112 protein-coding genes, 3 tRNA genes and 1 pseudogene (2 of these 116 cut by a window edge) are annotated in these 112,904 nt (G+C 59.0%); 52 read left to right on the top strand and 64 right to left on the bottom strand.

The window, feature by feature from the left end:
- Positions 1–827 carry the 3' portion of a CRTAC1 family protein gene (locus ACEWPJ_RS03225; RefSeq protein WP_416510841.1) on the top strand. It extends 697 nt beyond the left edge of the window, so only the last 827 of its 1,524 coding nucleotides appear in the window; the start codon falls outside the window, past its left edge; it ends in the stop codon at positions 825–827.
- Here the strand turns inward: ACEWPJ_RS03225 and ACEWPJ_RS03220 are convergent.
- The 3 genes from ACEWPJ_RS03220 to xylB are packed head-to-tail and all read right to left on the bottom strand — an operon-like array spanning position 824 to position 4,875.
- Positions 824–2,119: a cytochrome-c peroxidase gene (locus ACEWPJ_RS03220; RefSeq protein ID WP_416510840.1), complete on the bottom strand. Its 1,296-nt coding sequence runs from the start codon at positions 2,117–2,119 to the stop codon at positions 824–826. The two genes, ACEWPJ_RS03225 and ACEWPJ_RS03220, sit on opposite strands and share 4 nt — an antisense overlap.
- Positions 2,120–2,122: 3 nt before the next feature.
- Entirely contained in the window at positions 2,123–3,427 is a 1,305-nt protein-coding gene (xylA, locus tag ACEWPJ_RS03215; RefSeq protein ID WP_416510838.1) for a xylose isomerase, read from the bottom strand.
- On the bottom strand, positions 3,424–4,875 hold the full coding sequence (xylB, locus tag ACEWPJ_RS03210) for a xylulokinase (protein WP_416510837.1): 1,452 nt from the start codon (positions 4,873–4,875) through the stop codon (positions 3,424–3,426). The genes xylA and xylB overlap by 4 nt, the downstream gene beginning before the upstream one ends.
- A gap of 478 nt (positions 4,876–5,353) precedes the next feature.
- On the opposite strand from xylB, the gene ACEWPJ_RS03205 reads away from it, so the two are divergent.
- A complete protein-coding gene (locus tag ACEWPJ_RS03205; RefSeq protein ID WP_416510835.1) occupies positions 5,354–9,412 on the top strand; it encodes a non-ribosomal peptide synthetase in 4,059 nt (1,352 codons plus the stop codon).
- Here ACEWPJ_RS03205 and ACEWPJ_RS03200 read toward each other — a convergent pair.
- Positions 9,396–10,604 (bottom strand): M24 family metallopeptidase, encoded by a 1,209-nt coding sequence (locus ACEWPJ_RS03200; RefSeq protein ID WP_416510831.1) that lies wholly within the window; start codon positions 10,602–10,604, stop codon positions 9,396–9,398. The genes ACEWPJ_RS03205 and ACEWPJ_RS03200 overlap by 17 nt on opposite strands.
- 208 nt (positions 10,605–10,812) lie before the next feature.
- On the opposite strand from ACEWPJ_RS03200, the gene ACEWPJ_RS03195 reads away from it, so the two are divergent.
- Both ACEWPJ_RS03195 and ACEWPJ_RS03190 read left to right on the top strand, forming a co-directional pair.
- Entirely contained in the window at positions 10,813–11,070 is a 258-nt protein-coding gene (locus ACEWPJ_RS03195; protein WP_416512993.1) for a Hint domain-containing protein, read from the top strand.
- A complete protein-coding gene (locus tag ACEWPJ_RS03190) occupies positions 11,021–11,278 on the top strand; it encodes a cytosine permease (RefSeq protein ID WP_416510827.1) in 258 nt (85 codons plus the stop codon). The genes ACEWPJ_RS03195 and ACEWPJ_RS03190 overlap by 50 nt, the downstream gene beginning before the upstream one ends.
- A 166-nt stretch (positions 11,279–11,444) precedes the next feature.
- On the opposite strand, the gene cls is transcribed toward ACEWPJ_RS03190, so the two are convergent.
- Positions 11,445–12,875: a cardiolipin synthase gene (gene cls, locus ACEWPJ_RS03185; RefSeq protein ID WP_416510825.1), complete on the bottom strand. Its 1,431-nt coding sequence runs from the start codon at positions 12,873–12,875 to the stop codon at positions 11,445–11,447.
- Between the two features lie 379 nt (positions 12,876–13,254).
- On the opposite strand from cls, the gene ACEWPJ_RS03180 reads away from it, so the two are divergent.
- Genes ACEWPJ_RS03180 through ACEWPJ_RS03155 form a run of 6 tightly spaced genes read left to right on the top strand, consistent with a single transcriptional unit; the run spans position 13,255 to position 17,278 of the window.
- Positions 13,255–13,641 (top strand): Fur family transcriptional regulator, encoded by a 387-nt coding sequence (locus ACEWPJ_RS03180; protein WP_416510824.1) that lies wholly within the window; start codon positions 13,255–13,257, stop codon positions 13,639–13,641.
- A 31-nt stretch (positions 13,642–13,672) separates the two neighbouring features.
- The gene (gene zrgA / locus ACEWPJ_RS03175; RefSeq protein WP_416510822.1) at positions 13,673–14,308 is read left to right on the top strand and encodes a zinc uptake protein ZrgA; all 636 of its coding nucleotides are present in this window, start codon (positions 13,673–13,675) and stop codon (positions 14,306–14,308) included.
- A gap of 1 nt (position 14,309) precedes the next feature.
- Positions 14,310–15,005 carry an ABC transporter ATP-binding protein gene (locus ACEWPJ_RS03170; RefSeq protein ID WP_416510821.1) on the top strand — a complete coding sequence of 232 codons (696 nt, stop codon included), beginning with the start codon at positions 14,310–14,312 and terminating at the stop codon, positions 15,003–15,005.
- Positions 15,002–16,252 (top strand): ABC transporter permease, encoded by a 1,251-nt coding sequence (locus ACEWPJ_RS03165; RefSeq protein WP_416510820.1) that lies wholly within the window; start codon positions 15,002–15,004, stop codon positions 16,250–16,252. The genes ACEWPJ_RS03170 and ACEWPJ_RS03165 overlap by 4 nt, the downstream gene beginning before the upstream one ends.
- Positions 16,253–16,274: 22 nt before the next feature.
- Positions 16,275–16,775: a DUF3299 domain-containing protein gene (locus ACEWPJ_RS03160; protein ID WP_416510819.1), complete on the top strand. Its 501-nt coding sequence runs from the start codon at positions 16,275–16,277 to the stop codon at positions 16,773–16,775.
- Positions 16,769–17,278, top strand: coding sequence for a DUF3299 domain-containing protein (locus ACEWPJ_RS03155; RefSeq protein ID WP_416510818.1), 510 nt, complete (start codon positions 16,769–16,771; stop codon positions 17,276–17,278). The genes ACEWPJ_RS03160 and ACEWPJ_RS03155 overlap by 7 nt, the downstream gene beginning before the upstream one ends.
- A 288-nt stretch (positions 17,279–17,566) precedes the next feature.
- Here ACEWPJ_RS03155 and ACEWPJ_RS03150 read toward each other — a convergent pair whose 3' ends face one another.
- A complete protein-coding gene (locus tag ACEWPJ_RS03150) occupies positions 17,567–19,291 on the bottom strand; it encodes an ankyrin repeat domain-containing protein (protein ID WP_416510816.1) in 1,725 nt (574 codons plus the stop codon).
- 378 nt (positions 19,292–19,669) lie between these two features.
- Positions 19,670–20,683: an alpha/beta hydrolase family protein gene (locus ACEWPJ_RS03145; protein ID WP_416510814.1), complete on the bottom strand. Its 1,014-nt coding sequence runs from the start codon at positions 20,681–20,683 to the stop codon at positions 19,670–19,672.
- Positions 20,684–20,796: 113 nt separating this feature from the next.
- Between ACEWPJ_RS03145 and ACEWPJ_RS03140 the strand changes: the two genes are divergently transcribed.
- Positions 20,797–21,834 (top strand): helix-turn-helix domain-containing protein, encoded by a 1,038-nt coding sequence (locus ACEWPJ_RS03140; protein ID WP_416510813.1) that lies wholly within the window; start codon positions 20,797–20,799, stop codon positions 21,832–21,834.
- Between the two features lies 1 nt (position 21,835).
- Here ACEWPJ_RS03140 and ACEWPJ_RS03135 read toward each other — a convergent pair whose 3' ends face one another.
- From ACEWPJ_RS03135 to ACEWPJ_RS03115, 5 genes are all read right to left on the bottom strand, one after another.
- Entirely contained in the window at positions 21,836–22,090 is a 255-nt protein-coding gene (locus ACEWPJ_RS03135; RefSeq protein WP_416510812.1) for a hypothetical protein, read from the bottom strand.
- Between the two features lie 190 nt (positions 22,091–22,280).
- Positions 22,281–22,357 (bottom strand) — tRNA-Arg (locus ACEWPJ_RS03130).
- A 47-nt stretch (positions 22,358–22,404) separates the two neighbouring features.
- Positions 22,405–23,793, bottom strand: coding sequence for a sensor histidine kinase (locus tag ACEWPJ_RS03125; RefSeq protein ID WP_416510810.1), 1,389 nt, complete (start codon positions 23,791–23,793; stop codon positions 22,405–22,407).
- A gap of 17 nt (positions 23,794–23,810) precedes the next feature.
- Positions 23,811–25,229, bottom strand: a complete 1,419-nt coding sequence (locus tag ACEWPJ_RS03120; RefSeq protein WP_416510809.1) for a dihydrolipoyl dehydrogenase family protein — start codon at positions 25,227–25,229, stop codon at positions 23,811–23,813.
- Positions 25,226–25,960 carry a TVP38/TMEM64 family protein gene (locus tag ACEWPJ_RS03115; protein WP_416510808.1) on the bottom strand — a complete coding sequence of 245 codons (735 nt, stop codon included), beginning with the start codon at positions 25,958–25,960 and terminating at the stop codon, positions 25,226–25,228. Before ACEWPJ_RS03115 ends, ACEWPJ_RS03120 begins: the two co-directional genes overlap by 4 nt.
- A 291-nt stretch (positions 25,961–26,251) precedes the next feature.
- On the opposite strand from ACEWPJ_RS03115, the gene rpmH reads away from it, so the two are divergent.
- Genes rpmH through yidD form a run of 3 tightly spaced genes read left to right on the top strand, consistent with a single transcriptional unit; the run spans position 26,252 to position 27,091 of the window.
- Positions 26,252–26,386, top strand: coding sequence for a 50S ribosomal protein L34 (gene rpmH / locus ACEWPJ_RS03110; protein ID WP_159806877.1), 135 nt, complete (start codon positions 26,252–26,254; stop codon positions 26,384–26,386).
- A 22-nt stretch (positions 26,387–26,408) separates the two neighbouring features.
- Positions 26,409–26,831, top strand: a complete 423-nt coding sequence (gene rnpA, locus ACEWPJ_RS03105; RefSeq protein ID WP_416510807.1) for a ribonuclease P protein component — start codon at positions 26,409–26,411, stop codon at positions 26,829–26,831.
- The gene (yidD, locus tag ACEWPJ_RS03100) at positions 26,828–27,091 is read left to right on the top strand and encodes a membrane protein insertion efficiency factor YidD (protein ID WP_416510805.1); all 264 of its coding nucleotides are present in this window, start codon (positions 26,828–26,830) and stop codon (positions 27,089–27,091) included. Before rnpA ends, yidD begins: the two co-directional genes overlap by 4 nt.
- On the opposite strand, the gene ACEWPJ_RS03095 is transcribed toward yidD, so the two are convergent.
- Together ACEWPJ_RS03095 and ACEWPJ_RS03090 are read right to left on the bottom strand one after the other, a co-directional pair.
- Entirely contained in the window at positions 27,060–27,422 is a 363-nt protein-coding gene (locus tag ACEWPJ_RS03095) for a DUF4260 domain-containing protein (RefSeq protein WP_416510804.1), read from the bottom strand. The genes yidD and ACEWPJ_RS03095 overlap by 32 nt on opposite strands.
- 31 nt (positions 27,423–27,453) lie before the next feature.
- On the bottom strand, positions 27,454–28,095 hold the full coding sequence (locus ACEWPJ_RS03090; RefSeq protein WP_416510802.1) for a LysE family translocator: 642 nt from the start codon (positions 28,093–28,095) through the stop codon (positions 27,454–27,456).
- 179 nt (positions 28,096–28,274) lie between these two features.
- On the opposite strand from ACEWPJ_RS03090, the gene ACEWPJ_RS03085 reads away from it, so the two are divergent.
- The 11 genes from ACEWPJ_RS03085 (at position 28,275) to ACEWPJ_RS03035 (ending at position 38,589) form a co-directional block, all read left to right on the top strand.
- On the top strand, positions 28,275–29,144 hold the full coding sequence (locus ACEWPJ_RS03085; protein ID WP_416510801.1) for a DNRLRE domain-containing protein: 870 nt from the start codon (positions 28,275–28,277) through the stop codon (positions 29,142–29,144).
- Between the two features lie 53 nt (positions 29,145–29,197).
- Positions 29,198–30,067 carry a tRNA 2-thiocytidine(32) synthetase TtcA gene (ttcA, locus tag ACEWPJ_RS03080; protein WP_416510799.1) on the top strand — a complete coding sequence of 290 codons (870 nt, stop codon included), beginning with the start codon at positions 29,198–29,200 and terminating at the stop codon, positions 30,065–30,067.
- Positions 30,068–30,144: 77 nt separating this feature from the next.
- Positions 30,145–31,677 (top strand): putative bifunctional diguanylate cyclase/phosphodiesterase, encoded by a 1,533-nt coding sequence (locus ACEWPJ_RS03075; protein ID WP_416510798.1) that lies wholly within the window; start codon positions 30,145–30,147, stop codon positions 31,675–31,677.
- A gap of 104 nt (positions 31,678–31,781) precedes the next feature.
- Positions 31,782–33,614, top strand: a complete 1,833-nt coding sequence (gene yidC, locus ACEWPJ_RS03070) for a membrane protein insertase YidC (RefSeq protein ID WP_416510796.1) — start codon at positions 31,782–31,784, stop codon at positions 33,612–33,614.
- Positions 33,611–34,354 (top strand): MOSC domain-containing protein, encoded by a 744-nt coding sequence (locus ACEWPJ_RS03065; RefSeq protein WP_416510795.1) that lies wholly within the window; start codon positions 33,611–33,613, stop codon positions 34,352–34,354. Before yidC ends, ACEWPJ_RS03065 begins: the two co-directional genes overlap by 4 nt.
- 29 nt (positions 34,355–34,383) lie before the next feature.
- A complete protein-coding gene (locus tag ACEWPJ_RS03060; protein ID WP_416510794.1) occupies positions 34,384–34,995 on the top strand; it encodes a CatB-related O-acetyltransferase in 612 nt (203 codons plus the stop codon).
- A complete protein-coding gene (yihA, locus tag ACEWPJ_RS03055; protein ID WP_416510792.1) occupies positions 34,992–35,645 on the top strand; it encodes a ribosome biogenesis GTP-binding protein YihA/YsxC in 654 nt (217 codons plus the stop codon). Before ACEWPJ_RS03060 ends, yihA begins: the two co-directional genes overlap by 4 nt.
- Before the next feature lie 75 nt (positions 35,646–35,720).
- The gene (gene argB, locus ACEWPJ_RS03050) at positions 35,721–36,587 is read left to right on the top strand and encodes an acetylglutamate kinase (RefSeq protein WP_416510789.1); all 867 of its coding nucleotides are present in this window, start codon (positions 35,721–35,723) and stop codon (positions 36,585–36,587) included.
- A 57-nt stretch (positions 36,588–36,644) separates the two neighbouring features.
- On the top strand, positions 36,645–37,439 hold the full coding sequence (locus ACEWPJ_RS03045; protein ID WP_416510788.1) for a sterol desaturase family protein: 795 nt from the start codon (positions 36,645–36,647) through the stop codon (positions 37,437–37,439).
- Positions 37,436–38,089 (top strand): ferredoxin, encoded by a 654-nt coding sequence (locus ACEWPJ_RS03040; RefSeq protein WP_416510787.1) that lies wholly within the window; start codon positions 37,436–37,438, stop codon positions 38,087–38,089. Before ACEWPJ_RS03045 ends, ACEWPJ_RS03040 begins: the two co-directional genes overlap by 4 nt.
- The gene (locus ACEWPJ_RS03035; RefSeq protein ID WP_416510785.1) at positions 38,086–38,589 is read left to right on the top strand and encodes a SixA phosphatase family protein; all 504 of its coding nucleotides are present in this window, start codon (positions 38,086–38,088) and stop codon (positions 38,587–38,589) included. The genes ACEWPJ_RS03040 and ACEWPJ_RS03035 overlap by 4 nt, the downstream gene beginning before the upstream one ends.
- 62 nt (positions 38,590–38,651) lie before the next feature.
- On the opposite strand, the gene ACEWPJ_RS03030 is transcribed toward ACEWPJ_RS03035, so the two are convergent.
- The 11 genes from ACEWPJ_RS03030 to ACEWPJ_RS02980 form a co-directional block, all read right to left on the bottom strand.
- Positions 38,652–39,443: an amino acid ABC transporter ATP-binding protein gene (locus tag ACEWPJ_RS03030; protein WP_416510784.1), complete on the bottom strand. Its 792-nt coding sequence runs from the start codon at positions 39,441–39,443 to the stop codon at positions 38,652–38,654.
- A 12-nt stretch (positions 39,444–39,455) separates the two neighbouring features.
- Positions 39,456–40,754, bottom strand: coding sequence for an amino acid ABC transporter permease (locus tag ACEWPJ_RS03025; RefSeq protein ID WP_416510783.1), 1,299 nt, complete (start codon positions 40,752–40,754; stop codon positions 39,456–39,458).
- Between the two features lies 1 nt (position 40,755).
- Complete coding sequence (locus ACEWPJ_RS03020) at positions 40,756–42,015, bottom strand: amino acid ABC transporter permease (protein WP_416510782.1); 1,260 nt, start codon at positions 42,013–42,015, stop codon at positions 40,756–40,758.
- A 129-nt stretch (positions 42,016–42,144) separates the two neighbouring features.
- Positions 42,145–43,161 (bottom strand): amino acid ABC transporter substrate-binding protein, encoded by a 1,017-nt coding sequence (locus ACEWPJ_RS03015; protein WP_416510781.1) that lies wholly within the window; start codon positions 43,159–43,161, stop codon positions 42,145–42,147.
- A gap of 225 nt (positions 43,162–43,386) precedes the next feature.
- Positions 43,387–44,103, bottom strand: a complete 717-nt coding sequence (locus ACEWPJ_RS03010; protein WP_416510780.1) for an ATP12 family chaperone protein — start codon at positions 44,101–44,103, stop codon at positions 43,387–43,389.
- On the bottom strand, positions 44,100–44,789 hold the full coding sequence (locus ACEWPJ_RS03005; RefSeq protein WP_416510779.1) for an HAD-IA family hydrolase: 690 nt from the start codon (positions 44,787–44,789) through the stop codon (positions 44,100–44,102). Before ACEWPJ_RS03005 ends, ACEWPJ_RS03010 begins: the two co-directional genes overlap by 4 nt.
- Positions 44,786–45,835 carry an RluA family pseudouridine synthase gene (locus tag ACEWPJ_RS03000; RefSeq protein WP_416510778.1) on the bottom strand — a complete coding sequence of 350 codons (1,050 nt, stop codon included), beginning with the start codon at positions 45,833–45,835 and terminating at the stop codon, positions 44,786–44,788. The genes ACEWPJ_RS03005 and ACEWPJ_RS03000 overlap by 4 nt, the downstream gene beginning before the upstream one ends.
- Positions 45,832–46,209 (bottom strand): fluoride efflux transporter CrcB, encoded by a 378-nt coding sequence (crcB, locus tag ACEWPJ_RS02995; protein ID WP_416510777.1) that lies wholly within the window; start codon positions 46,207–46,209, stop codon positions 45,832–45,834. The genes ACEWPJ_RS03000 and crcB overlap by 4 nt, the downstream gene beginning before the upstream one ends.
- Before the next feature lie 31 nt (positions 46,210–46,240).
- Entirely contained in the window at positions 46,241–47,554 is a 1,314-nt protein-coding gene (locus ACEWPJ_RS02990; RefSeq protein WP_416510775.1) for a replication-associated recombination protein A, read from the bottom strand.
- A 64-nt stretch (positions 47,555–47,618) separates the two neighbouring features.
- The gene (locus ACEWPJ_RS02985; RefSeq protein ID WP_416510774.1) at positions 47,619–48,206 is read right to left on the bottom strand and encodes an acyl-homoserine-lactone synthase; all 588 of its coding nucleotides are present in this window, start codon (positions 48,204–48,206) and stop codon (positions 47,619–47,621) included.
- 60 nt (positions 48,207–48,266) lie between these two features.
- The gene (locus tag ACEWPJ_RS02980) at positions 48,267–48,878 is read right to left on the bottom strand and encodes an autoinducer binding domain-containing protein (RefSeq protein WP_416510773.1); all 612 of its coding nucleotides are present in this window, start codon (positions 48,876–48,878) and stop codon (positions 48,267–48,269) included.
- An 842-nt stretch (positions 48,879–49,720) separates the two neighbouring features.
- On the opposite strand from ACEWPJ_RS02980, the gene ACEWPJ_RS02975 reads away from it, so the two are divergent.
- Positions 49,721–49,795: transfer RNA gene (locus ACEWPJ_RS02975), tRNA-Phe, on the top strand.
- Between the two features lie 226 nt (positions 49,796–50,021).
- Here the strand turns inward: ACEWPJ_RS02975 and ACEWPJ_RS02970 are convergent.
- The 3 genes and pseudogenes from ACEWPJ_RS02970 to dctP form a co-directional block, all read right to left on the bottom strand.
- A complete protein-coding gene (locus ACEWPJ_RS02970) occupies positions 50,022–50,951 on the bottom strand; it encodes a sugar kinase (RefSeq protein WP_416510771.1) in 930 nt (309 codons plus the stop codon).
- Positions 50,952–50,959: 8 nt separating this feature from the next.
- A complete protein-coding gene (locus ACEWPJ_RS02965) occupies positions 50,960–52,756 on the bottom strand; it encodes an IlvD/Edd family dehydratase (RefSeq protein WP_416510770.1) in 1,797 nt (598 codons plus the stop codon).
- A 156-nt stretch (positions 52,757–52,912) separates the two neighbouring features.
- Positions 52,913–53,623 (bottom strand): annotated as a pseudogene (gene dctP / locus ACEWPJ_RS02960) (TRAP transporter substrate-binding protein DctP); the annotation flags it as partial.
- Between the two features lie 81 nt (positions 53,624–53,704).
- Here dctP and ACEWPJ_RS02955 point away from each other — a divergent pair.
- The 3 genes from ACEWPJ_RS02955 (at position 53,705) to ACEWPJ_RS02945 (ending at position 58,503) form a co-directional block, all read left to right on the top strand.
- Complete coding sequence (locus tag ACEWPJ_RS02955) at positions 53,705–54,796, top strand: LacI family DNA-binding transcriptional regulator (protein ID WP_416510768.1); 1,092 nt, start codon at positions 53,705–53,707, stop codon at positions 54,794–54,796.
- 68 nt (positions 54,797–54,864) lie between these two features.
- Positions 54,865–55,515 (top strand): DUF899 family protein, encoded by a 651-nt coding sequence (locus ACEWPJ_RS02950; protein ID WP_416510766.1) that lies wholly within the window; start codon positions 54,865–54,867, stop codon positions 55,513–55,515.
- Between the two features lie 174 nt (positions 55,516–55,689).
- Positions 55,690–58,503, top strand: a complete 2,814-nt coding sequence (locus ACEWPJ_RS02945; RefSeq protein WP_416510764.1) for a trypsin-like peptidase domain-containing protein — start codon at positions 55,690–55,692, stop codon at positions 58,501–58,503.
- A 32-nt stretch (positions 58,504–58,535) separates the two neighbouring features.
- Here the strand turns inward: ACEWPJ_RS02945 and ACEWPJ_RS02940 are convergent, their stop codons facing one another.
- From ACEWPJ_RS02940 to ACEWPJ_RS02885, 12 genes are all read right to left on the bottom strand, one after another.
- Complete coding sequence (locus ACEWPJ_RS02940) at positions 58,536–58,709, bottom strand: DNA gyrase inhibitor YacG (protein ID WP_416510763.1); 174 nt, start codon at positions 58,707–58,709, stop codon at positions 58,536–58,538.
- On the bottom strand, positions 58,706–59,743 hold the full coding sequence (locus ACEWPJ_RS02935) for a ribonuclease E/G (protein ID WP_416510761.1): 1,038 nt from the start codon (positions 59,741–59,743) through the stop codon (positions 58,706–58,708). The genes ACEWPJ_RS02940 and ACEWPJ_RS02935 overlap by 4 nt, the downstream gene beginning before the upstream one ends.
- Complete coding sequence (locus ACEWPJ_RS02930) at positions 59,740–60,303, bottom strand: Maf family protein (protein ID WP_416510759.1); 564 nt, start codon at positions 60,301–60,303, stop codon at positions 59,740–59,742. Before ACEWPJ_RS02930 ends, ACEWPJ_RS02935 begins: the two co-directional genes overlap by 4 nt.
- A 4-nt stretch (positions 60,304–60,307) precedes the next feature.
- Positions 60,308–60,526, bottom strand: a complete 219-nt coding sequence (gene infA / locus ACEWPJ_RS02925) for a translation initiation factor IF-1 (RefSeq protein ID WP_011455993.1) — start codon at positions 60,524–60,526, stop codon at positions 60,308–60,310.
- Positions 60,527–60,596: 70 nt separating this feature from the next.
- The gene (locus ACEWPJ_RS02920; RefSeq protein WP_416510758.1) at positions 60,597–61,493 is read right to left on the bottom strand and encodes a carbon-nitrogen hydrolase family protein; all 897 of its coding nucleotides are present in this window, start codon (positions 61,491–61,493) and stop codon (positions 60,597–60,599) included.
- Positions 61,490–61,891, bottom strand: coding sequence for a low molecular weight phosphatase family protein (locus ACEWPJ_RS02915; RefSeq protein WP_416512992.1), 402 nt, complete (start codon positions 61,889–61,891; stop codon positions 61,490–61,492). Before ACEWPJ_RS02915 ends, ACEWPJ_RS02920 begins: the two co-directional genes overlap by 4 nt.
- A gap of 66 nt (positions 61,892–61,957) precedes the next feature.
- A complete protein-coding gene (locus ACEWPJ_RS02910) occupies positions 61,958–62,440 on the bottom strand; it encodes a UPF0262 family protein (RefSeq protein ID WP_416510757.1) in 483 nt (160 codons plus the stop codon).
- Positions 62,437–63,747: a histidinol dehydrogenase gene (gene hisD, locus ACEWPJ_RS02905; protein ID WP_416510756.1), complete on the bottom strand. Its 1,311-nt coding sequence runs from the start codon at positions 63,745–63,747 to the stop codon at positions 62,437–62,439. Before hisD ends, ACEWPJ_RS02910 begins: the two co-directional genes overlap by 4 nt.
- A gap of 44 nt (positions 63,748–63,791) precedes the next feature.
- Entirely contained in the window at positions 63,792–64,283 is a 492-nt protein-coding gene (locus ACEWPJ_RS02900) for a GNAT family N-acetyltransferase (protein ID WP_416510754.1), read from the bottom strand.
- The gene (locus ACEWPJ_RS02895; protein WP_416510752.1) at positions 64,280–64,759 is read right to left on the bottom strand and encodes a DUF2948 family protein; all 480 of its coding nucleotides are present in this window, start codon (positions 64,757–64,759) and stop codon (positions 64,280–64,282) included. Before ACEWPJ_RS02895 ends, ACEWPJ_RS02900 begins: the two co-directional genes overlap by 4 nt.
- Positions 64,759–66,024: a UDP-N-acetylglucosamine 1-carboxyvinyltransferase gene (gene murA, locus ACEWPJ_RS02890; protein WP_416510750.1), complete on the bottom strand. Its 1,266-nt coding sequence runs from the start codon at positions 66,022–66,024 to the stop codon at positions 64,759–64,761. Before murA ends, ACEWPJ_RS02895 begins: the two co-directional genes overlap by 1 nt.
- A gap of 1 nt (position 66,025) precedes the next feature.
- Positions 66,026–66,172: a hypothetical protein gene (locus tag ACEWPJ_RS02885; protein ID WP_416510748.1), complete on the bottom strand. Its 147-nt coding sequence runs from the start codon at positions 66,170–66,172 to the stop codon at positions 66,026–66,028.
- A 104-nt stretch (positions 66,173–66,276) separates the two neighbouring features.
- Between ACEWPJ_RS02885 and ACEWPJ_RS02880 the strand changes: the two genes are divergently transcribed.
- The 5 genes from ACEWPJ_RS02880 to ACEWPJ_RS02860 all read left to right on the top strand — a co-directional run bounded on the left by ACEWPJ_RS02880 (position 66,277) and on the right by ACEWPJ_RS02860 (position 70,622).
- A tRNA-Thr gene (locus tag ACEWPJ_RS02880) sits at positions 66,277–66,351 on the top strand.
- 184 nt (positions 66,352–66,535) lie between these two features.
- On the top strand, positions 66,536–66,685 hold the full coding sequence (locus ACEWPJ_RS02875; protein WP_416510746.1) for a hypothetical protein: 150 nt from the start codon (positions 66,536–66,538) through the stop codon (positions 66,683–66,685).
- Between the two features lie 529 nt (positions 66,686–67,214).
- Positions 67,215–68,249: a DNA cytosine methyltransferase gene (locus ACEWPJ_RS02870; RefSeq protein ID WP_416510745.1), complete on the top strand. Its 1,035-nt coding sequence runs from the start codon at positions 67,215–67,217 to the stop codon at positions 68,247–68,249.
- Complete coding sequence (locus ACEWPJ_RS02865) at positions 68,249–69,268, top strand: HNH endonuclease (protein WP_416510744.1); 1,020 nt, start codon at positions 68,249–68,251, stop codon at positions 69,266–69,268. Before ACEWPJ_RS02870 ends, ACEWPJ_RS02865 begins: the two co-directional genes overlap by 1 nt.
- On the top strand, positions 69,177–70,622 hold the full coding sequence (locus ACEWPJ_RS02860; protein WP_416510743.1) for a hypothetical protein: 1,446 nt from the start codon (positions 69,177–69,179) through the stop codon (positions 70,620–70,622). The genes ACEWPJ_RS02865 and ACEWPJ_RS02860 overlap by 92 nt, the downstream gene beginning before the upstream one ends.
- 373 nt (positions 70,623–70,995) lie before the next feature.
- On the opposite strand, the gene ACEWPJ_RS02855 is transcribed toward ACEWPJ_RS02860, so the two are convergent.
- Positions 70,996–71,589: a relaxase/mobilization nuclease domain-containing protein gene (locus tag ACEWPJ_RS02855; RefSeq protein WP_416510742.1), complete on the bottom strand. Its 594-nt coding sequence runs from the start codon at positions 71,587–71,589 to the stop codon at positions 70,996–70,998.
- The gene (locus ACEWPJ_RS02850) at positions 71,586–72,017 is read right to left on the bottom strand and encodes a hypothetical protein (protein ID WP_416510740.1); all 432 of its coding nucleotides are present in this window, start codon (positions 72,015–72,017) and stop codon (positions 71,586–71,588) included. Before ACEWPJ_RS02850 ends, ACEWPJ_RS02855 begins: the two co-directional genes overlap by 4 nt.
- A gap of 303 nt (positions 72,018–72,320) precedes the next feature.
- On the opposite strand from ACEWPJ_RS02850, the gene ACEWPJ_RS02845 reads away from it, so the two are divergent.
- From ACEWPJ_RS02845 to ACEWPJ_RS02805, 9 genes are all read left to right on the top strand, one after another.
- The gene (locus ACEWPJ_RS02845; protein WP_416510739.1) at positions 72,321–73,736 is read left to right on the top strand and encodes a type II and III secretion system protein family protein; all 1,416 of its coding nucleotides are present in this window, start codon (positions 72,321–72,323) and stop codon (positions 73,734–73,736) included.
- A 4-nt stretch (positions 73,737–73,740) separates the two neighbouring features.
- Complete coding sequence (locus tag ACEWPJ_RS02840; RefSeq protein WP_416510738.1) at positions 73,741–74,400, top strand: OmpA family protein; 660 nt, start codon at positions 73,741–73,743, stop codon at positions 74,398–74,400.
- Positions 74,401–74,705: 305 nt separating this feature from the next.
- Complete coding sequence (locus ACEWPJ_RS02835; protein WP_416512991.1) at positions 74,706–75,956, top strand: AAA family ATPase; 1,251 nt, start codon at positions 74,706–74,708, stop codon at positions 75,954–75,956.
- Positions 75,957–75,975: 19 nt separating this feature from the next.
- Positions 75,976–77,403, top strand: coding sequence for a CpaF family protein (locus tag ACEWPJ_RS02830; RefSeq protein ID WP_416510737.1), 1,428 nt, complete (start codon positions 75,976–75,978; stop codon positions 77,401–77,403).
- A gap of 6 nt (positions 77,404–77,409) precedes the next feature.
- Positions 77,410–78,378 carry a type II secretion system F family protein gene (locus ACEWPJ_RS02825; protein WP_416510736.1) on the top strand — a complete coding sequence of 323 codons (969 nt, stop codon included), beginning with the start codon at positions 77,410–77,412 and terminating at the stop codon, positions 78,376–78,378.
- 12 nt (positions 78,379–78,390) lie between these two features.
- On the top strand, positions 78,391–79,371 hold the full coding sequence (locus ACEWPJ_RS02820) for a type II secretion system F family protein (RefSeq protein ID WP_416510735.1): 981 nt from the start codon (positions 78,391–78,393) through the stop codon (positions 79,369–79,371).
- Positions 79,372–79,421: 50 nt separating this feature from the next.
- On the top strand, positions 79,422–79,964 hold the full coding sequence (locus ACEWPJ_RS02815; protein ID WP_416512990.1) for a tetratricopeptide repeat protein: 543 nt from the start codon (positions 79,422–79,424) through the stop codon (positions 79,962–79,964).
- 28 nt (positions 79,965–79,992) lie between these two features.
- On the top strand, positions 79,993–80,853 hold the full coding sequence (locus ACEWPJ_RS02810) for a tetratricopeptide repeat protein (RefSeq protein ID WP_416510734.1): 861 nt from the start codon (positions 79,993–79,995) through the stop codon (positions 80,851–80,853).
- Between the two features lie 8 nt (positions 80,854–80,861).
- Positions 80,862–81,356: an A24 family peptidase gene (locus tag ACEWPJ_RS02805; protein ID WP_416510733.1), complete on the top strand. Its 495-nt coding sequence runs from the start codon at positions 80,862–80,864 to the stop codon at positions 81,354–81,356.
- 14 nt (positions 81,357–81,370) lie between these two features.
- On the opposite strand, the gene ACEWPJ_RS02800 is transcribed toward ACEWPJ_RS02805, so the two are convergent.
- Complete coding sequence (locus ACEWPJ_RS02800; RefSeq protein ID WP_416510731.1) at positions 81,371–82,993, bottom strand: hypothetical protein; 1,623 nt, start codon at positions 82,991–82,993, stop codon at positions 81,371–81,373.
- A gap of 144 nt (positions 82,994–83,137) precedes the next feature.
- On the opposite strand from ACEWPJ_RS02800, the gene ACEWPJ_RS02795 reads away from it, so the two are divergent.
- The 4 genes from ACEWPJ_RS02795 (at position 83,138) to pdeM (ending at position 88,434) form a co-directional block, all read left to right on the top strand.
- Entirely contained in the window at positions 83,138–84,448 is a 1,311-nt protein-coding gene (locus tag ACEWPJ_RS02795; protein WP_416510729.1) for an ATPase, read from the top strand.
- Positions 84,448–85,263, top strand: a complete 816-nt coding sequence (locus tag ACEWPJ_RS02790; RefSeq protein WP_416510728.1) for an NAD(P)-dependent oxidoreductase — start codon at positions 84,448–84,450, stop codon at positions 85,261–85,263. The genes ACEWPJ_RS02795 and ACEWPJ_RS02790 overlap by 1 nt, the downstream gene beginning before the upstream one ends.
- Positions 85,264–85,326: 63 nt before the next feature.
- Positions 85,327–87,732: a ligase-associated DNA damage response DEXH box helicase gene (locus ACEWPJ_RS02785; protein ID WP_416510726.1), complete on the top strand. Its 2,406-nt coding sequence runs from the start codon at positions 85,327–85,329 to the stop codon at positions 87,730–87,732.
- A 39-nt stretch (positions 87,733–87,771) separates the two neighbouring features.
- A complete protein-coding gene (pdeM, locus tag ACEWPJ_RS02780) occupies positions 87,772–88,434 on the top strand; it encodes a ligase-associated DNA damage response endonuclease PdeM (protein ID WP_416510724.1) in 663 nt (220 codons plus the stop codon).
- 5 nt (positions 88,435–88,439) lie between these two features.
- Here pdeM and ACEWPJ_RS02775 read toward each other — a convergent pair whose 3' ends face one another.
- Positions 88,440–89,168 carry a LytTR family DNA-binding domain-containing protein gene (locus ACEWPJ_RS02775; protein ID WP_416510723.1) on the bottom strand — a complete coding sequence of 243 codons (729 nt, stop codon included), beginning with the start codon at positions 89,166–89,168 and terminating at the stop codon, positions 88,440–88,442.
- A gap of 127 nt (positions 89,169–89,295) precedes the next feature.
- On the opposite strand from ACEWPJ_RS02775, the gene ACEWPJ_RS02770 reads away from it, so the two are divergent.
- Both ACEWPJ_RS02770 and ACEWPJ_RS02765 read left to right on the top strand, forming a co-directional pair.
- A complete protein-coding gene (locus ACEWPJ_RS02770) occupies positions 89,296–89,733 on the top strand; it encodes a PaaI family thioesterase (RefSeq protein ID WP_416512989.1) in 438 nt (145 codons plus the stop codon).
- Between the two features lie 74 nt (positions 89,734–89,807).
- Entirely contained in the window at positions 89,808–90,611 is an 804-nt protein-coding gene (locus tag ACEWPJ_RS02765) for a crotonase/enoyl-CoA hydratase family protein (protein ID WP_416510722.1), read from the top strand.
- Positions 90,612–90,614: 3 nt separating this feature from the next.
- On the opposite strand, the gene folD is transcribed toward ACEWPJ_RS02765, so the two are convergent.
- The 16 genes from folD to ruvC form a co-directional block, all read right to left on the bottom strand.
- A complete protein-coding gene (folD, locus tag ACEWPJ_RS02760; RefSeq protein WP_416510721.1) occupies positions 90,615–91,508 on the bottom strand; it encodes a bifunctional methylenetetrahydrofolate dehydrogenase/methenyltetrahydrofolate cyclohydrolase FolD in 894 nt (297 codons plus the stop codon).
- Entirely contained in the window at positions 91,509–91,829 is a 321-nt protein-coding gene (locus ACEWPJ_RS02755; RefSeq protein ID WP_416510719.1) for a chorismate mutase, read from the bottom strand.
- Positions 91,830–91,894: 65 nt separating this feature from the next.
- Positions 91,895–93,571, bottom strand: a complete 1,677-nt coding sequence (locus tag ACEWPJ_RS02750; RefSeq protein WP_416510718.1) for a formate--tetrahydrofolate ligase — start codon at positions 93,569–93,571, stop codon at positions 91,895–91,897.
- A gap of 209 nt (positions 93,572–93,780) precedes the next feature.
- Complete coding sequence (ftsH, locus tag ACEWPJ_RS02745; RefSeq protein WP_416510717.1) at positions 93,781–95,697, bottom strand: ATP-dependent zinc metalloprotease FtsH; 1,917 nt, start codon at positions 95,695–95,697, stop codon at positions 93,781–93,783.
- 156 nt (positions 95,698–95,853) lie between these two features.
- Complete coding sequence (gene tilS, locus ACEWPJ_RS02740) at positions 95,854–97,152, bottom strand: tRNA lysidine(34) synthetase TilS (RefSeq protein WP_416510716.1); 1,299 nt, start codon at positions 97,150–97,152, stop codon at positions 95,854–95,856.
- On the bottom strand, positions 97,149–97,973 hold the full coding sequence (gene ybgF, locus ACEWPJ_RS02735; RefSeq protein WP_416510714.1) for a tol-pal system protein YbgF: 825 nt from the start codon (positions 97,971–97,973) through the stop codon (positions 97,149–97,151). The genes tilS and ybgF overlap by 4 nt, the downstream gene beginning before the upstream one ends.
- 13 nt (positions 97,974–97,986) lie before the next feature.
- Positions 97,987–98,499: a peptidoglycan-associated lipoprotein Pal gene (gene pal, locus ACEWPJ_RS02730; protein ID WP_416510713.1), complete on the bottom strand. Its 513-nt coding sequence runs from the start codon at positions 98,497–98,499 to the stop codon at positions 97,987–97,989.
- A 67-nt stretch (positions 98,500–98,566) separates the two neighbouring features.
- Positions 98,567–99,910 carry a Tol-Pal system beta propeller repeat protein TolB gene (gene tolB / locus ACEWPJ_RS02725; protein ID WP_416510711.1) on the bottom strand — a complete coding sequence of 448 codons (1,344 nt, stop codon included), beginning with the start codon at positions 99,908–99,910 and terminating at the stop codon, positions 98,567–98,569.
- Positions 99,907–101,085 (bottom strand): energy transducer TonB, encoded by a 1,179-nt coding sequence (locus ACEWPJ_RS02720; RefSeq protein WP_416510710.1) that lies wholly within the window; start codon positions 101,083–101,085, stop codon positions 99,907–99,909. Before ACEWPJ_RS02720 ends, tolB begins: the two co-directional genes overlap by 4 nt.
- A gap of 23 nt (positions 101,086–101,108) precedes the next feature.
- Positions 101,109–101,588, bottom strand: coding sequence for a protein TolR (gene tolR / locus ACEWPJ_RS02715; RefSeq protein WP_416510709.1), 480 nt, complete (start codon positions 101,586–101,588; stop codon positions 101,109–101,111).
- Position 101,589: 1 nt separating this feature from the next.
- Positions 101,590–102,285, bottom strand: coding sequence for a protein TolQ (gene tolQ, locus ACEWPJ_RS02710; protein ID WP_416510707.1), 696 nt, complete (start codon positions 102,283–102,285; stop codon positions 101,590–101,592).
- A 111-nt stretch (positions 102,286–102,396) separates the two neighbouring features.
- Entirely contained in the window at positions 102,397–102,786 is a 390-nt protein-coding gene (gene ybgC / locus ACEWPJ_RS02705) for a tol-pal system-associated acyl-CoA thioesterase (RefSeq protein ID WP_416510706.1), read from the bottom strand.
- Positions 102,783–103,409 (bottom strand): hypothetical protein, encoded by a 627-nt coding sequence (locus tag ACEWPJ_RS02700; protein WP_416510705.1) that lies wholly within the window; start codon positions 103,407–103,409, stop codon positions 102,783–102,785. The genes ybgC and ACEWPJ_RS02700 overlap by 4 nt, the downstream gene beginning before the upstream one ends.
- A 42-nt stretch (positions 103,410–103,451) precedes the next feature.
- Positions 103,452–104,471 carry a Holliday junction branch migration DNA helicase RuvB gene (ruvB, locus tag ACEWPJ_RS02695; protein WP_416510703.1) on the bottom strand — a complete coding sequence of 340 codons (1,020 nt, stop codon included), beginning with the start codon at positions 104,469–104,471 and terminating at the stop codon, positions 103,452–103,454.
- Between the two features lie 4 nt (positions 104,472–104,475).
- Positions 104,476–105,144 carry a Holliday junction branch migration protein RuvA gene (gene ruvA / locus ACEWPJ_RS02690; RefSeq protein ID WP_416510702.1) on the bottom strand — a complete coding sequence of 223 codons (669 nt, stop codon included), beginning with the start codon at positions 105,142–105,144 and terminating at the stop codon, positions 104,476–104,478.
- Positions 105,141–105,647: a crossover junction endodeoxyribonuclease RuvC gene (gene ruvC / locus ACEWPJ_RS02685; RefSeq protein ID WP_416510700.1), complete on the bottom strand. Its 507-nt coding sequence runs from the start codon at positions 105,645–105,647 to the stop codon at positions 105,141–105,143. The genes ruvA and ruvC overlap by 4 nt, the downstream gene beginning before the upstream one ends.
- Before the next feature lie 318 nt (positions 105,648–105,965).
- Here ruvC and ACEWPJ_RS02680 point away from each other — a divergent pair, with 318 nt between their 5' ends.
- Positions 105,966–106,178: a DUF1127 domain-containing protein gene (locus tag ACEWPJ_RS02680; RefSeq protein WP_416510699.1), complete on the top strand. Its 213-nt coding sequence runs from the start codon at positions 105,966–105,968 to the stop codon at positions 106,176–106,178.
- Between the two features lie 101 nt (positions 106,179–106,279).
- Here the strand turns inward: ACEWPJ_RS02680 and ACEWPJ_RS02675 are convergent, their stop codons facing one another.
- The 4 genes from ACEWPJ_RS02675 to ACEWPJ_RS02660 all read right to left on the bottom strand — a co-directional run bounded on the left by ACEWPJ_RS02675 (position 106,280) and on the right by ACEWPJ_RS02660 (position 111,283).
- Positions 106,280–106,627 (bottom strand): hypothetical protein, encoded by a 348-nt coding sequence (locus ACEWPJ_RS02675; protein ID WP_416510698.1) that lies wholly within the window; start codon positions 106,625–106,627, stop codon positions 106,280–106,282.
- 123 nt (positions 106,628–106,750) lie between these two features.
- Positions 106,751–107,626, bottom strand: coding sequence for a 50S ribosomal protein L11 methyltransferase (locus ACEWPJ_RS02670; protein WP_416510697.1), 876 nt, complete (start codon positions 107,624–107,626; stop codon positions 106,751–106,753).
- A gap of 22 nt (positions 107,627–107,648) precedes the next feature.
- On the bottom strand, positions 107,649–108,878 hold the full coding sequence (locus tag ACEWPJ_RS02665) for an MFS transporter (protein ID WP_416510695.1): 1,230 nt from the start codon (positions 108,876–108,878) through the stop codon (positions 107,649–107,651).
- A gap of 209 nt (positions 108,879–109,087) precedes the next feature.
- Positions 109,088–111,283, bottom strand: a complete 2,196-nt coding sequence (locus ACEWPJ_RS02660; RefSeq protein ID WP_416510693.1) for a primosomal protein N' — start codon at positions 111,281–111,283, stop codon at positions 109,088–109,090.
- A 176-nt stretch (positions 111,284–111,459) separates the two neighbouring features.
- Here ACEWPJ_RS02660 and ACEWPJ_RS02655 point away from each other — a divergent pair, with 176 nt between their 5' ends.
- Both ACEWPJ_RS02655 and ACEWPJ_RS02650 read left to right on the top strand, forming a co-directional pair.
- Positions 111,460–112,167, top strand: a complete 708-nt coding sequence (locus tag ACEWPJ_RS02655; RefSeq protein ID WP_416510692.1) for a DUF484 family protein — start codon at positions 111,460–111,462, stop codon at positions 112,165–112,167.
- Positions 112,164–112,904 carry the 5' portion of a tyrosine recombinase XerC gene (locus ACEWPJ_RS02650; protein ID WP_416510690.1) on the top strand. Its footprint extends 180 nt past the window's final position, so the window shows 741 of its 921 coding nt (coding positions 1–741); its start codon is at positions 112,164–112,166; its stop codon lies off the right edge, out of view. The genes ACEWPJ_RS02655 and ACEWPJ_RS02650 overlap by 4 nt, the downstream gene beginning before the upstream one ends.

Raw genomic sequence — 112,904 nt, 5'->3', positions numbered from 1 at the left:
TCAGCGGCGGACAAGAACAAATGTGGGCCATGGAGCAAACCCCGCGCCTTTACGACGAAAACGACGGCTGGCAGTCCTACCGCCTTTGGGGCATGGGCATCGCCAGTCGCGACATCAGCGGCGATGGCCTGCCAGAGGTTTATCTGACCTCGATGGGCGATCAGCACCTTCAGATGCTCGACGGTGACGACGGGCCGCGCTACCGCGTTGCCACCTATGATCGCGGCACCACGGCGCATCGCCCCTATACCGGGGGCGACGGGCGGCCCTCGACCGGGTGGCATGTCGCGTTTGGGGACGTGCAGAACGACGGGCGCGACGATATCTTCATAGCGAAGGGGAATGTCGAACAAATGCCCGGTCTTGCAATGAAAGACCCGAACAGCTTGCTGGTGCAAAACGCCGATGGCACGTTCTCCGAAGCGGGCGGCCTTGCGGGGCTGGCCAGTATGCACCGTGGCCGCGGCGCGGCGTTGGTTGATCTCAACGCCGATGGGTTGCTGGACCTTGCTGTCGTGAACCGCCGCGCCCCATTGGAGGTGTATCAGAACATGACCGACGGCGCCGGGCATTGGCTGTCCGTCGCGCTGTCGCAACCCGCGCCCAACAGAAATGCGGTCGGCGCGTGGATCGAGCTGCGGACCGACGACCGCATCATCGCACGCGAGGTCACGGTTGGCGGAGGCCATGCGGGCGGGACAGCGGTGCCTGAACATTTCGGGGTGGGCGATGCAGGAGCCGTTGATCTACGGATCATCTGGCCTGATGGAAGCATCGGGGATTGGGAAACCGTTGTTTCAAATCAGGCGATCACCATCAACCACTAAGGCACGGGCAGCCCGCTTGGCACAGCATCTGGCACACCCAACCGACCTTGCAACGCCCCCTCATCAGTAAGCGCCGCGAGAAACGCCAACAGTGCGTCAACCTCCGCATCGGTCAGCGCGACGGAGTCGAGCGTATTCGCCGCCGCAATCGCCTCCATATCCGTCGGGTCATCGAGTATCCGCCAATCCTCTGCTCCCGGGAGCGTCGACAAGATCGCCTGCGCTGGATCATAGCTTTGCAGCGATGCAATCGGGTCCAGGTGGTGCCGCACGACCGCCTCAAGCGTCGCGTAAGCGCCGCTGTGTCCATAGGGTGCGGTTTCAGTCACATTGCGCAGGGATGGCGTGCGAAAGGCGTAAGCGTCAGCGGGATCGCCGGTGACGCGCATCCTACCCTGATCGCGGGCGTGGCTTTCAAACCGAGCCGCCTTGCCGGGCCCGATCTGCGGCATGGCGATTGCGTGGAACTGATGGTCGGTTTGAAACTGCCCCGCGTGGCAGGAACTGCACCCTGCGCGGCCATAGAACAACTCAAGTCCAACCGCAGCCTGTTCCGGCAGATCCTCACCGTCGCGCAGGAAGCGGTCAAACGGGCTGTCATCCGCGCGCCACTCAAATGCGATGAACGCCGCGAGGGCGTCGGAGATATCGGTGAAATGGATCGACTGCCCTGCCCCGATTACCGGATCAAACATCTGCCGGTATGCCGGGATAGCCTCAACCCGAGCGGCGAGGATGTCCCACGCGCCGCCTTCGCTTGACAGAAACCCCTGCCGCACCGCTTGCGCCACGTCGTTTTCGGAGTAGTGCCCGGCCATCTCGTCCGGCGACAGCACAGGAAACATGCTTTGCGCGGACAGGACGGATGCGAAGCCCGCCGCCATGTCCTCGCCCAGCGGGGTGCGGATGCCGGTCGGCAGCCTCGCGTCGGCCTCCAGCCGGCCGTCATGGAACATCACGTCGAATTCAGGCGCGCCGAGGTTCCACAGGGCGGTCGCGTTTCGCGGCACGCGCTGTTCCGGGGTGTTCTCAGGATCAACCACACGCTCCGGACCAAGCCCGACTGCACCGTCGCCAAGGCCAAGGCTGACCCCGTCCGACGTGCCGAACCGCGGATGATGACAGGTGGCGCAAGCGACCTCTCGGCTTCCGCTTAGGATCGGGTCATAGAACAGCAATTGGCCCAATTCGACCTGCGCCATGTCGAGCGGTGCAAACACCGCGTCGGCCTTCGGCAGCGGTTCGGCAAAAGCGGGCGTTGCCGCCATGCAGAAGGCCAGCCAGCGCCACATGGGTCAGACGAACCGGTTGATGTAGTTTTCCAGTATCTCCTGACGGCCTGAACGCGGCTCCGGGTTGATATCCTGATCCAGAACCCGCTTCGTGATGCTGCCAAGGTCACTTTCCAGCATCGCTTTCGCCTCTGCCGTCTGCCAACCCGCGTAGCGTTCGTTCAGCTCGTCCTCCAACCCGCCGTCTTCCATCATCGCGGCCGCAGCCTTCAGCCCGCGGGCGCAGACGTCCATCCCGCCAACATGCGCTGCAATCAGATCCTCTGCGTCCAGCGATTGACGCCGCAACTTCGCATCGAAATTGGTGCCGCCTTGCGTAAAGCCACCCGCCTTCAGGATGTGATAATAGGCCAGTGCCACCTCGGGCACGTTGTTGGGAAACTGGTCGGTGTCCCAGCCGGATTGATAATCGTTGCGATTCATGTCAATCGACCCCAGCACGCCCAGCGCAGCGGCGGTCGCGATTTCATGTTCAAAACTATGCCCGGCGAGGATCGCGTGGCCTTGTTCGAGGTTCAGCTTCACCTCTTTTTCCAGCCCGTATTTCTGCAGGAAACCATAACACGTCGCCGCGTCGTAATCGTATTGGTGCTTTGACGGCTCCTGCGGTTTGGGTTCGACAAGGATTTGTCCCTTGAACCCGATCTTGTGCTTGTATTCCACCACCATCGACAGGAACCGGCCCATGTGATCCAGTTCGGTCTTCATGTCCGTGTTGATGAGTGTTTCATAGCCTTCGCGCCCGCCCCAGAGCACGTAGTTCTCGCCACCCAGCTTCTGCGTCGCGTCCATGCAGGATTTGACCGTCGCCGCCGCAAAGGCGAACACGTCCGGGTCCGGGTTCGTTGATGCGCCCGACATCCAACGGCGGTGACTGAACATGTTGGCGGTGCCCCACAGCAGGCGCGTGCCGGTGTCTTCCATCTTGCCTGCGAAATAGTCGGTGATTTCGTTCAACCGATCGGTATTTTCGCGGTAGTCCGCGCCCTCTGGCCGCACATCGGCGTCGTGAAAGCAATAGAACGGCTGGCCAAGGATGCGAAACATCTCAAACGCGGCGTCAGCTTTGATCTTGGCGCGGCCCATGTCGTCTTGCGGATGCCACGGGCGTAGGAAGGTCTGCCCGCCAAAGGGATCGCCCCCTTCCCACGCGAAGGAATGCCAATAGGCGACCGCGAAGCGCAGGTGATCCTCAAGCCGTTTGCCCATGACCGTCTCGTCCGGGTTGTAGTGGTGAAACGCCAGCGGATTGGTGCTGCCCGGGCCTTCGTATTTGATCGTGTCGATGCCGTTGAAAAAATCGGTCATTGGATCGCCTTTATTGCTGGATAGGCCGCGCGGAACTGCCGCCACGCCGCGTCATATGCGGGGCGCAGATCGTCGCGCGGATGGATCGTTTCGGCCACGTCGGGCCGGGTCATGACGGTATCGGGATCGGCCCCGGTCGCGCCGCAGATTGCCAGCCGCGCCGCGCCGAGCGCAGCGCCAAATTCGCCTTGTGCCGGCAGGTCGATGGGCAGGCCAAGCACAGTCGCGCAAAGCTCAACCCAATAGCGCGATTGCGAGCCGCCGCCGATTGCCAGAACGCGGGTCAGGTTGGCGCCGGTGGACTTCAGCGCCTCAAGGCTGTCACGCAGGGCGAAAGCCACACCTTCCATCACCGCTTGGGTCAGGTCGGCTGGTCCGGCGCTAATGTCGATGTTCAAAAGGGCACCGCGAATGGCGCTGTCGTTATGGGGCGTCCTTTCCCCCGACAGATACGGCAGAAAGCGAAGCGTGCCGGGGCCCGAGATATTGTCACCAAGCGCCGCTGACAGGTCCGCCGGGCTTTGGTTCAGGTTGCGCGCAAGCCAGTTCAGGCTGTCTGTGGCGGCGAGGATAACTCCCATCTGATACCAGCGGTTCGGGATCGCGTGGCAAAACGTGTGAACGGCCGAGGATGGCATCGGCGCAAAGGAATCCCGTGCGGCAAGCAACACGCCCGATGTGCCGAGCGACACGAAGCCGTCGCCCTCGCGCAGCGCACCGACACCGCAGGCCGCTGCCGCGTTGTCCCCGCCGCCGCCAACCACGATGACGCCGTCAGGCAACCCCCATCGGTCAGCCAATTCGGGGCGCAGCGTGCCTGCACGTTCACTCCCCTCAACCAACTCCGGCATCTGATCGCGCTGCATCCCGCTTGCCGCCAGCAACTTGTCCGACCAATCCCGCGCGCCGACATCCAGCCACGTCGTCCCCGCGCTGTCCGACATCTCGGACACATAAGCACCGGTCAGCCAGTGGGTCAGGTAGTCCTTGGGCAGCAGGACTTTCGCAACGTTGGCGAAAACCTCCGGTTCGTTCTTGGCGACCCACATCAACTTGGGCGCGGTAAAGCCGGGGAAGACAATATTGCCGGAAATGTCTCGCACGCAGTCTGATGCATCGAGCCTGGCCGCTTCGGCATGGCTGCGTGTGTCGTTCCACAAGATGCAGGGTCGCAGCACCGCGCCGCCCTGATCGAGCAGCGTCGCGCCGTGCATGTGACCGGAAATGCCGACACCCCGCAGCGCTTGCATTTCGGTGCCATGTTTGGCGACCAGCGCAGCGACGACCTTATCGCAGGCAGTTTCCCAGTCGGCGGGGTTCTGTTCGGACCAGCCGGGCTTCGGGTGCGAAACGTCATAGGTTTCCTCCGCCGAACCGATGACAGACCCGCCTTCGCCCACCAGCAGTGCACGCAGTCCGGACGTCCCTAGATCGAGACCAAGAAACATGACACCTCCCTTGCAATTCGCCGATTGTCGGGATTTTTAATTCGAGTGTCAAATTAAAAAAGAAGCAGCACAATCCGATACGCCTGATGCCGCGTTTCCGCGCAAATACTGCGGCGAAACGAAAAGACCATGCAGGGTATGTATTACCTTACCATCGGGTTGACCCTGCGTCATTTTCCTTGATTTAGCCGCCGCGCTGTTCTGTTATGTAAACATTGTTTCACGACGATGCGTTTTTTTGCATTGATTATTAACGACCGCGCTAATTTGTTTTTTTGTATTTCGGATGGGGTTTTTTACCCATCCAAATTTGTAATCGGTAAGGTTTCTTAACTCGTTTCTTTCTGCGCGGCCCCTTTCGGAGCGACAGAAGAATGATGTGCTGCAATTACGCATGCGATCAAAAATCCAAACGTGAACTCGGGCCAACAACGCTTACCCCAACGCCCATTGACCCATTCGGACCGGCAGGTGCGGTATGAGCCTGCGCTTCCCCCTCACCCCCGTGCAGCTTGGTATGCTCTATGAAAGCACGCTGGCGAATAAACCATGGCTCAACCTAGAACAGGTGGTCTGTCATCTGGACAAAGAGCCGATTGATCCCGTCGCGATGGAGCGGGCATGGCAGGAAATTACTGACGCACACCCCGAATTGCGGCAGGTGATTCTGCCCGGCGACGGTGATGAGCCGATGCAGACTGTTCAACCACAAGCAACAGTGCGCCAGACTGCCGAAGATTGGCGCGCGCTGTCCCCCAATGACGCAAACCTGGCGTTAGAGGCTTGGCTGACCGATGATCGCAACCTTGGCGTCGACCCGGGTGTCGCGCCCGGTTTTCGCGTGACGCTGATCCAACTGGGGCCGGACCGCGGCGCGCTTGTTTGGACCTTTCCGCACACGCTTCTTGATGGCCGCAGCTTCACCCATCTGTTGAAAGAAGTGTTCGAACGCTACGAAATCGCGCGCGGGGGCGAGGTATATCAAATCAAGTCGCCCACCGCCCCAACCTTTGCGGACCACTGCCTTGCGCTGGCAAAAATGGACCATGTGTCGGGCGCGAAATACTTCCAAACCCTGCTTGAAGGCTATGACGGATCGTTCGGCATTGCCAAACCGGGGATCGAACCCGACCGCAAGGTCATCGTCGAACATCATCTGACCAAGCAGGACACGACCGCTTTGTCGGCAGCCGCCGATGCGGCTGGCGTGACGATGGGAACGATGGTTCAGGCAGCTTGGGGGATCGTCCTCGCCCGCTGGACGGCGCGTGGCGACGCGGTATTTGGCGTCACCCTGTCCGGGCGGCATTTGCTGGAGGGATCCGAGGGCAGCATCGGCTGCTTTATCAACACGCTTCCCGCCCGCGTGCGGCTGACGCGCGACAAGACCTTCGGTGCGTTGCTGACCCAGCTTCGGGCAGAGCAGATTGCGCTGCGCCCATTCGAACAAACCCCGCTGGTCGATGTGAAAAGCCATAGCGACGTCCCACCGGATCGACCGCTGTTTGACAGCCTCGTGATGTTCGAACGCGGTTCGCTCACCGGACACATGCAGCGCTTGGCTGGATCATGGGCCAACCGGAGCGTCGATCTGCGAGAGGAAGGCGCACTGCCCGTCACACTCGCCGTCTATCATGACCCGGAACTGCTGATCCGGCTGGAATACGACCCCGCACAGGTGCCGGAAGGTGAGCGTTTGGCGGGATATGTGAAGCAGATTTTGCAATCCATGGCGACCGCCGACCTAGACGCGCCTTTGGCTGACATCAACATGCTTCCCGAGGACGAAACCGCCCGCCTACACGGCCTCGGGCATCCCGATCCGGTCAAGGAACCGAGCCACTGCTGTGCCACAACTTTTGAAACCATCGCCACCCGCTGGCCAGATCGCGCCGCCGTGTCCCAAACGGACGAAGGCACGCTTAGCTACCACGAGCTAAACGACCGCGCCAACCAAATGGCGCATCGTCTGCGTTCAGAAGGCATCGGGCCAGGCGCGATTGTCGGGTTATGCCTTTCCCGATCCCCGTCGTTCATCGTGTCAATGCTGGCCGTATGGAAAGCGGGCGCGGCTTTCGTTCCGATGGACCCAAGCTATCCCCTGCCCGCGTTGGAACATATGTGCGAGGACAGCAAAGCTGCGCTGGTCATCACTGACGAAACAGCCCCCGACTTGCCCTGCCGCACCTTGCCGTTTGATCCGGCACAGATCGCCGAACAGCCGACGACCGCACCCGATCGCGCGGGGATGGACCCGGCGCGTCTGGCCTATGTGATCTTCACGTCCGGTTCTACCGGTCGCCCGAAAGGGGTGATGGTATCGCACGCGTCGCTCGCCGCGCATGGCGCCGCAATGACCTCCTGCTACGGGCTGACCGAACGGGATCGCATTCTGCAATTCGCCAGCCTCAGCTTCGATGTTTCGCTGGAGGAGATCGTGCCCACCCTGCTGAACGGGGCCGAACTGGTCCTGCGCAGCGCGACGATGGCCGAATCCGGCCACGCGTTTCTGGACGAAGTTGCGGCGCTGAACCTTAGCGTTATCAACCTGCCGACCGGGTTCTGGCTCGCCCTTACGGACACGCTTGAAACATCTGGCAGAACGCTGCCCTCCGGTGTCCGGCTGGTGGTTGTCGGCGGTGAACGGGTGCCCGCCCCGGCGCTGCGCCGCTGGCGTGATCTTGTGCCCGGCGCCCGTTGGATGAACGGGTATGGCCCGACGGAAACCACGATCACCTGCACCGTGCACGAAGTGACCGATGACATCCCCGAAGGTGACAGCGTGCCCATTGGCCGCCCGACCGGCCACGCCCGCGCGATGGTGTTGGCGGCGGACGGATCGCTTTCGCCCGAAGGGGCGGTGGGGGAGTTGTGGATTTCCGGCCCCGCCGTCGCGATGGGCTATCTCAACCGACCTGACCAAACCGCCGAGCGCTTTGTCTCCGACCGCATCGCTGGTGGCGAGGGGCGGATGTATTGCTCCGGCGATCTCGTGCATTGGGAAAATGGCGGCGTACTTGCCTATCTGGGCCGCTCGGACCGGCAGATCAAGCTGCGCGGCTACCGTATCGAGCCCGGAGAAGTTGAAACCGCTTTGGAAGGGCTGCCAAATGTCGGCCACGCGCTTGTCGCAGTCGACCAGGAGGGCACGGACCAAGCCCGTCTCGTCGCATGGATTTCGCCGGACTCACCTGATGTCACGCTGAATGCGGAGGCATTGGCCGAAGCTGCCGCTGGCAAATTGACCCGCCAGATGCGGCCCCTGCTGATCCCCGTCACCCAATGGCCCAAAACCCCCGGCGGAAAGATCGACGTGGCACGCCTGCCCCGGCCCGGAGTGGCGGTTACGACGCCCGAAGAGGTGGCGCCGTGCAGCGATGAAGCGCTTGAAATCGCAGCACTTTACGGAACTGTTCTGGGGTTGGAGAACGTTAGTCCAGACGCTTCCTTCTTCGATCTCGGCGGGCATTCCCTGTTGCTGCTCAGGCTGCTCGGTCAGATTGAATCGAAATTCGGCAAGCGCATCTCGGTCGCTGCGGTTCATGATGATCCGACCCCGCGCGGCTTGGCTGAAAAGTTGACGCTGGATCACTCCGACGACGACGCGCTTTATGTCGTGCCGATCCAGACGACAGGAACATTGCCACCCATCTACGGTGTCCACGTTCTTGGCATCAATGAATCCTACTTCCGCCCGATGGCGGAGGAGTTCGGCCCAGATCAACCGATGTATGGCCTGACGATCGGCCTTCTCAGCGCCGATACCCCCGTGGGGGTTGAGGAAACGGCTGAATTTTACCGGAAAGAGATCGAGAAGAACCAGCCCGAAGGGCCGCTTTCGCTGTTCGCCGTGTCGGCAGGCAGCTACATCGCGCTGGAACTTGCGCAACAACTGCTCGACTCGGGTCGGGAGGTGTTGGCGCTGGTCCTGCTTGACGCCGAAGGCCCGGCGGGCCGGCATCAGATCGGCAAGGTCGCGAAGATTGGCGCACATTGGCGGCGGCTCAGGAACGAAGGGGTGAGCTATGTGCACCATGTCGCGAACGGAAAACGTCAGAACCTGCGCAACAGCTATGAAAAGCTGAAGCTGAACCTGTCGATCCGACTTGGCCTACACCAAGCCCACGCGCAAACGGTTGATGAGTTCGTCGCGGCCAATCAGCTTGCCATCCAGCAATACGTCCCGCAGCAATACCCACGCGTGATGACCATTATACGCGCACAGGGCAACGTCTTTGATAGCGCGGAGTGCATCGCATCGGGTCTTGGTTGGCAATACGTGGCCACCAACGGACTTAATCTGATCGAAGTGCCGGGCGATCACCTGACGATCCTTGAAAACCCAAATGTCGCGCACCTTGCCCATCAGCTTCGCGATGTGCTTGGAGCGGCGCGCGTAGACTATCAGGGCCGGACGCGACCCGATCCAACGATCCCCCACATCGTCGATGTCCCGCCGTTTCCGGCACGCCGTCCAGCCAGGGCATCGGCGGCGCGCGACAACGCCGCCGAGCTTGAGGTCAACCAACCACGTTGAAGTCCGGCCCGTAGGGATAGCCTGTGATATTCTCATTGCCCTCTTCGGTAATGACCAGAATATCATGCTCACGATAGCCACCCGCGCCGGGCTGGCTTTCTGCTATTGTCAGCATCGGCTCCATGCTGATGACCATGCCGGGTTCAAGCACGGTGTCGATATCCTCACGCAGTTCAAGCCCAGCCTCACGCCCGTAATAATGGCTGAGGACGCCGAACGAATGGCCGTATCCAAAGGTGCGATATTGCAGCAGGTCACGCTCCTCAAAGAATGCGTTGATCGCGTTCGTCACCTCCGCACAGCTCGCGCCGGGCTTCAGCAGGCCCATCCCGTATTCATGGGCGGCGACGTTCGCCTCCCAGATCTTGAGTGAGGCATCGTCGACCTCCCCCACGAACATGGTCCGTTCGAGCGCCGTGTAGTAACCGCTGATCATCGGGAAGGTATTGAGGCTTAGGATATCACCGCGCTGCAACTTCCGACCCGTCACCGGGTTGTGCGCGCCGTCGGTGTTCAGACCCGACTGGAACCAGACCCAAGTATCGCGATACTCGGCATCGGGGAACCGCTTGGCAATCTCAAGCTCCATCGCGTCACGGCCAGCCATGGCAACATCGATCTCGCGCACGCCTTCCTTAACAGCATCGCGGATCGCATAGCCGCCCACATCGGCGACTTGCGCGCCATGGCGGATCAAGTCGATCTCTGCCGCGGATTTGTGCATCCGTTGGGTCATCGTGTCGGCGGCGATATCGACAACCGCGCTTGGCGACAGAAACGCTTTCAGCTTTTCGGACTGGACGAGGGTCAGGTGATCCCCCTCATACCCAATGCGCTTGCCCTGCCCCGTGACACTTTCAATCGCGCGCCAGTAGTTGTCGCGTTGCCAGTCCGTATAGGTGATATTGTCGCCGTGACAGCGCCGCCAAGGCTGCCCCGCGTCGATCCCGGCAGAGATCGTAACGCTTTCGCCTGGCGTCACGACCAGCCCATAGGGGCGACCAAAGCTGCAATACAGAAAGCCGCTGTAATAGGCGATATTGTGCATCGACGTGAAAACAGCGGCATCAACGCCCGCCTTTTCCATGATGCGGCGAAGGCCGGACAGCCGGGCTTCATACTCATCAGCCGCGAAAGGCAGCTTGGCCTGTTCGCCGTTGTGGAATCGATACATTTCAGGACGTGCAGTCATTTCGACCCTCCTTCTCAGAAAGGTCCCGGCGTGCAGGACGGGGATGCGGCAACTGCGAAATGCAGGGCGACGCCATCGCCGATTGCCAAAGCCCTATTGGACCAAGCCGCGGGTGATTTCAAGAAATTTTGCGGTGGTTGGCGGTGTCTCCATCCGAGATTTTTCTGGCCACCGGTCCGCCATTCCTATAAATATCTGAAATTACTTCATAATTTCGAATTTCAAGCCGGATTCAGAAGATGCATATGCCGACAAGGTCCGCTGCTTCACATTCGGGACGCGAATACTGACAGTTCGGGGCGAAGCTGCCATTCAGGCTTTGCATGTGGGCGATCAAGTGCACACGGCCAATCACGGACTGCAAGGTTTGTTTCGGCAAACAAGCTTACGGATCTACCGAGCATATCTTCCGGATCATGATCGTCGACTACTACCTCCATCGAAAGGAACAGCTAAGCGAGGCTGATCTCTACAGCATGGATAGCGGCATCTATCACTATGAAAACGGCTGGAACAACGCTGCTGTTAAGGCCTTCGAGATCGCAGCAATCTTTTCGGTCGCGACGGTCTGGGTGCCTTGGTTCGCGATACTATCCGGCTTCAACTGGGTGATTGCCGCGATCCTTGGCGGCGTGATCTGCAATGCTCTGGCCAAGGACCATGTGAAGGTCTGAAGTTTTACGAGTGTCTTGGTCGGTGGAGCTTGGAGCTTCGCCGGCCATCCGTCCTTGCTAATTGTGGTTCTCATTGATCGGTACGACCGATCGCAATTTCGGAACACGGCCAAACATGGATTGTGGGACAGAGACAGTGTTTCTCCAGACCCGCTCGGTTTAGGCGCTACAACACCGGCCCAATCGTTGCGATAACATTATTCCAGATGCGCTTGTGATAAGGCCAATCGAGGACCGTGGGCAAAGTCACCCGTTCGGCGCGGGCAATATACTCTTGCTGACGTTCACGAACCTTCTGCGTCGTCGCTTCATCCTGCAATAGGATGTTGTTTTCATAGTTCAGATCGAAACTGCGCAGGTCGAGGTTGGATGAGCCGACCAAACAGACCGTTTCATCAATCGTTAAAGTTTTGGCATGCAGCAAACCGCCCTTGAATTCGTGGATGAAGCATCCGGCCTCAAGCAGCCTGCGATAGTAACTTCGGCTGGCCGCGGCGACGATCCAGCTGTCGTTCGCCTTCGGGAAGATCAGCGTAACGACAACGCCACGATGGGCGGCGGCGCAAAGTGCTTCGAGTACCGTCGCGTCTGGCACGAAATAGGGCGTCGACAGGATCAGTTCGCGCTGCGCACAGCCGATCAAGGTTGCAAAAAGCTGAGGCGTGGCCCCACGGCGTTCGGTTGGGCCATCGCCCATGACCAGCGCGGGAAATTCGCCCTTCGTCGGTTCAGATACCAGTGCGATCCCGTCGAGGGGTTCACCGGTTGCCTGCATCCAATCGCTTGCGAATAGCAGTTGGTTCTGTGCCACAATCGGCCCTTCGAACCGCAGCATGATATCGACCCACGGTGCGTATTTTGCCTTTACCAAGAACTCCGGGTCAGCGGAGTTCCGGCTGCCGCAATAGGTGATACGCCCGTCGATCACGGTGATCTTGCGGTGATTGCGCAGATCTAGACGACTGGTCAGAACTGTGCGGATCGGATTTTTCAGCGACAACGCGACGGCAAGGTGAACCCCGGCCGCCTCCATCCGCTTCCATAGCTCCGACTTGACCAATACACGCGACCCCAGACCGTCCGCCATCGCGCGGCACGTGACGCCGCGCCCCGCCGCGCGGATCAACGCCTCTGCCACATCGGTGCCGGTGTTGTCCCCGAGCCAGATGTAATAAAGCACATGGACGTGATCCGTCGCCGCATCGATATCCGCGACCAGCCGTGCGCGGGTTTCGCCACCATCCGCCATCAGATCGGCGGTATTTCCATCAACCGGATGAAACCCGTTGATCGACCCGGCATAGCGAAAAGCGGGCCGATAAATCGGGGCGATCAACGCGTCGACGCTTGCGGCATCCCCCATGAAGCCCGATGCCTTGGCCCTGATCTGATTGAAAACCTCTTTGTGGCGCTTATTCGCAAGATTACCGAGGTCGATCTCACCAAACAGAAAATAGATGACGCTCCCAAAATAGGGCAGCACATTCAGCACAATGAACCACGCAAGCCGCGCCGGCGGAGACAGATCATCGCGCAACAGAATGCGGATCGTGAATGTCAGAACCAGGAGAGCGTGGAAAATCAAAAGAATTGCCATCTGCTGCCCTTTGAAGTTTCAACCCACCTAATCAAGACTCACGTTTTTATAGGTCTAATCTTTGGTATAAATGAGACCTTGGCAGTCCCGTAGAATTTTGTCGAGGCGAGTTGGGCCCGGATTTGGCACGGCAAGAAGATCGGATTCTTTGTCTTGGACGACCTTTACTGGACACTCGGCAACAACAGAAATCGCAATGTTAGCTTCCCGCAAGCGGACCTTCATGCGCCGAGCAGGACTGTCGGTACATTGGATTCCCGTTGTTCCGGACAAAACACCATTTCGCCACCTGCGCCAGTGGCGGGTTCGGTGAAGGGCCGGCATACCTTGCCATTTGTTACTTTATAAAATAATTAACCAGTACAATGGAGGATAACTGATGAGAAAACGTGCAGCAGCCCGACAATCAGATGTCCTGAGTGTACTGAATGCCTGTGACAGACCGATGACCGCCTACCAGATTCTTGAGCGGCTTCAGGTTAGGGAGCCGGACATCGCGCCGCCCACCGTATATCGCACGCTTTCCGCTTTGACCGATCAGGGCCGCGCGCACCGTCTTGAGTCCATCAAGGCGTTTGTGCCCTGTCGCTGCAATCACGTCGAAAGCGTTCCCGTCCTCGCCATCTGCGAAGATTGCGGGTCAGTCGAAGAACATGACGGAAGTGAACTCTTGCCGAAACTCACTGCACTCACCGATAAAAACGCCTTTCGGGCGGATCGACACATCGTTGAAATCCATGGGCAATGCAGAACTTGCGCAGCCTGATCCCTCTCACCTCAAACATCGCGGACCTATCATGAAACAAACACTATCCCTCATCGCTCTTATCGCCGCTGTTCCTGCGCTTGCGGAGGATTCTCGCCAGATGGATGCCCATGAACATGGCGTCGGAGCGCTCAACATCGCGATTGATGGCGCGACAATCGCGATGGAGTTCGACGCCCCCGGGGCCGATATCGTGGGCTTCGAATACGCCGCAGAAAGTGACGCCGATCTCGCTGCGATTGATGCGGCGGTTGCGACGCTGGGCAAGCCGCTTGACCTCTTTGTCATACCAGAAGCTGCAGCTTGCACCGTGACCGAGGCGCAAGCGGAACTTGAAAGCGGAGATGGTCATGATGAGCATGATGAAGAGCATCACGATGATCACGCGGGAGAGGAAGACCACGCCGAGGAGGACCACGACGGGCATGACGACCACGGGGATGAAGAACACGATGAGCATGCGGAAGAAGCGGACCACACTGAATTCCATGCAGAATACACGCTAACCTGCGAAAACCCCGATGCGTTGACCGAGATTACCTTTGCCTATTTTGAAACCTTCCCGAACGCGAAAGAGGTCGAGGTGCAGATCATCACGGCATCCGGTGCGCAGGCGTTTGAAGTGGAACGCGATGCGCCTATGCTTGATCTTGGACCTCTGAACTGAAGTGACACGCGCCGTCCTTGACCTTTCTGACGTTCGCTATCGCTGGCCAGGGCGGGCATCGTTCTCGTTGACGGTGCCCCAATTGGCCGTTGCCGCGGGCGAGACGGTTTTGCTTCTGGGCGAAAGTGGTTCTGGCAAGTCGACGCTTCTGTCGCTGATCTGCGGCACGATCTTGCCTGATCGCGGCCGTGTGGTAATCGCAGGAACGAACGTAACCGAATTGTCCGATGGCGCGCGCGACAGATTTCGCGCCGAGCAAATCGGTGTGATCTTTCAGCAGTTCAATCTGCTGCCCTTCGGATCTGTCGCTGACAACATCCTGCTCCCGCTGCGCTTCGCACCCGAGCGTCGCAAACGCGCCGGCGATGCAGCAGCTGAGGCAGCGAGCTTGTGCGCCGCCCTCGGACTGCCACAGGGCGTCGTCCGCGCGAGGGCCAACACATTGAGCGTTGGTCAGCAACAACGTGTCGCGGTCGCCCGGGCCTTGATCGGGCAACCACCCTTGATCATCGCGGATGAACCGACATCGGCCCTTGATGCGAACAGCCAGGCTGCCTTTCTCAACCTGCTGTTCCAACAGACAGCTGCGCACGAGACCTCGCTTTTGATGGTCAGCCACGATCCTCGACTTGGCGAGCGCTTCGATCGGGTTCTGCGCATGGAAGACATCGCACAGATTGAACGAGCTGCAGCATGATCGCTCGGCTTGCCATTGCATCGCTCTTTGCGCGCGCTCTGACGGTGGGGATGACGATCCTCGCGATTGCCCTGTCGGTTGCACTGTTTCTTGGCGTTGAAAAGGTGCGCACGGGGGCGAAGGGCAGCTTTGCCGATACCATCTCGGGCACCGATTTGATCGTTGGTGCACGGTCCGGATCGGTGCAGCTGCTGCTTTACTCCGTGTTCCGCATCGGCAATGCGACGAACAATGTGACGTGGGAAAGTTATCAGGACATCGCAGCAAGACCCGACGTCGACTGGATCGTCCCGATCTCTCTGGGCGATAGCCATCGTCAATTCCGAGTCATGGGCACGACGCAGGCCTTTTTTGAGCACTATAAATACCGACAGGGCAGATCGCTCAGCGTTGCTGACGGTGTCATCATGGACGATCTGTTCGATACGGTCATCGGTGCGGACGTCGCCGCAACATTGGGCTACAGCGTTGACGACCCCATTGTTGTCGCCCATGGGTTGGCGTCGTTCACCGAACACAAGGATCAACCTTTCCGCGTGTCCGGCATCTTGGAGAAAACCGGCACACCAGTGGACCGCACCGTCATCATCAGTATGGAAGCGATTGAGGCGATCCATGTCGATTGGCAAAGCGGCGCCCAAATCCCGGGCCAATCCACGCCGGTTGACGTGATCCGTGCGATGGATTTGACGCCCAAAGCAGTTACGGCTGCCCTTGTCGGGGTCGAAAGCCCTTTGCAAACCTTTGCCCTGCAGCGGGCCATCAACGAATATCCCGAAGAGCCGCTCCTCGCGATCTTGCCCGGTGTCGCTTTGCAAGAATTGTGGGGTATTGTCGGGATTGCAGAAACGGCACTTCTGGCGGTCTCGGCCATGGTGGTTATCACAGCGTTGATCGGCATGATGGCCACGATCTTTTCCAGCCTCAATGAACGCCGTCGCGAGATGGCGATCTTTCGGGCCATGGGCGCCCGGCCTGCCACAATACTCGGCATGCTTGTCTTCGAGGCGATGGTGATGGCGGCCATCGGTGCTTTGCTTGGGTTGGTGCTTCTCTATGTCGGGCTGACCATTGCACAGCCCATTGTCGACAACGCCTTCGGCCTGTGGCTGCCGATCGATGCACCCACGATGCGCGAAGTCTGGGTGATCCTTGCCGTCATCTGCGCTGGCGCAATTGTGAGCCTCGTGCCCGCATTACGGGCTTACAGAATGTCAGTTGCCGATGGTATGATGGTTAAAACGTAATGCTGAGAATGGGGCGCCCCAAATGCTGAATCGCAGAACGACGTTGATGCTAATGTCGGCCGCGCTTGCGGCACCGAGAACAGCGCTTGCGGCAACGCCGAGAGAGATCATGTGGGAAGACCTGATCCCGCCCGGTGTGCCGTATTCGGAAATCATCGGAGAAGGAGAGTTGGACGAGGTCAATGACCTCTGGAATCCGATTTACGACGCCAATGGCGTCAAACTGAATGAAGAGCTTGACGGCGCGTATATCAAAATGCCCGGCTTTATTATCCCCTTTGATGTCGGTGCAGAGGGTGTGACCGACTTCATGCTGGTGCCCTATGTCGGCGCTTGCATCCACACCCCGCCACCGCCCGCGAACCAACTAGTCATGGTGAATGCCGAACAGCCCTGGCCGGACGACCAGCTTTGGGATCCGGTTTGGGTCACCGGAACGATGCGCACGCAATTGCAATCAACGAACCTCGGCCAGATCGGCTATATGCTCACCGCCGACGAAATGGAGATCTACGAATGGTGAGCCGGCTTCTTCAGCGTCGCTCAGTTCTCGCCGGTATGGCGGCAACGGCACTACTCCCCCGGAGAGCGCGGGCCGAAGACTACACCGAACTCGATTGGGAAGACTTGCTTCCGGAAAATGAAACGACGATCCCAAATGCCTTTAGAGGTGTGATTGACCATGACGATGCGTCACTCTCAAGCCAGCAACCCGCCTCAAGCGGTGTCAGGACGGATTGGAACGGGCAGATTGTTCGCCTGCCGGGGTTTGTCGTGCCAATCGACTATCAAGGCAGCGGGGTTGTCGCCTTCATCCTCGTGCCCTATGTCGGCGCGTGCGTCCATGTACCGCCGCCGCCCGCCAATCAGCTGGTTTTCGTAACCACGGAAACGCCCTACGAAAGCGCAGGCCTTTTCGAACCGGTCAACGTGATCGGAATGTTCGGTGTCTCATCTATCTCCACCCAGTTTGCAGACATTGGATATGCGCTATCGGCGGACAAGATCGAGCCATATCGGACTTAGCCGAGGCTCTGGCAGTCATCAGACCGCAGAGAGTTATCGATATCAGCTTGTCAGTTTGTTGGTTTTCGAACCATCTGATAACGGACTGTGCAAAGTGCTTAGGATAGTGACATTGCTAAAATCAATCCCGGGTTCACGGATGCACTGATCAGCTAGCTGAGAGGTTTCGCGAAAGACGATGAACTGACCTTCAGCTGACCTTCGCAATGCTGCGGCGCGGCCCGCCGAAGCTGCCTTTCGCTGCGATTGTAAAACATCCAGCTTCTCACGCCAAAATTCTTCTAGAACTCAGAACTGATTCAAAAGCTCCACGACCTCTTTCTGCCCTGCGTCTATGGCATGGTCTTTGATAGTTCGGCCTTCGCTATCGCCAATGTTCGGGTCGGCTCCACGCGCGAGAAGCAATTGGACAACATCCACATTGCCATTGATCGCGGCGTACCACAGCGGCGTGGCCCAATCGCGCTCAAAACCATTCTGAGGCCCAGTTCGAACCGTGCTGAACCTCGCATTTGCCAGGCTCGGGTTGTTGTCCAGCATGGTTATCAACTGTTCCAAGTTTCCAGTAGCAGCAGCGGCAAAGATGTCCATCGGGCAGGTTGACAATATTTGCGCCGTTTCCTCCTGAAAATTGTGCATGGCATGCACGAAGGGCGGAGTGTGATAATCGGGGTCGCGAATTGACGTGTCGGCACCAGCATCAATCAATGCTCGGACAACGTCGATGTGCCCCTTGAAGGCCGACGCATGAAGAGCTGTGCGCTTTCCACGTGGGCTAAGTTCGAAGCCAAGTTTTATCATCGTCTGCACAGCAGCCAGATTTCCGTTTCCAGCAGCCTCGCAAAGCAATTCCTGATCCTTGTCGCGATCCTGCCCCATGTGCTTCGGGGCAAGTTCCGATGCCGTCTCATAGTCACCCCCCATGCAAGCGGCCTGAAACGTCTCGTACCCACCCAATGGCTTCGCGTGGCCACCCTTCGCTTTGACCAATGCGGCGATCTCGGGCATGCCGCGCATCAGAGCGACCTGGTAGGGAGTGTAGCCTACCGTGTAAGTGGCGTAGTAGTTGTCAGGGCTGCTGATATCCACGCCATGCTCGATCAACAGACGGGCGCGATCGGCAAAGCCCCAACGCAATGCGATGATAAGCTGAAAGTGCATTGTCCGATGATCCTGAGGATCATTCTTGGCGTCTGCAAGCCACCAGTCGGACGGGTCGCTATCTTTCAAACCATATTCGAGCATCAATTCAAGGTGCGTGTTGTCTGGGCTGAAGCAACGATTGTATGCGCCTTGGCTGTCATTGGGATTGGCCCCCGCATCAAGCAGCGCCCGCGCAAAAGGGACCATGTCTGGATGTGGCGGTTGACGCACCAATCCGCCCTCGCCATCGCCTAACACGCCGGTCAGAACCGAAAAACGGTACGTGCCATAGGACATGAAGTGCGCATTTGGATCTGCGCCCGCCTCAATCAAGGCCTTGCCAACGTTCAGCGTGGACACCTTCGGCAGGCGCGCATACGCGGCGTACATCAAAGGCGTCCAGCCAAAGGGACCGCCTTTCCGTTCGACCTGATCCGGATGTTTCGAAAGCAACTCCTTGAGCTTCGAAAGATCGCCAGACGCCGCTGCCGTGTGCAGGCTGTATTCCGCGATATCCGGGTACGCTTCCAACAGGGCTGCGGCCTGTTGGAATTCTGCAGCGCTTCGGTTGTTCGGGTCCGGAGCGTAGTGGATGCAAGCCAAGTCTAGGAAACGATTGGCCCGCTGCTCCCGTGTTTCGTCTCCCCAGGACCGGGCCTCAACGTGACGTGTGAGCTTGCTCCAACTGGAAAAACCATACGCTCGAGCAAGGACAAGGTGCGCCTGTTGGAGGGAAATTTTTGACGAGTCCCCGAAATATGGGCCGATTAGCGCCAGTGCACGCGGGTCTTTCGCCTGCGCGGACTTCACAAGCCGTTTAGCGTGCTTCTTGAGGTTCTCGATGGAAGGACGTGCGGGAAGATCAGGCATATTGGCCTCCTTTCGTCGTCCGGTATCCGCGCCCTCGGACCTGAAAGAAGGTCAGCGATGTGGTGCAATTCATAGTCTCAGATAGGCTTAGCCTTTCCCGCGGATCGGGTGCGCTCTGACACGCAGGGCAAACGATAGATCATTTTTCGCTATCCGGCCAGTTCTTGCGACTTCCCACCTTAGTTCACGGCCCAGAACTGCCGTTCAACGGTCGAGCCTATGCCGCGCTGCGGCTGCGCCAAAATCTGCCCTCGAGTGTCGGGCAAAACGGTCGTCTGTTCTGGTAACAGAAACGTAGGAGTTTTGGCCGAAAATTACCGCCCCCAACATCTGTAGCTGGAAGCGGCGCTTCATTAGATGAGTTGGACGAGAGCTTCTTTAGAGGCCAAGACCAGAAGCGATAGCATCAATGAGTTGTCCGTGTGTGGCGGCACGATCCGTGCCTTCCGGGTCTGTGCAGATCGGGTCATCTTCATATTGTTCAAGCAACTCGGCGGCACCGGGTTTGCACGTACTCAGAAAGGTGAAATGGTTGGCCGGTGCAAGCTCGACATAGTTTGCATCAGGCAAGCGATTGACGAGGTTATTACCAGCTGGCCCTACATCAGCAGCGCCAAGCCGGTCTGCCTCACCCAGATTGATTAAGGTTATTCCCTGCAATGCGCTTTGGAGTGAATTTGGATCAGCGGCCCCGCCAAAACCGGGATCCACAATGACGGCCCGTGAAACACGCGGGTCACGCGCATCACCCTCAAAACCGGGGTAGTCGGCAAACCGCACACCTCCAAGACGGAAAAACACGCAATCAGCAGCCTCAGGGCCAGTACTGCAATTCGTGTCTTGGACGGTGCCAACGAAACGTACACCGGCCATGCCAAGGGCCGTTGCCCCGCCGAGCGAGAACCCAACGACACCAATCCGGTCTGCATCAATGAATGGGGCAAACGCCGGGTCTGCGAGGATCATATCAAGCGCGGCAGTCAGATCATTCGCACGCGCCTCAAGATCGACAGACCGGCGCGGGGAACTGTCGCCGCTTGTTGACCCCGGATGGTTGACGGCGAGGACAATCGCGCCGTTTGCGACAAGCCCACTGGTCAGCCATCCCAACGTATCAGCATTGCCGCCTGAGCCATGCGAGAGCAGGACAAGCGGGTGTTCTCCCTCGGCAATCGCAGGACCGATAAAGGCAAAGGTGGGATCAAAGATGGGGCCGTCGCCGACAGGAGCGCGGTATGTCGGGTTAGCGGCCGGGTACCATATCGAGGTCGCAACCGGACGGGCACGGTGATCGGCCGTCAGATCAAACCGATCATATCCGGGAAGCATGTCTGCCGCGGCAGGGTTGGCTTGGTGCAGGGCTAGCATTGTAAGAAGAGCAAGGCGTTTCATGGGAACCTCCGTTTTTGAACGCATGACACCTGATTTGCGGAAAAATCGGATGATCGCGTCCTATTTTCGGGATTCAGGTCGTCACAATCGGGATTTTGGACAATAGTCGCCGCATGCCTATGCTCCCCATCCCGGCCTTTGCGGCCATTGTCCTCACATATCTTGCCGTCCGAACCTTTCTCTCAGAAGGCAGACCGCTGCTGATAGCATTTTTGGCCGCCTGTGCGCTTCAATCACTTCTTGTCGCCATGGCTCTCGGGTATGGCTTTTCCTGGGTCAGACCTGTTCTGCCGGTCAGCGCAACGATCATCCCACCACTTGCATGGATCACGTTTCAGGATGCTTTGATCAATCGAATGTCGTTGCGCCGCGCTGCGGGCCATTGCGCGGCCCCGGCGTTCACATTGTTCTGTCGCATCTTTGCACCCGAGACTACGGACGTCGTCGTGCCACTGGTTTTTGCGGGCTATGGATGCGCGATGCTGTACCTGTTGCGCAGCGCCTCTGATATGCCACTTGCCCGCCTGGACGCCGGACACGCTCCGGCGGTGCTGTGGCAGGTTTTGGGGTGGGCATTGATCGCTTCGGCCTTAAGCGATGTTCTCATCGCCGTGGCGTTCATCACGGGCAATGAAAGCTGGACGGGATGGTTGATTACATTCTCGTCGTCTCTGGTCTTGGTGCTGCTCGGTTTGCTAAGTGGCAGCCCCTCTGCGTCGGGTGCGGAAGGCGACGATGCGGACGGGGCATCTCCGCCACCAAAAGAAACAAGCAAAGAGGATATAGAGATCGTAGAGGCGCTTGAGGCATTCCTGAAACGTGAGCCCATGCACCTTGACCCGAACCTGACGCTGTCCCGGCTTGCGCGCCGGTTGCATCTCCCGGAGAAACGCCTCTCGACAGCTGTCAATCGCTCGACCGGTGCCAATGTCTCTCGCTACATCAACACTTGGCGTATTCGTCATTCCTGCAAGATGATCAAGGACGGCGCGAACGTCACTGACGCAATGCTGGACAGCGGGTTCAACACCAAATCCAACTTTAACCGTGAGTTCTTGCGTGTGACAGGCGTTCCACCGAGCCAGTGGAAGCGCGACATACAATCATCTTCGACCGTAATGCAGATTTCAGAAGTGGGCAAAGGTGCGTAGATTAGTAAGCGTTTGGACAAAAACCCTTGGCGAAACCTATTTTGATTTTGTCAGGTTTTTGGCCGAACCTCGGAACACGGATATTCGTGCGAAGCGCAGTATCAGGTAAAGTGGGCTCAGCGATGGTTCGTAACCGGATTCTTATTCCCTCTTCCAGTTCGTTTCCCGGATTCACAGTCATGTATTCGGCAACATAGCTGGGGATTTGTTCAACGACCGCGACCAGCGTGATCACGCCATCGTCGGCAAGCGCCAAGATTCTCGACTGGCTTTTGCGTCAACCTTCCCGAAAGCACTATGCTCACAGCACATTTCATACCACACAGCGAACAAAATTCGAGCGTATCAAAGCGAATTCGAATATACTCACAAAGCCGCCTAACGCCAATAAATTAGGCACGTACGAGCACTTGGTGAGATTCAAGTAAAGTCAAAATGGGGGTAAGTGGCGGACCGAGGAGGATTCGAACCCCCGACCCCTTGATTCGTAGTCAAGTACTCTATCCAGCTGAGCTATCGGTCCACTGAGGGCGTGATTTAGCGATGCCGCCGGGGCTTTGCAAGGGCCAATCACAAAGAAACGTCGGCTTTCGGCAGGCGGACGGAAAAGGTCGTACCGGTCTCATCGGTGCTCTCAAGCTCTAGCCGTCCGCCGTGGCCACGGATCAGTTCGGCAGCAATCGCAAGACCCAGACCGGTGCCACCTTTGCGGATGCCGCCCTGAAACGGGGTGAATAGATGTTCGCGGGCTTTTGGTGGCAGGCCGGGGCCGGTGTCGCTGACGGTGATGTGCCAGTTCGCCTCGTCCTCGCGGGCGGAAATGGCGATTTCGCCCTCGCGCCCGGTTGCTTCGATGGCCTGCCGTGCGTTGCGGACGAGGTTCGAAATCACGCGGTATAGCTGCTCCGGGTCGGCCCGCAGGACCATACCCTCGGGCACATCCTCGCTAAAGCTGACCTCGGACTCCCCGCTTGCCAATCGTTCGCCGTCGATCACGTCATGGACGACCTGCGCGAGGTTGAATCGGCTAAGCTGCGGCGCGGGTTCCTCGGCTTTTCCGAAGGCAAGCGTGCCTTCGCAAAGATGCACCGCGCGGGAGATCGAGTTGACAAGTTTCGGCGCGGCCCGTTTCACCGCGGGATCTTCGCTGCTTTCCATCCGGTCGGCCATCAATTGGGTCACAGTCAACGTGTTGCGCAAGTCGTGGCTGATCTTGGCAACGGCCCCACCAAGCTGGGCGAGCCGCTCTTTTTGCTTCAACGCCTGAGTGAGTTCGGTCTGCATAGTTTGCAGGGCATCCTCCGCCTCTCGCAATTCCAAGACCTGAGAGGTTGGTTTGATAATCGTGCGGGCATCCTCGGGCGCGCGGGCGTAGGATTGCATCGCCCGCACAACGCGGCGGATCGGCATGACCAGCGTGCCGCGCACCGCCCAGAACAGCAGCAGCGATGTCACAAAGGAAATCACCGCCGATAGGATCAGAATGTTTAGCCCATAGGCCAGCATCGCGCGGCGCAGCGGGCCGGTTTCCATCGTGACCTCGATGAACAACCCCGCCTCTCGCACGGGGTTGCCAAGCACGCGGATCACTTTGTTTTCGGTGTCGAGCAGCCGCATCATCGCATCGCGGATCAGCTCCATCGCCGACGGGTCGCGTAGGTCGAACGTGTCGGTGACTTCGGACGGCAAGGGGGAGGACAGCGCAAGCTGGCGCACCTCATCCCGGCGCAAAACGACGTTGAAGACGCCCGCGTTTTTCAGCAGTTCCGCCTCAACCTCATCGTCGATCATTTCATCCGCCAGTAGGGCCAGCGACGCGATCTGCGCCCGCTCAAGCCGCAGCAGCAAGTAATCTTCGCGGAACCGCGCGACAGAGGGGACAAAAATCAATATCTCGGCCAGCATGACAAACACCACTGTCAGCATCAGGAATCGGCCGGATAGAGTGTTCAGAACCATCTTTGACCCTCAGCCCATCAGGGCAGCCACTTTTGCACCAATCCGACGACTTTCTTGACCGTCGGGTTCTCAAATAGCCGTGGAGTGTAGTATGCCCCGGCCGCGCGTTTGTTAACTTCTCCGAGCGTTGGGTAGGGTGCAACCATATTCGCCACCGCTCCGATCTTCAGCTTATTCGCAATGACGAGCGCCCAAAGCCCGATCAATTCGCCCGCTTGCGGCCCGACTATAGAGGCGCCGACGGGGCGGCCCTTCACGACCATCACCTTGATTAGCCCGCGCGCCTTGCGTTCGGTGATCGCGCGGTCGTTCCCGGCAAAGTCAAACCGCGCCACTTCCAGCTTATCGCCGTGCTTTTCGCGCGCCTGCGCCTCGGTCAGCCCGACCTGCGCCAGTTCCGGGTCCGTATAGGTCGCCCAGGGAATGTGATCCGTCCGCGCCTTTAACGGCAGCCCGAACAGCATCGACCGGATGATGACCCCGGCGTGGTATCCGGCGACATGGGTGAATTGCAGCGGCCCGGCCACATCGCCAATCGCATAGACTTTGCGGTTTGACGTGCGAAGGGAGTCGTTAACCTTCACCCCACCACGATGAGTTTCAATGCCCGCGACCTCAAGCCCCAGCTTGTCGATATTCGGCTTGCGCCCGACCGCCATCAGAAGATGAGAGCCCTTGAAGACACGCCCGTCTTTCGCCTCAACCTCAATCGCGCCGGCTTTGCCACGGATTTCGGCGGCCATCGCGTCTTCGGCAATCTCGACACCTTCGCTCGTCAGGGTTTCCAGCACCATCGCGGCCAGTTCCGGGTCGTCCTTGCCAAGCGCCTTCATGCCTTCGATGACCGTTACTTTGCAGCCCAGCCGCCGATGCGCCTGCGCAAGCTCCATCCCAATCGGGCCGCCGCCGATCACCAGCAGATGATCGGGCTTTTCGCGCAGTTCAAAGATCGTCTCGTTGGTTTCATAGGGCACGGTATCCAGTCCCGGAATCGGCGGCACGAACGGCGAAGACCCCGTCGCAATCACAAAGCGCCGCGCCTCGATCACCGTATCGCCCGCCTGAACCTCGGTTTCCGAGATGAAGCGCCCGTAGTCCTCGATCACTTCGACGCCCAACCCCTCAAACCGCTCAACGCTATCATGCGGGGCGATGGTGCCGATCACATTGGCGACGTGGTCCTTGGCGGCGGCATAGTCGACTTCTGGCGAAACCGGAGTCACCCCGAACATCGCGCCCGACTGCATCGCGTGGGCGTGTTTGCCCGCAGAAATCAACGCCTTTGACGGAATACATCCGTAGTTCAGGCAATCGCCGCCCATCTTGTGACCTTCCAGCAGGACAACCTTCGCCCCCATCTGAACCGCCCCGGCGGCAACGGACAATCCACCGGACCCCGCACCGATCACACAAATATCCGTTTTGATCCGGTTCATTGGGGCAGGTCCTTTTTCTTGGAGAACAGCTTGATCACCATCGGCAGCGCCGCCAAGGCACAAAGGCCAAGGATTGGCAGCAGGATGTGCGGTTCAAATATGATGCCGAGGTTCGGGGTCTCCCCTCTCTCAAACACTTCACCAAGCCCAGCGCCGACTGACGTATAGACGACGCCCCCCGGAATGATGCCAAGGAAGGTGGAAACGGCGAACCGATAAAGCGGCACGCCGACCAATGCAGGCACGAGGTTCGCAACAAAAAACGGCACCGCAGGCACAAGGCGGATCAGAAACAGCACAGACCATTGGTTTTCGTCGATGCCGTCCTTGATCTTTTTCACCGCGCCTTCCGAACTTTCCATCCGTGCGGCCAAACGCTCCCCCAACCCCCAGCGGGCGGCAAGGAAGATCGCAATCGCCCCGATCGTCGCGGCGGTGATGTTGAACAGGGCGCCCGGAAAAACGCCAAACAGGAAACCGCCGGTCAGCGTCGCTATCGTCGCCCCCGGCAGCGAAAACGCCACGATCACGATATAGACCGCCATGAACGCAAGCGCGGTCAGTAGATAATGGGAATCACGGAACATGGTCAGCGCGTCCCGGTTCTCTGCGAGCGTCTCGAAACTCAGCGTATCACGCAGGGTAAACGCCCCGATGGCCGCCACGATCAGGATTGCGATCAACGGAAGGCGACGGCGGAGGGCGGACGGCTCTGTTGTCATAACGGTCATCTGATCCTTGTCCCGGGCGAAACGTATCGTTGCGCACAACATGCGCAGTCAGCCGCCTTTGCGATAGAGATATCACGCGGCCTTGATCCGCGGTGATCCCATGTTTCAACGCCCAAGGGTATTTCGCCACGCATTGAAACAATTGCGGGCGACATTCGGGGGAAAATGTTGCACAAAAGCGCGGGAAGTCGAATTGACTTCCATAGTCGAACCCCCTAAAGACCGGGCTTCGAACACTGATGGTCTTCGAATCCGTAGGGGTTCGCCGACCCAATCTGACGGAGACGGGCGATGAAACGCACCTTTCAACCATCAAACCTGGTCCGCAAGCGGCGCCACGGTTTCCGCGCGCGCATGGCAACCAAAGCTGGGCGCAAGATCCTGAACGCACGTCGTGCGAAGGGCCGGAAATCGCTGAGCGCGTAAGCGCTGTAGACAGGCGAAACGGATGACACCGCCGGAGGCACCCGCGACAGGCACGAAGCCGGAGGTCGTGGAGACGCCCCCGGCGGTTTCCGTTTGTCTGGAGGTTCTTAAAAACCGCGCCGATTTCTTGCGCACTGCGCGGTCCAAGCGCAAACCGATGCCGGGGTTCCTTTTGCAAGCCCGCAAACGGGGTGTGGACGAAGCGCCGTCGGACATGATCCGCGTAGGATACACCTGCTCAAAAAAGGTCGGAAACGCCATTGCCCGCAACCGCGCCAAACGGCGTCTGAGAGAGGTCGCCCGCGCCCGCCTACCAATCCACGGTCGCCCCGGTTGGGATTACGTTCTGGTCGGGCGACCCGGCGAAACCATTGCGCGTCCGTTTGCCGATCTGCTTTCAGACCTTGACGCCGCTCTCGCCAAAATTCACGGGGGCAGCGCGTGACACCCCTCGCCCATATCTGCGCCCTGCCCGTCCGGGCCTATCGCCTGATCTTCTCGCCTTGGGTGGGCCATAACTGCCGCTACCAGCCAACATGCTCTGCCTACGCCCTGGAAGCGTTGGAAAGATATGGCGGGATCAAGGGTTCATGGCTCGCCGCGAAACGGATCGCGCGATGCCACCCTTGGGGCAAGGACGGATACGACCCGGTGCCGGAGGATAACGAGCGCGTCAGCCGATCCGACCCAGATGAGTCACCTTGAAGCCTTCGGTCGATTTCAGACCATAGCCAAGCATCCGGTCGAACCCGGAATGTGACAGCCACAGCGCACCGACCGCCGCCAGTCCGACACCGCCCGTAACGAAGCCGACCGCGAAAACCGCTGTCCCGAATGCGTAGACATGCACGAGGTTATAGCCGAACGCCCCGGCACGGTTGCCGAGCAGATACGCGGCAAAGCTGAGGTCGGGCGCGAAAAATACGAGCAACGCCAGCCACCACGACAGCTCTGCATCCAGGTTAAGATAGACAAGCATCGACGCGACGAAGACGACCGCGCCTTCCGCCCGCTGCCACATCACGACTCCGTTCATTTCGCACCTCACTCGCTTCGTCAGCGACCCTTCAGCTTCGACTTGTCAGCAGCCGCAGGCCGGCCAGCGCAAAGAATGCGCCGAGAACCATCTGAATGACCCGCCGCGCCTTGCCGTAAAGCCGCACCATCACGGGGGTCGAGAATGCCACCGCATATAGCAGATGGATCACGACGGACAGCGCGAACGTGCCAAGCACAATCACCGCGCCGACCCAAAGCGGCGCGCCTTCTTTCAGCCCAAGCGAGATTATTGCAATCCAAGCCAGCGCCGCCTTCGGGTTGGTCATCTGAATGATATACCCCCGCTTGAGGTAGCCGAACGGAGTCCTTCGCCCACCGGCAAGTTCCTTCGCCTCAATATCATGGCGGGAAGCTGCGGATTTGAACGATTTATAGGCAAGCCACAGCAGGTATGCCCCGCCGAATATCTTGATGAGCAGCAACGCCGACGCATAGGTCGCCAGAATGGCCGATAGCCCAAAAACCGTCAGCAAGGCCCACGTGAAAGACCCCGTCGCGACCCCCATCGCCAGCGCCATGCCGGAGGATCGCCCTACGCTCATCGATGTGCCGATCACGGCGAGGATATTCGGCCCCGGACTGGCGATTGCCAGAAGGAACGCTGAATAGGCAAGAAGTATGCCCGGCAGATAAAGTCCAACTTCCTGCATCGTCAATCCTCTCTGTTTTACCGCGATGTTCCTATAATGTTCTGCCCACCTCCGTTTGGCAAATGAAATCGCCCACGATGTGCTATGCTTGCGGCCAATTGCGTAAATCTTTTCCCAGTTCAATTCGTTTCACCGCCTTCCGGGCGACAAGACGTCTATATTTCAAGGGAGATTTCCGAATGATTAAGACCCCTCGTTTCATACTCATACTGATGTGCGGCGCGATCCTCGCGGGTTGTGCGATCCTGTCTGGCCCGTTCAGCCTCAGACCGACGCTTACCCCAACGATGGAAGGGTCTGCGCAGGGTCAATACGCCTATCTGTGGCTTGGCGCGACGAAGGACGCGGACGTTAGATGCTCCGCCCCCGCCTGTGCGGACGAAGATGTGAACTATGGCGGGCAATTCTCGCTGAACCTCGGTGCCGGGCCATCTGTTCCGCCGGGGCTGCACCGGACTTACGTTGAATTCTACCTGCCGCTTCTTCCCGATGATGTTGAGATTGTCGAAGCCCATATAAACCTCTTTGAAGACTCCCAGCAGCTTCCCAGCCCACGCCAGCGCGGCATCGTCGAGGTCATCGCTGAATGGGACCCGATGGCGATCACCCACGCAAATCAACCGATGACCGTCGGCAGCCTGACCAAGATCGGCTTCATCGGCGGCTTCCAGCAAAGGGGCGAATGGCGCGGCACAATCCCCGCGCGGACGGACCTTTTGCCTGCGATCCGTGGCCACCTTTCCGATCCGGCGACGAACCACGGGTTCATCGTGCAGAACGTCCCCCGCGGCGGGCCGAACTACTTGCGCAGTTTCAGTTCTCTCAATGAACTGTCGCGGACGGAAACTGCCCTTGGCCAATCGCCCCGACTTCTGCTGAAACTCCGCTTCAAAGAAGGCGAGGGCTTTCTCGACGACACTAATCTTGCCTTGCCCGCTCTGCCCCCAGATACGGATCTTGACGAACAGTTAACCGGCCCGAACGTATTGATGGTGCGTATCGCAGGCGGCGCCGACTGGCCTGTTTCGTGGGATGTCGCCTTCGACTAACGCCACTTGGCCAGCCCTTGCCGGGCAAGCGCAACTCAACTAAAGCCAGTCCCATGTTTGATGAGGCTGACGATATCCACCCGCTGTTTCACGGCGCGCCGTCCACCACGGCGTTCAAAAAGCTGCGCAAACGTATTGTCCGCCACTGCCGCGAAGCGATTGAGCAATACGGGATGATCGAACGCGACGCCCGCTGGTTGGTTTGCTTGTCCGGCGGCAAGGACAGCTACACCTTGCTGGCCGTGCTCCATGAACTGAAATGGCGCGGGCTTCTGCCGGTCGATATTCTCGCCTGCAATCTCGATCAGGGCCAGCCCGGATTCCCGGCCACCGTCCTGCCGGAGTTCCTTGAAAAGATGGGCGTTCCGCACCGGGTCGAATACCAGGACACCTATTCCATCGTGGTCGACAAGGTGCCACAGGGGCGCACCTACTGTGCGCTGTGTTCCCGGTTAAGACGGGGAAACCTATACAGAATAGCGCGGGAGGAAGGGTGTTGTGCCGTGGTGCTTGGCCATCATCGGGACGATATCCTCGAAACCTTTTTCATGAACCTGTTTCACGGAGGCCGCCTTGCCACGATGCCCCCGAAACTGGTGAACGAGGAAGGCGATTTGTTCGTCTATCGCCCCCTCGCCCACGTCGCGGAAGGGGATTGCGCCAAGTTCGCAGCGGCAATGAACTATCCGATTATTCCGTGCGATCTGTGCGGCTCGCAAGACGGCCTTCAGCGCCAGCAGGTCAAACGAATTATCGACGGGTGGGAGGCGAACAGCCCCGGCCGCCGCCAAGTCATGTTCCGCGCCCTGATGAATGCACGGCCATCGCACCTGCTTGATCCGAAACTATTTGATTTCGCAGGGTTAATGCGGAATACGGGTGAATTTGAAGAAAACTCAACACAAATTCCGAAGCTGCGTTAACACGATTCTGAGCGCACGTTTCTAACCTTTCCCGAACCGGCCAGAGGGATTCTGGCGAGACAACGGGACAGGATCGGATGCAGAGATTTTTCTACGATGTTGCGACACGGATCGGCAGCAGGCTCGGCGGCACCCGGCTGTTTGCGTTGATCCCGGCGGTAACACTCGGCAGCTATTGGATCGGGGGCGAGGTGGCGCTGACCGCCGTCGCCCTTTGCTTGCCCGCGTTGCTGGTTTTGCTACCTGTCGGGGTCCAATGCCAGACGAAAACTGTGGAAACCGATGCCGTCACCGGGCTGTCGCTACGCGATGCTGTGATTGATACCCTCGACGATGCCCTGCGCGCTGTGCCGCGCACCAGGCGTACGACTGCCTGTCTGGTGCTTGAACTTGACGACAATGCTGAATTGGTCGACCGCCTCGGCCACAAAGCGGCGGAAGGGGTGATGGTTCAGACCGCCAATCGCATCCGTGGGGCAATACGTTCTGACGATACGGTGTCGTGGCTCGGCAACGGGCGCTTTGCGGTGGCGCTCGCCCCCGTGCGCCGGGCGGATCTTGAAACGCTGATCCAGATCACGGGTCGCCTGCAAAGCGTGATCGCTGAACCGATCAGCATTGATGCAACGTCGATCTATGTAACCTGTTCCGTGGGTTATTGCCTCGCCAGCCGAACACCAGAGCAGACCGGCACAGGCTTTCTCAGCGCGGCGGAGGCGGCGTTGCAGGCGGCACACAGCAATGGCCCCGGTGCCATCCGTGGCTATTCCAGTGAATTGAACCGGACAACCCAGACCCGCCGCGCGTTGCAGGAGGAGGTCGCGACCGCGCTTGAAAACGGCGACATTCGTCCGTGGTATCAGCCGCAAATGTCCACCGATACAGGCAAAGTCACCGGGGTCGAAGCGCTGGCCCGCTGGTGCCACCCGGAACGTGGCGTCATCACGCCCGCCGACTTCTTACCCGCGATCAATGATGCGGGCCTTTCCGAACGGCTGGGGGAATTAATGCTGTATCAAAGCCTTAGCACCCTTCGATCATGGGACAAGGCCGGGCTGAATATCCCCCGGATCGGCGTGAACTTCTCCTCCGAAGAGCTGCAAAACCCGACCCTTCCCGACAAAATCCGGTGGGAGCTTGACCGCTTCGACATCGCGCCCAACCGGCTTTGCATCGAAATCCTTGAAACCGTTGTTGCGGACCCGAAGGACGACACGATCACCCGCAATCTGGCGGCGTTGTCGGCGCTCGGTTGCTATATCGACCTTGATGATTTCGGGGTTGGCAATGCCTCTATCACCAACATCCAGCGCTTCGCGGTTGACCGGATCAAGATTGATCGCAGCTTTGTCACTCACACCGATACGGATCAGGATCAGCAGCGCATGATTGCCGCTATTTTGACGATGGCCGCGCAGCTTGGCCTCGACACGCTGGCCGAGGGTGTGGAAACTGTGGGCGAACACGCGATCCTAGCACAGCTCGGTTGTGGCCACGTTCAGGGCTACGGCATTGCAAAGCCGATGCCAGCCGACGAAATCCCCGGATGGATCGGCGAACACGCGGCAAAGCTCGACTCCGTGCCGAGGATCGCGCGAAAGACCGGGTGAAACACGCTTTATGCGTGGCGTTTCATCCCCTGCGCTGTTGACATTTACGCCCCCAGTCTGTTCAACCGCCCTGACCAAATTCCACGACAGGCGGGCAGTCCCACATGGACGATCAGAACAAAAATCTTATCTTGGCGATTGCGCTGAGCGGTATTGTGATGCTGGTATGGCTGGTGTTCTTTGCACCGCCGCCGCCCGTTGACGATCCGAACGCCACCCCGATCACGAGTCAGGGCCAAACAGCCCCCGCTAACGGCGCGGCAACCGGCATCGTCGCGCCCGCCGATTCCGGTGGCGAAACGTCTGCTGCAGATGTTGGCACATCCACTCCGACCGAGGACGCACCGCGGGTCAGCATCGACACCCCGCGCCTGTCGGGGTCTATCTCGCTTCGTGGCGGGCGGATCGACGACCTCGCGCTGCGGGACTATCGCGAAACGCTTGACCCCGGCTCCGACGTTGTGACGTTGATGAAACCCGAGGGTCAACCCGGCGCATATTATAGCGTTCATGGCTGGGCGCCCGGTGGCGATCTGCAACTCGCCGATGTTCCAAACGCCAATACGATCTGGTCCGTCGACGGCAACGACACGCTGAAACCCGATGCACCGATTACGTTGGCTTGGGAAAACGACCGCGGTATTACTTTCCGCCGCGAAATTTCGGTTGATGAAGACTATCTGTTTACGATCACGCAAACCGTCGAAAATGCCTCCAACGCGGCGGTTCGCATGGCCCCTTACGGCATCCTCGCGCGGCATGGTGAACCAGAAGACCTTAAGGGGTTCTTCATCATCCACGAGGGCGCGATCCGTATGGCGGATGGCGAACTGACCGAAACCGATTACGACGACATGACCGACCTTGACCGCAACGACCGAGAGGCGGCGCTGGCATCGGTCACCGAGGTTGAGGAAAACGGCTGGATCGGCTTCACCGACCATTACTGGATGACGACGCTGATCCCCATTTCCGATCAGGCATTCACGGCCAAGGAACTTTACCGCCCCGGCCCCGATCTTTACCTCACCGAAGCACGGATGCCGACCGTCACGGTAGAACCCGGCGCGACCCAATCGGTGCAGACGCAGATGTTCGCAGGTGCCAAGGAATGGGAAACCATCCGCAATTACGAAAACAAGAACGGCATCACAGGCTTTCTGGACTCCATCGATTGGGGCTGGTTCTTTTTCCTGACCAAGCCGATCTTCTGGATGCTGCACACGCTGAACGGCTTTATCGGCAATATGGGCTGGTCGATCATCGGGCTGACCCTGATTATCAAGGCGATCCTGCTGCCGCTTGCCTATAAATCCTACGTCTCCATGGCGCGGATGAAAGAACTTCAGCCTGAAATGGAAGCGCTGAAGGAACGCGCAGGCGACGACAAGCAGAAGCTGCAAAAAGAAATGATGATGCTTTACAAGGAAAAGAAGGTGAATCCCGCCGCGGGCTGCCTTCCGATCCTGATGCAGATTCCGATCTTCTTTTCGCTATATAAGGTGATTTTCGTCACGCTTGAACTGCGCCATGCAGAATGGATCGGCTGGATTCGCGACCTCTCCGCGCCGGATCCGTCGTCGATCCTGAACCTGTTTGGCCTACTGCCCTTCACCCCACCTGAGCCGGGATCACTCCTCGCGATTATCTCGCTTGGTGTGCTGCCGATCATCCTCGGGATTTCAATGTGGTTGCAGCAAAAGCTGAACCCGGCCCCCACCGATCCGACGCAAAAGATGATCTTTGCGTGGATGCCGTGGATTTTCATGTTCATGCTTGGCAGCTTTGCGTCTGGCCTCGTCCTGTACTGGATCGCGAACAACACGATCACGTTCATCCAGCAATATGCGATCATGCGCAGCCAAGGATATAAACCGGACGTGTTCGGCAACATCACCTCCGGCTTCAAGCGCGATAAACCCGAGGCGGATAAGTGACGTCGGTCGCCCATATCTGGCGACACCCGATCAAATCGCATGGGGTAGAGGCGCTGGACGGCGTCGATGTCACTGTCAACGCCTGCCTGCCGTGGGATCGCCACTGGGCCGTCGCGCATGAGGCATCAGAGACCGATGGCCGCGAATGGGCGCCTTGTGTGAATTTTTCGCGCGGGGCGAAGGCGCCAAAGCTTGTGGCAATCAAGGCGGCGCTGGATGAGGCGTCCGGCGCCATCACCCTGACCCACCCGGATTGCGCGCCGCTGACCTTCAACCCCGATACCGACCCGACCCCGTTTCTTGATTGGGTTGCGCCACTGATGCCCGCGGATCGCGCGCAATCGGCGCGGATCATCCGCGTGCCGGGGCGCGGCATGACCGATACGGATTATCCGTCCATTTCGCTCTGTAACCTTGCATCGGGCGCGGCGGTTGGCGAACGGCTTAGCCAATCCCTTTCACCGCTGCGCTGGCGCGGCAATATCTGGCTGGATGGGCTTGAGGCGTGGGCCGAAAACGACTGGATCGGCCAACATATCCGCATCGGCACCGCTGAACTTGAAGTGCGCGCACCGATCAAGCGCTGCCTTGCCACGACCTCCAACCCGGATACGGGGGAACGCGACGCCGACACACTCGGCGCGCTGAACGATGGGTGGGGGCACCAGAACTTCGGCGTTTATGCGGTGGTGACAAAACCCGGCCGGATCGCCCTTGGCGATGCGGCTGAGTTGCTGTGAACGGCCCCTCCCCCGATACGCTTGCCCCCATGCAACCGACCTATAACGGCACGGTGTTTCTAAAGCCGTTGGCCAAAGACCTGCCGAATGTCGAGATCGGCGATTACAGCTACTACGACGACCGCGATGAAACCCGCGATTTTTTCCAGCGTAACGTGCTGCACCACTACGATTTTATCGGCGACCGGTTGGTGATTGGCCCGTTCTGTGCCATCGCGCACGGCGTCCGCATCTTTATGAACGGCGGCACCCACGCGATGTCGGGGTTTTCGACCTTTCCGTTCAATATCTTCGGCCACGGGTGGGAAGAGGGGTTCGACCCGGCCACCTGGACTGCCGAGCACAAAGGCGATACCACCATCGGCCCCGATGTCTGGATCGGCGACTCCGCCACCGTCATGCCCGGCGTGACCATTGGTGCGGGTGCGATCATCGCCGCAGGGTCCGTTGTCACACACGACGTGCCGCCCTACACGATGGTTGGCGGCAACCCGGCTAAGTTCATCCGACAGCGGTTTTCGGATGAGGTCGTCGATCAGCTACTGGCGATCGCATGGTGGGACTGGCCCGTCGACAAGATCACCCGCAATCTGAACGCCATCCGGGGCGCAGACCTGACCGTATTGAAAGCAGCCGAATGAGTGACGTTCATTTCCCCATCGCCGAAGAGCCCGACCGCGAAACGGCCGAGCTGGGGCGCAAGCTGTTTGCCGGTCAGACCGAGTTTCTGAAGGGCGTCGTTGCCATGTCCGGTCTGCCCCCCGCCGACCGGCTGGAGGTTTGCTTTGCAGGGCGCTCCAACGTCGGGAAATCGACGCTGATCAACGCGCTGACGGGGCGGAAGGGGCTGGCCCGCGCTTCAAACACTCCCGGTCGGACGCAAGAGATTAACTACTTCACCTTGGCAGACAGCCACTACCTTGTCGATTTGCCAGGCTACGGCTATGCCAACGCGCCCGTCGCCGTGGTCGAAAAATGGCAGCGCTTGCTGAAACAATACCTTTCTGGCCGCCAAACGCTGCGGCGAGCGTTCGTGCTGATTGACGCGCGGCATGGGGTTAAGGCGGTGGATGAAGAAATCCTGACCCTGCTTGATAAATCCGCCGTGACGTTTCAGGCGGTGCTGACCAAGACCGACAAGGTAAAGGAAAAAGACCGGGCGCGGGTGATCGACCAGACCCGCACCGCGCTTGCCAAGCATCCCGCCGCCTACCCGGAGCTTATCCTGACCTCATCGGAAAAAGGCGACGGCATCCCCACCCTTCGCGCGACGGTCGCAACGCTGGTCTAATCCGCGCCTATCGCGCGAAAACCCTTGCCCTTAGCCGCCCCTTGCACAAGAAAAGGCGGACAAGAGGACCGCAAGATGAAGAAACAGACCGCCATGACCCGTGACTGGATCGCCACCGCCCGCACCCTGTCCGAAGCGTTGCCCTACCTGCAACGCTATGATGACGCGATCGTTGTGATCAAATTCGGCGGCCACGCGATGGGTGACGACGCGGCGATGGACAGCTTTGCCCGTGACATCGTTCTGATGCAGCAGGTCGGCGTGAACCCGGTGATCGTCCACGGTGGTGGCCCGATGATTAACGAGATGCTGGAGAAGCTCGCGATCAAATCCGACTTCGTTGCCGGCAAACGCGTAACCGACGCCGCGACCGTCGAAGTGGTCGAAATGGTGCTGTCTGGCCTCGTCAATAAGCGCATCGTTCAGGCGATCAACGCCCAAGGGGGCCGCGCGGTTGGCCTTTCGGGCAAGGACGCGGACCTGATGATCTGTGACCAAACGGACCCGGCGCTTGGCTTTGTCGGCACGCCCGCCGATATGAACCCTGCGATCCTGCAAACCCTGTTTGACGCCGACACGATTCCGGTCATCGCCCCACTGGGCGCAGGGCGGAATGGTGAGACTTTCAACGTGAACGGCGACACCGCTGCGGGGGCCATCGCCGCCGCGCTCAAGGCCGACCGTCTGCTGTTGCTGACCGACGTCGAAGGCGTGAAAGACGATAGCGGAGAGGTCGTGACCGAACTGACCGCAGCGCAGGTCGATCAGATGACCGCCGACGGCACCATCGCGGGTGGCATGATCCCAAAAACTGAAACCTGCCTGACCGCGCTTAATGGTGGTGTTCGTGCGGCGGTAATCCTTGACGGACGCGCGCCGAATGCGTGCCTGTTGGAGCTGTTCACCGAACACGGTGCCGGGTCAATCATCCGCAACGCCTGACACAGACGTGACGCTTGTACCATTGCGTGCAACGCACGCGCACGCCATCTTGCAGTTATGGAACACGAAGCCGCCATTCGCCTGACGATCTTCCTTGGCCTCTTTGCACTCTTCGCACTGGCCGAGGCTCTGGCGCCCCGCCGTCCGCGCATCCAGCCACGCAGCCGTCGTTGGGTCACGAATTGGGGCATTGTCATCATAAACACACTGACTCTGCGCGCGCTGGCGTTTGGCCTGCCCCTGCTTGCCGTCGGTGCGGCGGCGGATGCGTCCAGCAATGGTTGGGGGCTTTTCAACGCTGTCGGCTGGCCGGCGTGGATCGAAGTGCTTTTGGCTGTGCTGATCCTCGACCTTGCGATCTGGGCGCAGCATCTGGTGACGCATAAGGTGCCGATCCTGTGGCGTTTGCATCGGGTCCATCATGCGGATCGCGATTTTGACGTGACCACAGCGATCCGCTTTCATCCGGTTGAAATCGCGCTGTCGATGGTGCTGAAAATCGGGCTTGTCTATCTGCTTGGTCCGTCGGCCATCGCGGTCGTCCTGTTTGAAATCCTGTTGAACGGCACGGCTTTGTTCAACCATTCGAACTGGCGCATTCCGCTGTCGGTTGACGCGTTGCTGCGCAAGCTGCTGGTGACGCCTGACATGCACCGGGTTCACCATTCGATCCATCGGTATGAACATGACAGCAACTACGGTTTTGCCCTGTCGATCTGGGACCGGATGTTTGGCACCTATCGTGATCAGCCCGAGGCCGGACATGACGACATGACCATTGGGCTGGAATGGCAAGACGACCGCCCCGCCAAATTGGGGTGGAGCCTTTGGCTTCCCTTTCAGCGAAAATGACCTATACCGCGCTGGAAAAGGCCGCCCGCGACCGAGCGCTCGACATCTTCGGCGCGTTTCATCCGAATGCGGAGGATATGGTGCCAGGCGGTACGGGCGCGGTTCTGCTGCTCGGCCCGCAAGAGCCGGGGTTCTGGGCGACCTTCACCGCCTCGCCTGAGTATCAGGACAGCGCACCCGATCCGCTGGATCGGTGGTCAAAGCGGGTGATCGGCGCTTTGGCTTCTGACCTCAACGCAACGGCCGTTTTCCCGTCCGATGGCCCGCCCTACCCGCCGTTCTATCGCTGGGCAGTCAGATCCGGGCGGGCGTGGGCCTCTCCGGTCACTTTACTGGTGCAGGACCGCGCCGGGCTGATGGTATCCTACCGCGCGGCGCTAATGTTGCCGGAGCGGATCGACTTGCCCTCATCCGACCCCGCCCCATGCACCACCTGCAACACCAAGCCATGCCTCACCGCCTGCCCGGTCGGGGCGCTAACTGGCGACGGCTATGACCTTCCCGCCTGCCACGCCTTCCTCGACACACCCAAGGGCAGCGATTGCATGACAAACGGCTGCGCCGTCCGCCGTGCTTGTCCTGTCAGCCAAACCTATGGCAGGGTGCCAGAACAATCCGCATTTCACATGAAGGCATTTCATTCCCGATGACCCTGCGTCTCATCCTGATCCGCCACGCCAAATCAAGCTGGGACGATCCCACCCTTGACGATCACGACCGTCGCCTGAATGCGCGTGGCCGTGCCGCCGCGGATGCAATCGGCGGCTGGCTGGCCGGAAAGGGCTATCAACCGGATGCGGTTCTGTCCTCCACCGCGCGGCGCACGGTTGAAACGTGGCAGGGCCTCGCCCCGCACCTGAACCCGGATACGGAGGTGGAGTTCAGCTCCGGCCTCTACCACGCTTCCCCTCAGGCGATGCTGACAGCCCTGGGTCGGCAATCCCGCGACACGGTGCTGCTGCTTGGCCACAATCCGGGGACAGCGGGACTTGCCGCTGGGTTGGTATCAAAGCCTGTCGATCACGCGGCGTTTGACCGCTATCCGACCGCCGCAACGGCGGTGCTGGATTTTGACGCCGACAACTGGAAAGCTATCCGCCCCGGCACCGGCGATCTGGTCGATTTCGTCGTGCCGCGCGATTTGGCCTAGCGCAGCCTACGAAAAACCCCGACACAATGGCCGGGGTTTTGTCGTCGATATGTGGCCTAAATTCAGTGTCCGAGGATCTGGCTCAGGAACAGCTTTGTCCGATCGCTTTTCGGGTTATTGAAGAACTCTTCCGGTTCGTTCTGCTCAACGATTTGGCCTTGGTCCATAAAGATCACGCGGTTCGCAACCTGCCGGGCAAAACCCATCTCGTGCGTCACGCACAGCATCGTCATGCCCTCTTCCGCAAGCTCGATCATCGTGTCGAGCACCTCCTTGATCATCTCAGGGTCAAGCGCCGACGTCGGTTCGTCAAACAGCATGATCCGGGGCCGCATACACAGGCTGCGGGCGATTGCGACCCGCTGCTGCTGGCCCCCTGAAAGCTGGCCGGGATACTTGTTCGCTTGTTCCGGGATTTTCACCTTTTCAAGGAAGTGCATCGCGGTTTCTTCCGCCTCTTTCCGGGGCGTCTTGCGGACCCAGATCGGCGCGAGTGTGCAGTTTTCAAGGATCGTCAGATGCGGGAAGAGGTTGAAGTGCTGAAAGCACATCCCAACCTCGCGCCGGATCTTGTCGATGTTCTTGAGGTCGCTCGTCAGTTCGATCCCATCAACGATGATGTCGCCCTGCTGGTGTTCCTCCAGCCGGTTGATGCAGCGGATCAGTGTGGATTTACCAGACCCGGAAGGGCCAGCGATGACGATACGCTCCCCTTCGTTGACGGTCAGGTTGATATCCCGCAGCACATGGAACGCGCCATACCACTTGTTCATATTGGTGATCTGGATGGCGACCTGATCGCTCACGTGCATTTTTGAGCGGTCGATTTGACGGTCGGTGAGTAGTTCAGACATGGGCAGAACTCCTTATTGGTGGCCAGTCTGAAGCTTACGCTCCAGATACATGGAATAGCGGGACATGGAGAAGCAGAGGATGAAGAACACCACGGCGATAAAGCCGTAAAGCTCCCAAACAATGCCGTTCCAGGCTGAATCCGCGCGGATCGCGTTCGACAGGTTCAAGGGGTCAAACAGCGCGATGATCGATACCAGCGTCGTGTCCTTGAAGACCCCGATGAACGTTGAAACAATCCCCGGAATGGAAATCTTCAACGCCTGCGGCATGATGATCAGGCGCTGCGCCTTCCAGTAGTCGAGGCCAAGCGCATCCGCCGCCTCGTACTGTCCGGTTGGCAGGGCCGCGAGGCCACCCCGGATCACTTCGGCCATATAGGCCGAGGCGAACAGGGTCACCATGATGAACACCCGCAGGATAATGTCGAACTCTGTCCCCGGTGGCAGGAAGATGTTCAGCAGCGTCGATGCCACGAATAACAGCGTAATCAGCGGCACGCCGCGGATGAATTCAATGAACCCGACGCAAAGCGACTTGACGATCAGCAGGTCCGAACGGCGCCCGAGGGCAAGGAAAATGCCGATTGGGAAGGAACAGCCAATCGCAACCACGCCGATCGTGATCGACAACATGAACCCGCCAAACTGCCGGCTTTCAACGCTTTCGATACCGATTGGGATGATGCCATGCGCAATCGACGAAAAACCGCCCGATAAGTATAGCCACCAGACGACTGCGGCAACCACACCACCAATCAAGCCGATCAGATCGCTCGTCGCAGCCGAAAGCGCGCGGAACACGACGTAGCCGAGGACAAATCCGATCAGCGCGGAAATCGGCGGCCAGATCGACCCACCCCAAAGCAGCCACGGCATCAGGAACGGGAACAGCGCCGAGAACCACAGCATTTTGCGCGGCATCGTGTCGAACAAAACGGGCGCGAGCGCTACCAACAGCAGGATGAATGCAAGGATCGGACGCCAGTAAAGCTCTGACGGGTAGAACCCGAACATCATCTGCAACCAGCGTTCCCGGATCACGCCCCAGCAGGCGCCACCGTGCTCGGCACCGGACGCCGCGACGATATCGCGGCATTCATTCAGCGAGGTTGCCGACCAAGTGTTGTGCAGCATCCACGGCAGGATGGCTGCCAAGATGCTATAAATCGCATAAAGCGAGATGATCGTCAGAACGCTATTGAACCAACCATTGAACAGGTTTTCGCGTGCCCAACCGACGATACCGACGGTCGATGCCGGCGGTTCGCTTTCGGGCAGCATTTCGGTGCGGACATAGGATAATTCTGTCATCTTACCGCTCCACCAATTTTACGGAATTGTTGTACCAGTTCATCACAGCGGATACCGAAAGCGAGATGATCAGATAGACGAGCATCCCAAGCAGGAGCGTTTCAAGCTCCTTACCGGTCTGGTTCAGGGTGATGCCCATCAACGTGCCTGTCAGATCCATATACCCCACGGCAATCGCCAGAGAGGAGTTCTTGGTCAGGTTCAGGTAGTTGGAGATGAGCGGCGGAATGATAACCCGCAGCGCCTGCGGCAGGATCACGAGACTCATCGTGCGGCTGGGGCGGATGCCAAGTGCCGAAGCGGCCTCGGTCTGGCCATGTGATATCGCGAGGATACCTGCGCGCACGATCTCTGCGATAAACGCGGCCGTGTAGAGGGACAGCGCGAGCCACAGAGCGATCAGAGAGTTGCGAAGGTGTGTGCCACCCTGGAAGTTAAACCCTTTCAGCGCCGGATAACCAAGGTGGAACCCCAGTATCCAAAGAAGGATGGCCGTTGGCAGCACGATGATCGCCAGCCGGATGTACCATGTATCGGGCCGATCACCTGTCGCTTCCTGAATGGCATCGGCGCGGCGTTTGACCAGACCTGACAGCATAAAGCTCGCGATCAGAAGTGCGGCGATGGCGATCAGGTTAAGGCTTACGTCAAACGCGCCTCCAAGGACCGACGCGTCGCCCAGCCCCCTGCTGAACAACGGTTCGGGGATATAGACGCCGCGGTTGGTGATCGCGACCGTATCAAACAGTTTAAGTGTCGCGGTCGGTTCGTCCCCCCGAAATGCGCTTGGCGCGGGTAGGGTTTCGATCAAGATCGCCATAATGAACACGATCCAAAGCAGGACCGGAACATTGCGGAACATCTCAACGTAGACGGTCATCAGGCGCGCGATCAGCCAGTTCTTCGACAGGCGCAAAACCCCGATGATCACACCCAAAATGGTCGCGGTGATACAGCCAAGGACCGCAACGACAAGCGTGTTGATCAGGCCGATAAACGCGGCGCGTAGGTGGGTGCTTTGTGAATTATACTCCAGCAGTCGCTGGTTGATGTCGTAGCCTGCGGGTTCTTTCAGGAACCCGAAACCGAGTTCTTTCCCGGATATCGCAAGGTTGGCGATCGTATTGCTAACAAGCCAGCCGATCAGGACAAGAAACGCGATCAGCGCGATAATTTGAATTGTCATTGATCGATACCGGGTGTCGTAGATCAGCATTGATAGCCGAAACGACTCCTTCGGAGGGTCGGTCAGTGTTGTCATGAAGACATCCCCGTTTGCCACAGTTTCTTTAGCGCGACGCATTTGCTGCGTTCATCACGACTGAAGCGTTGTTTTTGTTTCTGCATGTGCAAAGGGCGCGGAATGACCGCGCCCTTCTTCGTTTCTATCTTACCGGAACGGCGGTGCGTAGAGCAGGCCACCATCGGTCCACTGGGCGTTCAAGCCGCGGGCCAGACCAATCGGGGTGCTTTCGCCGATGAACTTCTCAAAGATTTCACCGTAGTTGCCGTTTACAGCAATCGCGCGCTGCGCCCACTCAGCTTCGAGACCCAGCATTTCGCCAAGGTTGCCTTCGGTGCCAAGCATCCGGTTGATTTCCGGGTTGTTGGTGCCGCTGGCCATCTCAGCGATGTTGGCGGAGGTCACATCAAGCTCTTCCGCTGCGACAAGCGCGTTCAGCGTCCAGCGCACCACGTCACCCCATTCGTTGTCGCCATGGCGAACAAGCGGGCCGAGCGGCTCTTTCGAGATGATCTCAGGCAGAAGAACGTGCTCTGCCGGGTTCTCGAACGATGCACGCGTTGCGGCAAGGCCGGATGCGTCCGTCGTGTAAACGTCACAAGCACCTGCAAGATACTGCTGCTGTGCTTCGGCGTTGGTTTCGATCGGCACGGGTTCGTAACTGATGTTGTTGATGCGGAAGAAGTCCGCGAGGTTCAGCTCGGTCGTGGTGCCGGTTTGGATACAGACGGTCGCGCCGTCCAGATCTTTTGCCGACGTCACGCCCAGACCCGACGGAACCATGAAGCCTTGGCCGTCGTAGTAGTTCACGCCGATGAAGTCGAACTTCAGGTCAACGTCACGGCTGAAGGTCCAGGTGGTGTTCCGGGCCAGCATGTCGATTTCACCAGAAGCCAGTGCGGTGAAGCGTGTTTTGCCAGTTGTCGGCACAAACTCAACTGCGGATGCATCGTTCAGCACAGCAGCTGCGACAGCACGGCAAATGCTCACGTCAAACCCCTGCCATTCCCCATTCGCATCTGGCGTTGCAAAGCCAGGCACGCCAGTCGCCACACCGCAATTCAGCTTGCCGCGCGCCTTCACGTCATCAAGCGTGCCAGCGTAGACACCGCCGGCCGCAATACCGGCGACCGTCAGCGCGCCAAAAAATACGGATTTTTTCATTTTTACCTCTTCCTGATAGTCCACCCGCTAGGGGCGGTTATTCCAATCTGTTTGGATTGGATGCGATAATTTGAGGGTTTCTCCCTTAAGTGCGGAGAGTTTGGCCAAAATCACCGCCCTAGGTCAAGGGTGGTGTCCTAATGAATCGCGGGAAACACCGTTTCTCAGCGGCGGACGCCACGTCAACTTTGCCCTTTTGGATATGTGCCAAAGCGCGTTCCGCGATCAGGAGGAAGGATCACTCAACCCGAAGAAATATGCGGCGTGAAGAAACGCATTGCGCTTTGCGTCGGCCATAACGCGGGCTTCTTCGTCGACACCCCACTGTTCTTCCTGCCAAGTCTCATCGATTCGCGCCGCTGCCCACGCGTCTTCGGGCGAGGTTTCGCCGCGCATCACCGCACAGGCCAAAACAAGCGAGCCTGAGATCGAAATCAGATCGTGCGCCGCAGCTAATTGGAACGGCGTCAACGCATCCAGTTCCGTGCGGAGTTTGGCAAGGCTTTCAGGCCGCTGTGCGTGGAACATAACCCCCTGAACCGGCATCAATCGCGCGCTGAGTTCTGCATCCGCCCAGTCGAGCAGCGGATCCCATGCAGCGGCTTGTCGGCTGACCAGTTCTTCCGGTGCTTCGGCTCGATAGCACAGCAGGTCCGTCGCGCCATATTCAGCGAGCATTTCGATTACTTCATCGCGCTGGGTCGCGACCTTATCAATGGCCGCATTGGCAGACCGCGTGACCGGCATCTGCATCGGGTCGATCCGTTCGCCCTGCGCTGCCCACTCCGCGGCAATCGCGTCAGCCATCTTCCGGTTTGGCAGGATCAGCAACGCCTTAGCCGGGGTGCGGACGTTCCGACCGTCCAGCAGCACGGTATAGCCGCCCTCAGCCCGCTCAGCCGCCGCGTCTTTCCAGAACCGTTTTGCGGCCCATTCACTCATCCGTCCCGCTCCATCATGTCGTCGAGCGCCGCCAGCAACTGATTGAATGATCCGATGATCTGATCCGCGCCAGCGGCATTCAACCGGTCAAGGTCGTGATAGCCCCAGCTTACGCCAATCGTGCGAAACCCGGCGGCCCGCCCCATAAGAATGTCGTATTCCGTGTCGCCGATCATCACGGCGTCACGCCCCTCTGCGCCGGTTTCGGACAGCGCCGCCTGCAACATCGACGGATGCGGTTTCGAGGGGTGATCGTCAGCAACCTGCTGAGTGATGAAGCGCGCTTTCCATCCGTGCTGATCCAGCACATGATCCAGCCCGCGGCGCGACTTGCCTGTTGCGACGCCAAGCAACACCTCTGGCCGATCACCCAGCCTGTCGAGCGCGTCCCGCGCGCCGGGGTAAAGCGGGCTGCTGGCGGCGGCGGCATCGTTCGAGCGTAATGTCATGTATGATGTCTTGTAGCCCTCGACCAACGCGCGATGTGTGGCCACATCCGCATCGGGCACGAGGGTCGGGATCGCGACCGGCAGCGACAATCCGACGATCCCGAGGATCGCGTCGCGGCTTGGGCTGGGCAGGCCGATCCCGGCAAAGGCGCTTTCCATCGACGCGATGATATGCGCCTGACTGTCGACGAGCGTTCCGTCGACATCGAATACGATCAGCCGCAGCGGTCCGGTCACGGCGTATCCTCGAACGGGTCTTCGGGAACGTCGGTTGGCACCCAGCCAAGCGTGTCCCATGTCCGCTCCATATGCTCGGCCAGCGGCGCTGTCAGGTGCAGAGTTGCGCCAGTCACAGGGTGTGGAAGGCTCAGCGATCGCGCGTGCAGATGCAGCTTACGGCTGATCTCTCCGCCCAATTGCGCGCCCCAGCCATCGCCAAGGTTTTCCTGACCCGAACCGCCGTATTTCCCGTCACCGATAATCGGGTGGCCTAGTTCTGCCATATGCGCCCGAAGCTGGTGTGTGCGCCCCGTGATCGGGACCAGCGCAACCCATGCGGTGCGCGTGCCAAGTGCTGACAGCACTGCGTAATCCGTCATTGCGTGTTTTGCATCCGGCGTATTGCCAACCTCATCCGGGTGAACGCAGAGCATCTTTTCCGCCTCACCCTTCGCGCCGTGTCCGGGTGCTTTGACAAGACCGTAGCGGATCGTTCCCATCCGCGGCAACGGCGCGCCGGCAACGGCGGCCCAATAAATCTTGCGCGTGTCACGCGACCGGAACGCCTTGGTCAGCGCGCTTGCAACCTTCCGCGTCCGCGCCAGCAGAAGGATGCCTGATGTGTCTTTGTCGAGCCGATGGACCAGCCGCGGCTTTTCATCCAAGCCAAAGCGCAACGCCTCGGCCATGCCATCGACGTGGCGGGTTTGCTTGCTACCGCCTTGGGTCGGCAGTCCGGACGGTTTGTTCAGGGCGATGACGTGGTCATCCCGGTAGATCACACAGGATTGGATCAGCTTTGCGTCCGCGTCAGAAACCGTCGGTCGCGGTTTTGGCTTCGCCTGCACGTCGTCCGGGTCGGGCAGCGGGGGAACCCGCACGGCCTGCCCGGTTGCCAAGCGCGTGGCGGGCTTCACCCGCCCGCCATCAATCCGAATTTCGCCCTTGCGGCACATCTTTTCGATGCGTCCCTGACTGACGTGCGGGAACAGTCTGCGAAACCAGCGGTCGAGCCGTTGGTCCGCATCATCCGGCGTGATGGTCAGCGTCTGAACCCGGCTCATGCCAAAATCCCCCGAGCAACGACGACGCCCAGTGCGATACCGCCAAGGGTCAGCACCAGCGTTCCGGCGATATAGGCGGCGGCCAGTCCGACCTCGCCCCGCTCATATAGGGTCAGCGCATCCAGCGAAAAGGCAGAAAACGTGGTGAACCCACCCAGCACGCCGGTCATCAGGAACGGCGCAATGCGGGTGCCGGATTTGTGGGCCAGCACCACGACCAGCACGCCCATCAGGATCGATCCGACAACATTGACGATCATCGTCGCCCACGGAAAGCCGGGGCCGAAAGCGCGCAGGCTGGCGACTCCGGTCAGGTAGCGGCCGGAGGCCCCTATGGCCCCACCAAGGGCGACTTGTATCAAGGTCCAGATCATCCGCGTTCTCTTTCGCGGATGGGCGCGAAAGTCAACTGCCGCCGCGTTTTCCCCGCAGTTTTGCGAAGTAATCAAGGCGGCGCTTCAACTCGCGCTCAAACCCGCGCTCGACGGGGGTGTAGTAAACGCCGCGCTTCATATCCTCGGGAAAGTAGTTTTGACCGGAAAAGCCGTCTTCGGCGTCGTGGTCATAGGCGTAGCCTTCGCCGTAGCCCTGATCTTTCATCAAACCAGTAGGCGCGTTCAGGATGTGTTTCGGCGGTGGTTCCGATCCGGTTTTCTTCGCCGCCGACATCGCGGATTTGAACGCGACATACCCCGCATTCGATTTCGGAGCGAGGGCGAGGTATGTCACCGCCTGCCCCAACGCCAATTCCCCTTCCGGGCTGCCAAGCCGTTCATAGGTTTCCCACGCATGCAGACAGACAGACTGCGCCTGTGGGTCGGCCAAGCCGATATCCTCAACCGCCATTCGGGTGATGCGACGGGCGAGAAAGCGCGGGTCTTCGCCCCCTGTCAGCATCCGCGCGAACCAATAGAGTGCTGCGTCCGGGTCCGACCCGCGAACAGATTTATGCAGAGCAGAGATCAGGTTGTAATGCTCATCACCGCCCTTGTCGTATTTCGCGGCGCGACGCATCAGCCGGGTAGTCAGGGCGTCGGTATCCAGTTTGTCGTCAACCTTCCACGCCGCAACCTGTTCGATCAGGTTCAGCAATGCGCGCCCATCCCCGTCCGCCATTTCCAGCAACGCCTCGCGGGCCGGAGCGTCGAGCGGTAGCTTGCGATCAAGCTCCCTCTCCGCCCGCTGGGCGAGGCGTTCAAGATCGGCGAGCGACAGGCGATTTAGAACCAGCACCTGTGATCGGGACAAAAGCGCCGCGTTAAGTTCAAACGACGGGTTTTCTGTCGTGGCACCGACCAGCAGGATCGTGCCGTCCTCCATATGCGGAAGAAAGCCGTCCTGCTGTGCTTTGTTGAAACGGTGAACCTCGTCCACGAAAAGCAAGGTTCCCTTGCCATTCGCCCGCCGCATCTTCGCGGCCTCAAACACCTTCTTTAGATCTGAAACCCCACTGAAGATCGCGCTGATCTGCACAAAGTGCAGATCAGTCTCGTCGGCAAGAAGTCGTGCGATCGTAGTCTTTCCAACCCCCGGCGGGCCCCAGAAGACAAGCGATGACAGGCTTCCCGAAGCCAGCATCGTTCCAAGCGGTCCTTCCGGGCCCAAGACCTGATCCTGGCCAATGACATCCACCAATGTCTTTGGCCGCAAGCGATCAGCCAGCGGACGCGGAGCGTCCGTCGGTTCATCGTGTGACGCGCTTTCAAACAGGTCAGCCATGGGGCGAAACTACGCCCCATATCCGGGAGAGGAAAGCGAAATGGGCCGGCCATCGGCCCATCTGCTAGTGCAGTTTTGATGTCAGATCGATCGACACACATTGGTAGTCACCATCGTCAATGAACATCTTGCGCCCGATCTCTGTCGCCTCAAGACCGCAGCGTCCGAACCAACGGGGCCAATTCGCCGCCGTCAGTGCGATCAGACGCGCAGCGCCCTGTTCCCGCGCGGATTTCAGCATCGCACCGACCATGTAGGCATGGACCCGGCGGCGAATGCGCTGCGGCGTTGCGTGGGACACGAAAACGCGGGTGCATTCCCATGTGCCTTCGTCCACGGGTGCCTCGTCATACAGCAAATCCTGCGGGATTGTGCTCAGCAGACCGCGTTGCGCATCGCGGATCATATAGCTGTAAATTCCACAACGGGTGTTTGTAGGTGTCAGCCGGATACCGGCGTAAACTTCCCCGAGATTGTGGATCGCCACCCAGCGGCTTGCGGGCGTGTCGTACTGGTCATATTCCATATCCAGCGCTTCTGGCAGGTCCCAGTTCTTTTGCACAATGAAGGATTGCTTGCGCGCGCGAAACAGGTTCGCAAATAGCTCTCCATGGTTGTGCATGTTTTCGAAAGATAGAGTGGTGGTTTGCATGGCAGTCTCCAGCTTGGTTGAAAAACCAAAGCCCCACGCACAAACAGCGATGACATACGATTAAAGCAGCCGGTAGTCCTTGGCGCGCTGGATGGCTTCTGCGGTGGTCCGGGCGAGCAGTTTTTGCCGGGCCGCAGTCAGTCGTGCCTTGAGCGCACTTTCCGAGATATTGAGTTTTGCAGCTGCCGCCGCATGTCGATCACCTGCCGCTATGCAACGCAGGGCCTCGATCTGAGCCTTGGTAAGACTCTCCGGCGGCTCCGTTATGTCATGAAGCCGTCGAACTATGTGCGAGATCTTGTCGATCTCGCTATCCTCGAATTCGCGGTCCGCTCTGGCGAAGCTCGCAATTGTCCTGGAACTGACGGGCCCGCAAGATACCGACACGCCGTAAACCATGCCGAAATCCCTCGCCTCATCAAAAAGTCCGAAGGGGTCTGGAATCGTCAACTCGCTCCATCGGCAAGCGCCTTCCGTGCTGAACCCCCAAGCGATCGTCGGATCGCGCAGTGCAAATGCCCTTTCGGTGTAGTGATCCAACCAATCCTGATTGTAGGTGGAAAACTGCATCAACGGAGAGGCATAGCGAATGTGCAGGCCAAGAAAATACCCAGCCGGCGCCAGCAGCGTCAGCTTGTGAAGCTCAAGATCTACACCTGCTTTACTGGACATGTCTTTTTAGACAAGTTGCCAGATTCTTCGTCAACCTTAAATTGAATGACATTACAGAATCAAAACTGGTATGGCGTATGCTTAGAACGATTGACCCAGACCTTTTTAATAAGCTCATGACTTTGCCGGACGTTGCCCGGCTTGATTTGTTGGAATTCCTCGGGGCCACACCGGTGGGCGAAGAACATTTGAACCGACTTATCCACAACATAGAACGCTCCGTAAAAGAAAAACACTCCCGGAAGCGATATGAGCCGAATTGATCGGTAAGCTGCATTCTAACCCCCATTTATCGAACCAAGCAACACTGGTTTTTCGTTGTGGGTCATAAAGTTGCGTGACGTTATCCACAGGTCAACTCTCAACCCGTCCAATTGTTCCTGCCTGCCTCATCCACGCAAACGATGACCGCGGACCCCAAACACACCTGACAAACTGACCGACCGACCCCGACACCAAAACAGAGTGCCGGAGAATCGATACCAATTGCCGTCGAAATCAGAACAACCCCCCTCATATCGTGCTGCGGTTTTCACGTAAGGGGAATGAACGCCGCCCGCTCCCCCACAACCACCGCCAGAATCCCCGCTGTATCGTGCAATCGAAGTGATGGTGGCAATCAATCAACCATGTGATGAGCCGGGTATCGCTGTCGCCGCGACCTAACGGCAGGTGGAAATCAGCGGCAACCCAGCCACCAAACCGCCGAGGTTATGGCCGCCTCAGCATCCCCCTACCCCCACGCCACAATCTGACCCGCAATTTTCCTATTTCCCCTCTGGACAGTCACGCGACCCCACTCTAGAACACCGCAACCCGAAGCGCCGCACCGCTTCACCCGTGCCCGGGTAGCTCAGGGGTAGAGCAGTGGATTGAAAATCCTCGTGTCGGTGGTTCGATTCCGCCCCCGGGCACCATTTAACATACTGACAATAAATTATTTTCTGCTATCCGACGTCGCGTTGATGCGCCGTCCCGATCAACGTTCCCGCTGGGGGTCACGCCGGGGCTCCATTTGGAGTTGACCAAAGCGATGGCGTCTCATGTCCGCCCAAGGGCAATTTCAACGGTGCAGGCTGGCACTATCGCGGCGCCCCCGAACAAATCTGGTGCGATTCGTCTTTTACACATTGGTAATCTGAGTCAGGAAACGTCCTGCTCATCCAGAACGGCACACACCTCATCGCCAGTCGGCAACGGAGCAACAGCCCCATAACCCTTCACTGACAGCGACGCGGCCGCGACGGCATAGCGGGCGGCCGCGTCCACCTCATCGCCTAGGGCGAGCCGGGCGAGGAAGGATCCGTCGAAACAGTCGCCAGCCCCGGTGGCGTCAACCGCTTTGGCCGGCATGGCGGGTATCCTGATCAGTTGATCGCTGTAGGAAACCAGTGCCCCATCGCGCCCCATCGTCAGGGCGACGATATCGGGGCCAAGGTCGCGGTAGAACGCAACGATGTCCTTGGGATCGGACAGACCGGTCAGAGTCTGAGCATCGTCCAGCCCCGGCAGCGCGATGTCGGCACGCGCCATCGCGGCGTGAATAACTTCACCCGCCTGATCGAGCGGCCAGAGCTTCAGGCGTAGATTGGGATCGTATGAAACAAGCCTGCCGGCGTCTTTCACCGCCTCAATCGCGGCGAACCCGGCGTCGCGGGCCGATGGGCTGATTGCCTGAGAAATGCCCGACTGATGCACGATCCGCGCCTGCGCCAACGCATCGCGCGGCAGGTTCTTGTCGGACAACTTTGAAGCGGCCGATCCGGCGCGGCGGTAGTCGAAGACGTGATCGCCATCTTTCTGGGTAATGAAATACAGCCCCGTCGGCGCGGCGGGGTCGGTCTCGACATAAGTATGATCGACATCTTCCCGTGACCACAACGCGCGGAACCGGTCGCCGAAGCTGTCGGCACCGAGCCGGCTCAGAAGCGCCGTTTTCGCCCCTTGGCGAGCTGCCGCAATCGCCACGTTCGACACGTCGCCACCGAAGCCTTCGCGCCAGTTGCCGTCGCCGACATGGCTGAATTCAAACAGCGGCTCTCCGATGCAGAGCAGGTCGAGGGGATGGGGCATGCGTAGCCTCAGTGATTGTTGCGCGGCAGGGATTTGCGGGCGATGTCCTGATAATCGGGCGCCCCGCGCAGCACCATACCGTCGCTGAAGGGCTGCACCTTTTCGCGGAACAGCGCCTGCCAGGGGGTCTGGCTATCCGGAGCTGGGAATCCGCCGGCATCGTCAAGCGCCTTGCGCCGCTGCTGTAGCTCATCCTCGGACAAGAGCATATCGACGCGCCGCGCCTTTAGGTCCACCCGGACACAGTCGCCGGTTGCCAACAGCGCGAGCCCGCCTCCATCGGCGGCCTCGGGCGAGGCGTTGAGGATCGACGCCGACCCCGATGTGCCCGATTGCCGACCGTCACCGATGCAGGGCATCGCATGGACCCCCTGCTTGATCAGATAAGAGGGCGGGCGCATGTTCACGACCTCCGCCCCGCCGGGATAACCTTTCGGGCCGGCCCCGCGCATGACCAGGATGCAGGATGCGTCGATTTCAAGCGCGGGATCGTCGATACGATGGTGAAAATCCTCCGGCCCGTCAAAGACGATGGCGCGGCCTTCGAAAGCCTCCGGGTCGCTGATGTTCGATAGATAGCGGTCACGGAATTCGTCGTTGATGGCCGAGGTTTTCATAATCGCGCTGTCGAACAGATTGCCAGACAAGTTCAGGAACCCGGCATTCTCGGTCATCGGCTGGTCGAACGGACGGATCACGTCGGTGTTGCTGGCCTGGATATCGCGGTAAGTTTCGCCAACCGTCTTTCCTGTCGCCATCAGCGCGTCGGGATGGGGTAGAACACCGGCGCGAAGCAACTCTCCGATCACGGCGGGCAGGCCGCCAGCGTGGTGGAAGTCTTCGCCCAGATATTCGCCGACCGGCTGCATGTTAACCAGCAGCGGCACCTCGAAGCCAAAGCGCTCCCAATCGTCGTTGCTAAGCTTGACCCCCAGGTGCCGGGCCACGGCGTTCAGGTGGATCGGCGCGTTGGTCGACCCGCCAAGCGCAGAGTTAACGACGATCGCGTTCTCAAACGCCTCGCGCGTCATGATCTGGCTGGGGCGCAGATCTTCGTTCACCATCTCAACGATCCGCTGGCCACTGTAATAGGCCATCTGGCCGCGTTCCCGGTAAGGCGCCGGGATTGTGGCCGATCCGGGCAACTGCATCCCCAGCGATTCTGCGAGCGAGTTCATCGTCGTCGCCGTGCCCATCGTATTGCAATAGCCTACGGACGGGGCCGAAGACGCCGCGATGTCGAGAAAACCTTGGGCGTCAATCTCGCCCGCGGCGAGCTGTTGGCGGGCCTTCCAGATGACGCTGCCGGACCCTGCCCGTTCGCCTTTATGCCAGCCGTTCAGCATCGGGCCGACGGAAAACGCGAGCGCCGGGATGTTCACTGTAGCGGCCGCCATCAAAAGCGCGGGCGTGGTCTTGTCGCAACCGATGGTCAAAAGCACCCCGTCGATGGGATAGCCGTAAAGCGCCTCAACCAGACCCAGATAGGCGAGGTTGCGGTCCAGCATCGCCGTCGGGCGTTTGCCGGTTTCCTGAATCGGATGCACCGGAAATTCGAGCGCGATCCCGCCCGCGTCGCGGATCGCATCGCGCGACCGTTTGGCCAGTTCGACGTGGTGGCGGTTGCACGGGCTAAGGTCGCTGCCCGTCTGCGCGATCCCGATGATCGGCTTGCCGGATCGCAGTTCCTCCATCGTCAGGCCGTAGTTCAGATAGCGTTCAAGGTAAAGCGCCGTCATTTCCGGATCGTCCAGATTGTCGAACCAGGCGCGGGACCGCAGTGTGCGGTTTTTGGGATCGGTCATGTCAACCTCCGTTGGTATGTTCTGAAACGCGGTGAATGGCATCAGCGCGCCCGACAAGATCGGGGCGCAGTGTAACGCCGTGGCCGGGCGCGTCGGTAATTGAGATCATCCCGTTCGCGACTTCGGGAAGCCCGTCAACCAGCTCTCGATACCAGCCGGTATGGAGTGGAAGCCCGGATAGACCGGATGCGTCGCGACATCGTGCATACCTTGGGCGTGGTTGGTCGAGAACACCGTGTAGTCAGCCGCATCGATCACGCCCTTGTCGAGCGAGATGAAGACCTCTGAACCCGGCAGATTTACGGGCGCAGCACCGCCAGCGGCAAACACGCGTTGCACCGTACCTTCCGGCGCACGCATTTTCAGCCCCGCGAGGTCGTCCACGCCTTCCAGCGGCACTTTCGACAGGAACGCCTCAAGCCCCGGCGTGGTCGCGCCGATGAAATGCAGGCCGTAAGGTTCAAGCATTTCGTTCATCAGCTCGTTCCCGCCACCGTTTTCCATGAAATCGAACATCTGTTCCGGGTCAGGCCATGCGCCAACCGGGTTGGCGATCAGGCCGAACGCAGGCTCTTTCTCTGCGAAATAGGATGTGTCGGTGAAGTGGCCGTCGAGTATGCCAGCCGCAATCGCATCCTGCGTTTCGGTGTGGGCAACGATGGTTTCAACCGGCAGCAGTTCGATCTTGATCGCGCCGTCGGTCTTTTCGGAAACACTCTCGGCCCAGCCCTGCTGCAGCAGGAAGTTGGCGTTGCCCGCCGGGTCAGATGATTGGAACTTGAACGTGTAGTCCTGCGCTGCCACCGATGTGGCCATCGTCAGGCCAGCAACAGCGGTCGCCAGCGAAAATTTGAAATAGTCACGCATTGCGTGTCCTTCTCAGATTGGGCGTCAATATCGGTGACTTTATAATGACAGCGCTGTCATTAGTCAATTGACGCGGCGGAAATGTCTTCTCAAACCTCATATTATGTGTATTTTACCTATATGGAGCCGCGAAGCCTGAAAAACAAAAACACAACATTGGACGATGTCGCGCGGGCAGCTGATGTTAGCGCGATCACGGTATCTCGGGCGATTCGAAAACCCCAAATGGTCTCTGCGAAGGTCAGGGAACGTGTGTTAGCCGCGATAGATCGGTTGGGTTACGTGCCCGACGCGGCGGCATCCACACTTGCGTCGAAGCGCACCGACATGATCGGTTTTCTGGTGCCATCACTAACCAACAACGTTTTTGCCGACGTATTGCGCGGTGTGTATGACGCCTGCGACAGCACCCCCTACAATGTGCAGATCGCCAATTTTCGGTATAGCCCGCTGGACGAAGAGCGCATGATCCGCACTTTCCTGCGGCAAAAACCGGCGGGCCTCATCGTGACCGGTTTTGACCAAACGACCGAGGCCAAGGCGCTGTTGGAGGCCGCCGATTGCCGCATCGTCCAGATCATGGATAGCCAAGACGATCCCGTCGATCTGATGATCGGTTTTTCGCATTACACGAGCGCGGTCGACGCGGCCCGACATCTGATTAAACAGGAATACCGGCGACCGGGCTTCATTGGCGCCCGCATGGACCCAAGGGCGCAGCGCCGCCTGACCGGCTTTACCGATGTGATGAAAGAGGCCGGCCTTTTCGACCCCCGCCGCGTCGTGACAACCCCCGCAGCATCATCCATCGGTATGGGAACGCAGTTGTTCGCTGATCTGATCGCGAAAAAGCCGGATACGGACGCGATATTCTGCAACAACGACGACCTTGCCGCCGGGGTCCTGCTCGAAGCGCAACGCCGAAATATCGACGTGCCGGAACAGCTTGGCATCTGCGGGTTCAACGATCTGGAATTCAGCGCCCACTTCAATCCCGGGCTCACGTCGGTTGCCACGCCGAGATACGAAACCGGTCATCGCGCTTTTGAGATGTTGCAACAGGCGATTGAATCGCCGGACGACCAGTTGGATGGCAAGATCAATCTGTCGGTTCGCCTAGTTGAGCGTGGTTCGACCCAAAGAGAGAACTCTTCTTCCTTTGATAGGGATTAGGGCAGGCAACCGCTTTGCGGTATAGTATGGTCATCCGTCGTTCCCCGCACCTCACAAAGGAACACCCGATGACCCTTGCATTCCCGAACGAGTCCCCCGCCTATCGCACGGCGCGCAATGATTTGCTCGACGCGGAAATCGCCTTACGCGCGCAGATCGAAGCGGTTGCTGAAAAGCGCCGTGCGTTACCCAAAGGCGGAGAGGTTCCCGAGGACTACGCGTTCACCGATACGGACGGCAAATCGGTTAGCCTTTCATCACTGTTCGGCAACAAGTCGACGCTGGCGCTTTATAGCTACATGTTCGCCCCGCAAGACGCGCGCCCCTGCCCGGCATGCACCAGCATTCTGGACGGGCTGAACGGGCAGGTTCCGCAGATCGCGCAGCGGGTCGCATTCGCGGCAGTGTCCTCTGGAACGCCCGAGCAACTCGCGGCGGTCAAGGAGGAGCGCGGCTGGAAGAATATCGAGCTCGTGTCCGCAATAAAAACCAACTACCAGACGCTCTATCACGGGCAGACAGACGATGCCGAGCAGACCTTCATGAACGTGTTTACGAAGGAGCGCGGCACGATCCGGCACTTCTGGGGCAGCGAAATGCAACGCGCGAAGGTTGACGGACATCCCCGACACTTCGACCTAGCCTGGCCGATCTGGAACGTTCTGGACATGACCCCCGAAGGCCGCGGTGATTTCTTTCCGGACGTTTTTGGCAGCTAGATCGCGATGCTGACAGCCGACCTCTTTGAGGATCGGTGCGGCTGTCACATCGCTTGCAGCCTTGTCTGGGCGCAGCTCCCCTATGCTACCCCTCCCCTTCCCCTTGCAGACTTTGTGCCGGATTCGTGCTAAGATTGACTTTTTTAATTCTATTTTTTGCACTGGGGTCTTGATATGCCTAAGAAAATTACACTGACTGAACTGCGTCAGCTTGTTCAGGATGAGAACACGCCAGACGAGGAAATCGCACAATATCTGGTGGAAGACAGCGACAGCATCGGCGCCTTCACGCCGCAAATTCGCATCAATCCAAAGCTTGTCGATGATGAAGGGCTTGAGGCTGACGTCCTCATGGGGTGGTTCAACCGGGCCGACCGGGCGCGGCGTCAGCGCAGATACAAACGCAAGATCAGGGATGGCTGGTCGGGGCTGCGGTTTGTCTCTGAAGGGGATAGCTGGTTTCAATACCCGTTCCTACTCCACGACGTTATCGACCACCTGTCCGATGAATACGCGATCTTTTCGCTTGGCGCGGCGGGCGATCTTGTTTCCGACATGCAGCATCAGGACGAGATCGCGGCGGCTGTGCGGGCGCACAATCCGCATGGCTTGCTGATTAGTGGCGGCGGGAACGACCTTCTGGGCGAAGGCCGTCTGGCAACCGCTGTTCACAAGTTCAAGGAAGGCCGCAAGGCCGCCGACTATCCCAACGCGAAATTCAATGAACGGCTGGGCGAAGTCATCGGCATCTACCGCACGATATTCACCGATCTGCTGCAGGAATTCCCGCATCTTAAGATTATCTGTCACGGCTACGACTACGCGATCCCGAACCGGGGCCGGTGGCTGGGCAAGCCGCTTGAAAAGCTGGGGATCAAGCAGAAGCGCCTGCAACTTCAGATCATCGCGGTGATGATCGACCGCTTCAACGATGCGCTGACCGATCTGGCGGGCGATTTTCCCAATGCCGTCTTTAACGTCAATTGCCGCAAGGCGGTCGGGCCGAAGCTGTGGTTTGACGAGCTTCACCCGAACCGCGTCGGTTACGGTGCCGTGGCCGAACGTTTCCGGTCTGTCGTCGGTGCGGTCGTCGACCGGGGCGAAAACTTCGACGTTTCGCAAGAACGCCTGTCACCGGGCAAGGAAGCCAAGATCGAAGATGCCAAAGACCTTGACCCCTGGGCGTTCCGCGAACTTGTCGTTCATCGCGGACGAGAGGTCTTGGAGCAGGAAATCCCGACAACAAGCTCCGAAGCGGAGCGGAAGGAGGTCGAAGCCGATATTTCCAGACACTTCGAAAAGATCTCTGGCGGGGCTGATTTCTTGCCCGCGAGTTTTTTGCTGAACGGTGCCGATAGGGCCAAAGCCGTCTGCCGCGTCGTTTTACCCGGCAGCGTTGGCTCCGGGTTCCTTGTCGCGACCCGCGATTTCATCATGACGAACAACCATGTCATCGCGTCGCCGGAGGATGCAGAAACCGCGGTAGCGGAGTTTGGCTTTGACAACGACAGTCCGCAGCAGCAGGTCCGCCTTGATCCGTCACGGTTCTTCGTGACCGACGCGGCGCTCGATTTCACGATTGTTGCCTGCGATGGATCGGAACTGCAGGGAATCACGCCGATCCCGCTTTTGCGCAGCCCGACGACCGTCACGCGCGGTGAGCGCGTCAATATCATCCAACACCCCCGTGGCCGCCCGAAAGAGGTCGCGTTGCACGACAACGACGTGCACCGGGTCAAGGACAAGGTGCTGTGGTATCGCACTGATACGGAGCCGGGGTCATCCGGCTCTCCGGTGTTTAACAATACTTGGGATTTGGTCGCCCTGCACCACGCGGGCTGGCATGAACCGGACGGCACAACGACGAATGAGGGTATCCGCATCGCCTCCATCGTGTCAAACCTCACGGCCCGGCAGGTCAGCGGGACCGAGGCGATGCCGGAACTCTTCACCATGCTTGAAACGATCCCGGATACCTCACCACATCTGGGATTCTTCGACATTGTCGGGGTGACCGGCAGCAGCATCAACGAAATCGAGATTCCCGAATATCGCGGCTCGGCGGATTATGCCGATATCGGGGTCTGGAATATCGAACACTTCAACAATTCGATCACCGATGCGCGCGTCAGCAAGGTCGCCAACGTCGTCGGACATTTGTCGCTGGACGTTCTCGGCCTCGTTGAGGTTCGGCGGGAGGCGCTGGAGCGTCTGACAACGCAGCTTCAGCTTCTCGGCCATGACTATGCGTTCAAATATCACGATGTTCGCGGCGGGCAGGATCTGGCGGTGCTCTATGACCGCAAGACCTCAGACGTGGTGCTGGCGCAGGACATTCTCAACCGTCACCGCGAGGCGTGGGAGGCCAAGACCTCAACCGGGCGCACGGCCTTTCCCCGCAGGCCACTGATCGCGCGGGTCAGCGTTATTCCGCGATCAGAGGACAAGCCCGAGGGGCTGGAAGACCTCGATGTGAAGTTCATTCTTGTCGTCGTTCATCTGAAAGCGTTTGGCGATCCCGAAAGCCGCGCACGCCGTCGGTTGGCCAGCCAAATTCTGGCCGAAGTCATTGAGGATATTCGCGCCACAGAAAACGTGCCTGTTGTCCTTGGCGGTGACATGAACGAAACGCTCGGCACCGACGTTCTGGATGCGCTGAAAAAGGCGCCGGATATGTTTACGCTGACCAGCGACGATCACGACGACAATGCGATTTCCTATGTCGGCGCGACGCATCGGTCCCTGATCGACCACATTATCGTGTCAAACGATGTGAAGATGGGCTCGATTCAGGGGGACGATGCCGCGATCGTTCGGTTGGACAAGAGCGTTGCGAACTTCACGCGGGATATTTCGGACCACGTGCCGCTCGTTATTCGGATGGTGAACCGGGATGCGCCTGTTCAGATTGAACCGGATGCGCATCCAAGCCTGCATACGGTCGATATACCCGACGGGGCGACGGGCGTCAGATTCAGCTACGAGTAGGGCGAAGCGGGGCGGAAAATCCCGCCCCGCGCCTAATGGGTGCGCTGTTCAGGCGTCTCAGGCTCATCCGCGACGTCGTCTTCTTCGGTCGACGGCGCGGTGTAAGTGCCATCAAACCAGTGGCCCAGATCAATATCCGCGCAGCGTTTGGAACAGAACGGGCGGTATTTCTTGTCGCTTTCTTTCTGGCAAATCGGACAGATCATCGGGGCAGGCTTTCCATGAGCGAACGGCGCTCTCTTTTGCGTTGCAGTTCATAGTGGCCAAGCGGCGTCCAGCCGACAAGGGTCGTATCCACCGCATCCGCGCGGAAGGCCGAGCGGAGCGCTTGTTCCATTTGCCGCCGGTCTTTCTTGGGCATCGGAGCAAAGTCGATGGTGATCTGCCCGCCCAGCCCGCGAATGCGCAACTGTCGTGGCAAATCCCGCGCAGCGGCAAGGTTTGCCTTCAAGCCAGCCGCCGACGATGTATCGGCACCGGTATTCACATCAACCGCAACGAGCGCGCGGGTCGGCTCAACATACATCGACGCCCCGCCAGACAGCCCGACATATGGAGTGCAGAAAGGCTCCAACAGATCGGGAACCGCGTGATCTTCAAACGCGCTCGCTTCGGTCGCGACGTTGTCGATCTCCGCCCAATCGCGCCAAGCCAAATGATGCGGGTCCGGACCGTCGAGCAGTAATTCAGCCCCTTCCCCAGACTCGCCGGCCAGAGTGTCAGCAGCCGATGCGCACATTTCGGCAATATCTTCGGCGACTTCGTCAGCATCAGCCCCGGCCGCACTCGACCGGACGATCAGCCCGTAGCCTTCGTTGCCCATCGTTTCATGCGCGATTTCCAGCAGGCTTTCGCGAACATCATCGTCCTTGACACTGCGCGAAACGTTTATGCCTGGCGCGTTTGGCGTAACGATTGCATATCGGCTTTTGAACAAGATTTTCGACGTAACGGGCGTCGCCTTGCCTTCGTCAGCGAAACCCGTGACCTGCACCAGCAGCGTTTGCCCAGGCGAAAGCCCCTTTCCCTGCCGCAAAAACGCCGTTCCGCCAGGCAAACGCAGGATCATCCCACCCTGCCCCTTCAACGGCCGATCCACGACCGCGCGATAAATCGCCCCCGGCAGCGGCACGGTATTTTCCGCAGGCTCAATCAGGAAGTCCTGCAAGCGGCCATCGACAATCTGCGCGGCAGCACGTTGGCCTTCGATGCGGCCAAGGACAGCCATGCGCCCCTTCATGTTCGCACCCCGGCGGCGGTCAGAAGGTTCCGAGTTTCTGTCAGCGGCAATCCGACAACCCCAGTGTATGATCCTTGAATCCAAGGGATGAACCGGGCTGCGTAGCCTTGGATGCCGTAACCGCCAGCCTTGCCGCGCCACTCATCCGTCGCGATGTAGGCGTCGATATCCGCATCTGTAAGCGGGGCCATTTTCAATGTGGTCACGGTCTCTCTTTCCCAGAGCTTATCGCCCAAGCGCACAGCGACGGCGGTGATGACACGATGCCGCCCGCCCGACAGCAGGCGCAGGAAGCGCCGCGCCTCGTCCGCATCACTTGGCTTGCCAAGGATACGACGGCCGAGCGTCACGACGGTATCGGCGGCCAAAACGACCTCGCCAGCCGCCACGTTCACCGCGAGCGCCTTTTCTCGCGCCATACGGGTGCAGTAAGGGCGCGGCAGTTCGTTTTTTTCAGGCGTTTCGTCTATGTCCGCCGGGCGCACGTCATCAGGCGTCACGCCAATTTGACCTAGCAATTCGGCGCGTCGGGGGCTCGCAGAGCCCAAAATCAGTCTCACCGACTTACTTGAAGCGGTAATTGATCCGGCCCTTGGTCAGGTCATAGGGCGTCATTTCCACCTGAACCTTGTCGCCAGCCAGAACGCGAATCCGGTTTTTCCGCATCTTTCCTGCCGTGTGAGCGATGATTTCATGGCCGTTTTCCAGCTCGACCCGAAATGTCGCGTTAGGCAGGAGTTCCTTAACGACACCGGGAAATTCGAGCATTTCTTCCTTGGCCATGGTCACTCCATCTTAACAAACCCGTCGAAAATGCGGGCGAGGCAGTAAATGCGCCTTAACGGGGCGTTTTTCAAGAGGGTTTTGGCCCCATGCGCGGGAAAGTGACCGCTTGGACACGCGGCAATTGTTCATCCCAATGGGTCTTGTTGAGCACGCGCCCGTCCGCCCGAACCGCCCTGATCGCATCCAGCGAGACATCGGCGAAAGTCCAACCCGGCGCATTCATTTCCGCAACGGCAATTACACCGGTATCAGGGAACCCCATATCAGGCGGTCCGTAGATTCCCGCAGCTCCGGTATTGGTGTCGACGACAGGGGTCCAAGGTGCGTGACCGGTCGTCGGTGAGTGCACGACGACACATTGCCCCTCAAGCGCGCGGGCCATAGCGCCGATGCGGACCCGCCAATAGCCGGACAGTCCTTCGGTGGCTGAAGGCACCAGCAGGATATCGACATCAGCTTCCATCAAAGCGCGGGCGAGCAGTGGGAATTCGCAGTCGTAGCAGATCAAAACGCCGATGCGGCCAAGCGGTGTTTCGAAGACCGTCAGCCTATCGCCCGACCTCATATCCATAGGCGCCCGTTCAAACCGCGTCATGATTTGCTTGTCTTGATGGGCTTGGCTGCCATCTGGCGCGAAGAAATGGGCGCGGTTCACAGGACGTCCGGCACCATCATAACAAGGCGCGCTTGGCCCGAGAATATGCACGCCAAATTCTGCTGCCAGCGCTGCGAATAGCGCGTTCGCCTGGTCCAAGTGCGCATCGACGGCGCGCAGGCTGCCCTCTACCTGACCAGCAACCTCGGCGCCGACCAGCGAAGCAAGCTCCATCGCGCCGTATTCGGGAAACACCAGCAGATCGGCGCCATTCTCGGCGGCACTCGACACCCACTCCCGCTGTTTCGCCGCATACGATGCCCAATCATCGTGCCAGTCGATTGGATAGGTTGCGGCGGCGACCTTCATTCGACATCCTCAATCGGTGGGCCGAAACGGTTGATAAGACGCTCACTGATCTGATCCCGGGCGAGCCTGTAAGACGCAAGCTTTGCCTCGCGGGTTTCACCCAATCCGGTCGGGTCGATAATTTGCCAATATTCGACTTGAAGGTGGTAATACCGCGTCAAATCAAGAGCCCGGCGCTGGCTGGCCGGGGACAGCGCGATTACAAGATCAAAACCCGACAGATCGTCGCCCCATTCCTGCATCTCGTCGAATGATCGCGAGCGGTGGCGCGACAGCTCGACATCGATTTCCTTGCAGACGGCGATGGAAAACCCGTCGATCTCAAGTTCATTCTTCACGCCGGCGGATTGCACATAGGTCGTCTGGCCGTAATACTTCTTCATCAACCCTTCGGCCATAGGAGAGCGAACCGCGTTGTAATCGCAGCAGAAAAGGATCGAGGATGGAAGTGCGTCCGCCAAACCTTACCCTCCGAAATGCAGAACGCAGATAAGGGTGAACAGACGGCGAGAGGTGTCGATATCAACCTCGGCTTTTCCTTCAAGCCGCTCTTGCAGCACCTTCGCCCCTTCGTTGTGGATACCACGCCGCGCCATATCAATCGCCTCGATTTGGCTGGGGGGGAGTTTCTTCACGGCGTCAAAGTAGCTTTCGCAAATCTGGAAATAATCCTTCACCACCTGACGGAAAGGGCCAAGCGACAGATGGAACGCGCCGACCGGTTTCGCATCTTCGGTCGCGATGTCGAACACCAGCCGACGGTCGCGGATCGCGAGTTGCAGTTGGTAGGGTCCGTCAGGGATCGAATGCCCATCCCGTGCGGGCAGCGCAAAACTGTTGTCTTCGAGAAGGTCGAAGATCGCCACTTTGCGTTCCTGTTCAATCTCCGGTGTCGGTTCGGCCAACCCGGTTTCATCAATCTCGACGTGGCAGAGGCGGTTGCTCATTTCGGGTCCTCGTTCAGACGGTCAAGACGGGCACGCACGGACAGGCCGTGCGCCTCAAGGCTTTCGGATTTCGCCAGCCGCTCCGCTGACGGGCCAATCGCGGAAAGTGCGGCGGGCGTCATACGGGACAGCGTCGTTCGTTTCAGAAAGTCCATCACGGACAGGCCGGAGCTAAACCGTGCGGATCGCGCTGTCGGCAAAACGTGGTTCGGCCCGCCGATATAGTCGCCAATCGCCTCAGGCGTCCATTTACCAAGGAAGATCGCGCCCGCGTGCTGAACCTTTGCCGCCAAGGCATCAGCGTCTTCAACACAAAGCTCTAGGTGTTCCGGTGCGACGCGGTCGGATAGCTGCGCGGCCTCATCCAAATCGCGAACCGTGATGATCGCGCCGAAATCTTCCCAACTGCGGCTGGCGATCGTGCGGCGCTCAAGGGTCTGAAGGCGTGCATCGACCGCATCCGAAACAGCCTGTCCAAACACCGCATCATCCGTAATCAGGATCGACTGCGCGCTTTCGTCGTGTTCCGCTTGGCTTAGCAGATCAACAGCGATCCAGTCGGGGTCATTGTGACGGTCCGCAATCACGAGGATTTCGGACGGCCCAGCGATCATGTCGATGCCGACCTTGCCGAACACCCGCCGCTTGGCTGCCGCGACAAAGGCGTTGCCGGGGCCGGTGATCTTGTCCACGGGCGCAATCGTTTCGGTGCCATAGGCGAGCGCCGCAATCGCCTGCGCCCCACCGACGCGATAGATCGTATCGACGCCCGAAATGCGCGCGGCGAGCAGGACCAGCGGATATGTAATGCCGTCCGGTGTCGGCACACAAATCGCCAACCGCTCCACCCCCGCCACCTTGGCGGGGATTGCGTTCATCAGAACTGAAGACGGATAGCTCGCCAGACCGCCCGGCACGTAAAGCCCCGCCGCCGACACCGGCCCCCAGCGCCAGCCGAGCGTTGCGCCCTCCGGATCGGTCCACATCTCATCTTTGGGCATCTGGCGCGCGTGATAAGCGCGTATGCGTTCAGCGGCGAGTTCCAACGCTGCGCGATCTTCGTCGGAAACCTTCGCACATTCCGCCGCGATTTCCTCTTCGGAAAAGGCGATGGTGTCGGCCGTCAACTTCAACCGGTCAAACTTGGCGGTCAACTCGATCACGGCCGCATCCCCACGGTCGCGCACATCAGCGATGATATCCGCCACCACATCGTCAACGTCGGGGGAATCCTCACGCTTCATCCCCAGCAGCGCGGCGAAACGGCTTTCAAAATCAGAGTCGGAGGTATTCAGAATATGCGGCATCGGGGGCTCCTTGCCGATGGACATACCGCTAGGGTCGCGGAGCCTCAAGTGTCGAGCGGTCGAACCATGAAAATGTCGTGGCGATAGGTTGCCCCGTCCCGGCAGGCATTCGGTATCCGCCCCATTTTTGTAAAGCCCATGCGTTCGTAGAATCTGACCGCTCTTGTGTTGTCTTCTGCGACGTCCAACTCAAGCTGCGAAATCCCGGTTTTGACGGCGTGTTTCTGTATCTCGGCAAGCAGGGCTTCCGCGTGCCCGCCCCCGCGGGCAGAGTCACGGACGTAAACCATGATGAGGGATGCCCTATGCTGCATCTTGCTGGGTGCTTGTCGCATCAGCCCCATAATGCCGACGGGGTCCGCGTCGATGAACGATACAAACGTCGGATTGGTGAGGAGCCGTCGTTCCCATTCCGCGTCGTCCATTGCCGCCCAATCCTCATACCGGCTGGCGAAGGCTTCGGGTGCCGTTTGCAATGCCTCAAGCCGTATGGCGCGAAAGATCGCGCTATCTCCGGCGATGAGGCGGCGGATCATTCCGGGTGGTCCGGCACTTTGCGAGAGGGCGCAACATAAGGGCGAGTCACGTCCTTTAGCGTCACATCGAGCACTTCGACATCAAGCGCAATCGCCCCGTCGCCCGCCAACGTCAGGATCACCCGCCCCGTTCCGTCCTCGCCCGGCTCGAACGAAATAGACAGAAGCGACATGATCGTATCCTGATCGCCGCGCTCTACGCCCTGCGATTGCACTTTCAGGACATCGTCAATGACCAGCACCGATTGCACACGCTCATAAGCCCGGCCGCGGCGTTCAGCCGCTGTGCGGTCCTCCCATCGGAACCGATTAAGCAGAATAGCGAAGCGCCGCTGCTTCTTTTGCCATGTCATCTCGCTTGCCGGGAAAACGGCGTCTTGGGTCAGCGATGCGATCACCGAAAGATCATCCACATCCTCTGCCCGAAGGCGCAGGGGCGCTTCGCCGCCTTCTTCGAATGTTGCGTCTTCTACCATCAGCCCTTTATCCGTTCGATTGATGCGCCAACGCCGCGCAGCTTGCCGACAACGTGTTCATAGCCCCGATCAAGGTGATAAACGCGGCTTACCACGGTTTCGCCTTCAGCAGCGAGCCCGGCAAGGATCAGGGACACCGACGCGCGAAGATCTGTCGCCATGACCGGCGCACCTTTCAGCCGTTCAACGCCTGTCACCGTCGCGGTGCCACCGTGAACCTCAATATCCGCGCCCATCCGCGTCAGTTCGGGAGCGTGCATGAAGCGGTTTTCAAAAATCCGCTCTTCCAGAACGCTCTTTCCCTCGGCTGTGCAAAGAAGCGCCATCATTTGCGCTTGAAGGTCGGTCGGAAAACCGGGGAACGGTTCGGTCACGACATCGACCGCCCGTATCCGGCCATTCATGCGGCTGACCTTCAAACCCTTATCGGTTTCGGTTACGTCGATACCAGCCTCTTCCAGCTTAACGCAGAACGCATCAAGCAGGTCGCGGCGACCGCCCAAAAGCTCAACCTCACCCCCCGCAATGGCGGGGGCGAGCATATAGGTGCCAAGTTCAATGCGGTCCGTCACAACCGGATGGGTCGCGCCGTGCAGGCGGTCAACGCCTTCGATGGTCAGTGTTCCCTTGCCGTCATCGTCAATCTGCGCACCCATGGAACGCAGGCATTTTGCTAGATCGCCAATTTCAGGCTCGCGCGCGGCGTTCTTCAGAACTGTCGTGCCTTTGGCGAGCGTCGCGGCCATTAGCGCGTTTTCCGTCGCACCGACCGATACCAGCGGAAATTCGTAAACAGCGCCCTTTAGCCCTTTCGGCGCATTCGCATGAAGATAACCGTCTTTCAGCTCAATCTCAGCACCAAGTGCGGTCAGCGCGTCGATATGCAGGTCCATCGGACGCGCACCAATCGCGCAGCCCCCCGGCAGCGACACAACCGCATGTCCCATCCGCGCAAGAAGCGGGCCAAGCACCAGATTAGACGCGCGCATCTTGCGCACGATCTCATAATCCGCGACGGGGTTAATCTCTCCGTGGCTCGACATTGCTATGACTTGCCCGTCCTGCAGGCTTTGCACCTCGGCCCCGAGGGACGCGAGCAATGCCGTCATCGTCTTGATATCAGACAAGCGCGGCGCGTTGGTCAGCGTCAGCGGCTCTTCGGACAGAAGCGTGGCGGGCATCAGCGTCAGGCAGGCGTTCTTGGCACCCGCAATCGGGATTTGCCCATTCAGCGCCGATCCGCCGTTCACGATAATTGAATCCATATTAGTCGCCCTGCCCGCTGCTTGCCTGTTTACGCGCCTTCGCCTGCGCCTTGCGCTTGGCCATATTGGCCTTCAGCGACGCTTTCAACCGATCTTCGCGGCTTTGATCCGACTTGGCGCTTTTCTGTTCTTTGGATTTCCTGTCCATACCGCCCTCTGTAACGCAGGGTGCAAAAAGGGTCCAGATTGCGCTTGCGTCACGGGAAATTTAGGTCTAATCAGCCGCCCACATGCGGCGCACCAGCGCCCGTTGCTGCTGTAGCTCAGAGGTAGAGCACTCCCTTGGTAAGGGAGAGGTCGAGAGTTCAATTCTCTCCAGCAGCACCATCTCGCTTTTTTCACCTGAAATTCCCGCTAAAGCCCTGAATGGAAAGGCAAATTTTGGTGTTCCAAACACCCCATTTTGCCCCCATCTTAGCGGCTCCAAAAACGCTAATCTGAGCACCGTTTGGCGCATCGGGAAATCCCCATTTTTGTATATATCCCAAGGGCTTGATAGAAACCCGAGTGCGTGTTCAATACATTCCTCCAGCCGTCCCTTTGGCGGCACGGCTTTCTCGATACGCTCGGCAAGTACGATCTTCTCCCGTTCCAGCCGCTCGATCCGCGATTCATAGGCGCTGACGACCGATCCGTTCTTGGCCTCGACGATCCGGTCTAACAGGCTTTCGATCTGGCCCTCGACATCACTTAGCTGCGCCGCCAGCGCTTTATTCGTGCTGTGGGCTTCGCTAAGGCGCATGTCCCAGGCATCGCGGATCGCCGCCCCCGAACCCAGCTCGTCAGACTTGGAGAATTACCTCTCCACCGACACCGAACCATGCACAATCAGGCCGCCTGATTGATCTGCGCCATTTCATGGAGACGACTTCATCGAGACCAACCTTGCGCCGGTTGGATAGCGCTAGAAGCTGCTTCGCCTCAAGCAACATCAAGCTCGCGGGGTACAGCAGGAAACGGCTTGTCAACGACTAGGATGTATGAGAACATACATGGAACATTAGTGGATAAATCGCTACATCTTGTATTTTTCTGATGCGCGAGCCACGATATGTTACTACCCTTGATGTACACGATCGACACTCGAATCGAGTGCATATGATATTCCGTTACCAAGGCAGCCTGATCTGGCTGCCTGAGTGGACAACAACAAGCAACGGTCGCGTGAAGCGGCGTGAAAGGAGCAGGCAGTGGTCAAATGCATTAGCTTATTCTCTGGCGCAGGAGGCTTGGACATCGGCGCTATCAAGGCTGGCGCAAAGATCATAGCCTGCATTGAGAATGATCCGGATGCCGCGGAAACTCTGCGCCTAAACAACATAAGCGGTCATAGGTCGTCAGTAATCGAAGACGACATCAGGAATGTTGACTTCACCGAATGGCGTGACGGCTCCGACAAGATACTTATTGGCGGACCTCCTTGCCAACCATTTTCAAAGAATGGTTATTGGGTGAAGAACGATAACCGCCTTATTGATGAAGACCCTCGCAATATGTTGGGTCAATTTCTGCGCGCAGTGAACGAACTTGACCCGAATGGGTTCTTGTTTGAAAATGTGGAAAGCATTCGTCATCCCACAAATCTCCCCACTTTTGAACGTTTTGTCTCGGAGGCGGAAGCTCTTGGCTATGCTTGTACTGTTTTTAGAGCGAATTCCGCAGACTTTGGTGTCCCGCAGAAACGAAAGCGCGTGTTCGTCTTCGGAATACGCGGGGCAAAGAACGCAATTTCCGAACCACATCAGACTCATGGCGACCCGTCTAAACCTGATCTCATGAATGGCTTTGATCCTTACGTAGGGGTCGGATCATTCATCAAGAAGTTTGCAGCAAAAAAATACTCAGAGCCGCAGGAAGATGCCTCTGCGGGCACCTACTACCACGAACTTGTTCACGTTCCAGCAGGTAAGAACTACATCGCTCTTTCAAAACTCGAAGACTATGATGGAAGAACATTTAGGCCTGGTGGAAGGTTCTGGAATTTTCTCCAAAAACTCCACCCCGATCAGCCTTCCATCACGATCGCTGCTCAGCCTGGCCCTTGGGTTGGACCCTTCCATTGGAACAATCGACGGCTTCGTGTTCCAGAAATTGCAGCGATCCAAACTTTTCCAAATGACTACAAGTTTGCCGGAAACCGCCGATCTATTCAAAAACAGATCGGGAATGCGGTTCCCAGTTTACTTGGTGAAAAGATGGTCGGCCATTTAATTGAGAATCTGTAATGGCTCTGGATAATGCTCTTTTATACAACTTTGTGAAGGACGCGGTATCACCGTATTCGGAAGATTTTCGCTTTGACAATCGTGCTAACCCCACCGAATTTCACCTCAATGGAATAGGCTACTCAGCACATGTTTCCTATGTGCACGACTCCGGCAACTCTCGCGATAATGATGACGAAGTAAGAATCCAAATAGGCCGCGCCCTGATCGAGGAGCAGCGAAGTAGGGCCGAAGCTGGAAAGCGGGTAGCATTTTTAGGGTTCTTTGAAGGAGGCGAGGCCTTCGTTGCATGGGACCCGAGGCACGTTTTTTCTTTACAAGCTAGAACTGTTGTTTCTGTTTATGCTCGACAGTCTCAACTTACCGCAGTGCGTCTAAATCAGGCGGCTGTTCACCAGTTTCGCGCTCGGTTTCTCGAAGAACAGAGTTTTGCCATTGCGCTACCTGCTGAAGCACTCGGTTTCTATCTTGAGAACATTGAGCATTTTCATAGGCTGCCGACTGAAGAAGGCATAGTTGGTCTTATGCGGGACCATACGTCAACCTTTACGGAGAGTGGCTTCGGGGGCGGCGGGGACTTCAACGTAGAAGATAGTGGGCAGCGAGAAAGGTTTACGTACGAGCGCAAAGCCTATCCACGTGATCCAAGATTCAAGAGGTGGGTCTTGGATGCATATGAACAAACTTGTTGCGTTTGTGATCGTCAACTCGGACTTATTGAGGCGGCTCATATTATTCCACATTCCGTAGATGGTTCACCGAACGAGGTCAGCAACGGCTTGGCGCTGTGCATCGAACATCACCGACTTTATGATCGAGCGCTTTTGCTACCGGGACCGGGGCGAAGGCTCGTTTTTAACGATGAGCGGGCTGAATATTTAAAGCAAACCAACCAACAAAAAGGGTTGGAGGAAATCGAGGCACTGAATGGCAATGAATACAGAGTTCCTGAAAGCCCAGAACATAGACCTAACGACGAGTACCTTGCCCAAGGACTTGAAATCCGAATGGCTGGCTGAAATAGACAAGCAACTGGTCGCTGCTGAGGAAGCGGAAAGCGGCCTTTCGTATGTTTCTGCTTGTGGTACCGAGGAAGCACGCAAGCTCATTGGCTCGTACTATACTCCTATTGATGTAGCACGGTTTTTTTGGTGCGAGTTTTTTGACTTCTGGGGTATTCAGTCGCCTGCTCAAGCAGAACGCTTTCTTCGCACACATAAATTTGTTGAACCTTCCGTCGGCGCTGGTGCGTTGTTCTTTGCTCTTCTGGAGAAGCTAGCTTCTGCAGGGGCGCCGCCTGAGTTGCTCGCGATCATCGATGCCGAGTTTGTTGATATCAATGACGAAGCGTTGAAGTTCGTCAGGGAGCGCATCGGACAATTGGAGAATGCGTGGGGCCTCCGTTTCGCGAATCTGAGATTTATTCATCAGGATTTCCGTGATGTTAAGTTTGATACCTCTGACAAACCTCGAATTTTCTTCGGGAATCCACCATTTGTAACAAACCCTCGCGGCGCATCTCGGTGGAAAAATCTCTTCGCAGATTTCGTAGAAGTTTCCCTGAGTGCCGCAGGCCCAGATGGAGCTGTTCACTACATATTGCCGCTCTCTCTCGCGTTTAGCAGGGACTATCAGGACTTGCGGCGAATTTTGCGCGAGAGGCGAGCGAGAATTCAGCTTTCTCATTTCGACAACATTCCTGACACTCTCTTTAAATCTGGCAAACCCCTTCATACGAACACCAACAAAGCCAATAGCCAACGCTGCACACTGCTAAGCGTCGTGCCAGGAAGCGAGTTCAAAGTAGTCTCGACGCCTTTGCTCCGCTGGTCTAAGGGCCAGAGATCAGACGTCTTGGGAAAGTCGCCACAGTACTTCGATGTCTCAGCTTATGCATTTGACGACCAGTTTCCGCGACCTCGCAATGAGCGTGTCCTTCATTATCTGGAGCAGTGCAAAAAAGCGCCTCGCCTTGGCAGCCTCATCGAAAGGGGAGGATCGCAAAGTGTATTGGTCGCAGGTGTCGCACGAAACTATATCGGCATCCGCGCTACTCCTGGAAGTGGAGTGCACGATCTCCAGTTTGACTCGAAGGATGATGCGCTCAAGGCTATCGCGATTATTTCATCAGACCTGTTCTTTGATTACTGGCTAAGTGTCGGGGATGGATTTCATTTAACTAAGTCGAACATTCTTGAATTTCCTGTCCATAGCGCGTTGCAGCAGACACTCTCCGCTCGCTTACCAGAATTTCACAAGACCTGGAGAAATCGCAAAAAGTATCAAAAATCAAAGCTGAATTCTGGGCATGAGACCAAATCCTATGATTTCTCCGATGCTTTTCCGTCGCTCTATATTTCTCGCGTGTTCTGATTGAACAGGCAAAGACCAAACACAAGAATGAATTTCAAATAGCGGCTGACCGGACGGCCATCCGCAGCGAAGAAGGGTGATCAGATCAGAAACGAAGAACGCGCCTTGCGGCACGCCAAGGGCGCTCGGCTGAGCGCATAGTCTTTACTGGGTAAGTTCTAGGGGCTGCCGCCCCCGCGCAGGCAAAGGGCAGGTCCTCGCCATGCTCGCTTCGGCTACGCCTGCAGCTGCGCGTGGCTCCGGGCCCGCGTACTGCGCCTTTGCCTTTGCACCCCCGCTTCTCGGCGAAGGCCAGCCGGTTGCAGGCAACCGGGAATTCAATTGGATCTGTGATTTAGGTCAGAAAATTTGACTTAAAATGCGAAAATGTGGCTTATTGCTCGAATTGCTGAAGAACATCCCAGCACTGCTTGAAGACGGCTTTGATCTCTTTAGGATTGAGACCGGCGCGTTTGGCTTGTTGCCATTCCGCGCGGGTGAAGTTCAGCGGATCGCGAAGGGCACGGTCCTGCAGGCCGCGCGGCATGTCCCAGCCATGTTCCATGAAGAGCTGGCGCGAGACATCACGCAGCTTCATCTTGTAGTGGGGTAGATTGATTGCCCGCATACGTTCGTGATCGATCCGCGACCAGACGGCATGCGCATGTCTGCATCCGTTCTTCTCATGGAAGACGATGGCCCGTGGCTGATTTTCCAGTCCCATTTTCTGTTCGACCTGGGTGATGGCCTGCTCGAATGCTTCCGTGCTGACCTGCTGCCCTTCCGGCGGGTTCAGACTGATCGAGAATAGATGGTTTTGACAGCGCGTGCCGCTGGCAATCGCCTCGGCCTCTTCGAAGGCTGCTACCAGGCCATCACTGGCAAAGCCGCGCACCTCATACAGCCCGACATGATCATTGTCTCGCTCGGCAAGAAGATACTGAGCGAGCTGCGGGGCATCACCGCGTTCTTTAGCTTTGATGATCATGGATCATCTCCAGGTGCGATATCGAGGGCACGGATCAGATCAAGGCGGATTTTTACGACCTCGCGGCACGCTTCACGGATATCGGATTCAGTTTCTGGCGTGACTGGCAACGAACCGGTGTTCACCGCCTTGGCAATCTGGTTCAGGTTCGAGGACAGCCGTGAACCGCCCAGAGCGCCAAGGACGCGCCCAAGCGCTTCTTGGTCCTGTACGGGACGATTGCCGAGCTTTTTGCGCGGCGAGACGTTATCCCCAAGAAGCTGCTCGCGGATATAGGCCCCAAGAGGTTTACCAGCCGCATCCTGCTCTAGCCTGGCCCGTTCCTCATAGGTCAGGCGCAGCGAAAACGGTGGCGGATACTTCGCTTTCTCCGCTTTTTCTGGCTTACTTGCTGCTACCGTATTGAAATCATGGCGTAAACTGGTCATCGTCACACCTCAGACTCTTTGAGTCTATAGATGCGAGATGGCGCTCCCACTCTTCGAGGGCATCAAGGAGAGAGTTCAATTCTCTCCAGCAGCACCACTCCTCTTCCAAGCACATGCAAACCGCAGCATTTAGTCGGACAACCCGCCGAGGTTGCTAAACCTTGCGTTGTGTTGCGGGTTATCCACATAAACAGCGTCCGCCAAATGTTTGATTATTGCAATAAAACCGGTTTGCGTGCATGGTTTCGGCAAAATGGGCGTTGAGAGACCCATACGCAGTAGTGATCGGAGAGGCAGGGTCACATGAAACACATGAGACTGATTAAGGCAGCCCTTATTGGGTGCGCTATTACACTTACTTCTGTTTCGGGGATAAGTGCCGAAACGCTTCGGGTTATGACGGGGGCACCATCAAGCTCTCTGAATGTTCCGATGAACCGCGCGGTGGTCGTTGAAAGCGACACACCCTTTGCGGAGCTTTCAATCGCCAACCCTGGCATCGCGGATATTTCGACCCTGTCGGACCGCACTATATATGTATTGGGTAAGGCACCGGGCCGCACCACGCTGACCCTTCTGGGTGGCGATGGTCGCCTGATTACGAATGTCGATGTTCGAGTGACCCCCGATGTTTCCGAGTTCAAAGAACGCCTGCAACAGATTATTCCGGGCGAGCCAATCGAAGTTCGCACCGCGAATGACGGTATCGTTCTATCCGGCACCGTTTCCAGCATCGCGCGCCTTGATCGCGCCCTTGATCTGGCCGAACGGTATGCGCCGGGCGCGGTTTCCAACCTGATGACGGTTGGCGGCACCCAGCAGGTCATGCTGAAAGTCCGCTTTGCCGAGGTTCAGCGTTCCGTGAGCAAACGCCTAAACGGTGGTCTGACGATCGGCACGGCAGGATCGGACGGTCGTATCGTAACGGGCGGCGGTTCTGGTGGACTGGTGAGCGCAGGTGGCGTTCTGGGCACTGCCCTGTCGCTTGACGGTGAAGCCTCCGGCGGCATCGGCGCTACCTTCGATATCGGCGCTGTTGAATTCGGCGTCCTTCTTGAAGCGCTTGAATCCCGAGGGCTGGTTCGCACCCTTGCTGAACCGAACCTCACCGCACTTTCCGGTCAGCAGGCCACATTCCTTGCGGGCGGCGAGTATCCTGTGCCAATCGCACAGGAAAACGACACGGTGACGGTAGAGTTCAAACCCTTCGGTGTAGAGCTTAACTTCACGCCCCGTGTTGTTGACGGCAAGCAGATCAACCTGTCTATCAACGCCGCGGTTAGCAGCCTTGACCCGGCAAACGGCATTCAGTTTGCAAACGGCTTCTCAATCGACGCCTTCCGCCGTCGCGAAACTTCGACAACCGTCGAAATGCGCGATGGAGAGAGCTTTGCGATTGCCGGCCTTCTGCTGGACGACTTCCGTGACCTCAACGGTCAGGTTCCGTGGCTTGGTGACATTCCGATCCTGGGTGCGCTGTTCCGCAGTGCCGACTATGAGCGGGAACAGTCCGAGCTTGTGATCATCGTCACCGCCCATCTTGTCAGCCCGACACGTGGTGAGGCTCTGGCCCTGCCGACCGACCGGGTCCGTCCGCCGACCGAGGCTGATCTGTTCCTGCGGGGCCGGGTTACTGCTGAAGGCAGACCAACCACCGGTGGCGCTGGCGAAGTGGCGCGGCAGGACTTCTCCGGTTCCTACGGCTATGTGATGGAGTAAGACGATGCAAAAAACGATCAAATCCATTCTGGCCATCGCGGGCGTCGCAACCCTAGCAGGTTGCGCCCCCGGCACCTTCGGCCAATTCTACCGCGAATCCGGCAGCGTCATTGACCGCGGCAACTTCGGCAACGCGTCGATGAACAACATGATGATCCAGACGGGTCAGCGTGGTTATGCCATCGAACTTGGCAACCGGTTCGCGAACGAAGTGCCGACCATGGTTAACTTTGCCTTCGACAGCACGGTTCTTGACGCATCGGCACGGGCGACACTTGATCGCCAAGCCGCTTGGATCCGGCAATTCCCGGAAATCCAGTTCCGCGTCTTTGGTCACACCGACCTTGTCGGCAGCAATGCCTACAACCGGAACCTTGGCCTGCGTCGTGCACAAACCGTTGTGCGCTATCTGGTAAGCCGTGGTGTAAGCGGCAGTCGTCTGCAAGCGGTCAGTTCGCTTGGCGAAACGCAGCCGCTGATCCCGACCCAGAACCGCGAACGCCGCAACCGGCGCACGGTGACGGAGGTTTCAGGCTTCGTTCAAAACCACCCGATGGTCCTGAACGGCAAATACGCCCAGGTGATCTTCCGCGAATACGTTGATAGCGCCACTGAGTTTACTTCAGTTGCAGACACGACAGGCGGCGAGTTTGCCTCGCAGTAAAGTCGGATAACAAAGCATTCGAACGGGCGCGGATCAGGTCAAATGACCCCCGCGCCCGCTCTTTTTTGGTCCACAAATTTCACGAAACAGTCCGGGCAATATGTGGTGATCGTCTCAAAAGGACGAATAATTACGTTTTTTTAGCCCTAATGTTGCCAAGATTGGCCGTCATTTACCTTTTAAGGGATCAGTGCGCGCCAAATAGATTCGCGCATCGGTGACTTCGGAAGGATGCAGATCGCATTTCTAAGGTCTTGTATTCGCAACATATCCGAACGATCCGCCAGCAGATAGACGTGAGGGAAATGACGATGAGTGCAATGTTACAGCCAGAGCCGGCCCCAATCGTGGCATGCACGATTTCACGGGACGTGCAGAATTTCGATTTGCTTATTGAAGACATGGAAGCCGAACTTGGCGAAAGCTGGGGCGACCTCAGCTTTGACGACGCGGTTCAGTTCCTTGATCAGCCTGATGCAGAACAGCTTGAATTCGTGGCAATCGCGCTTGATGACACGGATGAGGAAAACCTCGTCGAAATCGGCAAGCTGATCAAGTCCGCGAAGGAAAAGGGCATCAAGGTTGTCCTGATCGCCGAAGAGGTCAGCCCGATCGCGCTGCACCAGCTTCTGCGGATGGGTGCTGATGATTTCGTCCCCTACCCGCTGCCCGAGGGCGAATTGCACGACGCAATCGAACGCCTGCGCGCGCCGGAGCCTGAACCGGCAGCAGCCGCAGTCCCGGAAGAGTTGAAAACGACGCTGAAGGCAACCGGCGACCGGAACGGCGTCGTTCTGCCTGTGCACGGCCTTGCTGGTGGCACCGGCGCGACCACCTTCGCCGCGAACCTCGCCTGGGAACTTGCGAACATTGAAAAGGAAGACGGGCCGCGTGTTTGCCTGCTCGACTTCGACCTTCAGTTCGGCACGACGTCGACCTACCTTGACCTACCGCGCCGCGAAACTGTTTACGAATTGCTATCAGACACCGCGTCGATGGACAGCGACAGCTTCATGCAGGCGCTGCTGACGTTTAACGAAAAGCTGCACGTCCTGACGGCCCCGTCCGAAATCCTGCCACTCGATCTGATCGGGCCGGAAGACATCGAACGGATCGTCGAAATTGCGCGCACAAACTTCGACTATGTCGTGATCGACATGCCGTCGACGTTGGTTTCGTGGACCGAAACCGTCCTCAGCGAAGCGCATGTTTACTTCGCAACGCTCGAACTGGATATGCGGTCCGCTCAAAACACGCTCCGCATGATCCGCGCGCTGAAGTCCGAAGAGCTACCGTCGGAAAAGCTGCGCTTTGTTCTGAACCGCGCACCGAAATTCACCGACCTGTCGGGCAAAAGCCGGGTCAAGCGTCTGGCCGAAAGCCTCGACATCGATATTGAAGTGCAGCTGCCCGATGGCGGCAAACCGGTTGTTCAAGCTGGCGACCACGGACTGCCATTGTCCGAAACCGTCGCGAAGAACCCGCTGCGCAAGGAAATCCACAAGCTCGCTGTTTCTGTTCACGAGGTGAACAAGGCCGCTGAGGCTGGAAGCTAAGGGAAGAGGGGGCAAGCTCATGTTTTCACGTTACAAAAAAGGTGACAAACCTGCCGACGCTGCGTCCGCCGCGACGAACGTCACCAAGATGCCGACCGCAAAACCGTCGGCAGAGGCCAAAGTCGCCCGCAAGGCGGCCGCCGCCCCTGCCCCGGTCAACAAGGAAAAGAAACGCAAAGAGCGTTTGGGCGAGATCAAGGTCCAGCTTCACAAGGAACTGCTGGACAACCTGAACCTCGGCGCGCTCGAAACCGCTTCGGAAAGCGACCTGCGGGCAGAGATCGTCTCTATCGCGTCCGAAGCACTGGAAGACATGGGTATCGTTCTGAACCGTGAAGAGCGGACGATGCTGAACCAAGAGCTGTTTGACGAAGTAACCGGCCTCGGCCCGCTTGAGCCGCTTTTGAAAGACGACACGGTCAACGATATTCTGGTCAACGGCCCCCAGCAGATCTTCATCGAACGCGATGGTAAGCTGGAGCTGAGCGATATTACCTTTAAAGATGAAAAGCACCTGCTGCGGATCATCGACAAGATCGTTTCGGCCGTGGGTCGTCGGGTTGATGAATCAAACCCCTATGTTGACGCCCGCCTTGCGGATGGGTCGCGTTTCAACGCGATGGTGCCGCCGGTTGCGGTGGATGGATCGCTGGTTTCCATTCGTAAGTTCAAGAAGGAAAAGCTCGCCATTGATGACCTGGTCACGTTTGGCGCGTTCACCGAAGAAATGGCCGCGTATCTACAGGCCGCTGTTGCCTGTCGTCTGAACGTCATTGTATCGGGCGGGACGGGTTCTGGTAAAACGACGACGCTGAACGCGCTGTCGAGCTTTATTGATGACTCTGAACGCATCCTGACGATCGAGGATACGGCCGAACTTCAACTGCAACAGACCCATGTGGGCCGAATGGAAAGCCGCCCGGCGAACGTCGAAGGCAAGGGCGCTGTCAGCCAGCGTGACTGTCTGCGCAACGCCCTGCGTATGCGTCCTGACCGCATCATCGTGGGTGAGACGCGTGGCGAGGAAGTCATCGACATGCTTCAAGCCATGAACACGGGCCACGACGGGTCAATGACGACGATCCACGCGAACTCTGCCCGTGATGGTGTTTCGCGCCTTGAAAACATGATCGCGATGGCCGGTATCGAAATGCCGATCAAAGCGGTGCGCAGCCAGATCGCTTCGGCTGTGAACCTGATCGTGCAGGCCAGCCGCCTGCAAGACGGCTCTCGCCGGATGGTATCGATCACCGAAGTGACGGGCATGGAAGGCGAAGTGATTTCGATGCAAGAGGTCTTCCGCTACCAGCGCGTCGGCCTGACGCCGGACAACAAGATTCTGGGCCACTTCACCGCGACGGGTGTGCGCAGCCACTATTCTGAACGGTTCCGGATGTGGGGGTATGACCTGCCATCATCCATCTTTGAACCCATCGCGGCGGAGTAACCCGTTATGTCCATTAACCCGGAACTTATCGTCTATGGTCTGATCTTCGTCGGGGTTCTGCTTCTCGTCGAAGGGATTTACCTGACCGTTTTCGGCAAGTCGATCAGCCTGAACAGCAAGGTCAACCGCCGGCTGGAGATGCTGGAAAAAGGCGGCGCGCGCGAACAGGTGCTCGAACAACTCCGTAAGGAGATGTCGCAGCATATGAAATCGCGGTCCATTCCGCTGTATTCGCTGCTGGCCGAGAAGGCGCAAAAGGCAAACATCGCGTTTAATCCCACACAACTCATCATGATTATGGGCGTGCTGGCGACGGTTGCGTTTTTCTGCCTGACGATGGGAACGGGCGCATCACTGCCGATCCGGCTTGGGCTGTCGATCGTGATGGGCGTTAGCGCGGTTTATATCTGGATCAACAACAAGGCGAAGAAACGCCTTTCGATGATTGAAGAGCAGTTGCCAGACGCCGTCGAACTGATGGTTCGATCACTGCGCGTCGGGCACCCGTTTTCGTCGGCACTTGCGATTGTGGCTAAGGAAATTCCCGATCCGCTTGCGTCTGAAATGGGCGTGATCTCTGACGAGTCCGCCTATGGCCGCGACGTCGGTGAGGCGCTGAAAGATATGGCCGAACGCATGGACATCCAAGACATGCGGTTCCTCGCCGTTGCGGTGACGATCCAGCAAACCTCGGGTGGTAACTTGGCCGAAATCCTCGACGGGCTCGCCAAGGTGATCCGGTCGCGGTTCAAGCTGTTCCGCCGGGTGCGTGCCATCACCGCCGAGGCGAAATGGTCCGGTATGTTCCTATCGATCTTCCCGCTGGTTGCGCTGGTCGGGATCAACGTGATCCAGCCGGATTACTACGACGAGGTGAAGGAAACGACGGTCTTTATCCCGGCCTGCCTGGTCGTGGCGGCGTTCCTGACGGCCAACGTCTTCGTGATGAAGTCGCTCGTGAACATCAAGGTGTAAGGGGGACACCTCATGGAATTCATCAACTCACTCAACACGATGTTGACCGACAATTTCGGTGAACTCGGCCCGCTGCTTGCCGTGGGCATCCTCGGGCTGTTCCTCGTTCTTCTCACCCTGCCGGTGCTGATGAACAAGAAGGAAGATCCGCTCGACAAGCTGCGTAAGGCCAATATGGCCGCCAAGTCAAAGCCATCCGAACAACGGCTGCGTCAGGGCACGAAAAATGACAAGCTTGAGAAGTATTCGAACTTCCTAGAACCGCAGGACGAAGAGGAGTATTCCGCCGCGCGTCTGAAGCTGCTTCAGGCTGGTTATCGTTCGAAACAGGCGGTCCGCACCTATCACTTCCTGCAATTCGCGCTAGGGCTTGGGATGCTCGGCCTCGGCGCCCTGCTTGCATTCATTCAAAGCGTGAACGGCGATCCGTCGGCGACAACCATTATTCTGACCATCATGATGCCCGGCATCGTCGGCTACATGCTGCCAAAATACTGGGTGAACCGCCGCCTTCAATCCCGGCAGGAAGAGATCACGAACGGCTTCCCGGACTCTCTCGACATGATGTTGGTTTGTGTTGAAGCGGGTCAATCGATGGACCAATCGATCATCCGCGTCGCGGGCGAGATCAAGGCAGGCTTCCCTGCCCTTGCCGAAGAATACGAAATCGTCGCGCATGAGATGAAAGCCGGTAAGGACAAAACTCAGGTTCTGCGCGATATGTCAGAACGCGCCGGCGTTCAGGACGTATCAAGCTTTGTCACAGTTCTGATCCAATCGGCCACGTTTGGTACGTCAATCGCCGAAGCGTTGCGTGTTTACGCCGGTGAGATGCGTGATAAGCGCGTCATGCGGGCAGAAGAAAAAGCAAACACCTTGCCGACGAAGATGACACTTGCAACAATGGCCCTGACCGTGCCGCCGCTTCTGATCATTCTGGTCGGCCCATCGGTCTACGGTATTGCGCAAACACTCTCTTCGATCGGACAGTAAAACCCGTTCGAACGACGTTCGGGGGCTAAGGTATCAGACACTTCATCGCTATCGTCTTGGCTTCAAGCGTGTTGGCCGCCTGTAATTCGGGCGGCCTTGGCGCGCGTGACGGTGACGTGTTCGCGCCGACCGGCCGATATGACCTTTCCGACTCCGTCGACGGCCTGCTCGTCGGGCATCGGCTGATGGCCGCTGGTGAATATGAACTGGCGCTTCGCGCTTATCTTAGGGCGGCGGGCGAAAGGGGGCTGACGGTTGATACCCTCAGCGCGATTGGATCGGCCAATCTGCGCCTTGGGCGACTCGGCCAGGCCGAAGAAAACCTGCGCGACGCGATCAAGAAAGATGGCGAATTTCCGCCCGCTTGGAACAATCTGGGCGTCGTTCTGATGGAACGGGGCGAAACCGGCGAAGCAGAACAGGTGTTTCGGCGTGCTTTTGCGCTTGATAGTGGCGAAAGTGACTCTATCCGCGACAACTTGCGCTTGGCTATCGCCAAAAACGAAAATCCGGAATATTATGAACCCAATAACAATAAATTCGAATTGGTGCGCAGGGGCAGCAGCGAATTCCTTCTCCTCTCGACACCATAAGAGAACCGAGCAGTAAAAGGACGCAAAAATGCGCCACCCTATCATTGTATCTCTGTGCCTTACGGGCGCAGTTGCTTTGTCCGCCTGCGATAAATCGGGCGAGGCAGAAGTTGAACGTGCAATTCAGGACGTGAACGCCATCGACGAAAGCAACATGAGTGATATCATGTTGACTGTCAGCGACCCGAACGAGGCTGTGGCCTATTTCCGGCGGACGGCTGCACAGAACCCTGATCGCATCGACATCAAACGCGGGCTGGCCCAATCGCTGGTGCGTGCCCGTCAACCGCAAGAGGCTGCGACCGTCTGGCGAGAGGTCATCGCCCATCCCGAGGCAACCGACGACGACCGAGTTGAACTGGCCGACGCGCTGATCCGCGACAACCAGTGGGATGAGGCCGACAAAGTGCTCGATGCCGTTCCGCCGACGTTTGAAACCTTCAAGCGCTATCGCCTTGAAGCGATGATCGCCGACAGCAACGAAGAGTGGGAGAAATCCGACAGCTTCTATGAAACCGCCGTTGGCCTGACCACCCGCCCCGGCGGCGTGCTGAACAACTGGGGCTATTCGATGCTGACCCGCGGCAACTATGCCGAGGCGGAACGTTTGTTCCTCCGCGCCATCACCTTCGACCGAGAGCTTTTCACCGCGAAAAATAACCTCGTCCTCGCGCGGGGCGCGCAGGGCAACTACGACATGCCGGTGATCGAAATGACGCAGATTGAGCGGGCGCAACTATTGCACACCATCGCGCTTGCGGCGATCAAGCGGGGCGATGTGACGACCGGGCGCGGTTTGCTGAAAGAAGCGATCGACACGCATCCGCAGCACTTTGAGGCGGCGACACGCTCTCTCCGGGCGCTCGAAGATAACGTGACGAACGGGTAAGCGGTCAGATGGATATTTCTGAGACGACCGCGCTTTGGTTTCTTCCTGTCGCGGCCCCGATTGCGATCTGGGCCGCGTTCAGCGATCTGAAAACGATGAAAATCCCGAACAACGCGGTTATCGCGCTGGTTCTTGCCTTTGCGGTGGTCGGCCTGTTCGCCCTGCCCCTGGCGGATTATGCATGGCGCTATGTGCACCTGATCGTCGTGTTGGGTATCGGGATCGCGCTGAACATGGCCGGTGCCATTGGCGCGGGCGACGCAAAATTCGCCGCCGCAATGGCGCCATTCATCGCGCTTGGCGATATCATGGTATTCCTGATTGTCTTCGCGGTTGTCCTGATTGCAGCCTTCGTGACGCACCGGGTTTTCTCCCAGATTCCGCAGGTCAGGCTGGCAACGCAGGATTGGGAAAGCTGGGGCAATAAGGACTTCCCGATGGGCCTCGCCCTTGGTGGCGCGTTGATTGCCTATCTTGTGCTTGGCGCGATGGGCGGCATTTAGGCCGCCCCGCCCGATCAGCCTTTTTCAAGTAGAATGTAAAGTGGTGTGCGCCGAACCTCGGTCAGCGTGACATCGGGTGCGTCTTCGATCAGCTTCAGGATTTTTGAACGCACCTCAATCGACACCGGGCATAGCGGGACCAGTACATAATCCGCACTTCTGAACCCCGGCAGCCCGCCATAAAACCACGGTGCACCGTTTTCGAGCGGCTGAAGGTCGCCAAACAGCCAGTGGCTTGAGAATAGATCGGCGGCAAAGATACGCGCACCGTCGGCGTGGCCATGCTCTTCCAGATCCGTGACAATGGCGGTGAACCACGCGGTCAGCCCCAGTTGCAATTCGCAGCGTGGCAGCGTTTCGCCTAGAAGCGTTCCGATTTCATCCCGCTCAGCCAGTTCGACGTAGGCTTCCAGCCCGCCGCCCGGTTCATCCAGCGCGATTTTCCCATCCGCGCGATAGGCCCGCACCGATTTCGTATAAAGATCCGCGTGCACACCGCCGCGCGGCAACATCGGCGCGTAGCTTTCCGCGTCTGCGGCCAGATGCCGGAACGGGCTATAAGCGAGGTTGAGGAAGGACGGCGCCGAAAACGCGAGCGTCACCGCGCCCAGAATTCCAAGCACGGACCGCATATCCCAGCCAAAATTGTTCAGCACGCCAACCTCAGGTCGGAAGGCGAGAACCAGAACGGCAAGCAGCAACAGCCACTGCGGATCGTTGCCGAAATTCTGATAGGTCACGTAGAAAAACGCAGGGGTCAGCAGCAGCAATACGATGCCGCCAACATCCTCCCCCGCTTGCCGCAGCGCAATCACGCTACCAATCGCCACGAGCGATCCGCCAAGATATAGTGGCGCACCGATCACGGCCCCGAACGGGCGTCCCGGATTCGGCCGGACATCCGAAAGTGCGACGCGCAAAAGATCGATGAAATAGGCCCGCCAGAACTCAACGCCCGCAAAGACAGTGATAATCGCGACGGCGATCAACCCGACCGCAGCGGCAATCAACAGCGTCTTGAATTGCTTTCGCAACATCAAAGCCAGCAAGATCGGAATGGCAAACGCGGCGAAATAGGTGACTTTGATCATCGCGAGCGCAGCCAGCGACCCGCCCAGCAGCACACCATCGACCAGCGGCGATTTCCGATGGATTGGCGGCAACAGTGCAATGGCAATCGCGATGAAGGCCAGCGCCCAAGCCCAACGGTTATAGTGCATCGAGACTGAGACAGAAGAATTCGCCTCTCCATGCACAAGGGCGAGGGTCAGGATCAGGATCACCGCACCGAAGAAATAGGCCAGCCACGGCCCTAACCGGCTCGTGCCGATCCACCACGCGGCGGGAAGAAGCGCTGCGGCGATCAGCACTTGCGAATAGATGATCGCATGCCCGATCCCGACCCCCTGATTGACAAAAAACACGATAGGCGCCGTGGCCAACGCGCCGATCGGGGTCATGAAATCAAGGTGTGGCCATTCGCCGGATGCCATGCGGAAGACGATCTGCATCAAATGCAATGTGTCCCCTTCGTGCTTGGCGATATAAAGCCCGTCTTTGGCGATCAGCGCGCCGCCCAAAATCAGCAACAATACCACCAAGAATCCGAACAATGTCGCTGGATTTGGTCTGCTCATATCCTGTCCCCAGTACTTTTTTGCAACGTTATCGCCGTAAGATTAACGATGTAAAAGCCTTTCGCGGTTTTTGTTGTCGAATTCAGCCCCCACAGGTAGAATCGCCACAAAACATACAAGAATTGCTGAAGTTAGAGGGTGTCCATGAATATGCACGCATCGTCCGTCGCCGCGCCGCCAGCGCCGCGCACCATCGCAGAGATGCAGCTTCCCATCGTGATGATGCGCGACATCCTGTTGAAAACGATTTTCCGCCAGAATGTTGAACAGGTCACGCCGATTGCGCGGGCGATTTGCCTGCCGGTTCCGGTGACGCAAGAACTGATCGATCTGGCCCGCGAACAAAAGCTGCTTCAGGCGACCGGCACACTTCACGCCGGGGCTGGTAACGAGATGGGGTATCAACTGACCGATCACGGCAAGGCCCGCGCGCTCGACGCGCTCAGCCAGTCGGAATATTACGGTGCGATGCCGGTTCCGCTGACGGTTTATTCGGAACAGGTTAAGCGGCAGTCGATCCGCAATATCCAGATCACCCGCGAACAATTGACCGGCGCGATGGGACATCTGATCCTGCCGGATGAATTGCTGGACCACCTGGGGCCGGCGGTCAGCTCCGGCCGTTCGATCCTGATGTATGGTCCGCCGGGGAACGGTAAGTCGTCGATCTCCAACGGGATCAGGGACGCGCTTGGCGACAAGATCTACGTTCCCCGCGCGATTGAATATTCCGGGCAGGTCATCACAGTTTATGACCCCATTGTGCACTCCAAAGCCGAAGAGCAGGTCGACGATCCGAATTCGCTGCGCCGCACTTCGGGCCGCTACGACACCCGGTATGTCCGCTGCGAACGTCCGACCGTGATTACCGGTGGTGAGCTTTCGCTGTCGATGCTCGACCTTGTTTATAACCCGACGGCGCGGACCTATCAGGCACCGCTGCAACTAAAATCAACCGGCGGCGTCTTTATCGTGGACGACCTTGGCCGTCAGGAAGAACCACCGCAGGCGCTGATCAACCGCTGGATTGTTCCGCTTGAGGAAAGCAAAGACATCCTCGCCTTGCAATCTGGTGAAAAATTCACCGTGCCGTTCGATACGCTGGTGATCTTTTCGACCAACTTCCACCCGAACGACATCTTCGACAAAGCGGCCCTGCGGCGGATCTTCTTCAAGATCAAGATTGACGGCCCGAACCAAGAGGATTTCCTGAAAATCTTCGCAATGGTCGCGCGGAAGAAGAAAATGCCACTGGACGAAGCTACGCTCGTCTATCTGATGAAGAAGAAATATCCGCTGATCGAAAACGTCTATGCGAACTATCAGCCGATCTTCCTGATTGATCAGATGATTTCGATTTGTGAATTTGAGGGCATCCCCTATCAGATGTCGCCGGACCTGGTTGATCGGGCATGGGCCAATATGTTCGTCAAGGAAGAGACGATCGTTCACTGATGCTGCGCGGGATTGGACTGGCCGGGTGCGGACGCATGGGTCATCCGATGCTGATCGCACTGCGCGAAGCCGGGTTTGACGCACGTGGTTTCGATGTGCGCCCGGCGGCGGAGTATGACGCGACCGCCGATCTGATCTCGAACGATCCCGAGGATTTTGCCAACGGCTTGAAGATTCTGATCTCGGTCGTGCGCGACATCGACGAGACCGAGGAGGTTTTGTTCAACACCCAAGGCTTCATCGAACGCGCACCCGATCTGCGGTGGATCATTCTGTCCTCAACCCTTTCGCCCCGCTACACCCGCGCGTTGCGAGAGCGTGTTCCACACCACATTCGCCTGATCGACGCGCCGATGTCCGGTGCCCAGATCGCCGCGCAACAGAAACGTCTTTCGTTCATGCTCGGTGGGTCGATCGGGGATTTGGATCATTTGCACCCCCTTTTCACTGCGATGGGGCAGCATTTTCACCGGATGGGGCCGTTTGGATCAGGAATGTCCGCCAAGGTGTTGAATAATCTTCTGGCCGCGTCGTCGACCGCGATGACGCGTCTGGTGCTCGACTGGGCGGATCAGGCGGGGTTGGATGAGGCGCAGCTTCTTGATCTGATCCATACGTCGTCAGGTCAAAACTGGCTTGCAAGTGGCTTTAGTGAAATCGAATTCGCTCGGGACGGCCACGCGCCGGACAACACCATCGGCATACTCGTGAAAGACGTCGAAAGCGCACTTGATGACGCGCCCGAGGGCGCGGACACGACCTTGCCAACCGCCGTCAGGGATATGATGCGCGGGCTGTCACCCCGCGACCGCTAGGTTACGAACGCCGCCCAACCTTCTGTATTTGCTTCATTGCGATCTGCCACTAACCTGTGCGGCATGTCCTCCTTACCGACCATATTCCAAGATTGGTTCGCAAAACGCGGCTGGGCCATCCATCCGCACCAGAAAGACATGCTCGACCGTGCGGATGCGCCGGCAGTTCTGCTGATTGCCCCAACAGGGGGCGGTAAGACACTTGCAGGTTTCCTACCAACTTTGGTCGATCTTAGCGAGAATGCCCATGAAGGCTTGCATACTCTCTACATTTCACCGCTAAAGGCGCTTGCGGCGGATATCCGGCGCAATCTGTCGACTCCGGTCGCGGAAATGAACTTGCCGATCCGGATTGAGGACCGCACCGGCGACACGCCGCAATCCCGCCGGAAACGTCAGCGGGCCGATCCGCCGCATATCCTGCTCACGACACCCGAAAGCCTCGCGCTTCTATTATCCTACGAGGATGCGCCCCGCATGTTCGCCGGGCTGAAGCGCGTTGTCGTCGACGAAATCCACGCGCTGTCTGAGTCGAAACGCGGCGATCAACTGATGCTCGCCCTGTCGCGGCTGCAAGCCTTGCGCCCCGACATGCGGCGCGTCGGCCTTTCCGCCACGGTCGAAGACCCGGCCGCGATTGCCAAACTGCTGGCCCACCATCCTGATCCTTGCGAAATCCTGCATGCTGACCCCGGTCCCGATCCTGACATTCAGATGCTCGAAACGGATGAAGCACCGCCATGGACAGGCGGCGGCGGCAAATACGCAATCGGCGCGGTTCTTCAGCAGGTGAAGGCGCATAAAACCACGCTGATCTTCCACAACACCCGCGCGCAGGCAGAGTTGTTTTTCCACGCGCTTTGGCTGGAAAACACCGACGATCTGCCGATCGGCATCCATCACGGCTCCCTCTCGCGCGAGGCGCGGGAACGGGTGGAGGCGGCAATGGTTCGCGGCGATCTTCGCGCGATTGTCTGCACCGGCAGCCTTGATCTGGGCATTGACTGGGGGGACGTTGATCTGGTCATTCAGGTCGGCGCGCCCAAGAACGTCAAACGGCTGGTGCAGCGGATCGGACGGGCGAACCACCGCTATAATGCACCGTCAAAGGCGTTGCTTGTTCCCGCCAACCGGTTCGAAGTCGTCGAATGCGTCGCAGCCCTGCAAGCGGCCAAGGAACATGACCTTGACGGCGACCCGCGCGGCCCCGGCCCTCGTGACGTCTTGTGCCAGCACATCCTGATCCGCGCCGCCGCAGGCCCGTTCGACGCGGATGAGCTTTACGCAGAGGTCACAACGGCCGGCGCATATTCCGCGCTGCCCCGAGATCAGTTCGACGCCTGCCTCGATTTCTGCGCGACCGGGGGCTATGCCCTGCAAGCCTATGAGCGTTGGCAGCGGCTGTTGCAGCGGCCCGACGGGTTGTGGCAACTGCGCGATCCGCGCGCGACGCAGCGGATCAGGATGAATATCGGCACGATTCAGGATTACGACAAACTGAACGTCCGCATGAAAGGCAGTCGTGGCGGACGGCCGTTGGGAGAGATCGAGGAGAGCTTTGCCGCCACCCTCACCCCCGGCGACACGTTCCTGATCGGCGGCCAGATCGTGCGCTATGAATCGCTGCGTGAAATGACGGTTGAGGTCAGCAAACGCGGCGGACCGCGACCAAAAATCGCGACATTCATGGGAACGAAATTTGCCACCTCAACGCAACTGTCCGAGCGCATCATGGCGATGCTTCAGAAGGACAGCTGGTCGGAACTGCCAACCCACACCGCCGAATGGCTGACCCTTCAACGCGAAGTGTCAAAGCTACCGGAACCTGCGCGCCTACTGGTCGAAACCTTCCATCTTGAACAGCGCGATTATCTTTGCGTCTACGGTTTTGCCGGACGGAACGCGCAACAAACGCTCGGCCTGCTGCTGACCCAACGGATGGAGGCGCTGGACCTCAATCCGCTCGGCTTCGTGTCCACCGACTATGCCACGTTGATCTGGGGGCTGGAGCCTGTGACGGACCCGACGCCGCTGCTGTCCCCGGAGGATTTGCGCGAGGGGTTGGAACGATGGCTCGCCGGGAACGCGGTGATGAAGCGCACGTTCAAGGGGGCCGCCACGATTGCGGGGCTGATCGAACGCAACGCCCCCAACGCGCGAAAATCCGGGCGGCAGGCGACGTTTTCCAGCGATATTCTTTACGACACGTTACGAAAATACGACCCCGACCACCTGATGCTGCAAATCACGCGCGAAGAGGCGTTGAAAGGCTTGGTGGATTTCGGACGGATCGAAGAAATGCTGACACGGACGCAAGGGCGGATCGATCACATCAAACCCGGTCGCCTGACCCCGCTTGCCGCGCCAATGTTGCTTGAGGTGGGCAAAGTTCCGGTCAAAGGCGCTGCGCAGGAACGGCTGCTTGCCGAAGACGCCGCACTATTGATGAAGGAAGCGGGCCTCGAATAACCGCTTGCAAGATGCGCGAAAATGCGGTTGGAACGAAGCATGAACGGCCTTGATTTCACCCTGCGCGGCGCCAAGCTGACCGCCCTGCCCTCTGGCGCACTGTGGTGGTCGGATGAGCGGTTGCTGTGCGTATCTGATTTGCATTTGGGCAAATCAGACCGAATGGCGCGACGGGGTGGCGCGCTTTTGCCGCCTTATGAAGTGCAAGATACGCTGGCCAAACTTGACGCCGCCATCGCCGCGACCCGCCCAACGACCGTCGTTTGCCTTGGCGATACGTTTGACGATCTGGCTGCGGCGGACAGCCTGCGCGAAGATGATCGGATGTGGATTTCGCGCCTCGCCGCCGGGCGGCGCTGGATCTGGATCGAAGGCAACCACGACCCCGGACCGATCCAGTTCGGCGGCGAACATCTGCAAACCCTATCCGTCGGGCCACTTCAGTTTCGTCATATCGCTGCGAAGGGCGCGACGGCTGAGGTTTCGGGGCACTACCACCCAAAGGCGGCGCTTCCCCGGCGCGGCGTGACACGGCCTTGTTTCCTGATCGACGATGCACGGCTGATCCTGCCCGCGTTTGGGACTTATACGGGCGGGCTGAAAACCTCTACCAACGCGTTATGCGATTTGATGGCGCCGAATGCGCGGGCGATCTTGCTGGCGACGCCGCCGGTCGAAGTCCCGATGCCACGCGCGACCTGAAGCTGTCAGAGCAGCCCTGCCTCTTCGACATTCGGGCGGTATTTGCGGCTGACCGGAACTTCTGTCCCGTCGGTCAGGCTCAAAAACACCCGACCGTTTCGCCGCAAAACTCCGGTAATTGCCGCTCGCGTCACCCAATGCGACCGGTGTACGCAGAAGCCATCGACGGTATCCGCCTCCTGCGTCGCGTCGCGAAACCGCATCAGGAGAGAGTGCATCCCAGCCGTGGTATACACATCGACGTAGTGATCCCGCACCGTCATTCGGATCAAATCGCCCCGCTTATCCGCTGGCAAACGCGACATGATGCGGGGCACCTCGACCTGTGACTCCTCAACCTTTGCCGTCGACAGCAGCGCGTGTGCTATCCAGTGCCCGACGAGCGATCCGAAAACGGTAATCAGGACGAGCTCCGGCACCAAAAACCGCGCCTCTGACCCGGCGTAAAAGATAGGCGGCAGGACGATTGAGAACGGCAAGAACAACAGACCCGCCATTACGCTGGCGAATGCCGCGTGATCCCGATACCGGATATCCGCGAAGAGTTTTGACACCACGATCCGCGCCAGCCAGACCAGCCCCACGGCGATTCCGATAAGCAACATCCAGAACACAAACCGCATTAGCGGATCGAAACGCTGATAGGTGCCAAAGGGGCCGGAAAGAGCTGCGACAACCGAAAGAAACGCCCAGATCGTCAGATAAACCTTTGACGAATTCGATGAATGAAACATTGGCTTAGTCACGGCGACACAACACCATTTACGAAATTACACAAAACTTGCCTAGCGCCCCGGCGTCAAAATCTCAAGGGATTCAATATGCTTGGCCTCAATCAACAATCAAGGCAAGATGACGGGTATGGAGCTTGAGCCACAGTCGCAGGCCTACGAACGCCGCACCCGCGAAAATTTCACTGCGCAAGGTTTAATGCGCACTTTCAAGGCGATGCTTGATGACGTGTCGCCGGGGCGCTGCGTGATTTCAGCACCGATTGAACCCGGCTTCAGCCAGCAACACGGGTTCGCCCATGCCGGTTTGACCTTCGCGTTGGGCGACAGCGCTGCGGGCTTTGCAGCCTTCACGCTGATGCCCGAAGACCGCGAAGTTTTGACGGCTGAGATCAAGATCAACCTCATCGCACCTGCCAAAGGACAGCGGTTGGAGGCCGTTGGACAAGTTCTGAAACCCGGCAATCGGCTGATCACGGTTGAATCGAACATCTTCGCGATTGACGGGTCCGACCGAACGCATGTTGCAGTGATGCTCGGCACGATGGTCGCGACCCGCCCCCGCTGATTGCCGTGACGGCAGACTTGGCAGATCGGCAGGCGAGGCGCAGAGTGGTCCCGCCATCAATGGATGAGGTCAAGATGTCAGAGCGTGTAGATATTTCCCGGTCGGGGCCAGTCGCCACCGTCACCCTGACTCGCCCAGACAAGCGGAATGCGCTAGACCTTTCGATGATCAAAGGGATCGTTGCCGCGGGTGAGGGCCTGCAGGAGGATAAAACGCTCCGCGCGGTGATCCTCCAGGGTGACGGCCCGGCGTTTTCGGCGGGACTCGACACCGGGGCGTTTCAAACGATCATCGCTGAGGCCGCGAAGTCCGGCGGGGTGACGGCGCGAACGCACGGCACCGCCAATATCTTTCAGCAGGCAGCGATGGTCTGGTCCGATTTGCCGGTCCCGGTCATCGCGGCGGTTCACGGTTTTGCCTTCGGTGGCGCGTTTCAAATCATGCTTGGCGCTGACATCCGCATCGCGACGCCCGATTGCCGCTTTGCGATCATGGAGGGCAAGTGGGGCCTGATCCCCGACATGGGTGGTATGGTCCTGATGCCACGCCTTGCCCGCAGTGACGTGATTCGCCGCCTGACCTACACGGCAGAGGAGTTCGGGGCGCATCAAGCGCTTGAATGGGGGTTCGTGACGGAGTTGGACGATGATCCGCAGGCCCGCGCGGCGAAGCTTGCCGAGCAGATCGCCGCCCGCAGCCCCGAAACCGTCCGTGCCGCGAAGGCGCTAATCTCTGAGACGGAGCGTATGCCCGATCCCGCCGAAATCCTGATGCGGGAGTCGGTGGTGCAGGAAACACTCATCGGCTCCCCCAATCAGATCGAAGCGGTCATCGCCGGGTTGGAAAAGCGCCAGCCAACCTTCAAAGACCCGAAATAGGCGTTAGGCGGTCAGGCCTTCCGGCTCTGTCAGGCCATTCGCGCGGCACGCAGCGGTCAAGGTGTTCGCCAGCAGGCACGCGATGGTCATCGGCCCGACACCACCCGGCACGGGCGTGATCGCCCCGGCGACAGCGGCGCAGCTTTCATAATCGACGTCGCCGACCAGCCGGGTCTTGCCGTCATCTTTCGGAATCCGGTTGATGCCCACGTCGATCACCGTCGCGCCCGGTTTGATCCAATCGCCCGGCACCATTTGCGGGCGACCCACGGCGGCCACGACGATATCGGCGCGGCGCACAACGTCGGGCAGATCTTTCGTCCGGCTATGCGCAATCGTCACGGTGCAGCTATCGCCCAGCAGCAACTGCGCCATCGGTTTGCCGACAATATTGCTGCGCCCAATCACAACCGCATCTTTGCCGGACAGGCTGCCGTGGTGATCACGCAGCATCATCAGGCAACCAAGCGGGGTGCAGGGCACCATGCTTTTCTGCCCCGTCCCCAGCAGGCCAACATTGGAGATATGGAACCCGTCCACATCCTTCGCGGGATCAATGCTGTTGATGACAAGGTCTTCGTTCAGATGCTTCGGCAATGGCAACTGCACTAGAATGCCATGGATCGATGGATCGTTGTTTAGATCATCGATCAGCTTCAGCAGGTCCGCTTCGGATGTGTCGGAGTCAAGCTTGTGCTCCACTGATTTCATCCCAACCTCGACCGTCTGTTTGCCTTTGGAGCGGACATAAACCTCGCTCGCCGGGTCTTCGCCGACCAGCACGACCGCCAAACCCGGAGTGATACCGTTTTCCTCTTTCAGCCGGGTCACGTGATGCGCGACCTTCTCGCGCACCGTGGCGGCAAAGGCCTTGCCGTCGATAATCGTTGCAGACATTCAGCTCTCCTCAAGTCGGTCGGGCGCGGATGGCCCTAGTGTTTCTTCCTCGCGGGCGATGGACCAGTCGATCAGGACGCGCCACAAACGCTCTGCCAATGCGGGATCAAGGCCGGTGTCAGCCGCCGCATCGCAGACATTGGCGACGACCGCCTCGACTCGCGTATCAATCCGGGCGGGTAACCCTTCGCCGGGTTTAAGCGCCGCCGCGCGGTCGATGTAGCGGGCCCGCTCCGCCAGTAGTCCAACCAAGCGCCGGTCGAGCGTATCGATCTCGGCCCGCAACTCCGCCATCGTTTTGCAATCTGTGGGGGTGCGCATCGGTGATCCTCGTCATTTTGACAATTTTCCCCGACATAGCGCACCACCCACAGGATTTGAATGCGTCAGAACAACCCCTCGATCTGACCTTCGTCGTTCAGCATGATCGCCTCAGCCGAGGGCACGCGCGGCAAGCCCGGCATGGTCATGATTTCCCCGCAGATCACGACGATAAAGCCTGCACCGGCGGACAGACGAACCTCACGCACAGGAAGAGAGTGACCGGTCGGCGCGCCACGCAGATTCGGATCGGTCGAGAAGCTGTATTGAGTCTTCGCCATACAGACCGGCAGATCGCCATAGCCCGCGGCCTCCCAATCCTTCAGCTGATTGCGGATTTTCTGGTCGGCCAAAACCTCGTCCGCGCGGTAGATGCGTTTGGCAATGGTTTCGATCTTGGCGAACAGGCCCATATCGTCGGGGTAGATCGGTGCGAAGTTGGCCATGTCGGCATCCGCAATCTCGGCCACGCGCTTGGCGAGCTCTTCTGAGCCTTTTGACCCAAACTCCCAATGCTGGCTCAGGATCGCTTCTGAGCCTTGTGCCGCGACGTATTCTTTCACAGCCTCAATCTCTGCATCCGTGTCGGTCACGAAGTGGTTGATCGCGACAACAACCGGCACACCGAAGCTTTTGACGTTTTCGATGTGGCGGCCAAGGTTTGCGCAGCCCGCTTTGACCGCGTCGACGTTTTCGTCCCCCAGATCGGCCTTTGCAACGCCGCCGTTCATCTTCATCGCCCGCACCGTCGCGACCAGCACGACGACGCTGGGGGCAAGACCCGCTTTACGGCATTTGATGTTCATGAACTTTTCCGCCCCGAGATCGGCGCCAAAGCCAGCCTCGGTCACGACATAGTCCGCAATCTTCAGCGCGGTTGTGGTAGCGATGACCGAATTACAGCCATGCGCGATATTGGCGAACGGGCCGCCATGGACGAATGCCGGGTTGTTTTCCAGCGTCTGAACAAGGTTCGGCTGCATCGCGTCTTTCAGCAACACGGTCATCGCGCCGTCGGCCTTGATGTCGCGGGCGTAGACCGGGCTTCGGTCGCGGCGGTAGGCCACGATGATGTCGCCCAGACGCTTTTGCAGGTCTTCAAGGCTGGTGGCGAGGCACAGGATCGCCATAACCTCGGACGCGACGGTGATGTCAAAACCAGCCTCGCGCGGGAAGCCGTTTGGGATGCCCCCAAGGCTCGCCGTGATTTGGCGCAGGGCGCGGTCATTCATATCCATCACCCGGCGCCAGACGACCCGGCGGGTGTCGATCTCAAGCTCATTACCCCAGTAGATGTGGTTGTCGATCATCGCCGCCAGCAGGTTGTGAGCGCTGGTAATCGCGTGGAAGTCACCGGTGAAGTGCAGGTTCATCTCTTCCATCGGAACGACTTGCGCATAGCCGCCCCCGGCGGCCCCGCCCTTCATCCCGAAACACGGGCCAAGCGATGCTTCGCGGATGCAAACTGCGGCCTTCTTGCCGATCCGGTTCAGACCGTCACCCAGACCAACCGTCGTTGTCGTCTTACCTTCGCCAGCCGGCGTCGGGTTGATCGCGGTCACGAGGATCAGGCGACCGTTTTCGTTCTTCTGAACGCCGTTGATGAACTCCTGGCTGACTTTGGCCTTGTCGTGCCCATAGGGCAGCAGGTGGTCGGACCCGATGCCAAGCTTTTCCCCAATCTCTTGGATGGGACGCTTCTTCGCCTCCCGCGCAATCTCGATGTCACTTTTGTAAGACATGGGGCCCCTCCTGAGGTTCATTTGATGCGGCAGATCGCCTTGCTTGGCACAATGCATATCGGGATGCGCCGTTCAACATCAGCGTATTTCCGACATATCCACTCTCGGAACCGTCGCAGAGGCCATAAGAGCAGTGGTTGGAGGACGCTACCCCAAAGAAAAAAGCACCGCGCGAGGGCGGTGCTTTTCAGTTTTCATATGCGCTGGCGTTAGCCTGTTGGCTCCGGCTCAAGCCCACCGTCGGATTTCGGACGCGGCTTGGTCTTCGGAATTGCCGTGACAGACGGGGCGCTGCCCTCATCCGATGTGTCATCCTCATCCGGGTCTTTATTCGGCGGATCACCTTGAATGACGCGCTTGATTTCATCGCCGGTTAGGGTTTCGTATTCCAGCAAACCTTGGGCCAGACGTTCAAACTCCTCATGCTTTTCGTCGAGGATTTTCTTGGCCGTTGCATAGCCTTCGTCGATCAGGCGTTTGACTTCGCTTTCGACCAATTCCTTCGTGTGGGCAGAAACCGAGAAGCCCCCGGCGCCGTTGCCCATGTAGCCCTCATGCGCCTGTTGGTAGTCGATATTGCCGACCTTTTCAGACATGCCCCAACGCAGAACCATCGCGCGGGCAAGGCTCGACGCTTGCTGAATATCCCCGGCGGGGCCGTTTGACACCTCATCCGGGCCGTATTTGATAATCTCGGCCGCTTTCCCGGCCATCGTCATCGCAAGCTTTTGTTCGCATTCCGATTTATGCCAGTTCAGACGGTCAATCTCAGGCAGGCTCACCACCATACCCAGCGCACCACCGCGCGGGATAATCGTCGCCTTATAGACGGGGTCGCATTTCGGCAGGGACAACCCGACAATCGCATGGCCAGCCTCGTGATAGGCGGTCTTTTCCTTTTGCTCAGGCGTCAGGACCATCGAACGACGCTCCGCCCCCATCATCACTTTGTCCTTTGCGTTCTCGAAGTCTTCCATCACGACAAAGCGACGCCCGACACGGGCGGCCATCAGCGCCGCCTCGTTCACGAGGTTCGCAAGGTCCGCACCGGAAAAACCGGGCGTCCCGCGGGCGATAATCCGAAGGTCCACATCCGGGCCAAGCGGAGTCTTCCGCGCATGAACGCCGAGGATTTTTTCGCGGCCCTTGATATCCGGGTTCGGCACGGTGACCTGACGGTCAAACCGACCAGGACGCAGCAGCGCCGGGTCAAGCACGTCACGGCGGTTCGTCGCGGCGAGGATGATGACACCCTCGTTCGATTCAAACCCGTCCATTTCGACCAAAAGTTGGTTCAGCGTCTGTTCGCGTTCGTCGTTACCGCCGCCATAGCCTGCGCCACGATGGCGGCCAACTGCGTCAATCTCGTCAATAAACACGATACATGGCGCGTTTTTCTTCGCCTGCTCGAACATGTCGCGCACACGGGATGCGCCGACACCAACGAACATTTCAACAAAGTCAGAGCCTGAGATGGTGAAGAACGGCACGCCCGCCTCACCCGCAATCGCACGGGCCAGCAGCGTCTTACCGGTGCCCGGAGGGCCTACCAGCAGCGCGCCTTTCGGGATTTTACCGCCCAAGCGGCTGAATTTCTGCGGATCACGGAGGAATTCGACGATCTCCTCCAGCTCTTCCTTCGCCTCGTCGATCCCGGCAACGTCGTCAAAAGTTACACGGCCCGACCGTTCGGTCAGCAGCTTGGCTTTCGATTTGCCAAAACCCATTGCGCCACCTTTGCCGCCACCTTGCATCCGGTTCATGAAGTAAATCCAGACGCCGATCAGCAGAAGGAACGGCAGGAACGTCAGCAGGACCGAAGTGAAGCCCGATTGCTCTTGCTGTTCAGCCTCAACATCGATGCCTTTTTCGATCAAACGGTTCACGAGGTCCGGGTCTTCCGGCTTGATCGTCATATAGTTGCGCCCGTCTGCGCCACGGAACAGCACACGTTCACCGTCCAGCGTCACTTTCGACACCGACCCGTCATCGACCTGTTCGATGAAGTCCGAATACGGCATCGTCTGGTTTTGCAGCGCGGCATTGCCGCCGCTGAACAGATTGAACAAGGCCAGGATCAGTAAGAACAGAACGACCCAAAAAGCGATATTTCGCGCGTTGCCCACAGCGGGATCTCCTCAGATTTCGAATGGCCGGGTGAATGATCACAAAGGCGCACCTGTCTTAAATAGAGATACGAGGGCCAACCTTCAATGCGTTAAACGGTCTGTGGCAAAAACGGCGGCGATCAGCGTCGTGCATGTTTCACTGGCGAAATCGCGCTAATCGGCATGCGAATTGCCGGTTGGGCGGCGGCCAAACGCCAACTCCGCCCGTTTGCGGTCAAGAAAGGTTTCAGCGATCCGGCAGGTCCAGCCGTTTTCCAGCCCGGCGAGCGGGGCAGCGATCAGCGATTCACCCCGCCAAATCGCGGGTGATGTCAGCAGTTGGCGGCGGGGTCTGCCGACCTCTCGCCAATCCGGGCATTGGGTCAAACCACCCACCCCCAATGCACGAACTTCAAGCGTCGGATCATGCGGCCCGTCAAAGCGCCAGCGCTTATCCCAAGGCTGATCGGTTGCGGCAGTGACGCCTTCCAGCGTCTTCGGCTCCCGCGCTACGATCGTGTCAAAGCCCGCCGCTCCGGTTTCCGACAAGATCAGACAGCCGTGGAGCGTCGAATTCTCGCCTTTGGCAGCCGCCTCATGAACCCTCGCCAGCCCATCAAAACGCGGCGGATAGGGTGCGGTTGCAACCCAACACAGCGCGTCCTTCAACAGGCGCAGCGAAATCTCAGACGACGCTTCGGTCAACAGGGGATGGGCCAAGCGCACTTCGCCAGCGTCAAACTGCACGTATTTCTCACCCCATTCGACGACCTGAGCGTCCAGCGCCCCTCGCGCCCGGCGCATATGACGGGCGGTGTCGGCCAGCGCATCCACAGTAAGGCCAAGCTCCGCCAGTTGCGGCAGCGCTTTGCGCATTCGGACGCGGTCAAACCTGTCGTCGTCGTTAGACGGATCGTCTGACCAAGCTATGCCGCGCCCGATCAGATACGCCCTCAGATCGTCACGCCCGGTGCGTAGAAAGGGTCGCAGCCAAAGCACGCCATCGCGTTGTTGCGCTGCCGACATCTCAGCCAATCCATCAACGCCCGATCCCCGCGCCAGGCGCAGCAAGAAGCCCTCCGCAACGTCATCTCGCGTATGCCCCAGCAGCACCGCATCAACGCCAACATCCTGTGCCCACTCCGCCAACGCCGCGTATCGCCGCGCCCGAGCGCGATCCTGAAGGTTCGGGCCATCCTCCAGCCCATCCAGCGTCAAAATTCGATGCGAAACGCCGAGCGACGCGCACAAATCAGCGGCTGCCGCAGCCTCTACCGCCGCGTCGGCCCGCAAGCCATGATCAACAGTCACTGCCGAAATCGGGCATTGGCCCGCCAAATGATCGTGGAGTGCGACCAGCAGCGCCGTCGAATCACCGCCGCCCGAAAGGGCGACGCCGATATGTTTGGGGTTACGTCCGAGGGCTGAGTGAAGCGCGCCGCCGACAATCCCGGCCAGTGCGCTTTCGCTCACGAACAGCCCAGATTTTGCATTGAGGTTCGCGCCTCGGTCGCCGCGTTCGCGGTCGGGAAGCGTATGCCAACCTGCTGCAACATTTGACAGGCATCCGCCGTCTGGCCAAGCGCGCCAAGCGTCGTGCCGACCTTGTAAAGCGCGTCTGGCGCCTTTGGTCCGTTCGGCGCACTGCTAAAGCTATCCAAATAGGCCCGTGCCGCAGGACGAATATCACCCAGTTTTTCCAACGCATCGCCGCGAAAGAAATGCGCCTCAGCACTCAGCGGACCGCCAGTGTAGGTCTGCGTGAAGGTCGCGAATTGATCCGCTGCGGTCTGGAACTCCCCTGCATCAAGCGCGGCTTTCGCACGATCGAAATCGGATTGCTCTCCCACCGCAAGCTGCGCGCTGCCGGTATCAACCGTCGTCTGGGTTGTAACCGGCGCTTCGGTCACGTCCAAATTGCCAAGCGTCGTGCCTTCGGACAGGCTGCCGATATCGCAACCTTCCTCAAGCTCACACAGCCGAAACTCCAGATCGCCGATCTGGTTGGTGCCGACATTCACGACCTGATTGATCTTGAACTCAAGCTCCTCGGATTTTGAGGTCAGGCGCTGCAACTCAGCCTCGATCGCGTCAATGCGCTGCAACGGAGTGTCGCCGCCGACCGTGGTGGTGGGCGCACCGGTCGTCGACAGCTCCCGCTTCAGGCGCTGCACCTCGACGTAAAGCACCGACAGCTCCTGCCGGATATCGGCCAGCGTTTCATCCCGGTTCTGGGCCGGGGCCGCGACGGGCAATGCCAACGCCGCGACGGTCAGGAAAGCGAATAAGCGCATCATTCAGCCCTCGTCAGCTACCTAAGCCACCGGCCGAAACCACCGTCACCGCGCGGCGGTTCTGCATGTAGCACGCTTCGTCCGAACACACTTCGATCGGGCGTTCTTTGCCGTAGGATACCGTCCGCAGACGACCCGCCGGGACGCCTTGGGAAATCAGGTATTCCTGAACCGCATTCGCGCGCCGAGCACCAAGTGCGAGGTTATATTCCCGCGTGCCCTGCTCATCCGCGTGGCCTTCGACCAATGCGGTGTATTCAGGGTTCGTGCTCAGCCAATTCGCCTGACCGGTCAGGGTCGAACGGGCCGTGTCAGACAGCGTGCTCTGGTCCACGGCAAACAGAACACGGTCGCCCACAGTCTGCTGGAAATACGCCGGAGAGTTCGGGTTCGATGCGTCGTTGAACCCTCCGCCGGCTGCACCAGCACCACCAGCGCCCGCGCCGCCGCCAAAACGGTCAGGATTGGTACATGCACTCACACCGAGTGCCGCGACCAGAAAGATCGCCTTTGTCAGATGTCTCATGGGGTGCCCCTTGTTCATTTTCTGCTCTGTTGTTGTCATCATATCACCCTTGTTGGGCTTTGGGAACTTATGGCAGCAACGGCGACCACGCCGGATCGGACGCCGCCCCCGGTGTTGTGACCTGGCGCAAATTGCGCCCCGAAATATCGACGGAGTATAGCGATACCGCACCACCGGACCCGGCAGTTTCACGCATGAACATAATAACCCGTCCGTTCGGCGCCCATGTCGGCCCTTCGTCAAGGAAACTTGCCGTTAGCAGCCGTTCTTCGGACCCATCCGTGCGCATCACGCCGATGTGGAACCGTCCTTGGTTCTGCTTGGTGAACGCGATGTAGTCACCGCGTGGCGACCAGACCGGCGTGCCATAGCGACCGGGGCCAAAACTGACCCGCTGCGCTTCACCGCCATTGGCCGACATCACGTAAAGTTGCGGCGCGCCAGATCGGTCGGATTCAAACACGATCTGGCTGCCATCCGGCGAAAAGCTGGGCGCGGTTTCGATTGACGGCGCGTTGGTCAGGCGCACACGCTCCCCAGTGCTGAGGTTCATGCGGTAAATGTCGGTATTGCCGCCAGTCTCCAGCGAATAGACGACCGTTGTCCCGTCCGGGCCAAAGCGCGGCGCAAAGGTCATCGTGCCGGGCTGATCACCAAGCGCGCGGCGCTGCACGCTGCCGACATCAAGAACGTAGATTTGCGGAAATCCGGTTTCGTAGGACGTATAAAGCACACGGTCGCCATTGGGCGAAAAGCGCGGCGCAAGCACGATGGAGGAGCTATCGGTCAAATACTGCACATTCGCCCCGTCGTAGTCCATGATCGCAAGGCGTTTCTGGCGGGCATCCTTCGGCCCGGATTCCGACACGAATACCACCCGGCTATCGAAATACGGCCCTTCGCCGGTGATGCGGGAATAGACCGTGTCGGCGACTTTATGCGCCAGACGACGCCAGCTATTGGTCGTCCCGCCAAGTTGCAGCCCCTCGCCCATTTCCTGACCGGAGAACACGTCGAACAAGCGGAACTTCACATTGACCTGACCGGAGGAGCTTACGCTGACCGCCCCGGTAATCAGCGCCTGTGCATTGATCGCCCGCCAATCGGGATACTGCACCGGAGCGTCAAAGCTGGAGATGTTGCTGATGAACGCCTCACTGCCGATTTCGCGGAACAAGCCCGTCCCGGCAAGGTCAGACGCGACGACCCGCGAAATCTGCTGTGCAATTTCGGCAGATCCTTCCGTTTCGGGAACGAAGTTTGGAACCGCGAACGGCAGGGGTTCGATCACACCTTCGGTGATTTCGATCCGAAGCGGTCCACGGCTTTCCTGTGCCGTTGCAATCACGGCCGACAGGCAAAACGCCAGCGTCAAGGCCAGAGCGGAGGTCAGTCTCTGCGTTAGGGTCATTTGATCCTCATTCTCTCCGGGTTGAAGGTAATCTCAATCTCTTGCCACTGGTCGTATTTGTCTGCGGGCAAGTTATAGCCTCGGGCGCCGCAACGCAAAACTGCGCGGCGGGCGGCCTCATATGCTTGCTGTGCCGCGCCGGATGATCCGCCGGACGAACTCAGCATACGGATACTGCCGGATATGGGCTTGCCATCGCGGGCCATCGACACGCTGACGACAACCGTAGTGCGCAACGCCTCAGACGACAGGGATCCGACGTTCCAACATTCCTGCACCGCAAGGCGCAGCGCGTCTTTCTCTCCGCCCGTCATCGGCGGGCCGGATGGTGCGGGGTTGGATGATGTGTCAGTCGCCGGGGCGTCATTCTGAACTGCCTCGGACACCGCATCGCCAATCGCGCTTGCCAACGGGTCATCGGCGGTTTCGGTCGGAGTCTCCGCAGGTGTTTCAGTGGGCGTTTCCGTCGGAGTCTCTGCCACTGCGGTTTCAACAGGACGTTCGGGCCGATCCGGCGGACGGCGCGATATCAGCGGGGCGGAGGATACCGGCTCCTCGCTCTCCTCGGCTTCGGTCACAATCGCGGTCGCGGCTTCTTCCTCGGCAGTTGCTTCCTGTTCCTCTTGCGGCGTCTCGGCGCTTTCGTCCGGGGTCACAGCCTCTTGCACGGTGTCGGAGATTTCGACATCCGGCTCAGGCTCAGGTGCCGCTTCGGGGGCGACGCGGTCAATCGGTTGCGGGTTTGACTCCGTCGAATCCGGGGCAACCAACGTCGTGCCTTCTGTCGAGGGCTGTTCGGGCGTGATCGGCGCGTCCGGGTTCACCTCGGGCTGCGGCAGCGGTTCGATCTCTGTCAGGTCGGGCGCTTCATCCGGCGGCGCGGGCGCTTCGGATTCCGGTGTTGCGGGGGTTTCGGTCGGCGGATCGGCGGCAGGGGTCGTCGGGGCTTCGGCGCTTTCAGGGGCTGCGGGTTCTGTCACATCCTCCGCCGTTGCAGGGGCGGGCGTTGGGTTTGGCTGGCTCAGCGCCGCGAACTCGTCCTCGGACAGGATCGACACGTCGGCCACTGTAAAGTCAGCCTCAGACGGGCGATCAAACATGCCGCCAAACAGAATCCAGCCGATCAGGACGATGTGCCCCGCGCCGGAAACGTAATGACCTGTGTGGAAGCGCATGTTCATGCCCGTCGTCACCGACCTTAACCGCCCTGCCCGTCAAGCGCCGGGCCGCCGGTATCCGTCACAAGGCCGATATTGTTGAACCCGGCGGCGTTAAGCGCGCCCATGATCTGCACAACATCATTGTAGGGAATGGCCCCATCGGCCCGCAGGAACACCTTGTTATCGGCGCGTTCTGCCGCGATGGCCCGCAATTTTGGAATCAGATCGTCCCGCGCGGTTTCCGTCGTCTGGATCATCATCTGCCCATCGGCGGTCAGCGTGATCGTCAGCGGCTCTTCCTGCTCTGTCGGAAGCGCTCCGGCAGCGGTTTCCGGCAATTCAACCGGCACGCCGACGGTCAGCAATGGTGCCGCGACCATGAAGATAATCAGCAGCACTAGCATCACGTCCACGAAGGGCGTGACGTTGATTTCACTCATCACGTGACGATTGGCGCGACCGGAACGGCGACGACGACCGCCAGCTCCTCCGCCTGATTTAACGACACCTGCGCCCATGTCAGCTATCCAACTGGCGGCTTAGAATGGTCGAGAATTCGTCAGCGAACGCCTCATACCCCGCGATGATCCGGTCACTGTCGCCGGACAGCATGTTGTAGAAGATCACCGCCGGAATAGCGGCCAGCAGGCCCAGACCGGTCGCCAGCAGCGCCTCGGCAATGCCCGGCGCGACAACGGCAAGGTTGGTGTTCTGCTGCGCCGCAATCTCGATAAAGGCGTTCATGATGCCCCAGACCGTGCCAAACAGCCCGACAAACGGCGCGGTAGACCCGACGGTCGCCAGAAACGACAGCCCGCTGTTCAGCTTTTCGCTTTCCTTCGCAATCGCCACGTCCATCGACCGATCAATCCGCGCCTGCGCTCCGGCGATCAGGTTGCCGTCCTGCCGATGACTGCGTCGCCATTCCATCATTCCGGCGGCAAACACGTTTTCGGCCGCCCCCTCCGGTTGCGGTCCGATCTTGTCGAACAGTTCATCCAGCGGCTCCCCAGACCAGAACGCCCGGTCAAACTGCTGCGCATCTTCTCGCGCGCGCCGATAGTTGATGATTTTCTGAACAATGATCGCCCAGGACCAGAAAGAGGCCACGATCAATAGGATCATCACGAGCTTCACAATCAATGTCGCCCGCGCAAAAAGCGCCCACATGGAGAAATCAATCTCCTGCGCCGCACCAAGAATTTCGGTTTCCATTTGCCTGCTCTTTTGTTTCGGCCATCTTTTGACAGCTCTGATTACCGGGAAAACTACAACAGTTGCAGGGGGAATGCTATCAAATGTGTGTCAGTTCCGCTTTTTTGCCGATCAATGCAAAATCAGGCGGATATTTGCCGGAAGCCGTGCAGGTTGGCCCGTATCGCTTAATGCGACCAATGTGACGATGGCGCTGAACAGCGTTTCGCCATCACGCAGCACCTCCTGTTTCAGCACGATCCGCGCGCCGGTCACGGCCTCTGTCGTGGTTTCAACGAGCAGTTCATCGTCAAACCGTCCGGGCGAAAGATAATCCGCCTCGACCCGTCGCACGGCGAAAACGATGCCCTCCTGCGCTTTCAGGGCGGTCTGGTCGATCCCCATCTCGCGCACAAACTCCGTCCGCGCGCGCTCAATGAACTTCAGGTAGTTGGCGTAATAGACGATCCCGGCAAGGTCGGTGTCTTCGTAGTAGACGCGCAGATAGAACCGATGGGTCATTCCTGCAGCCCCACCCGTGCCGCAAGACGCAGCGCGTGGCTCGCATCCGTCGCCGCCACCGGCATCGTCGGATCATACCCCGCGCGGATCACAGCAGCGATTTCGGGCCGCAAGATCGTTTCGCCTCCCGGTGCGACTGCCAGCGGTGATTTCTCGGCAAAGGCCACGTCGGACCACAGCAAGATCGCCTGCACCATTTGCCCCAGCGCAATGGTCTCCGCTGGTATCTCGGCCAATGCGTCATCCATCCGGACGAACGCGAAACACGCCTGTATCCCGCCTGCATCATCGAACCTAAACGCCCGATACTGCGTCGCGCCCGCCGCTTTCAACCGCTCAACCAAAGGCGCAAGATCGGGCAGCAGCCGGTCCATATTCGGCGTCTCCAACAGTTCCGCCCAGTCGCGGATAAAGAACACCATCAGATTCGCGCCAAGCTCAGGGTCGGTCTCGGCCATTTTATGTCCGGCGAGCGTTACGACAGCCTCAATCGCGCCCTTCAGAACCGACAGAGTTTCCTCTTCCACCCCGAACACCACCGGAACAATCGGACGCCCCCAGCGGGCAAACGCATAAGATCCATCGGCCCTCGTAAACAGTTTTTCGATATCGTCAGCAGTCATCACTCGGTTTCATCTTGCCAAAAATACTCAAATCCCGCCGCCTCAGCCAAACAGATCACTCTGCCCCTTCGGCGCTGCCATTCCCAAATGCGTCCATGCCTTCGGGGCGAGCATTCGTCCGCGCGGGGTTCTTTGAATCAACCCCTGCTGCAGCAAAAACGGCTCTATCACTTCTTCCAGCGCATCGCGAGATTCTGAAAGGGCGGCAGACATGGTTTCGATCCCGACCGGACCCCCGGCGTAGTTCTCAGCGATCAGCTTCAAATACCTGCGGTCCGCCCCGTCAAGCCCCAGATGGTCTACCCCAAGCCGCGTCAGCGCGCCATCGGCAATCGCTTGGGTCAGCCGTCCGTCGCCCTCGACAACCGCGAAATCGACCACCCGGCGCAGAAGTCGGCCCGCGATCCGAGGGGTGCCGCGGGCTCGCTTCGCAATCTCTCGCACACCGTCGGGTTCTGCTGGAATACCCATAAGGCGCGCACCGCGCGTCACGATCTCATGCAACTCCTCAACCGTATAGAACTGCAAACGCGTCGGTATCCCGAACCGATCGCGCAGCGGAGTCGTCAGCAACCCCAGCCGCGTCGTCGCCCCGACCAGAGTGAACGGCTGCAACTCAATCCGCACGGTTCGCGCCGCTGGCCCCTCGCCAATCACGAGGTCCAGTTCAAAGTCCTCAAGCGCCGGATACAGCACCTCTTCCACCACCGGATTCAGGCGATGGATTTCGTCGATGAACAGCACATCCCGCGCCTCAAGGTTTGTCAGGATCGCGGCAAGATCGCCGGCCTTCGCCAACACCGGGCCAGAGGTCATGCGGAAATTCACCCCCAACTCCCGCGCCATGATCTGCGCGAGCGTGGTTTTCCCCAACCCCGGCGGGCCGTGGAACAGCGCGTGATCCATCGCCTCCTCGCGCCGCCGTGCGGATTCGATAAACACCTTAAGGTTCGCCCGCGCCTCTGCCTGCCCGATGAATTCATCAAGGCTTTGCGGTCGCAACGCGCGGTCGGCATCCTCTGGTCGGGCTTCGGGGCGCAAGGTGGGGTCTGGTTCGCTCATCCGCCTACCCCTTCGGTGCCAGCAGTTTCAGCGCCGTCCGGATCAGGGCTGGCGTGTCGGCATTGGGCGCGTCGTTCATCGCTTGCGCCACGGCGCTCGCCGCCTCGCCAGGGCCATAGCCCAGATTGCCAAGCGCCGAGAGCGCCTCCGACTGCGCTGCTCCCGCGCTACCGCTTGGCGTGGCCTGCACGACCGACGTTTCGATCACCGCGTCAACGTCCGCCGCGACCTCGCCCTGTGCTTCGGCGAGGGTTCCGCCCATCGCCATCACTGCGTGGGCCTTGTCCTTCAGTTCATTCACGACCCGCTGCGCGGTCTTCGGGCCAACGCCCTTGGCGACCGCAACCGCGCTCCAATCGCCAAGCGCGATGGCCTTGCTCACCCCATCCGCGCCCAACGCGCCCAGAATGGCCATCGACGCCTTCGCACCGATCCCCTGAACGCTCATCAACAGGCGGTGCCATTCCTTTTCAACGAGGGTCGTGAAGCCGAACAGTTGCAGATTATCCTCGCGCACCAACAGGTCGGTGAACAGCGCCACCGCTTCCCCATTTCGGGGCAAGGCCGCCATCACCCGGTCGGTCACGTAAACGATATACCCGACCCCGCGCACGTCGATCAGCACGTGATCCGCACCGCGATAGTCGATCCGCCCGGCGATCTTCCCGATCATGCGCCCGCTCTCGCGACCGCTGCGGCCACCCGGCCGGTGGTCTGCATGTGAAACGCATGGCAAATCGCGATGGCCAGCGCATCCGCCGCGTCCGGTCCGGCTATCTTTGCCCCCGGCAATTGCAGTTTTACCATATGGTTGATCTGGCGCTTGTCGGCGTGGCCAACACCCACAACAGTTTTCTTGACGGTGTTCGGGGCGTATTCCCCAACCGTCAATCCAGCCTGCGCCGGCACCAACATCGCGATCCCCCGCGCTTGACCCAGCTTCAGCGTCCCGGCGCCGTCCTTGTTTACGAAAGTCTGCTCTACCGCTGCCGCATCCGGCGCGAATTCCGCAATAACTGTGGTGAGTTGCCGATACAGCGACAAAAGCCGCGCGCCAAGATCATCGCCTTCGGATGTGCAAACCCCGTTCGCAACGTGGCTGAGTCGGCTTCCATCCGCCTCAATCAACCCCCATCCGAGGTTCCTGAGCCCTGGATCAACTCCCAAAACACGCATCCTGCCGCCCCTTTTTCATTCTTTTTTTGCTGAGTAGCACGAAACGCGAACATTTGCCAATCTCAAAGACCACGGGGGCGGCGCTGGGAATCCATGAAATTTTCGTCTGAAAGCGACAGAATCGCAACGTTTCTGATCCAAAAGCGACATTATCCAGATGCGCATTTTATCCAGTTATTACAGCTTGTTAAGCGTGATTTACAGCTATGCGGAAATTGCATGTGTGACATGCACAAATGGCACTTGCTGAACCCGATCGACCCTACTAGGTGGCGGCTTATAGGACATCCATGCCGTTGTTGTAGAAGGATCAAGCAGATGGCAGCTATCGATTACACCCGTAACGCATACACCGTTCAGCCCGGCGGTGGCATTGCAAACCTGACGCAGACGTTCTTCAGCGCCTTCACGACCTGGAACAACGCCCGCGTGACCCGGAAAGAGCTGAACAGCCTCAGCGATCACGAACTCGCCGATATCGGCCTGTGCCGTGGCGATATCGAAGCCGTCGTTGCCCGCCGGTTCCGCTAAGCCGAACAGCTTACGCTAAACGCGATCAGGGCCGCATCCCACCCGGGTGCGGCCTTTTTCTTTGGGACCTTGTGATCAAGCCGCGCCGAAGCGCGAAACCCTTACCAGATGTAACGTCTGATCTGGCTGGATACCCACAGCGTCGCAGGGTCAGCCTGCATCGCGAATGCGCCTGCCTGCTCAACCACCGTTCCGGCGCGAAGCTTGCTGACACGTTCTTCATAGGTGATCTCACCCAGGCTCGCGAACAGGAACCCTTTGAACAGAAGGAACAATGCTGCGGTGAGCATCAGACCCTTCCAAGGGAAACGCGGACCGTGGCGTCTGGGTTGGGCGATAATAAGCCCGTCGTGATTCACTGACGTGACGTAGCCGCCAGCCAGCTTACGGTGTTGCTTGGAAATACGGCGCAACCGTTGGTCAAAATTCTGCATATTGGCGTCTGCCATGACAGCCTCCAAAACGTCGGCCCCCACCAACGAAGATAAAGTTAATAAAAAGTAAACGCTAATGTCCAAATACAATATGGCGGAAATATGGCAGCGTCGCGATAATAGCGGGAATCCAAGCGTCTAGGCGTCAGCCTTGCGCAAAAGCAGCGTGGTCCATTCAACAATCTCATCCCGATTGACAAGATTGAACCCGTTTCGTGAATAAACCCCGATCACCTCATCCGCTTGTTCATTAAGAATACCGGACAGAATCGCATATCCACCCGGCGCGACATGCGCCTGCATATCAGGAGCGAGCGCGATCAGCGGCGATTTCAGGATATTGGCAAAAACCAGATCGAACGGCGCGGCCTCAAACAGTGCAGGATGGTCAAACCCCGCCGCCTCAACACACTCGACCCGGCCGATCAAGTCGTTTGCAGCGACGTTGGTTTCCGCGACCTCAACCGCTACCGCATCAATATCGCTGGCAAGCACAGTATCGGGCCAAATCTTCGCCGCCGCCATGCCCAGCACCGCCGTGCCGCAGCCAATATCGGCAACGTTCTGGCCCTTAAATCCTTCATCTGCCAGCCGATCAAGCGCCCGCAAACAACCAAGCGTCGTTCCGTGATGCCCTGTGCCAAACGCCATCGCGGCCTCAATCAACAGTGCGATCTTGTCGCCCGGCACGCGGTCTGCATCATGGCTGCCATAGACAAAGAACCGCCCCGCCTCGACCGGCTGCAATTCGCGCCTGACATGTGCAACCCAATCGGTATCGGGCACTTCGGACACCGCAAACGGCTTTGCCCCAAAGGCCGAAGCGAGCAGTGCCAGCCCCGCCTCATCCGGGGTTTCGGTGAAATACCCACCGACTTCCCAAAGGCCAGAGCCATCTTCGACCTCAAACACGCCGACGCCCGTCGGCCCCGGCACCAAACGCTCCATTGCTTCGCCCAGCGCCTCAGCTTGGTCTTTTCCGGGTAAGGTCGTGAGGGCGGTAAAGGTCGGCATGGTGAGTCTTTCAGGAAAGGTGTTATTCTGCCGCGGCGGGCAAGCCGCGGGCAAAGATGGTTTCATACCCCGGCTCTGGATGGCGCGGGATCAGCAGCGCAAGGCAAAGCGAACCAAACGCGATCCCAGCCGCCAAAAGGAACACCGCGGCAGGCGACGCCACCCACAGCAGCCCAAGCAGCACCGGCAGGAACACCGCCGCGATATGGTTGATCGTGAACGCGACTGCCGCAGTCGGAGCAATATCGCCGGGGTCCGCAATTTTCTGGAAATACGTCTTCAGCGCCAGCGCCAGCGCGAAAAACATGTGGTCGATCACGTAAAGCGCCGCCGCCAGCACAACGCCCCAGCCGAACATATAGACGCCGCCATAGGCTAGAAAGACGGTGACAAGGCCGACATACTCAAAAATCAACGCGTTCCTCTCGCCCCAATGGCCCACCGCGCGGCCCATCAAAGGGGCAAAGATCATGTTAATGACGAGGTTGATCAGGAACAGCGCGGTGACTTCGTGCACCGCAAAGCCAAAGCGTTCGACCATCATAAAGCCAGCGAACACGATAAATATCTGCCGCCGGGCGCCTGCGAAGAACTGCAATAGGTAATAAAGCCAGTAGCGCTTGCGCAGGATCAGCTTTTTGACCTGCGGATTCGGCGCCTCGAACTGCGGAAAGGCAAAGAAGCAATAAAGCGCGATCAGAACCGTCAACCCACCCGAGGCGAGGTAGACGAAGTTGTAGGACAGATCGAAACTCTCCCACGTCATGACGATCAGCACATAGGCCACAAGCGTCGCCGCTGACCCTGCGGCACTCAGCCAGCCGAGCATCTGCGGTGCACGTAGTTTGGTGATCCACTGAAGCTGTAGCGACTGGTTGACCGTCTCGTAATAGTGAAAGCCGATGGAGCTTAACATTGTGATCGTCAGGATACCGCCCAGCGTCGGGAACCACGCCATTACCGCCGTCGCCGCGCCCAGCAGCATCAGCGAGACAAGCCCAAGCACCTGTTCCCGCATGAACATGATGACGGCGATTACCCCAACAGCAAGAAAGCCCGGAATTTCCCGCACCGTATGCAGCAACCCGATATCCGCGCCGTCAAACTCCGCAGCCTCAATCACAAAGTTATTCAGCAGCGCCGACCACGTCGCGAAGGCAATCGGCATCGCTGTTGCCATCAGAAAAAGCAACATGATTGGCCGCCGCCAAACCGGCAGCGACCGAGCGTCAGAGAGGCGAACGATCCGCATGGCATCGCTTTACGCCCGGAATCGACAAAGGGAAAGGCACAGACCCTGTGCAACGAAGAACTTTCTTGCCTTCGGCGAGGATACTTCGGGAAAGATGAAGCGGCGCCCTGTGTTTCATCTTGCCAAAAATACTCATAACTACGTCGACAGGAGCGCGGCGGGAAATCAGGGGCGGCGAACGTGCAAACGCGGGACCATATCAGGGGTTTTCAGTAAAAGCTCTGCGGATCGATATCAATGGACAGGCGCAGATTTGCCGGCAACCGGAACTGCCCGGCCCAATCAGAAAGCGCCTTTTGCAGCGGAACGCCTTTCGCCGCTTTCACCAATAATCGCACTCGATGCCGCCCTCGAATACGTGCGATCGGGGCGGGTGCAGGGCCGAAAACGGTGGCGCCGATACGTCTAAGCGGATCATCTCGTCGCGCCATTTCCCCGGCAAGATCAAACGCTTGCGCTGCATCTGGCGACGACACCACAATACCCGCAAGGCGCCCATACGGGGGAACGCCCGCAGCTTCCCTCTCCCGCGCCTCGGCTTGCCAGAAGCCCTCTTCGTCGCCGGACAGAATCGCGCGGATCACCGGATGTTCTGGCTGGTAGGTCTGAAGCACGGCGACCCCGCGTTTTTCCACCCTCCCGGCGCGGCCCGCAACTTGGCGCATCAATTGAAACGTCCGCTCCGCTGCCCGCAAATCCGACCCCTGCAGGCCAAGGTCCGCGTCGATGACCCCAACCAGTGTAAGCGACGGAAAATTATGGCCCTTTGCGACAAGTTGTGTGCCGATGATGATGTCGGCAGCGCCGGCCGCAATGGCTTCGATCTGTTCCTTCAAGGCGCGGGCGGAGCCGAATAGATCAGACGACAACACGGCAATTCGGGCATCGGGGAACAGCTCCGTCACCTCCTCCGCCAACCGCTCCACACCGGGGCCGATTGGGGCAAGGCGGCCCTCGACCTCGCAAGACGGGCAGGTATCGGGCATCGGTTTCGTCTCACCGCATTGATGGCACATCAGGCGCTTCAGGAAGCGGTGTTCGACCATCCGCGCGTCGCAGTGATCGCAGCCGATTTGGTGGCCGCAGGCCCGGCACAACGTCGTCGGGGCATAGCCACGGCGGTTGATGAACAGCAGCGATTGCTCACCTTTCTCCATCCGGGCGCGAACCTCGCCGACCAGCGTCGGAGACACCCAGCGCGCACCCGGCAAATCCTCGGCCCGCATGTCAATGGCCCGCATTTCGGGCAACTCCGCCGCGCCAAAACGGCTGGTCAGATCAAGCCGCTGGTATTTCCCGGCCTCTGCATTCGCCCAGCTTTCAAGCGATGGTGTCGCAGAGGCAAGCACCACCTGCGCCCCGCAGCAGGTTGCCCGCAGCACCGACATATCCCGAGCGTTGTAAAGCGCACCGTCCTCTTGCTTGTAGGAACTGTCGTGTTCTTCATCGACGACGATCAGGCCAAGATCGCGGAACGGCAGGTAAAGCGCGGATCGCGCCCCGACGACCAGTTGCGCCGCCCCCTCGCCGACCATGCGCCAGCAGCGGCGGCGTTCGGTCATCGTCACACCGGAATGCCATTCGGCAGGCCGCGCGCCAAACCGCGCCTCGACGCGGGTCAGAAATTCAGCGGTCAGGGCGATTTCGGGCAGTAATACCAACGCTTGACGCCCCTTGCGCAAACACTCCGCGACCGCCTCCAGATAAACTTCGGTCTTGCCGGAGCCCGTTACGCCCTTCAGCAGCGTCGTGCCATAATCGCCCGAGGTCACTCCGACGCAAAGCTGCTCTGCCGCCTTCGCCTGATCCGGGTTCAACTCGACCCCGCCGTAATCGCAATCAAGATGCGGATAGGGCCGGTCGCGGGGCGTGTCCTCTTCCCGCACGGCGCCTTGTTTCACGAGGCCCTTGACGACCGAGCCGCTGGTTCCGGCGGCCTCTGCCAGCTCTTTCAAGGTGAAGCTCAGGCCGCCGTAATGCGACAGCGCCTCCAGCACACGGCGGCGGGCGTCTGTCATGCGATCAGGCGTGCCTTCGCCAAGCCGATAGACCTTTTGCATTGAGGGAGGATCACTTAGCCCAGGCGCCCGCGTGGCAAGCCGCAGCATGGCCGTCAGCGGGTTCAGCGTGTAATCCGCCGCGCGCATCAGGAATGTGCGCATCTCATCCCGCATCGGTGCGACATCAAGCACGCGGATCACCGACCGCACCTTGCTTAGGTCATACCCGCCTTCGCCCGGACCCCAGATCACGCCGATCACCTTTCGGGGGCCAAGCGGAACCTCGACAAAACTGCCTGCGCGACAGCCGCCTTCGGGTGCCTTGTAGTCAAGGAACCGGTCAAGCGGTTGGGTCGTCAGCACTGACACCAGCGCCCCTTCATCGTAGAACGACAGCTCTGCCAAACCGGCCTTCCCTCGTGGATCAAAGCGCAATTCTGACTGCAGACCGGAAGGGGGTCAACCGGATCAATCCCGATCTGCAACGGTTGCAAAAAATATCTGGATTTCGCCAAAAACAGGGGCGAATACCCTGTGAATTGGTGTATAAGCCCGCAAAACACAAAAAGATGAGCACAGGCATGACGAGCACAGCAAAGATCGCAACCGATCTGCGCGACAAGATTATCGCGCAACCTGAGACCGTTCTTGAAGATCCCGACGTAATGCGCGCGCTTGTCGCTGCGAATGAACACCAGATGGGCGAAAATATCGTTGATCTGCGCGGACTTGCGATGGATCGGCTTGAGGCGCGACTTGACCGGCTGGAAGAAACGCACCGGTCGGTGATTGCGGCGGCGTATGAGAACCTCGCCGGGACCAATCAGGTGCATCGCGCGATCCTTCGGATGCTCGATCCGGCTGAATTTGAAACCTTCCTGCATGATCTCGGCGGCGAAGTTGCGGAAATCCTGCGAGTCGATTGTATGCGGCTGGTGCTGGAAACCGTGCAGAAGGTGGACGATCCGGCGGTCAAACGCCTCGGCGATGTGCTGAGCGTAGCAGAGCCAGGCTTTGTCGACAGCTATATCGGTGGCGGGCGAAACGAAACATCACGGCAAGTGACGTTGCGCCAGGTGCGCCCGATGAACGATTCCATCTATGGCGACCAGGCCGACGACATCCGCTCCGAAGCGGCGCTTAGGCTTGATTTCGGCAAAGGCCGTCTGCCCGGCATGCTGGTCATGGGTGCCGAAGACCCGCATCATTTCAAGCCAAGCCACGGCACTGACCTGCTGGCCTTCTTTGCCGGGGTGTTTGAACGCGCCATGCGTCGCTGGTTGTCGTGATTGACCTGTCACCAGCCCTGCGCGACGCGCTTGAGGCTTGGTTATCCGGTCAAAGCGCGTTGGGAAACGCGGCCAAAAACACGCTAACAGCCTACCGCGCCGACGTCCTTGGCTACATGGCGTTCATGACAGAGCATTTGGGCGACAAGACCGGCATTGCCCCCCTGACCCGTGTTCGGATCACCGATATGCGCGCCTGGATGGCGCATGAACGTGGGCGCGGCGTGTCAGCACGGTCGCTGGCACGGTCGCTATCGGCGGTCAAAAGCTTTTACCGTTGGCTGGCTGAACGTGAAGGGTTCGACCCAAGCGCCGTTTTGTCGACCCGCGCACCGAAATTCCAACCGAAACTCCCCCGCCCACTGGCGAAAGACGCCGCCAAGGCGATGATCGAAACCGCCGAGGCCAACGCGCGCGAAGAATGGGTGGCCGCGCGCGACACCGCGGTCCTGACGCTGCTCTATGGGTGCGGATTGCGAATATCCGAAGCGCTTGCCCTTACCCAGAACGACGCGCCGCTGCCCGATGTCTTGCGCATAAAGGGCAAAGGTGGTCGGGAACGTATCGTTCCGGTGATCGGGCCAGCGCAGCTTGCGGTCGATCGATATGTCGCGCTGATGCCCTTTGCGCCGGACCCAACTGCCCCGCTGTTTCGTGGGGTGCGCGGCGGCACGCTGAACCCCCGCGCGATCCAGAAGGTGATGGAGCAGGCACGGTTGCAACTTGGCCTGCCATCG

It is taken from the genome of Aliiroseovarius sp. YM-037 (assembly GCF_048060095.1).
In the GTDB taxonomy this organism is placed as follows: Bacteria; Pseudomonadota; Alphaproteobacteria; order Rhodobacterales; family Rhodobacteraceae; genus JBLUOA01.
This window is presented reverse-complemented; position numbering and strand designations above follow the sequence as displayed.

Bases quoted from the DNA above. Each gene is read 5' to 3' on its own strand.
- ACEWPJ_RS03190 (WP_416510827.1), top strand. From the start codon at position 11,021: ATGATCGTCGACTACTACCTCCATCGAAAGGAACAGCTAAGCGAGGCT.
- ACEWPJ_RS02790 (WP_416510728.1), top strand. From the start codon at position 84,448: ATGCTGCGCGGGATTGGACTGGCCGGGTGCGGACGCATGGGTCATCCG.
- ACEWPJ_RS02915 (WP_416512992.1), bottom strand. From the start codon at position 61,891: ATGGCCGAAGGGTTGATGAAGAAGTATTACGGCCAGACGACCTATGTG.
- folD (WP_416510721.1), bottom strand. From the start codon at position 91,508: ATGTCTGCAACGATTATCGACGGCAAGGCCTTTGCCGCCACGGTGCGC.
- tolQ (WP_416510707.1), bottom strand. From the start codon at position 102,285: ATGGAAACCGAAATTCTTGGTGCGGCGCAGGAGATTGATTTCTCCATG.
- ACEWPJ_RS02820 (WP_416510735.1), top strand. From the start codon at position 78,391: ATGGAATTCATCAACTCACTCAACACGATGTTGACCGACAATTTCGGT.
- ACEWPJ_RS02665 (WP_416510695.1), bottom strand. From the start codon at position 108,878: ATGCGGATCGTTCGCCTCTCTGACGCTCGGTCGCTGCCGGTTTGGCGG.
- yidC (WP_416510796.1), top strand. From the start codon at position 31,782: ATGGACGATCAGAACAAAAATCTTATCTTGGCGATTGCGCTGAGCGGT.
- ACEWPJ_RS03120 (WP_416510809.1), bottom strand. From the start codon at position 25,229: ATGAACCGGATCAAAACGGATATTTGTGTGATCGGTGCGGGGTCCGGT.
- ybgC (WP_416510706.1), bottom strand. From the start codon at position 102,786: ATGACCCATCGGTTCTATCTGCGCGTCTACTACGAAGACACCGACCTT.
- ACEWPJ_RS03125 (WP_416510810.1), bottom strand. From the start codon at position 23,793: ATGGTTCTGAACACTCTATCCGGCCGATTCCTGATGCTGACAGTGGTG.
- hisD (WP_416510756.1), bottom strand. From the start codon at position 63,747: ATGCCGCATATTCTGAATACCTCCGACTCTGATTTTGAAAGCCGTTTC.
- ACEWPJ_RS03035 (WP_416510785.1), top strand. From the start codon at position 38,086: ATGACCCTGCGTCTCATCCTGATCCGCCACGCCAAATCAAGCTGGGAC.
- tolR (WP_416510709.1), bottom strand. From the start codon at position 101,588: ATGGGCGCAGGTGTCGTTAAATCAGGCGGAGGAGCTGGCGGTCGTCGT.
- ACEWPJ_RS03205 (WP_416510835.1), top strand. From the start codon at position 5,354: ATGAGCCTGCGCTTCCCCCTCACCCCCGTGCAGCTTGGTATGCTCTAT.
- ACEWPJ_RS02785 (WP_416510726.1), top strand. From the start codon at position 85,327: ATGTCCTCCTTACCGACCATATTCCAAGATTGGTTCGCAAAACGCGGC.
- ACEWPJ_RS02910 (WP_416510757.1), bottom strand. From the start codon at position 62,440: ATGAGCAACCGCCTCTGCCACGTCGAGATTGATGAAACCGGGTTGGCC.
- pal (WP_416510713.1), bottom strand. From the start codon at position 98,499: ATGAGACATCTGACAAAGGCGATCTTTCTGGTCGCGGCACTCGGTGTG.
- ACEWPJ_RS02950 (WP_416510766.1), top strand. From the start codon at position 54,865: ATGACCCTTGCATTCCCGAACGAGTCCCCCGCCTATCGCACGGCGCGC.
- ACEWPJ_RS02940 (WP_416510763.1), bottom strand. From the start codon at position 58,709: ATGATCTGTCCGATTTGCCAGAAAGAAAGCGACAAGAAATACCGCCCG.
- ACEWPJ_RS03085 (WP_416510801.1), top strand. From the start codon at position 28,275: ATGATTAAGACCCCTCGTTTCATACTCATACTGATGTGCGGCGCGATC.
- rnpA (WP_416510807.1), top strand. From the start codon at position 26,409: ATGACACCGCCGGAGGCACCCGCGACAGGCACGAAGCCGGAGGTCGTG.
- ACEWPJ_RS02765 (WP_416510722.1), top strand. From the start codon at position 89,808: ATGTCAGAGCGTGTAGATATTTCCCGGTCGGGGCCAGTCGCCACCGTC.
- ACEWPJ_RS02955 (WP_416510768.1), top strand. From the start codon at position 53,705: ATGTCTTCTCAAACCTCATATTATGTGTATTTTACCTATATGGAGCCG.
- ACEWPJ_RS03140 (WP_416510813.1), top strand. From the start codon at position 20,797: ATGCCTATGCTCCCCATCCCGGCCTTTGCGGCCATTGTCCTCACATAT.
- ACEWPJ_RS02840 (WP_416510738.1), top strand. From the start codon at position 73,741: ATGCAAAAAACGATCAAATCCATTCTGGCCATCGCGGGCGTCGCAACC.
- ACEWPJ_RS02825 (WP_416510736.1), top strand. From the start codon at position 77,410: ATGTCCATTAACCCGGAACTTATCGTCTATGGTCTGATCTTCGTCGGG.
- ruvA (WP_416510702.1), bottom strand. From the start codon at position 105,144: ATGATCGGGAAGATCGCCGGGCGGATCGACTATCGCGGTGCGGATCAC.
- ACEWPJ_RS02720 (WP_416510710.1), bottom strand. From the start codon at position 101,085: ATGCGCTTCCACACAGGTCATTACGTTTCCGGCGCGGGGCACATCGTC.
- ttcA (WP_416510799.1), top strand. From the start codon at position 29,198: ATGTTTGATGAGGCTGACGATATCCACCCGCTGTTTCACGGCGCGCCG.
- ACEWPJ_RS03180 (WP_416510824.1), top strand. From the start codon at position 13,255: ATGAGAAAACGTGCAGCAGCCCGACAATCAGATGTCCTGAGTGTACTG.
- ACEWPJ_RS02885 (WP_416510748.1), bottom strand. From the start codon at position 66,172: ATGGACAGGAAATCCAAAGAACAGAAAAGCGCCAAGTCGGATCAAAGC.
- ACEWPJ_RS02970 (WP_416510771.1), bottom strand. From the start codon at position 50,951: ATGCCCCATCCCCTCGACCTGCTCTGCATCGGAGAGCCGCTGTTTGAA.
- tolB (WP_416510711.1), bottom strand. From the start codon at position 99,910: ATGACCCTAACGCAGAGACTGACCTCCGCTCTGGCCTTGACGCTGGCG.
- murA (WP_416510750.1), bottom strand. From the start codon at position 66,024: ATGGATTCAATTATCGTGAACGGCGGATCGGCGCTGAATGGGCAAATC.
- ACEWPJ_RS03010 (WP_416510780.1), bottom strand. From the start codon at position 44,103: ATGAGTGAATGGGCCGCAAAACGGTTCTGGAAAGACGCGGCGGCTGAG.
- ACEWPJ_RS02980 (WP_416510773.1), bottom strand. From the start codon at position 48,878: ATGTCCAGTAAAGCAGGTGTAGATCTTGAGCTTCACAAGCTGACGCTG.
- ACEWPJ_RS03220 (WP_416510840.1), bottom strand. From the start codon at position 2,119: ATGTGGCGCTGGCTGGCCTTCTGCATGGCGGCAACGCCCGCTTTTGCC.
- xylB (WP_416510837.1), bottom strand. From the start codon at position 4,875: ATGTTTCTTGGTCTCGATCTAGGGACGTCCGGACTGCGTGCACTGCTG.
- ACEWPJ_RS03165 (WP_416510820.1), top strand. From the start codon at position 15,002: ATGATCGCTCGGCTTGCCATTGCATCGCTCTTTGCGCGCGCTCTGACG.
- ACEWPJ_RS02850 (WP_416510740.1), bottom strand. From the start codon at position 72,017: ATGACCAGTTTACGCCATGATTTCAATACGGTAGCAGCAAGTAAGCCA.
- cls (WP_416510825.1), bottom strand. From the start codon at position 12,875: ATGGCAATTCTTTTGATTTTCCACGCTCTCCTGGTTCTGACATTCACG.
- ACEWPJ_RS03075 (WP_416510798.1), top strand. From the start codon at position 30,145: ATGCAGAGATTTTTCTACGATGTTGCGACACGGATCGGCAGCAGGCTC.
- ACEWPJ_RS02895 (WP_416510752.1), bottom strand. From the start codon at position 64,759: ATGGTAGAAGACGCAACATTCGAAGAAGGCGGCGAAGCGCCCCTGCGC.
- ACEWPJ_RS03200 (WP_416510831.1), bottom strand. From the start codon at position 10,604: ATGACTGCACGTCCTGAAATGTATCGATTCCACAACGGCGAACAGGCC.
- argB (WP_416510789.1), top strand. From the start codon at position 35,721: ATGAAGAAACAGACCGCCATGACCCGTGACTGGATCGCCACCGCCCGC.
- ACEWPJ_RS02860 (WP_416510743.1), top strand. From the start codon at position 69,177: ATGGCAATGAATACAGAGTTCCTGAAAGCCCAGAACATAGACCTAACG.
- ACEWPJ_RS03115 (WP_416510808.1), bottom strand. From the start codon at position 25,960: ATGACCGTTATGACAACAGAGCCGTCCGCCCTCCGCCGTCGCCTTCCG.
- crcB (WP_416510777.1), bottom strand. From the start codon at position 46,209: ATGATCTGGACCTTGATACAAGTCGCCCTTGGTGGGGCCATAGGGGCC.
- ACEWPJ_RS02805 (WP_416510733.1), top strand. From the start codon at position 80,862: ATGGATATTTCTGAGACGACCGCGCTTTGGTTTCTTCCTGTCGCGGCC.
- ACEWPJ_RS03090 (WP_416510802.1), bottom strand. From the start codon at position 28,095: ATGCAGGAAGTTGGACTTTATCTGCCGGGCATACTTCTTGCCTATTCA.
- ACEWPJ_RS02750 (WP_416510718.1), bottom strand. From the start codon at position 93,571: ATGTCTTACAAAAGTGACATCGAGATTGCGCGGGAGGCGAAGAAGCGT.
- ACEWPJ_RS02755 (WP_416510719.1), bottom strand. From the start codon at position 91,829: ATGCGCACCCCCACAGATTGCAAAACGATGGCGGAGTTGCGGGCCGAG.
- ACEWPJ_RS03145 (WP_416510814.1), bottom strand. From the start codon at position 20,683: ATGAAACGCCTTGCTCTTCTTACAATGCTAGCCCTGCACCAAGCCAAC.
- ACEWPJ_RS02830 (WP_416510737.1), top strand. From the start codon at position 75,976: ATGTTTTCACGTTACAAAAAAGGTGACAAACCTGCCGACGCTGCGTCC.
- ACEWPJ_RS02935 (WP_416510761.1), bottom strand. From the start codon at position 59,743: ATGAAGGGGCGCATGGCTGTCCTTGGCCGCATCGAAGGCCAACGTGCT.
- ACEWPJ_RS02865 (WP_416510744.1), top strand. From the start codon at position 68,249: ATGGCTCTGGATAATGCTCTTTTATACAACTTTGTGAAGGACGCGGTA.
- zrgA (WP_416510822.1), top strand. From the start codon at position 13,673: ATGAAACAAACACTATCCCTCATCGCTCTTATCGCCGCTGTTCCTGCG.
- ACEWPJ_RS02675 (WP_416510698.1), bottom strand. From the start codon at position 106,627: ATGGCAGACGCCAATATGCAGAATTTTGACCAACGGTTGCGCCGTATT.
- ACEWPJ_RS03095 (WP_416510804.1), bottom strand. From the start codon at position 27,422: ATGAACGGAGTCGTGATGTGGCAGCGGGCGGAAGGCGCGGTCGTCTTC.
- ACEWPJ_RS02810 (WP_416510734.1), top strand. From the start codon at position 79,993: ATGCGCCACCCTATCATTGTATCTCTGTGCCTTACGGGCGCAGTTGCT.
- ACEWPJ_RS02700 (WP_416510705.1), bottom strand. From the start codon at position 103,409: ATGACTGCTGACGATATCGAAAAACTGTTTACGAGGGCCGATGGATCT.
- ACEWPJ_RS02845 (WP_416510739.1), top strand. From the start codon at position 72,321: ATGAAACACATGAGACTGATTAAGGCAGCCCTTATTGGGTGCGCTATT.
- ACEWPJ_RS03015 (WP_416510781.1), bottom strand. From the start codon at position 43,161: ATGAAAAAATCCGTATTTTTTGGCGCGCTGACGGTCGCCGGTATTGCG.
- xylA (WP_416510838.1), bottom strand. From the start codon at position 3,427: ATGACCGATTTTTTCAACGGCATCGACACGATCAAATACGAAGGCCCG.
- ACEWPJ_RS02835 (WP_416512991.1), top strand. From the start codon at position 74,706: ATGACGATGAGTGCAATGTTACAGCCAGAGCCGGCCCCAATCGTGGCA.
- ACEWPJ_RS03040 (WP_416510787.1), top strand. From the start codon at position 37,436: ATGACCTATACCGCGCTGGAAAAGGCCGCCCGCGACCGAGCGCTCGAC.
- ACEWPJ_RS03150 (WP_416510816.1), bottom strand. From the start codon at position 19,291: ATGCCTGATCTTCCCGCACGTCCTTCCATCGAGAACCTCAAGAAGCAC.
- ACEWPJ_RS03155 (WP_416510818.1), top strand. From the start codon at position 16,769: ATGGTGAGCCGGCTTCTTCAGCGTCGCTCAGTTCTCGCCGGTATGGCG.
- ACEWPJ_RS02945 (WP_416510764.1), top strand. From the start codon at position 55,690: ATGCCTAAGAAAATTACACTGACTGAACTGCGTCAGCTTGTTCAGGAT.
- ybgF (WP_416510714.1), bottom strand. From the start codon at position 97,973: ATGCGCTTATTCGCTTTCCTGACCGTCGCGGCGTTGGCATTGCCCGTC.
- ACEWPJ_RS02900 (WP_416510754.1), bottom strand. From the start codon at position 64,283: ATGATCCGCCGCCTCATCGCCGGAGATAGCGCGATCTTTCGCGCCATA.
- ACEWPJ_RS02920 (WP_416510758.1), bottom strand. From the start codon at position 61,493: ATGAAGGTCGCCGCCGCAACCTATCCAATCGACTGGCACGATGATTGG.
- ACEWPJ_RS03000 (WP_416510778.1), bottom strand. From the start codon at position 45,835: ATGAGCCGGGTTCAGACGCTGACCATCACGCCGGATGATGCGGACCAA.
- yihA (WP_416510792.1), top strand. From the start codon at position 34,992: ATGAGTGACGTTCATTTCCCCATCGCCGAAGAGCCCGACCGCGAAACG.
- ACEWPJ_RS03030 (WP_416510784.1), bottom strand. From the start codon at position 39,443: ATGTCTGAACTACTCACCGACCGTCAAATCGACCGCTCAAAAATGCAC.
- rpmH (WP_159806877.1), top strand. From the start codon at position 26,252: ATGAAACGCACCTTTCAACCATCAAACCTGGTCCGCAAGCGGCGCCAC.
- ACEWPJ_RS03060 (WP_416510794.1), top strand. From the start codon at position 34,384: ATGCAACCGACCTATAACGGCACGGTGTTTCTAAAGCCGTTGGCCAAA.
- ACEWPJ_RS03045 (WP_416510788.1), top strand. From the start codon at position 36,645: ATGGAACACGAAGCCGCCATTCGCCTGACGATCTTCCTTGGCCTCTTT.
- ACEWPJ_RS02795 (WP_416510729.1), top strand. From the start codon at position 83,138: ATGAATATGCACGCATCGTCCGTCGCCGCGCCGCCAGCGCCGCGCACC.
- ACEWPJ_RS02770 (WP_416512989.1), top strand. From the start codon at position 89,296: ATGGAGCTTGAGCCACAGTCGCAGGCCTACGAACGCCGCACCCGCGAA.
- ACEWPJ_RS02670 (WP_416510697.1), bottom strand. From the start codon at position 107,626: ATGCCGACCTTTACCGCCCTCACGACCTTACCCGGAAAAGACCAAGCT.
- ACEWPJ_RS02655 (WP_416510692.1), top strand. From the start codon at position 111,460: ATGACGAGCACAGCAAAGATCGCAACCGATCTGCGCGACAAGATTATC.
- ACEWPJ_RS02775 (WP_416510723.1), bottom strand. From the start codon at position 89,168: ATGTTTCATTCATCGAATTCGTCAAAGGTTTATCTGACGATCTGGGCG.
- ACEWPJ_RS03160 (WP_416510819.1), top strand. From the start codon at position 16,275: ATGCTGAATCGCAGAACGACGTTGATGCTAATGTCGGCCGCGCTTGCG.
- ACEWPJ_RS02985 (WP_416510774.1), bottom strand. From the start codon at position 48,206: ATGCAAACCACCACTCTATCTTTCGAAAACATGCACAACCATGGAGAG.
- ruvB (WP_416510703.1), bottom strand. From the start codon at position 104,471: ATGAGCGAACCAGACCCCACCTTGCGCCCCGAAGCCCGACCAGAGGAT.
- ACEWPJ_RS02990 (WP_416510775.1), bottom strand. From the start codon at position 47,554: ATGGCTGACCTGTTTGAAAGCGCGTCACACGATGAACCGACGGACGCT.
- ACEWPJ_RS03025 (WP_416510783.1), bottom strand. From the start codon at position 40,754: ATGACAGAATTATCCTATGTCCGCACCGAAATGCTGCCCGAAAGCGAA.
- ACEWPJ_RS02800 (WP_416510731.1), bottom strand. From the start codon at position 82,993: ATGAGCAGACCAAATCCAGCGACATTGTTCGGATTCTTGGTGGTATTG.
- ACEWPJ_RS02680 (WP_416510699.1), top strand. From the start codon at position 105,966: ATGGCAGCTATCGATTACACCCGTAACGCATACACCGTTCAGCCCGGC.
- ACEWPJ_RS03020 (WP_416510782.1), bottom strand. From the start codon at position 42,015: ATGACAACACTGACCGACCCTCCGAAGGAGTCGTTTCGGCTATCAATG.
- infA (WP_011455993.1), bottom strand. From the start codon at position 60,526: ATGGCCAAGGAAGAAATGCTCGAATTTCCCGGTGTCGTTAAGGAACTC.
- ACEWPJ_RS02965 (WP_416510770.1), bottom strand. From the start codon at position 52,756: ATGACCGATCCCAAAAACCGCACACTGCGGTCCCGCGCCTGGTTCGAC.
- ACEWPJ_RS02855 (WP_416510742.1), bottom strand. From the start codon at position 71,589: ATGATCATCAAAGCTAAAGAACGCGGTGATGCCCCGCAGCTCGCTCAG.
- ruvC (WP_416510700.1), bottom strand. From the start codon at position 105,647: ATGCGTGTTTTGGGAGTTGATCCAGGGCTCAGGAACCTCGGATGGGGG.
- pdeM (WP_416510724.1), top strand. From the start codon at position 87,772: ATGAACGGCCTTGATTTCACCCTGCGCGGCGCCAAGCTGACCGCCCTG.